Origin of the sequence: Oceanobacillus longus (genome assembly GCF_042650085.1) — a bacterium.
Classification (GTDB): Bacteria; Bacillota; Bacilli; order Bacillales; family Amphibacillaceae; genus Oceanobacillus; species Oceanobacillus longus.
Genome location: NZ_JBHSAO010000001.1, coordinates 865,073 through 980,415 on the forward strand (window position 1 = coordinate 865,073; position 115,343 = coordinate 980,415).

119 protein-coding genes (2 of these 119 running past the window's edge) are annotated in these 115,343 nt (G+C 37.3%); 1 reads left to right on the forward strand and 118 read right to left on the reverse strand.

The window, feature by feature from the left end; all coding sequences use genetic code 11:
* The 110 genes from mutL to smc all read right to left on the reverse strand — a co-directional run.
* A protein-coding gene (mutL, locus tag ACFOUV_RS04485; RefSeq protein ID WP_379495553.1) for a DNA mismatch repair endonuclease MutL crosses the window boundary here: on the reverse strand, positions 1-429 show its beginning. 1,440 nt of this gene lie to the left of the window's left edge; the window shows 429 of its 1,869 coding nt (coding positions 1-429); the start codon lies at positions 427-429; its stop codon lies beyond the left edge, outside the window.
* Positions 430-452: 23 nt separating this feature from the next.
* Positions 453-3,029, reverse strand: coding sequence for a DNA mismatch repair protein MutS (gene mutS, locus ACFOUV_RS04490; RefSeq protein WP_379495554.1), 2,577 nt, complete (start codon positions 3,027-3,029; stop codon positions 453-455).
* A 130-nt stretch (positions 3,030-3,159) separates the two neighbouring features.
* Positions 3,160-3,726 (reverse strand): outer spore coat protein CotE, encoded by a 567-nt coding sequence (locus ACFOUV_RS04495; RefSeq protein ID WP_379495555.1) that lies wholly within the window; start codon positions 3,724-3,726, stop codon positions 3,160-3,162.
* Positions 3,727-3,897: 171 nt separating this feature from the next.
* On the reverse strand, positions 3,898-4,320 hold the full coding sequence (locus ACFOUV_RS04500; protein WP_379495556.1) for a RicAFT regulatory complex protein RicA family protein: 423 nt from the start codon (positions 4,318-4,320) through the stop codon (positions 3,898-3,900).
* Between the two features lies 1 nt (position 4,321).
* Positions 4,322-5,878, reverse strand: coding sequence for a tRNA (N6-isopentenyl adenosine(37)-C2)-methylthiotransferase MiaB (gene miaB, locus ACFOUV_RS04505; RefSeq protein WP_379495557.1), 1,557 nt, complete (start codon positions 5,876-5,878; stop codon positions 4,322-4,324).
* A gap of 211 nt (positions 5,879-6,089) precedes the next feature.
* Positions 6,090-6,350 carry a stage V sporulation protein S gene (locus ACFOUV_RS04510; RefSeq protein WP_010649201.1) on the reverse strand — a complete coding sequence of 87 codons (261 nt, stop codon included), beginning with the start codon at positions 6,348-6,350 and terminating at the stop codon, positions 6,090-6,092.
* A 104-nt stretch (positions 6,351-6,454) separates the two neighbouring features.
* A complete protein-coding gene (locus tag ACFOUV_RS04515; RefSeq protein ID WP_379495558.1) occupies positions 6,455-7,252 on the reverse strand; it encodes a TIGR00282 family metallophosphoesterase in 798 nt (265 codons plus the stop codon).
* Between the two features lie 154 nt (positions 7,253-7,406).
* Complete coding sequence (gene rny, locus ACFOUV_RS04520; protein WP_379495559.1) at positions 7,407-8,969, reverse strand: ribonuclease Y; 1,563 nt, start codon at positions 8,967-8,969, stop codon at positions 7,407-7,409.
* Between the two features lie 240 nt (positions 8,970-9,209).
* A complete protein-coding gene (gene recA, locus ACFOUV_RS04525; RefSeq protein WP_379495560.1) occupies positions 9,210-10,319 on the reverse strand; it encodes a recombinase RecA in 1,110 nt (369 codons plus the stop codon).
* Positions 10,320-10,492: 173 nt separating this feature from the next.
* Positions 10,493-11,740 (reverse strand): competence/damage-inducible protein A, encoded by a 1,248-nt coding sequence (locus ACFOUV_RS04530; protein WP_379495561.1) that lies wholly within the window; start codon positions 11,738-11,740, stop codon positions 10,493-10,495.
* Positions 11,740-12,318: a CDP-diacylglycerol--glycerol-3-phosphate 3-phosphatidyltransferase gene (gene pgsA, locus ACFOUV_RS04535; RefSeq protein ID WP_379495562.1), complete on the reverse strand. Its 579-nt coding sequence runs from the start codon at positions 12,316-12,318 to the stop codon at positions 11,740-11,742. The genes ACFOUV_RS04530 and pgsA overlap by 1 nt, the downstream gene beginning before the upstream one ends.
* 91 nt (positions 12,319-12,409) lie before the next feature.
* Complete coding sequence (locus ACFOUV_RS04540) at positions 12,410-13,345, reverse strand: helix-turn-helix domain-containing protein (protein WP_379495563.1); 936 nt, start codon at positions 13,343-13,345, stop codon at positions 12,410-12,412.
* A gap of 17 nt (positions 13,346-13,362) precedes the next feature.
* A complete protein-coding gene (locus ACFOUV_RS04545; RefSeq protein ID WP_379495564.1) occupies positions 13,363-14,154 on the reverse strand; it encodes a DUF3388 domain-containing protein in 792 nt (263 codons plus the stop codon).
* Between the two features lie 228 nt (positions 14,155-14,382).
* Positions 14,383-14,628, reverse strand: coding sequence for a DUF3243 domain-containing protein (locus ACFOUV_RS04550; RefSeq protein ID WP_379495565.1), 246 nt, complete (start codon positions 14,626-14,628; stop codon positions 14,383-14,385).
* 80 nt (positions 14,629-14,708) lie between these two features.
* Entirely contained in the window at positions 14,709-15,425 is a 717-nt protein-coding gene (gene ymfI, locus ACFOUV_RS04555) for an elongation factor P 5-aminopentanone reductase (RefSeq protein ID WP_379495566.1), read from the reverse strand.
* A gap of 9 nt (positions 15,426-15,434) precedes the next feature.
* A complete protein-coding gene (gene yfmH, locus ACFOUV_RS04560) occupies positions 15,435-16,718 on the reverse strand; it encodes an EF-P 5-aminopentanol modification-associated protein YfmH (RefSeq protein ID WP_379495567.1) in 1,284 nt (427 codons plus the stop codon).
* On the reverse strand, positions 16,711-18,000 hold the full coding sequence (yfmF, locus tag ACFOUV_RS04565; RefSeq protein ID WP_379495568.1) for an EF-P 5-aminopentanol modification-associated protein YfmF: 1,290 nt from the start codon (positions 17,998-18,000) through the stop codon (positions 16,711-16,713). Before yfmF ends, yfmH begins: the two co-directional genes overlap by 8 nt.
* A gap of 143 nt (positions 18,001-18,143) precedes the next feature.
* The gene (locus ACFOUV_RS04570; RefSeq protein WP_379495569.1) at positions 18,144-19,097 is read right to left on the reverse strand and encodes an ABC transporter permease; all 954 of its coding nucleotides are present in this window, start codon (positions 19,095-19,097) and stop codon (positions 18,144-18,146) included.
* Positions 19,098-20,144: an ABC transporter permease gene (locus ACFOUV_RS04575; protein ID WP_379495570.1), complete on the reverse strand. Its 1,047-nt coding sequence runs from the start codon at positions 20,142-20,144 to the stop codon at positions 19,098-19,100.
* Positions 20,131-21,669, reverse strand: a complete 1,539-nt coding sequence (locus ACFOUV_RS04580) for an ABC transporter ATP-binding protein (protein WP_379495760.1) — start codon at positions 21,667-21,669, stop codon at positions 20,131-20,133. Before ACFOUV_RS04580 ends, ACFOUV_RS04575 begins: the two co-directional genes overlap by 14 nt.
* 367 nt (positions 21,670-22,036) lie before the next feature.
* Positions 22,037-23,155 carry a BMP family lipoprotein gene (locus ACFOUV_RS04585; RefSeq protein ID WP_379495571.1) on the reverse strand — a complete coding sequence of 373 codons (1,119 nt, stop codon included), beginning with the start codon at positions 23,153-23,155 and terminating at the stop codon, positions 22,037-22,039.
* A gap of 111 nt (positions 23,156-23,266) precedes the next feature.
* The gene (locus tag ACFOUV_RS04590; protein WP_379495572.1) at positions 23,267-23,989 is read right to left on the reverse strand and encodes a GntR family transcriptional regulator; all 723 of its coding nucleotides are present in this window, start codon (positions 23,987-23,989) and stop codon (positions 23,267-23,269) included.
* A 208-nt stretch (positions 23,990-24,197) separates the two neighbouring features.
* Positions 24,198-26,474, reverse strand: coding sequence for an FtsK/SpoIIIE family DNA translocase (locus ACFOUV_RS04595; protein WP_379495573.1), 2,277 nt, complete (start codon positions 26,472-26,474; stop codon positions 24,198-24,200).
* A 109-nt stretch (positions 26,475-26,583) separates the two neighbouring features.
* Positions 26,584-26,790, reverse strand: coding sequence for a YlzJ-like family protein (locus ACFOUV_RS04600; RefSeq protein WP_379495574.1), 207 nt, complete (start codon positions 26,788-26,790; stop codon positions 26,584-26,586).
* Positions 26,787-27,521: a ClpP family protease gene (locus ACFOUV_RS04605; protein WP_379495575.1), complete on the reverse strand. Its 735-nt coding sequence runs from the start codon at positions 27,519-27,521 to the stop codon at positions 26,787-26,789. Before ACFOUV_RS04605 ends, ACFOUV_RS04600 begins: the two co-directional genes overlap by 4 nt.
* 85 nt (positions 27,522-27,606) lie before the next feature.
* A complete protein-coding gene (gene dapA / locus ACFOUV_RS04610) occupies positions 27,607-28,473 on the reverse strand; it encodes a 4-hydroxy-tetrahydrodipicolinate synthase (RefSeq protein ID WP_379495576.1) in 867 nt (288 codons plus the stop codon).
* 73 nt (positions 28,474-28,546) lie between these two features.
* Positions 28,547-29,776 (reverse strand): aspartate kinase, encoded by a 1,230-nt coding sequence (dapG, locus tag ACFOUV_RS04615; RefSeq protein WP_379495577.1) that lies wholly within the window; start codon positions 29,774-29,776, stop codon positions 28,547-28,549.
* A gap of 73 nt (positions 29,777-29,849) precedes the next feature.
* Positions 29,850-30,896: an aspartate-semialdehyde dehydrogenase gene (gene asd / locus ACFOUV_RS04620; RefSeq protein ID WP_379495578.1), complete on the reverse strand. Its 1,047-nt coding sequence runs from the start codon at positions 30,894-30,896 to the stop codon at positions 29,850-29,852.
* Positions 30,897-30,942: 46 nt separating this feature from the next.
* Positions 30,943-31,548 (reverse strand): dipicolinate synthase subunit B, encoded by a 606-nt coding sequence (gene dpaB, locus ACFOUV_RS04625; RefSeq protein ID WP_379495579.1) that lies wholly within the window; start codon positions 31,546-31,548, stop codon positions 30,943-30,945.
* A complete protein-coding gene (gene dpaA, locus ACFOUV_RS04630) occupies positions 31,548-32,429 on the reverse strand; it encodes a dipicolinic acid synthetase subunit A (RefSeq protein ID WP_379495580.1) in 882 nt (293 codons plus the stop codon). The genes dpaB and dpaA overlap by 1 nt, the downstream gene beginning before the upstream one ends.
* 312 nt (positions 32,430-32,741) lie before the next feature.
* A complete protein-coding gene (locus tag ACFOUV_RS04635; protein WP_379495581.1) occupies positions 32,742-32,987 on the reverse strand; it encodes a YlmC/YmxH family sporulation protein in 246 nt (81 codons plus the stop codon).
* Between the two features lie 145 nt (positions 32,988-33,132).
* Complete coding sequence (locus ACFOUV_RS04640; RefSeq protein ID WP_379495582.1) at positions 33,133-34,356, reverse strand: M16 family metallopeptidase; 1,224 nt, start codon at positions 34,354-34,356, stop codon at positions 33,133-33,135.
* Between the two features lie 43 nt (positions 34,357-34,399).
* Positions 34,400-35,344, reverse strand: coding sequence for a polysaccharide deacetylase family protein (locus tag ACFOUV_RS04645; protein WP_379495583.1), 945 nt, complete (start codon positions 35,342-35,344; stop codon positions 34,400-34,402).
* 118 nt (positions 35,345-35,462) lie between these two features.
* Positions 35,463-37,580, reverse strand: coding sequence for a polyribonucleotide nucleotidyltransferase (locus ACFOUV_RS04650; protein ID WP_379495584.1), 2,118 nt, complete (start codon positions 37,578-37,580; stop codon positions 35,463-35,465).
* A 351-nt stretch (positions 37,581-37,931) separates the two neighbouring features.
* Complete coding sequence (rpsO, locus tag ACFOUV_RS04655; protein WP_379495585.1) at positions 37,932-38,201, reverse strand: 30S ribosomal protein S15; 270 nt, start codon at positions 38,199-38,201, stop codon at positions 37,932-37,934.
* A gap of 139 nt (positions 38,202-38,340) precedes the next feature.
* Positions 38,341-39,288 (reverse strand): bifunctional riboflavin kinase/FAD synthetase, encoded by a 948-nt coding sequence (locus ACFOUV_RS04660; protein ID WP_379495586.1) that lies wholly within the window; start codon positions 39,286-39,288, stop codon positions 38,341-38,343.
* Positions 39,289-39,310: 22 nt separating this feature from the next.
* The gene (gene truB / locus ACFOUV_RS04665; RefSeq protein WP_379495587.1) at positions 39,311-40,204 is read right to left on the reverse strand and encodes a tRNA pseudouridine(55) synthase TruB; all 894 of its coding nucleotides are present in this window, start codon (positions 40,202-40,204) and stop codon (positions 39,311-39,313) included.
* A gap of 94 nt (positions 40,205-40,298) precedes the next feature.
* Positions 40,299-40,640, reverse strand: coding sequence for a 30S ribosome-binding factor RbfA (gene rbfA, locus ACFOUV_RS04670; RefSeq protein ID WP_379495588.1), 342 nt, complete (start codon positions 40,638-40,640; stop codon positions 40,299-40,301).
* A gap of 29 nt (positions 40,641-40,669) precedes the next feature.
* Complete coding sequence (locus tag ACFOUV_RS04675; protein WP_379495589.1) at positions 40,670-40,948, reverse strand: DUF503 domain-containing protein; 279 nt, start codon at positions 40,946-40,948, stop codon at positions 40,670-40,672.
* Positions 40,945-43,095, reverse strand: a complete 2,151-nt coding sequence (infB, locus tag ACFOUV_RS04680; protein ID WP_379495590.1) for a translation initiation factor IF-2 — start codon at positions 43,093-43,095, stop codon at positions 40,945-40,947. The genes ACFOUV_RS04675 and infB overlap by 4 nt, the downstream gene beginning before the upstream one ends.
* A 20-nt stretch (positions 43,096-43,115) precedes the next feature.
* Positions 43,116-43,415: a L7Ae/L30e/S12e/Gadd45 family ribosomal protein gene (locus ACFOUV_RS04685; RefSeq protein WP_379495761.1), complete on the reverse strand. Its 300-nt coding sequence runs from the start codon at positions 43,413-43,415 to the stop codon at positions 43,116-43,118.
* A complete protein-coding gene (rnpM, locus tag ACFOUV_RS04690; RefSeq protein WP_379495591.1) occupies positions 43,405-43,686 on the reverse strand; it encodes an RNase P modulator RnpM in 282 nt (93 codons plus the stop codon). Before rnpM ends, ACFOUV_RS04685 begins: the two co-directional genes overlap by 11 nt.
* 14 nt (positions 43,687-43,700) lie before the next feature.
* A complete protein-coding gene (gene nusA / locus ACFOUV_RS04695; RefSeq protein WP_379495592.1) occupies positions 43,701-44,804 on the reverse strand; it encodes a transcription termination factor NusA in 1,104 nt (367 codons plus the stop codon).
* A gap of 19 nt (positions 44,805-44,823) precedes the next feature.
* Positions 44,824-45,294 carry a ribosome maturation factor RimP gene (rimP, locus tag ACFOUV_RS04700; RefSeq protein WP_379495593.1) on the reverse strand — a complete coding sequence of 157 codons (471 nt, stop codon included), beginning with the start codon at positions 45,292-45,294 and terminating at the stop codon, positions 44,824-44,826.
* A gap of 251 nt (positions 45,295-45,545) precedes the next feature.
* Positions 45,546-46,376 (reverse strand): STAS domain-containing protein, encoded by an 831-nt coding sequence (locus ACFOUV_RS04705; protein WP_379495594.1) that lies wholly within the window; start codon positions 46,374-46,376, stop codon positions 45,546-45,548.
* A 289-nt stretch (positions 46,377-46,665) separates the two neighbouring features.
* On the reverse strand, positions 46,666-50,955 hold the full coding sequence (locus ACFOUV_RS04710) for a PolC-type DNA polymerase III (protein ID WP_379495595.1): 4,290 nt from the start codon (positions 50,953-50,955) through the stop codon (positions 46,666-46,668).
* 96 nt (positions 50,956-51,051) lie between these two features.
* The gene (gene rseP, locus ACFOUV_RS04715; protein ID WP_379495596.1) at positions 51,052-52,326 is read right to left on the reverse strand and encodes an RIP metalloprotease RseP; all 1,275 of its coding nucleotides are present in this window, start codon (positions 52,324-52,326) and stop codon (positions 51,052-51,054) included.
* A gap of 157 nt (positions 52,327-52,483) precedes the next feature.
* On the reverse strand, positions 52,484-53,275 hold the full coding sequence (locus ACFOUV_RS04720) for a phosphatidate cytidylyltransferase (protein ID WP_379495597.1): 792 nt from the start codon (positions 53,273-53,275) through the stop codon (positions 52,484-52,486).
* 15 nt (positions 53,276-53,290) lie between these two features.
* Positions 53,291-54,052, reverse strand: coding sequence for an isoprenyl transferase (locus ACFOUV_RS04725; protein ID WP_379495598.1), 762 nt, complete (start codon positions 54,050-54,052; stop codon positions 53,291-53,293).
* Between the two features lie 247 nt (positions 54,053-54,299).
* Positions 54,300-54,857, reverse strand: a complete 558-nt coding sequence (gene frr / locus ACFOUV_RS04730) for a ribosome recycling factor (protein ID WP_379495599.1) — start codon at positions 54,855-54,857, stop codon at positions 54,300-54,302.
* Between the two features lie 2 nt (positions 54,858-54,859).
* Positions 54,860-55,582, reverse strand: a complete 723-nt coding sequence (gene pyrH, locus ACFOUV_RS04735; protein WP_379495600.1) for a UMP kinase — start codon at positions 55,580-55,582, stop codon at positions 54,860-54,862.
* Positions 55,583-55,701: 119 nt separating this feature from the next.
* A complete protein-coding gene (tsf, locus tag ACFOUV_RS04740; protein WP_379495601.1) occupies positions 55,702-56,586 on the reverse strand; it encodes a translation elongation factor Ts in 885 nt (294 codons plus the stop codon).
* Positions 56,587-56,682: 96 nt separating this feature from the next.
* Positions 56,683-57,438: a 30S ribosomal protein S2 gene (gene rpsB, locus ACFOUV_RS04745; protein ID WP_379495602.1), complete on the reverse strand. Its 756-nt coding sequence runs from the start codon at positions 57,436-57,438 to the stop codon at positions 56,683-56,685.
* 191 nt (positions 57,439-57,629) lie between these two features.
* Positions 57,630-58,073 carry a DUF6115 domain-containing protein gene (locus tag ACFOUV_RS04750; protein ID WP_379495603.1) on the reverse strand — a complete coding sequence of 148 codons (444 nt, stop codon included), beginning with the start codon at positions 58,071-58,073 and terminating at the stop codon, positions 57,630-57,632.
* A 66-nt stretch (positions 58,074-58,139) separates the two neighbouring features.
* Complete coding sequence (locus ACFOUV_RS04755) at positions 58,140-59,510, reverse strand: DUF342 domain-containing protein (RefSeq protein WP_379495604.1); 1,371 nt, start codon at positions 59,508-59,510, stop codon at positions 58,140-58,142.
* Positions 59,511-59,553: 43 nt separating this feature from the next.
* A complete protein-coding gene (locus tag ACFOUV_RS04760) occupies positions 59,554-60,333 on the reverse strand; it encodes a FliA/WhiG family RNA polymerase sigma factor (RefSeq protein WP_379495605.1) in 780 nt (259 codons plus the stop codon).
* A 38-nt stretch (positions 60,334-60,371) separates the two neighbouring features.
* Positions 60,372-60,869 (reverse strand): chemotaxis protein CheD, encoded by a 498-nt coding sequence (locus tag ACFOUV_RS04765; protein ID WP_379495606.1) that lies wholly within the window; start codon positions 60,867-60,869, stop codon positions 60,372-60,374.
* Positions 60,862-61,500, reverse strand: a complete 639-nt coding sequence (locus ACFOUV_RS04770; RefSeq protein ID WP_379495607.1) for a chemotaxis protein CheC — start codon at positions 61,498-61,500, stop codon at positions 60,862-60,864. The genes ACFOUV_RS04765 and ACFOUV_RS04770 overlap by 8 nt, the downstream gene beginning before the upstream one ends.
* Positions 61,501-61,503: 3 nt before the next feature.
* Positions 61,504-61,974: a chemotaxis protein CheW gene (locus ACFOUV_RS04775; RefSeq protein ID WP_379495608.1), complete on the reverse strand. Its 471-nt coding sequence runs from the start codon at positions 61,972-61,974 to the stop codon at positions 61,504-61,506.
* A gap of 37 nt (positions 61,975-62,011) precedes the next feature.
* Entirely contained in the window at positions 62,012-63,067 is a 1,056-nt protein-coding gene (locus ACFOUV_RS04780) for a protein-glutamate methylesterase/protein-glutamine glutaminase (RefSeq protein ID WP_379495609.1), read from the reverse strand.
* A gap of 5 nt (positions 63,068-63,072) precedes the next feature.
* On the reverse strand, positions 63,073-63,936 hold the full coding sequence (locus tag ACFOUV_RS04785; RefSeq protein WP_379495610.1) for a MinD/ParA family protein: 864 nt from the start codon (positions 63,934-63,936) through the stop codon (positions 63,073-63,075).
* Positions 63,926-65,038, reverse strand: coding sequence for a flagellar biosynthesis protein FlhF (gene flhF / locus ACFOUV_RS04790; RefSeq protein ID WP_379495611.1), 1,113 nt, complete (start codon positions 65,036-65,038; stop codon positions 63,926-63,928). The genes ACFOUV_RS04785 and flhF overlap by 11 nt, the downstream gene beginning before the upstream one ends.
* Positions 65,035-67,068 (reverse strand): flagellar biosynthesis protein FlhA, encoded by a 2,034-nt coding sequence (gene flhA / locus ACFOUV_RS04795; RefSeq protein ID WP_379495612.1) that lies wholly within the window; start codon positions 67,066-67,068, stop codon positions 65,035-65,037. The genes flhF and flhA overlap by 4 nt, the downstream gene beginning before the upstream one ends.
* A gap of 19 nt (positions 67,069-67,087) precedes the next feature.
* Positions 67,088-68,167: a flagellar biosynthesis protein FlhB gene (gene flhB, locus ACFOUV_RS04800; protein ID WP_379495613.1), complete on the reverse strand. Its 1,080-nt coding sequence runs from the start codon at positions 68,165-68,167 to the stop codon at positions 67,088-67,090.
* 1 nt (position 68,168) lies between these two features.
* Complete coding sequence (gene fliR / locus ACFOUV_RS04805) at positions 68,169-68,948, reverse strand: flagellar biosynthetic protein FliR (RefSeq protein ID WP_379495614.1); 780 nt, start codon at positions 68,946-68,948, stop codon at positions 68,169-68,171.
* Positions 68,949-68,951: 3 nt separating this feature from the next.
* Positions 68,952-69,221 carry a flagellar biosynthesis protein FliQ gene (fliQ, locus tag ACFOUV_RS04810; protein ID WP_379495615.1) on the reverse strand — a complete coding sequence of 90 codons (270 nt, stop codon included), beginning with the start codon at positions 69,219-69,221 and terminating at the stop codon, positions 68,952-68,954.
* Positions 69,222-69,261: 40 nt separating this feature from the next.
* A complete protein-coding gene (gene fliP, locus ACFOUV_RS04815) occupies positions 69,262-69,927 on the reverse strand; it encodes a flagellar type III secretion system pore protein FliP (RefSeq protein ID WP_379495616.1) in 666 nt (221 codons plus the stop codon).
* Positions 69,920-70,561 (reverse strand): flagellar biosynthetic protein FliO, encoded by a 642-nt coding sequence (locus tag ACFOUV_RS04820; protein WP_379495617.1) that lies wholly within the window; start codon positions 70,559-70,561, stop codon positions 69,920-69,922. The genes fliP and ACFOUV_RS04820 overlap by 8 nt, the downstream gene beginning before the upstream one ends.
* 16 nt (positions 70,562-70,577) lie before the next feature.
* Positions 70,578-70,940, reverse strand: a complete 363-nt coding sequence (locus ACFOUV_RS04825) for a response regulator (protein ID WP_379495618.1) — start codon at positions 70,938-70,940, stop codon at positions 70,578-70,580.
* A gap of 21 nt (positions 70,941-70,961) precedes the next feature.
* Positions 70,962-72,116 (reverse strand): flagellar motor switch phosphatase FliY, encoded by a 1,155-nt coding sequence (gene fliY / locus ACFOUV_RS04830; RefSeq protein WP_379495619.1) that lies wholly within the window; start codon positions 72,114-72,116, stop codon positions 70,962-70,964.
* Positions 72,106-73,101: a flagellar motor switch protein FliM gene (gene fliM / locus ACFOUV_RS04835; RefSeq protein WP_379495620.1), complete on the reverse strand. Its 996-nt coding sequence runs from the start codon at positions 73,099-73,101 to the stop codon at positions 72,106-72,108. Before fliM ends, fliY begins: the two co-directional genes overlap by 11 nt.
* A gap of 34 nt (positions 73,102-73,135) precedes the next feature.
* Complete coding sequence (fliL, locus tag ACFOUV_RS04840) at positions 73,136-73,555, reverse strand: flagellar basal body-associated protein FliL (RefSeq protein WP_379495621.1); 420 nt, start codon at positions 73,553-73,555, stop codon at positions 73,136-73,138.
* A complete protein-coding gene (locus tag ACFOUV_RS04845) occupies positions 73,548-73,766 on the reverse strand; it encodes a flagellar FlbD family protein (protein ID WP_379495622.1) in 219 nt (72 codons plus the stop codon). Before ACFOUV_RS04845 ends, fliL begins: the two co-directional genes overlap by 8 nt.
* Before the next feature lie 52 nt (positions 73,767-73,818).
* A complete protein-coding gene (flgG, locus tag ACFOUV_RS04850; RefSeq protein WP_379495623.1) occupies positions 73,819-74,613 on the reverse strand; it encodes a flagellar basal body rod protein FlgG in 795 nt (264 codons plus the stop codon).
* Positions 74,614-74,693: 80 nt separating this feature from the next.
* On the reverse strand, positions 74,694-75,068 hold the full coding sequence (locus ACFOUV_RS04855; protein ID WP_379495624.1) for a TIGR02530 family flagellar biosynthesis protein: 375 nt from the start codon (positions 75,066-75,068) through the stop codon (positions 74,694-74,696).
* Positions 75,069-75,083: 15 nt separating this feature from the next.
* Positions 75,084-75,554, reverse strand: a complete 471-nt coding sequence (flgD, locus tag ACFOUV_RS04860) for a flagellar hook assembly protein FlgD (protein WP_379495625.1) — start codon at positions 75,552-75,554, stop codon at positions 75,084-75,086.
* A gap of 9 nt (positions 75,555-75,563) precedes the next feature.
* Complete coding sequence (locus ACFOUV_RS04865) at positions 75,564-76,907, reverse strand: flagellar hook-length control protein FliK (RefSeq protein ID WP_379495626.1); 1,344 nt, start codon at positions 76,905-76,907, stop codon at positions 75,564-75,566.
* A gap of 27 nt (positions 76,908-76,934) precedes the next feature.
* Positions 76,935-77,537, reverse strand: a complete 603-nt coding sequence (locus ACFOUV_RS04870) for a MotE family protein (RefSeq protein ID WP_379495627.1) — start codon at positions 77,535-77,537, stop codon at positions 76,935-76,937.
* A 5-nt stretch (positions 77,538-77,542) separates the two neighbouring features.
* Positions 77,543-77,989 carry a flagellar export protein FliJ gene (gene fliJ, locus ACFOUV_RS04875; RefSeq protein ID WP_379495628.1) on the reverse strand — a complete coding sequence of 149 codons (447 nt, stop codon included), beginning with the start codon at positions 77,987-77,989 and terminating at the stop codon, positions 77,543-77,545.
* Positions 77,989-79,311, reverse strand: a complete 1,323-nt coding sequence (gene fliI / locus ACFOUV_RS04880; protein ID WP_379495629.1) for a flagellar protein export ATPase FliI — start codon at positions 79,309-79,311, stop codon at positions 77,989-77,991. The genes fliJ and fliI overlap by 1 nt, the downstream gene beginning before the upstream one ends.
* The gene (gene fliH / locus ACFOUV_RS04885; RefSeq protein ID WP_379495630.1) at positions 79,308-80,066 is read right to left on the reverse strand and encodes a flagellar assembly protein FliH; all 759 of its coding nucleotides are present in this window, start codon (positions 80,064-80,066) and stop codon (positions 79,308-79,310) included. Before fliH ends, fliI begins: the two co-directional genes overlap by 4 nt.
* A complete protein-coding gene (gene fliG, locus ACFOUV_RS04890; RefSeq protein WP_379495631.1) occupies positions 80,059-81,072 on the reverse strand; it encodes a flagellar motor switch protein FliG in 1,014 nt (337 codons plus the stop codon). Before fliG ends, fliH begins: the two co-directional genes overlap by 8 nt.
* A gap of 13 nt (positions 81,073-81,085) precedes the next feature.
* Positions 81,086-82,672: a flagellar basal-body MS-ring/collar protein FliF gene (gene fliF / locus ACFOUV_RS04895; protein WP_379495632.1), complete on the reverse strand. Its 1,587-nt coding sequence runs from the start codon at positions 82,670-82,672 to the stop codon at positions 81,086-81,088.
* Between the two features lie 84 nt (positions 82,673-82,756).
* Positions 82,757-83,062, reverse strand: coding sequence for a flagellar hook-basal body complex protein FliE (fliE, locus tag ACFOUV_RS04900; RefSeq protein ID WP_379495633.1), 306 nt, complete (start codon positions 83,060-83,062; stop codon positions 82,757-82,759).
* Positions 83,063-83,081: 19 nt separating this feature from the next.
* Positions 83,082-83,531, reverse strand: coding sequence for a flagellar basal body rod protein FlgC (flgC, locus tag ACFOUV_RS04905; RefSeq protein ID WP_379495634.1), 450 nt, complete (start codon positions 83,529-83,531; stop codon positions 83,082-83,084).
* 3 nt (positions 83,532-83,534) lie between these two features.
* Entirely contained in the window at positions 83,535-83,930 is a 396-nt protein-coding gene (flgB, locus tag ACFOUV_RS04910; RefSeq protein ID WP_379495635.1) for a flagellar basal body rod protein FlgB, read from the reverse strand.
* Between the two features lie 367 nt (positions 83,931-84,297).
* Positions 84,298-85,077, reverse strand: a complete 780-nt coding sequence (gene codY / locus ACFOUV_RS04915) for a GTP-sensing pleiotropic transcriptional regulator CodY (protein ID WP_379495636.1) — start codon at positions 85,075-85,077, stop codon at positions 84,298-84,300.
* Positions 85,078-85,104: 27 nt separating this feature from the next.
* Positions 85,105-86,502 (reverse strand): HslU--HslV peptidase ATPase subunit, encoded by a 1,398-nt coding sequence (gene hslU / locus ACFOUV_RS04920; protein WP_379495637.1) that lies wholly within the window; start codon positions 86,500-86,502, stop codon positions 85,105-85,107.
* A 21-nt stretch (positions 86,503-86,523) separates the two neighbouring features.
* Positions 86,524-87,069 carry an ATP-dependent protease subunit HslV gene (gene hslV, locus ACFOUV_RS04925; protein WP_379495638.1) on the reverse strand — a complete coding sequence of 182 codons (546 nt, stop codon included), beginning with the start codon at positions 87,067-87,069 and terminating at the stop codon, positions 86,524-86,526.
* Between the two features lie 13 nt (positions 87,070-87,082).
* Positions 87,083-88,003 carry a tyrosine recombinase XerC gene (xerC, locus tag ACFOUV_RS04930; RefSeq protein WP_379495639.1) on the reverse strand — a complete coding sequence of 307 codons (921 nt, stop codon included), beginning with the start codon at positions 88,001-88,003 and terminating at the stop codon, positions 87,083-87,085.
* A gap of 300 nt (positions 88,004-88,303) precedes the next feature.
* The gene (locus ACFOUV_RS04935) at positions 88,304-88,621 is read right to left on the reverse strand and encodes a hypothetical protein (RefSeq protein WP_379495640.1); all 318 of its coding nucleotides are present in this window, start codon (positions 88,619-88,621) and stop codon (positions 88,304-88,306) included.
* Between the two features lie 109 nt (positions 88,622-88,730).
* Positions 88,731-90,809, reverse strand: a complete 2,079-nt coding sequence (topA, locus tag ACFOUV_RS04940) for a type I DNA topoisomerase (RefSeq protein WP_379495641.1) — start codon at positions 90,807-90,809, stop codon at positions 88,731-88,733.
* 123 nt (positions 90,810-90,932) lie between these two features.
* Positions 90,933-91,604 carry a DNA-processing protein DprA gene (gene dprA, locus ACFOUV_RS04945; protein ID WP_379495642.1) on the reverse strand — a complete coding sequence of 224 codons (672 nt, stop codon included), beginning with the start codon at positions 91,602-91,604 and terminating at the stop codon, positions 90,933-90,935.
* 315 nt (positions 91,605-91,919) lie between these two features.
* Positions 91,920-92,822 carry a succinate--CoA ligase subunit alpha gene (gene sucD / locus ACFOUV_RS04950; protein WP_379495643.1) on the reverse strand — a complete coding sequence of 301 codons (903 nt, stop codon included), beginning with the start codon at positions 92,820-92,822 and terminating at the stop codon, positions 91,920-91,922.
* Between the two features lie 137 nt (positions 92,823-92,959).
* A complete protein-coding gene (sucC, locus tag ACFOUV_RS04955; RefSeq protein WP_379495644.1) occupies positions 92,960-94,120 on the reverse strand; it encodes an ADP-forming succinate--CoA ligase subunit beta in 1,161 nt (386 codons plus the stop codon).
* A 106-nt stretch (positions 94,121-94,226) separates the two neighbouring features.
* A complete protein-coding gene (locus tag ACFOUV_RS04960; RefSeq protein ID WP_379495645.1) occupies positions 94,227-94,502 on the reverse strand; it encodes an EscU/YscU/HrcU family type III secretion system export apparatus switch protein in 276 nt (91 codons plus the stop codon).
* Complete coding sequence (locus ACFOUV_RS04965; RefSeq protein WP_379495646.1) at positions 94,499-96,283, reverse strand: hypothetical protein; 1,785 nt, start codon at positions 96,281-96,283, stop codon at positions 94,499-94,501. The genes ACFOUV_RS04960 and ACFOUV_RS04965 overlap by 4 nt, the downstream gene beginning before the upstream one ends.
* 21 nt (positions 96,284-96,304) lie before the next feature.
* The gene (locus tag ACFOUV_RS04970; RefSeq protein ID WP_379495647.1) at positions 96,305-97,075 is read right to left on the reverse strand and encodes a ribonuclease HII; all 771 of its coding nucleotides are present in this window, start codon (positions 97,073-97,075) and stop codon (positions 96,305-96,307) included.
* 76 nt (positions 97,076-97,151) lie between these two features.
* Entirely contained in the window at positions 97,152-98,003 is an 852-nt protein-coding gene (ylqF, locus tag ACFOUV_RS04975) for a ribosome biogenesis GTPase YlqF (RefSeq protein ID WP_379495648.1), read from the reverse strand.
* Between the two features lie 2 nt (positions 98,004-98,005).
* Entirely contained in the window at positions 98,006-98,578 is a 573-nt protein-coding gene (gene lepB / locus ACFOUV_RS04980) for a signal peptidase I (RefSeq protein ID WP_379495649.1), read from the reverse strand.
* 154 nt (positions 98,579-98,732) lie between these two features.
* Positions 98,733-99,077: a 50S ribosomal protein L19 gene (rplS, locus tag ACFOUV_RS04985; protein WP_379495650.1), complete on the reverse strand. Its 345-nt coding sequence runs from the start codon at positions 99,075-99,077 to the stop codon at positions 98,733-98,735.
* Positions 99,078-99,224: 147 nt separating this feature from the next.
* A complete protein-coding gene (gene trmD / locus ACFOUV_RS04990; protein WP_379495762.1) occupies positions 99,225-99,965 on the reverse strand; it encodes a tRNA (guanosine(37)-N1)-methyltransferase TrmD in 741 nt (246 codons plus the stop codon).
* Positions 99,965-100,477 (reverse strand): ribosome maturation factor RimM, encoded by a 513-nt coding sequence (rimM, locus tag ACFOUV_RS04995; RefSeq protein ID WP_379495651.1) that lies wholly within the window; start codon positions 100,475-100,477, stop codon positions 99,965-99,967. Before rimM ends, trmD begins: the two co-directional genes overlap by 1 nt.
* An 11-nt stretch (positions 100,478-100,488) precedes the next feature.
* The gene (locus tag ACFOUV_RS05000; RefSeq protein WP_379495652.1) at positions 100,489-100,878 is read right to left on the reverse strand and encodes a YlqD family protein; all 390 of its coding nucleotides are present in this window, start codon (positions 100,876-100,878) and stop codon (positions 100,489-100,491) included.
* Positions 100,879-101,005: 127 nt separating this feature from the next.
* The gene (locus ACFOUV_RS05005; protein WP_379495653.1) at positions 101,006-101,233 is read right to left on the reverse strand and encodes a KH domain-containing protein; all 228 of its coding nucleotides are present in this window, start codon (positions 101,231-101,233) and stop codon (positions 101,006-101,008) included.
* 13 nt (positions 101,234-101,246) lie between these two features.
* Positions 101,247-101,519: a 30S ribosomal protein S16 gene (gene rpsP / locus ACFOUV_RS05010; protein WP_379495654.1), complete on the reverse strand. Its 273-nt coding sequence runs from the start codon at positions 101,517-101,519 to the stop codon at positions 101,247-101,249.
* Positions 101,520-101,690: 171 nt separating this feature from the next.
* Entirely contained in the window at positions 101,691-103,037 is a 1,347-nt protein-coding gene (gene ffh, locus ACFOUV_RS05015; protein ID WP_379495655.1) for a signal recognition particle protein, read from the reverse strand.
* Between the two features lie 13 nt (positions 103,038-103,050).
* The gene (locus tag ACFOUV_RS05020) at positions 103,051-103,368 is read right to left on the reverse strand and encodes a putative DNA-binding protein (protein ID WP_379495656.1); all 318 of its coding nucleotides are present in this window, start codon (positions 103,366-103,368) and stop codon (positions 103,051-103,053) included.
* A 73-nt stretch (positions 103,369-103,441) separates the two neighbouring features.
* Positions 103,442-104,434, reverse strand: coding sequence for a signal recognition particle-docking protein FtsY (gene ftsY / locus ACFOUV_RS05025; RefSeq protein ID WP_379495657.1), 993 nt, complete (start codon positions 104,432-104,434; stop codon positions 103,442-103,444).
* A 14-nt stretch (positions 104,435-104,448) separates the two neighbouring features.
* A complete protein-coding gene (smc, locus tag ACFOUV_RS05030) occupies positions 104,449-108,015 on the reverse strand; it encodes a chromosome segregation protein SMC (RefSeq protein WP_379495658.1) in 3,567 nt (1,188 codons plus the stop codon).
* A 173-nt stretch (positions 108,016-108,188) separates the two neighbouring features.
* Between smc and ACFOUV_RS05035 the strand changes: the two genes are divergently transcribed.
* On the forward strand, positions 108,189-108,410 hold the full coding sequence (locus tag ACFOUV_RS05035; protein WP_379495659.1) for a DUF1128 domain-containing protein: 222 nt from the start codon (positions 108,189-108,191) through the stop codon (positions 108,408-108,410).
* Positions 108,411-108,464: 54 nt separating this feature from the next.
* Here the strand turns inward: ACFOUV_RS05035 and rnc are convergent, their stop codons facing one another.
* The 8 genes from rnc to sdaAA form a co-directional block, all read right to left on the reverse strand.
* The gene (gene rnc, locus ACFOUV_RS05040) at positions 108,465-109,148 is read right to left on the reverse strand and encodes a ribonuclease III (RefSeq protein WP_379495660.1); all 684 of its coding nucleotides are present in this window, start codon (positions 109,146-109,148) and stop codon (positions 108,465-108,467) included.
* Positions 109,149-109,270: 122 nt separating this feature from the next.
* Positions 109,271-109,504, reverse strand: a complete 234-nt coding sequence (gene acpP, locus ACFOUV_RS05045; RefSeq protein ID WP_379495763.1) for an acyl carrier protein — start codon at positions 109,502-109,504, stop codon at positions 109,271-109,273.
* Positions 109,505-109,633: 129 nt separating this feature from the next.
* A complete protein-coding gene (fabG, locus tag ACFOUV_RS05050; protein WP_379495661.1) occupies positions 109,634-110,374 on the reverse strand; it encodes a 3-oxoacyl-[acyl-carrier-protein] reductase in 741 nt (246 codons plus the stop codon).
* Positions 110,374-111,312: an ACP S-malonyltransferase gene (fabD, locus tag ACFOUV_RS05055; protein WP_379495662.1), complete on the reverse strand. Its 939-nt coding sequence runs from the start codon at positions 111,310-111,312 to the stop codon at positions 110,374-110,376. The genes fabG and fabD overlap by 1 nt, the downstream gene beginning before the upstream one ends.
* A gap of 4 nt (positions 111,313-111,316) precedes the next feature.
* On the reverse strand, positions 111,317-112,315 hold the full coding sequence (gene plsX / locus ACFOUV_RS05060; protein ID WP_379495663.1) for a phosphate acyltransferase PlsX: 999 nt from the start codon (positions 112,313-112,315) through the stop codon (positions 111,317-111,319).
* Entirely contained in the window at positions 112,299-112,892 is a 594-nt protein-coding gene (fapR, locus tag ACFOUV_RS05065; RefSeq protein WP_379495664.1) for a transcription factor FapR, read from the reverse strand. Before fapR ends, plsX begins: the two co-directional genes overlap by 17 nt.
* 93 nt (positions 112,893-112,985) lie before the next feature.
* Positions 112,986-115,019: an ATP-dependent DNA helicase RecG gene (gene recG, locus ACFOUV_RS05070; protein ID WP_379495665.1), complete on the reverse strand. Its 2,034-nt coding sequence runs from the start codon at positions 115,017-115,019 to the stop codon at positions 112,986-112,988.
* A gap of 15 nt (positions 115,020-115,034) precedes the next feature.
* A protein-coding gene (sdaAA, locus tag ACFOUV_RS05075; RefSeq protein WP_379495764.1) for an L-serine ammonia-lyase, iron-sulfur-dependent, subunit alpha crosses the window boundary here: on the reverse strand, positions 115,035-115,343 show its 3' end. It continues 567 nt past the right edge of the window; the window shows 309 of its 876 coding nt (coding positions 568-876); its start codon lies off the right edge, out of view; its stop codon occupies positions 115,035-115,037.

Sequence of the window (115,343 nt, forward strand, 5' to 3'; positions counted from 1 at the left end):
AATCTCCGAACCTTGCCGTGCGTCACTTTTTTTCTCCTCAAGTACTTTCCCACCTTCTAGGGATAAAAACGTGCCAGCTTTATCACCCTGGGACGTCTTAATCTGTAATCTGCTAACAGATGCAATACTCGCTAAAGCTTCTCCACGAAATCCCAATGTTTTTACATGAAATAGGTCTGTTTCATTTCTGATTTTACTAGTTGCATGTCTCAAGAAAGCTTTGTTTGTATCTTCCACAGACATTCCATCGCCGTTATCCGTTATCCTGATTTCCTGCAAACCGGCTTCTATAATATCAACTTTAATCCATGTACTGTTTGCATCAATACTGTTTTCCACTAGTTCCTTTACAACAGAGGCAGGCCGTTCAACTACTTCCCCTGCTGCTATTTTATTCGCCAGTGCTTCTGACATTTGAATAATACTCATGCAAACAATCCTTTCGTTTATAACTATTGCTTCATCTCTTTTTGAAGTCGATATAACTCGTTCATTGCCTCCATGGGCGTCATTTCAAACAAATTCATCTCCTTCAAATCGTTAATCACTTTATCGCTATTAGCTGGTTGCTTTTCCTTTTTTACTTTTTTATTTTCATCCACAAAGAAAGACAGTTGACCTGAATCCATTTTTTCGGTAATTGGCTTAGGCTTGTCCTCCGCTTCCAATTGCTGCAAGATTGCCGTTGCTCTCTCGATCAAGGGATCTGGAAGTTTCGCAAGCTTAGCAACGTGAATCCCGTAGCTTTGATCTGCTGCTCCATCTTTAATCTGGTGTAAAAAGACAACATTTCCTTCATGTTCTTCTGCGCGTACATGGATATTTTTTAAATTGGATAAAGAATCTTCAAGTGTAGTTAATTCATGATAGTGAGTTGAAAACAACGTCTTGGCATGAATGTTATTATGAATATGCTCGACAATCGCTTGTGCCAGTGCCATTCCATCGTACGTACTTGTACCCCGTCCTATTTCATCCAATAAAATAAGACTCCGATCGGTCGCATTTGCGATGGCGTGATTTGCTTCCAACATTTCTACCATAAAGGTACTTTGACCAGACACAAGATCATCAGCCGCACCTATACGGGTAAAGATTTGGTCAAATATGATTAAATCTGCATCATCACACGGTACAAAGCATCCTATCTGACCCATAATCGCGGTTAATGCCAGTTGCCTCATATAGGTGCTCTTACCTGACATATTTGGTCCGGTAATCAGTAATATATTTTTGCTCTCATCAAGAGATATATCGTTAGGAACAAACGAACCGTCCTTCATAACTTGTTCGATAACCGGATGTCGCCCATTTTTTATATTCAGTTTGCTTTCTACAAATTGTGGACGCTTATAATTATTTGCTTCACTAACAGTGGCAAATCCCTGCAAGACATCAATTTTACTTACCACATCAGCCAGATGCTGTAGCTCAGGTATATGATTCTTTATCTTTTCCCTTATTTCTATAAAGAGCCTATATTCCAAGTCAATGCTTTTTTCTTCCGCCTCGAGAATAAGCTCTTCCTTTTCTTTTAATTCAGGAGTTATATAGCGTTCTGCATTGGTTAATGTCTGCTTGCGTTCATATCTTCCTTCAGGCAATAGATGCAGGTTTGCTTTTGTTACCTCAATATAGTAACCAAAGACTCGATTGTATCCTATTTTTAAAGATTTAATATTTGTTTCCTGTTTTTCCTTTTTCTCTAGCTCAGCGATCCATTTTTTCCCGTTCTTGGTTGCATATCTGTATGTATCCAATTGCTCATTGTAACCATCTTTAATGATAGATCCTTCTTTTATCGATATTGGAGGGTCATCTACAAGACTCCCATCAAGTAAGTTTACAATATGATCTGGTGAAATCAGATCGTCTGCTAAACTGTTAATTTCTTTCCTATTGAATTGATACAAGGTATTTTTCAGTTCAGGTATGGTCTGTAATGATCGTTTTAATTGAATTAAATCCCTTGCATTCACATTTCCAAATGCAATTCGACCGGCTAACCGCTCAAGATCATAAACCGATTTTAAAATGTCACGCAGGGAGTCCCGCTCCATGAAGCCACGATAAAATCCATCCACGATTTCCAGACGTTCTTCGATCTGATTCTCATTTAGCAATGGTCTCTCGAGCCATTTTTTCAGCATTCGGGAGCCCATCGCGGTCGCTGTTTTATCAAGGACCCATAGTAAGCTTCCATGCTTACCCTTTTTAATAATTGTTTCTGTCAATTCCAGATTTCGTTTGGAGTACATATCCAGTGATAAATATTGCTTAAGCTTGATCACTTTTGCTTTCTGAAGATGATCAAGTGCGCGCTTCTGTGTATGCTGAATATAATTCAAAAGTCTGCTGAATGCTTTCATTAATCGCTCATCATTCAGATTCTCAGTAAGGCTTCGATATTCCGCATTAAAAGTGACTTCATCCTGATAAGATAACGTAATATTTAACCGGTCCTGTAATTGTAACTGCATGTCATCCGGCAAATTGGAAGAAATGACGATTTCTTTTATCGGTTGATTGTATAGTTCATGGATAACAGCATCCCATCCATGTGATATAAGTGCAATATGGTTTTCTCCGGTTGATAAGTCATTGTAGACAATGACATAAGAACCGTCATTAAAATGGGATAGACTGGCAATATAGTTATTCTCGCCCTCTTTTAACATATTGGTTTCCATTACCGTCCCTGGAGTAATCAGTTGAACAACTTCCCGTTTAACTACGCCCTTTGCAGTCTTTGGATCCTCTACCTGTTCACAAATTGCTACTTTATAACCTTTCTCAATTAATGTTCTAATATAATTCTCAGCTGAGTGATAAGGTACACCACACATAGGGATGGGATCTCCTTTTCCACCGGCTCGTTTCGTTAAAGTTATCTCCAGTTCTCTTGATGCGTTAATTGCATCATCATAGAACATTTCATAAAAATCACCTAATCGGTAAAATAGAAATGCATCCTTATATTCTGCTTTTATTTTTATGTACTGTTCCATCATTGGTGTAAGCTTAGCCATCTTTTTTCCCCCAACTACCCGTAAATATTCTTCTGCAATTATAGCATAAAATAAGGGAAATAGCAGATAGTTACGGTTCGCTGCTATCTCCCTAAAAAGAAAAACGAGAGTATATACCCTCGTTAATTATCTAATCTTTTTTGTGAATAAAATCTGGTTTCACACCTTTTACTTCTTCATCTGTTACTTCGTAGTCCCATGCTCCTTCATCGTCATCCTCATCTTTTTCCCAATTTGGATTAACTCTAACGAATACTTTCGTGTCACCGATAATCTGAACAATAAACTCCCGTTCAATTTCAACTGAAACTTTACTTCCGCTGCTTGCGATATTACATTCCAGACAGTTTGGCTGCTGAATAACTTTTGCAATCACATCATACTCGTCATTGATGGAGTTATCATCTTTTACAGACAATGGAATAATATCCGTGTACGTCACTCTTTCTGTAACCACCTCCGTCTTCGTGTTGTCATTATAGGAATACCAGATGTTTATATCATAGCTACCATTAATCTCGACAGTATCTTCGGATTTTTTCTTAGCATTATATAAATGATTGATCACCCAGCAACCTAAAATGCTTGACGGCCTATGTGACGGAGAGATGGAATGGGACTCCTTTGAAAACTTGCGCCCTTTGCCACAGACAGCTTTTGTAATGATTTCTCTATATTCTTTATCAAGAAAAGTCATGATTACTTTTACCTCCTCTTTTTTCATTGTCATTTTATGCAAGACAAATACCTAAAGTGCATAGCATTTTATGAAAAGCAAGAAGAGGGACGTTTATAACGGTCTTAAATCATTTTTTATCGATAAAAATAAAAATCCGGGCAGCTTATTCTGCCCGGTTAAACAATAGTGTCAACATCCAGATTTATTTTTCGCCTTGGAACCAGTTTCACCGGCTAATAAGTCCCCATCAGTTGATTCAATTACCTGGTTTGTTACTTCACGTGCAATTGTCTTTGAAACTAACTGCAGTACATCATTTACGACGATTTGCGTTTCTTTGAATTCTTGTACGATTGGAATATCATCTATTTCCGCTTGAACACGATCAATTTCTTCCTCCACATTTTTCAAAGCCTCTTTTTTCTCATAAGCTTGGAAATTAACTGCTTGTTTTTGCAATGTTTTAATTTTCTGGATAAGTTTTTGAACTTTTTTACTTTCATTTATTTTTGCTTCTACTTGTTTGAATCGATCAATCTCTTCCGTACTTGCTAGCATATTTGCTAATTTTTTTGCTTCATCCATTACTTCTTGGCGCGTATATTCTGCCATTTTAATTCACCTCAACTGTACTTTCCACCATCACACCATTTAATGACCATGTTTTGGTTTCTGTTATTTTCACTTCTACGATTTTACCAATGGACGATTTAGGTCCTTTGAAATTTACGAGCTTGTTTTTATCCGTATATCCGGCAAGTACTTCCGGATCTTTTTTACTTTCTCCTTCAACAAGTACATTGACAGTTTTGTCTTTGTACATTTTCATGGATTGTGCAGATTGCTTATTAACTAGATCATTTAAGCGATATAAACGTTGTTTTTTCACATCATCTGGGATATCATCTTTCTTACGTGCTGCAGGTGTCCCCTCACGTGGTGAATAGATATACGTATACGCAGCTTCAAAGCTAACTTCTTCCATTAGTGTCATCGTTTCCTCGAACTGTTCTTCTGTCTCGTTCGGAAATCCAACTATAATATCTGTTGTTAATGTAACATTCGGCATTGCTTTTCTTATCTTTTGAACCAATTCCAAATATTCTTCTCTTGTGTATTTCCTGTTCATCTTTTTAAGAATCTCACTGCTACCGGATTGTACTGGCAAATGGATATGGTCGAGTAAGTTACCGCCCTGCGCTAGAACTTCAATTAGACGATCATCAAAATCCCTTGGATGGGAAGTCGTAAAACGAACACGAGGAATGTCAATCTTATGAATATCATTCATTAAATCTCCTAGTCCATATGTAAGATCCTCAAAATCTTTTCCGTATGCATTTACATTCTGGCCTAGCAAAGTAACTTCCTGATAGCCGCTGGCAACTAAATGACGAACTTCCTGGATGATATCCTCTGGACGACGGCTTCGCTCTTTACCGCGGGTCATTGGCACGATACAGTACGTACAGAATTTATCGCAACCATACATTATGTTTACCCAAGCCTTGATCTTTCCTTTACGCACTTTAGGAAGATTTTCGATTACATCGCCCTCTTTGGACCAAACCTCTACAATCATTTCCTTACCAAACATTGCTTCCTTCACTAACTGTGGCAAACGATGTATATTATGTGTACCGAAAATGAGATCGATGTGTTGATGTTTTTTCAGAATACGACCGACAACAGACTCTTCCTGAGACATACACCCACAAACACCGATAATAAGGTCTGGCTTTTCCAATTTAAGGGGCTTTAAGTGACCGATTTCTCCAAACACTTTATTTTCAGCGTTTTCACGGATTGCACATGTATTCAATAATATGATATCTGCATCATCCGTAGTTGTCGTTGATTCATATCCCATTTCAGTTAGAATTCCAGCCATTACTTCCGTATCATGTTCATTCATTTGGCAACCATAAGTACGAATCAGAAATTTTTTACCCTTTCCAATCGTTGCCACATCTTCTGGAATGGAGAAATCATAATGAAACTGAACATCTTCTTTTCGGCGCTTCCTTGCTTGTTTTATATCAGGTGATTGCTGCTCATAGCTGGTTTGGAAATATTTAGCAATCATATCATCACTTGTCGTCTTTTTTATACGATCAAAATTATCAACTTGATTGATTTGCGCTTGCTGTTTTCGTTGTTCTTCGTTCATACGATACGAATCCCCTTTCAATATAAAAACTAATTATAGAGGATGCTCAAAAAATTGGTCCAATCTATCCTCTTTTTCAAACATGCAATTATATGTATAGGTGTACAATAGAATAGTATAATGCTTCTATTCAAATTTAACAATACTTGTACTCCTAGCGCAAATAAAAAACCTCCCTATCACTTATAGGAAGGTTCCTTAAATTGTCATATTATCTAGGCTCAACGATTAATTTAATGGCTGTCCGTTCTTCATTATCAATTAAAATATCTGTGAATGCCGGAATGCAAATTAAATCCACCCCACTTGGTGCAACAAAGCCTCTTGCTATTGCTACTGCTTTAACAGACTGATTTAATGCTCCCGCACCAATCGCCTGGATCTCTGCTGTCCCACGCTCTCTTAAAACGTTAGCAAGTGCACCTGCTACTGAATTTGGATTTGATTTTGCTGAAACTTTTAATACGTCCATTACTAGTACCTCCTCATGCGCTATTGTAGTTATATTGCTACTATATTCTTGGAGATGTTAGCTTATTCCCTATTATGCAACAAAGATTCAAACAATTCAAATAATCAACCGAAGAATGGATGGTCATCATTGATTAAGATACGTTCTATTTTAGATGCTTTACCCGTATTGGCCTCAATGGTAACCATTATTCCATTTAATTGTGTTCTACCCTGTGTGGTAGTTTCGAAACGTACTGGTAACGAAGTGAGGAAACGTTTTATTACCGCATCACGGTCAACACCAAGTATCCCATCATACGGACCGGTCATTCCCACATCGGAAATATATGCAGTACCATTCAGTAATATTCGTTCATCCGCAGTCTGTGTATGCGTATGGGTACCAACAACAGCACTTACTCTGCCATCAAGATACCATCCCATTGCCTGCTTCTCACTAGTTGCTTCCCCGTGAAAATCAACAAATATAATGTTTGTTCTTTTTTTGGCTTCCTCTATTAATTGATCTGCTTTCTGAAATGGATCATCCATAGCTGGAAGAAATGTTCTTCCCTGGAGATTAATAACAGCTACTTCTGTTCCATTTATGTTTATGTATACAATTCCTTTTCCAGGGTTATTTTCTGGAAAATTTGCTGGACGAATCATATATTTAGCATCATCAATAAATTCAAAGATTTCCTTCTTATCCCAAGTATGGTTTCCCATCGTTATTACCTGGGCACCCCATTCAAGAAATTGCTTATATATTTTTTCAGTAATCCCTTTTCCCGCAGCAGCATTTTCTCCATTAATGATTGTCATATTAGGTCGATATTTTTCTTTTAGTTTCGGCAAATAATCCTGTACCATCTCTCGTCCCGGAGATCCAACTACATCACCTATAAAAAGTATTTTCATTGTCCTATCACCCTATCATTTAGTATAGTATCAGTTTTTCACATTGTATTTCGATTGTCAAAATTGTATTCGTATTGATGTTGGCCATTATAACTTAAATAAGAGGACTGCATAGAAATTAAAAAACAAAAGCGATCGAATGACCGCTTTTGTTTTATTTCGCATATTCAACTGCCCTTGTTTCCCTGATTACTGTTACTTTAATATGACCAGGATAATCGAGCTCTCCTTCAATCCGCTTCCGTATATCACGAGCAATACGAACAGAATCTATATCATCGATTTCATCAGGTCTTACCATAATTCGAATCTCTCTTCCAGCCTGAATGGCGAATGATTTTTCTACTCCTTCAAATGACTCGGAAATTTCTTCAAGTTTTTCCAATCGTTTGATGTAGTTTTCCAACGTCTCACTTCTAGCGCCTGGTCTGGCAGCAGATAAAGCATCAGCTGCAGCTACAAGCACTGAGATAATGGAAGTAGCTTCTTCATCCCCGTGGTGGGAAGCAATCGAATTAATAACAACATCATGCTCCTTGTACTTCATTGCGAGCTCTTTACCGATTTCAACGTGACTTCCTTCTACTTCATGATCGATTGCTTTTCCGATATCATGAAGTAATCCGGCTCTTCTTGCTAATGTTACGTCTTCGCCAAGTTCAGCAGCAAGCAATCCTGACAAGTAAGCAACCTCCGTTGAGTGCTTCAATACATTTTGGCCATAGCTTGTACGATATTTTAGACGACCGAGTATTTTTACTAAATCTGGATGTAGTCCGTGTACACCAACTTCAAAAGTTGTTTCTTCTCCAACTTCCCGTATATATTCATCAACCTCACGTCTGGCTTTATCCACCATCTCTTCAATTCTTGCTGGGTGAATTCGCCCGTCCTGTACCAGTTTTTCTAATGCCATACGGGCTACTTCCCGTCTTATTGGATCAAAACCGGAGAGAATTACAGCTTCCGGTGTATCATCGATGATTAAATCAATACCTGTTAATGTTTCTAATGTCCGTATATTACGTCCTTCTCGACCAATTATACGACCTTTCATTTCATCATTAGGCAAGTTAACAACAGATACAGTTGTTTCAGCAACATGATCTGCAGCACATCGTTGCAATGCTAGAGACAAGAGATTCTTCGCTTTCTTATCAGACTCTTCTTTTGCACGATTTTCAGCTTCTTTAATCATTACAGCAGATTCATGTTTAATTTCATTTTCGATTCGTTCTAAAATAATTTGTTTAGCCTGGTCAGATGTATATCCTGAAATGCGCTCAAGCTCCGTTTGCTGCTCTTCTTTCATAGCTTCCACTTTGCTTTTCATTTCTTCAATTTGTTGTTGTTTGTCTGTTAGCGTTTGTTCTTTCTTCTCTAACAGAGACTCACGTTTGTCTAATGTTTCACTTTTTCTGTCCAGATTTTCTTCTTTTTGCATCAGACGGTTTTCCTGTTTTTGAGCTTCCATGCGTCGCTCACGTAGTTCATCTTCTGTCTGTTGACGAAGCTTATGATTCTCATCTTTTGCTTCAAGAAGCGCTTCTTTTTTAGCAGCATCTGCATTTCTATGTGCTTCTTCCACAATTTGTTTTGCCAAGGTTTCCGCACTGGAAATTTTAGCTTCTGCAATAGATTTACGTATTAAATAACCAACAACAATACCGACGATCAGAGCAAGCAAAATGGAGATGATTAAGAGTATAATGTCCATAATTTCACCTCCCATTGCTATAAAATTGTAAAATTCATTATTGTCGGCATGTAACATTTCTGAATGCATAAAATACCAATTAATTTCATAATAAAAATTATAAAATTATACACCTTTAATATTAATTGCCAAAACCTGTAATGTCAAGGAAACGTCACAATTATTTATGTCTAATTTACCGTTGTAAAAAGACCTTTACCGATATTTCAACCGGTAAAGGTCCCTTAAGTTAAGAAACTATTAAACATCTAGACTGTTCTGAGTGTTTTTTCCCTTTTCTGTTGCTTTACTATTTTTAGGTGCTGTTTTATTAGCTTTTGTTTCTGCCTTTGCTTTTTCCGCTTCTGCTTTTTCTTTTTCTACACCATCCAGATCATAATGGGTTCGTATAGAACTATGAATCTCGTTCATAATAGCTTTGTTTTCATTTAGGAATATTTTTGAATTTTCACGGCCTTGTCCAAGTCTCTCACCTTTATAGGAGTACCATGCACCACTTTTTTCTACAATATCCAAGTCTGAAGCGATATCAAGTATTTCACCCTCTTTAGAAATTCCTACACCATACATGATATCCACTTCTGCTTGTTTAAATGGTGGCGCAACTTTGTTTTTAACAACTTTAATCCTTGCTCTATTCCCTACCATTTCATTGCCTTGTTTTAATGTTTCAGCACGGCGTACTTCAAGTCTTACGGAAGAGTAGAACTTAAGGGCACGTCCACCCGGGGTAGTCTCAGGGTTACCAAACATAACCCCAATTTTTTCACGGATTTGGTTGATGAAAATAGCAGTTGAGTGTGATTTGTTAATTGCTCCGGAAAGTTTTCTCAATGCCTGTGACATTAGACGTGCCTGCAAGCCCATATGAGAGTCTCCCATTTCGCCTTCAATTTCCGCTTTTGGTACCAATGCAGCAACTGAATCGACTACTAAAATATCTACTGCGCCACTTCGAACAAGCGCTTCTGCAATTTCCAATGCCTGCTCCCCTGTATCCGGCTGGGATAATAGTAATTCATCCGTATTTACACCAAGTGCTTTTGCATATGTCGGATCAAGTGCATGCTCCGCATCGATAAATGCTGCTTGCCCGCCTTTTTTCTGTGCTTCGGCAATTGCATGCAGTGCAACTGTTGTTTTACCTGAAGATTCAGGGCCATATATTTCAATAACTCTTCCACGTGGATAACCGCCTATACCCAATGCTACATCAAGCGCCAGTGATCCACTGGGAATCGTGTCGAGTTTTTGCATTGGTGTTTCACCGAGTTTCATAACTGAACCTTTACCGAATTGTTTCTCTATTTGTCTCAAAGCCATATCTAAAGCTTGTTTTCTATCACTCAAAGAAACTACCTCCTTAAATTATCTATCTATAGCATACATTGTTTCGAACTATTTAACAAGGAAAAAACGAATAGATGTTCTTATGTTTTCACCGTTGAAATTATCGAAAAATGAATAAATTAGTACGAACCATTTATGTAATAATTTATTTTCCACATATAGACTACCACATATTATGATTTTAAATAGTTATAAATTATTTCCAATCCTTTTAGTGATGCTCTTTTTCTGATCGAACTACGTGAACCTGTAAATAAGAACTCTTCCACCTTTTGATACCCATTCACATCACTGATCGAAATATATACTTTTCCTACAGGTTTTCCCTCAGTTGGCGTTGGACCGGCAATACCGGTAAAACTGATTCCAATGTCAGATCTAAGAAGCTTTCTCACGTTTTCAGACATTTCATGTGCACATTCCTCACTGACTGTACCTTTATTTTGAATGGTTTCTTCTGATACACCCAGTACTTCCTGCTTTATAGCTGCATCATAACAAACGATTCCACCAGGACAGACGAAAGAAGCACCATTTACTGATACAATTTTTTCAGTAAATAAACCACCTGTCAGACTCTCAGCAGCCGCAATTCTCTTGTTCTGCTTTTTAAGTAATTCTACTATTACCTGTTCAATAACGTCATTATCTTCACCAAAATAGAATTCTCCTACTCTTGCAAGAATTTGCATTTTGGTATGGTATAATAATTCATCAAGTTTTTCTTCTGATTTCTCCTTTGCCGTTAATCGAATCACTACCCCATCTTCTTGGGCAAGTGGCGCAATTGTTGGATTGCTCTGAGCCTGGATAAGATCTTTTAATTCATGTTCCAATGAAGATTCACCAATACCAATAAATTTCAACACGAGTGATTTAATTATTTGTTCCTTATCTGTTAATTGGTGAAGATAAGGGATAATTTCTTCCTTGGTAATTTGTTTCATCTCTCTAGGAACTCCCGGAAGAAAGAACCATGTCTTTTCAGCGAATTCCACTCTCATTCCCGGTGCCATTCCAACACTGTTTTTCAAAACGGTCGAACCTTTGAAAACTCTTGCTTGTTTACGATTATTAGGAGTCATTTTAACATTGTGATTTCGGAAAAATAACTCTATCTTTTCCATTGATGTTTTATCTTCTATCATTTCCATTCCACTGATCTGTTCAAAAGCTTCTCTTGTTAAGTCATCATCCGTGGGCCCAAGACCTCCTGTGACAATGATTATATCCGATCTTTTCTGAGCCATTTTAAAAGCTTCTTCCACACGCTCGAGATTATCTCCGACAACTGTATGATTGTATACATTGATTCCATATAAAGCCATCTGTTGTGATAACCATTGTGCATTCGTATTCGCAATTTGACCAAGTAATAATTCTGTTCCAACAGCTACAATTTCCCCTTTATATTGTCTCATTATTTGGAATCCCTCATTACATGCCAGTTTTTCACAAAGTAATCAACGCCAGATACTACCGTAAAGAATAATGCTATGTACAGCATCATTGTACCGAATGGAAAGTCAATAAAAGAAAAAGGAAAATTATGCAATAACAAAACAGCGATTGCAACCATTTGAGTTGCAGTTTTAAGTTTACCCATTTGACCGGCAGCAAGCACGATTCCTTCACCAGCCGCCACGAGACGCAGACCAGTTACAGCGAATTCCCTGCTAATAATAATGATTACAACCCATGCTGGTGCAAGTCCCATTTCAATCAGCAAAATGAGTGCCGCGGATACAAGTAGTTTATCTGCCAATGGATCCATAAACTTGCCTAGATTTGTTACTAGATTGTACTTTCTTGCATAGTATCCATCAACCCAATCCGTAGCTGCAGCAATAATAAAAATAATGGCTGCTACAAAATGAGCAACAGGTAACTGTGCTGATCCAATATCCCAGCTTCCCCATTCAAATGGTACAGACAAAAGAACAATAAAAACAGGAATCATAAAAATTCGTGATAAGGTAAGTTTATTTGGTAAATTCATTTTTTTATTTCCTCCTACGTATCGTTTTATTTTAAAATGAGATAAACCCTTCCAAAAAGGTAAAGGGAAGGGTTTATCATAAAAGGCTGTATTATTCAGCCTTATTAATATTTAAATACAATTTCTGATGCACTTTAGAAGTTTCAACTGGATATTCCAGTTCTACTCCATTAACCAAGATTTTAAGTGCCTGGACATTCCCGATATTAAGGTAGATGGTTTCCAAATCACTGGCATCAATTTCGAATGGAGAGTTATCCTCATTAAAATTAGCATTATAAAATACCTCATTGCTATTTTCGTCTCTGACTTCGAGCCAAGTATCATTCGTATTAACTGACTCCAATGTTATCGTTATTTCATCCCCAGCATTGTTTATTTCTAAAGTAGAAGTAGGTGTTGAACCGGTTCCTTCTTCAACTACAGCGATTTCTGCTTCAGATGATTCTTCTTCGGAATCACCTGAAGCATCATCTTCCTCCGTTGCAGCATCATCTGTTCCTTCTTCATTTGCATTATCATCTTCCGCTGCTTCATCCTGATTATCAGCCGGTGATCCTGAACCCGTATTATCAGGGTTCGTTATAATAACGTTATCCTGTGGTTCTTCAATAGGTGCTGCTCCGTCTTCTGCCATGTTCTCCCGTATAAACCACCAAGCAACAAAAACAATACCAATGATAAGTAAAACCACAATAATCGCTGGTATGAGAGAAGAAAAGCCAGACCCTTTTTCTGAATTATTTGACTTCCTCGTCCGTTGAATCCTTGTATACTGCACATTTTCTTCTTCTGTCGTGGGAATTTCTTCTTTATACTCCTCTACTAATTCACTTGCATCTAATCCAACTGCGTTTGCATATTCTTTTATAAATGCACGCGCATAAAATTTGCCTGGTAATATATGCAAATTTCCCTCTTCAATCGCTACTAAATATCTCTTTTGTATTTTTGTTGTTTCCTGAAGTGTGTCTAATGACAACCCACTCGCAAGACGTGCTTCTTTCAGCTTCGCCCCTACATCCATAGATAACACCTTCCATTTTAGAAATCAAACATAGAAAATCCACTTTGCCCACTAAGTTGCTGCATTTCTATTGATTCATATGTTATTTCTTGTTCTTCATCTGTTCTGAGTTCAATAATATAATCAAAATCATCCATACTATATTCTGTGGACTGTACAAAAATATCCGGATGCTCCACTACCTTTATGGAGGGGAGTTGCATAATTTCTCGAATCAATTGCCAATGCTGTTCATTCGCTTTTCTCTTAGATACGACACCATCAATGATATAAATATTATCTGGATTATATTCGCCTTCGATAAGCTGACTCCTTACGGTTTGCTTTATCATCGTACTCGAGACAAACAACCAACGTTTATTAGCACACACACTGGCGGCAACAACCGATTCTGTCTTACCAACTCTGGGCATGCCACGGATACCTATTAATTTATGTCCTTCTTGCTTATAAAGCTCTGCCATAAAGTCGACAAGGAGACCCAATTCATCACGAACAAAACGAATTGTTTTTCTATCGTCACTGTCTGTGTGTATATATTTCCCATGTCGGACAGCCATTCTATCCCTTAGCTTAGGCTTGCGTAATTTAAATAATTTAATCGTATCCATAGTTTGCAAAATTGATTTTAATCTTGTTATGTTCTCATCATATTTTGAAAGAAGCAGCATTCCCCTTCTGGAATTCTCTACTCCATTTATTGTGATTATATTAATTGAAAGCATACCTAATAAAGAAGAGATATCACCTAATAAACCAGGACGGTTCATTTGAATCTCATATTCAAGATACCATTCGGTTCTTTCCATAATAAGCTCCTTTATTTTACATACTAAATTCGCATTAAGCAATCAAAACCGATGCTTACTAATTATATATATCATAATCACTTTTTATGTTCTATTAGTAATATAACATTATTTTCAATTTTTCTAAACAAATTACCTTATGTTTCCATATAAATTCAATTTCTCATGAAAAAAAGCTGTATAGATTCGTCTATACAGCTTTTTTTCAATGTAATTAAATTGCTTTTACTAATTTTTTACAAGCTTTATCATAACGTTGGCTAGTGCCTGTTGTTCCTGTTCAGACGCTGCATTCCATAATTCTTTTAACACCGCTTCTTCACCAGTTTTTGCATTAACACTTTGAGCCAGATAGTCGCCTACCTCAGCAGCAACACTAGAAATTGTTTGTTGATCCATTCCTTGCTGCTGTGCCTGTTCAAGCCGATCTGCCAAGAAACCTTTCCACGATTCAAAATTATCAAGAACTGACATTTGGCATGCCTCCTCTATTCATTTTATCCTGTATAGTATTTGAGGTTATCCATTATTTATACAGATAAAATGAGAGTTTCCTACCAACCACCGGTAATATTAATAATTTCTCCTTGAATATAACTTGCTCTTTCATCAAGTAAAAAGCTCACAGAATGAGCAATTTCACTTGGTAATCCAGCTCGATGAAGAGGTATCTCAGCAATGATAGACATTTTTTCATCGTCTGTTAAGTGGCCATTCATTTTCGTTTCAATATACCCTGGACTTATTGCATTTACCATAATTCCCGAAGGTGCAACTTCCTTTGCCAATGCTTTAACAAAGCTGTTTTGAGCACCTTTTACCGACGAGTATATGACTTCATAACTTGCTCCGGTATTGCCCCAAATGGATGTAATAAAAATGATTTTCCCTTTTTTATTTTGTATCATTTGAGGTAATAAATGTTTTGTGATCATCCATGGTGCTTTAACATGCAACGAGAGCATATCGTCCATTACTTTTTCCGAAGTATCCTGAAGTAATCCGAAATGCGCATTCCCACCAGCAAACACAACATAGTCAACAGGCAAAACCAGCTCGGTAAGAAATCGTTTCATTTCTTCATTGTTGCTTAAATCTGCTTGATGAACAGTGAGTATTGCTTCTGAGTTTAATTCTTTTCTCATTGCATCTATGTTTTCTCTGTTCTTATTGTAGTGGAGCATTACGTTATAGCCATCTTTCACAAGTCGTTCCGAGATAGCTTTACCAATATCTCCGCTTGCCCCAACAATCAATACATTTTTCCCCATCTTATCTCCTTACTCCGCAGCAATCGTACAGACAGCTAATCGATTCTCATCAATCCAGTTTTTCATAAAATTATTTGCATCGGTCAGTGTCAATTCTTGTATTGCAGGAATAATTTCAAATAAATTAATCCCCATCGAATGATAGGAAGTATAGTTATTCGCAATAAATTCAAGTGAATTCATCGCCCGTAACAACTGACCAATTTTCTTTTTCTTCATTCGTTCAAATACTTCTTCTGTGAGTTGCATTTCATTTGTAGAAAGTAATAATTCAATGACCTTGTTAGAGAATTGTTCAGGCTTAGGTGTATTGCTGCCAATCATTGAATACCCAAAGTTCTTTTCAAGACTCGTCTCAAAATAAAAGCTGCCATCGATCAGATTCGCTTTATAAAGTTCCTGATAGAATTCTCCCCCCGTGGAAAAGAAATGACTCAACACCATACCACCAAGCAAATCTTTACGAAGGAATACTTCTTTACTTAGTTCGGTATTGGACTCTTTTATCCCAATCGTACATTTAGGGATGGAAACAGGCATGATAATTTTATTTTCCTTCATTGCTACTTCTTCTGGCTCTTTTGGAAAGTTACGCTTTAGTTCTTCCATTTCTTTAAAAGACTTTTTACTTTGGTTGGATTCAATCATTTTCATCATCTTCTCGGGGTCAAAATTGCCTGCAACGAATAAAGACATATTTTCTGGATGATAAAAAGTGTTATAACACGTGTATAAATCATCTTTTGTAATGGAAGTAATGGATTCAACCGTTCCTGCAATATCTTTGTTAACCGGATGATTCTTAAACATGCTCTTTATTATACCCATAAACGATTGCCAATCAGGCTGGTCGTCATACATTTTAATCTCCTGAGAAATAATCCCTTTTTCCTTTTCAACAGACTTCTCAGAAAAATAAGGATCTTGTACAAAGTCGACCAATGTTTCCACATTTTTTTCAATATTATCTGTAGCAGAAAATAAATAGGCTGTCTTCGTAAAGGATGTAAATGCATTTGGTGAGGCACCTTGTTTTCCGAAATCCGCGAAAACATCACGGTCCTCTTTTTCAAAAAGTTTGTGTTCCAGGAAGTGGGCTACTCCCTCCGGTACATTAATTTCTTCTGATTCACCTATCGGAACAAAAGTTTGATCAATCGACCCATAATTTGTTGAAAAGATACCAAAGGCCTTTGCCATTTGCGGCTTTGGCAGTAAAAAAACGGTAAGCCCATTATCTAGTTTTTCCGAATATAATGTTTCATTTATATCCTGGTATGTTTGTTTATTCATCTTTTGATCCTCCTTCACTTGTTAACAGGTATACAGTATCTTCCTCTATTTTTCCTGCTGCCTGGATAACTTCTTCTTTCGTTACCTTTCGTATTCCTTCAATTAATTCATCGGGAGATAAGGTTCTATTACCTATTACTTGCTGATATAGCATTTCGATGAGGCCTTGTGGATGATCCATCGTTTCTTTATATTGATTAATAATTAAATCCTTTGTTTCACTTAACTCTTCTTCTGTAAAGTTTCCGTCTTTCATGGCTTTTACCTGGAGACGAATAATATCCCTTGCTTTTTCGAAATCTTCCGGTGCAATTCCACTAAATACAATCAGTAACCCTTTATGACTTTCCACACGAGAAGATGCATAATAAGCGAGACTGTTTTTTTCTCTAACATTGATAAACAACTTGGAACTTGGGAATCCTCCAAATAATCCGTTAAAAACTTGCAGGGGAAAGTATTCTTTATCCTGAAATAAGGTATTGGTTCGATAACCAATATGAAGCTTTGCCTGTTGGACATTCTGCTTCTCAATAACTTCCCTAGGTTCCCTAATAGTCATTTTTGTCTTAGGTGGAGTAAATTCAGGAAGATTTTGTTGATTTATTTTCATTTTAGTTGTTATTTTATCTTTTATTGCATGCTCATCAAAATCTCCCAGAACATAAACATCAAATTCATTTTCTTTAAGCAATGTTTTGTAATAATCATACAGATCTTCATTCGTCATGGTACCCAAATCTTCCTCGTATCCATGAACATGAAGTTGATACGCTTCATCGTCACACATTTCATCAATTAGTCGCATATTGGCATAACTCATTTTATCATCCTGAATGGCATTTATCTTTTGCTTCAACGTGTCCTTTTCACGCTTAAACACAGAGTCATCGAAACCATTTCCTTTAACATTGGGTTGAAACAACACTTCACTGAACAAACTGATTGCATCATCAATAATAGACGATTCTTCAGGAATGAATTTTTCATTGGCGAATTCCATACGAACGGTAATAATATGGTTTTCACCTTTTTTTCCGCCGTCAACAGATAAAACAGCACCATATAATTCATCCAATTTTAATTGAAGCTCACTTCTGCTCGGATAGTTTTTTGTGCCCTGTTTTAGTATATAAGGCAGTAAAGCCCTTTTTGTAATCGTTTCCTCCTCCAGATTTGCTCTTAATTTTGCCACGATATTAATTGTTTTGTATTTTTTACTTTGAATAAAATGAAGTTTGAGGCCGCTTTCACGATGTTGCTTTTCCTGTATAGTTTTCATAAATATCCTCCGATGCTATGTAATATTGTTTCTCCACAAGTATTCTGCACAATTTTACCAGTTGGCATCCATTATACGTCAAAAAAAACTGACTTGCTAATATTAGCAAGTCAGTTAAAAGTTATTCTAAATTCATAATGTGTTTATCTACTACCTTTAATATAAGGTACGCCATTTGCTTTTGGCGCTTCAGCACGTCCGATAAAACCTGCAAGTGCCAAAATAGTTAACACGTATGGCGCAATCAAAAGGAATATTTGCGGTACATTTTCAAGCAAGGGAATACTTGATCCAATAACACTTAAACTTTGGGCAAAGCCGAAAAATAATGCTGCACCCATTGCACCAAGAGGATGCCATTTACCAAAAATAACTGCGGCCAATGCCATAAATCCTTGTCCAACAATAGTTGAATGCGAGAAATTGGAAGCAATCGTAAGAGCGAATACCGATCCACCAATTCCTCCGAGTGCTCCGGACAAGATCACAGCAATATAGCGCATCCTAGGTACATTGATACCATTTGTATCAGCTGCCATCGGATGTTCACCTACTGCACGTAGACGCAAGCCAAATGGCGTCCTGTACAATAAAAACCATGCAATAAAGGCAAAAGCAATTGCTATATAAGAAGTAATATAGATACCTTCAAAAAAGATAGAACCTATAATTGGAATATCAGACAAAATTGGAATATTGGTTGTATAAAAAGGCTGATTCACCATATCTGTCTGACCTTTTCCGTACCATTGTTTCGTTAAATATACACCGATACCTAATGCCAGCATGTTGATTGCCACACCACTGACGACCTGACTTGCATGGAACGAAACCGATGCAACAGCATGAATAATCGAAAAGATTGCAGACACTACCATAGCAACGATGATGGAAACCCAGGGCGTCCAAACACCAAGCACATCTGAAAAAGTTAAATTGAACACAATTCCGACAAATGCTCCCATTACCATTAATCCTTCCAGACCAATGTTTACAACCCCAGACCGTTCACTGAATACACCACCTAATGCAGTAAATATCAAAGGTGCAGAGTAAAATAATGCTGTAGGGATAACAGACTGCAATATATCTAACATTTATTTACCCTCCTTTTTAAAGCGCAGTAATACCCAGCGAATAATATAGCTAGATGCTACAAAGAAAATGATTAAAGCAATAATGATATCTACAAGTTCAGTTGGCACACCAGCACCAGTAGGCATTTCACCAGCACCCTCTTTTAATGCCCCAAACAGAAATGCTGCAAGTACAACACCTAACGCAGTATTTGCACCAAGCAAGGCAACGGCTATACCATCAAAGCCCATATTCGGAAATCCAGACATAACAGAAATGGTTCCATAGGTTCCCAAACCTTCCATGGCACCTGCCAACCCTGCAAATGTCCCCGCTATAACCATCGAGAGCACTATATTTTTACTTACATTCATTCCGGCATATCGAGAAGCATGCCCGTTATAGCCAACAGATTTCAACTCATAGCCAATCGTTGTTCTCTGGATAATAAACCACATCATTACAGCAGCAAATAAAGCGATTAGTATTCCATAGTGAACACGGGAATAAAATGTAATACTTTGCAACCAATCCGATGCCAATGAAGCTGAAGCAGGAATTGCTTCCGTTGTGGTTTGGCGATCTGTTAATACATTTCTTATAATGTCATTAGTTATAAATAATGCAATATAGTTCATCATAATCGTAACAATAACTTCATGCACTCCAAGTTTGGCCTTCAGTATACCCGGGATAAAGGCCCAAAATGCGCCCGCTATTCCTGCTGCGATGATAGCAAGCGGTAAATGAATATACATTGGAGCATCGACTGCAAGCCCTACCCACACTGCTGCAAGCCAACCAACAATTACCTGACCTTCAGCACCAATATTAAATAAACCGGTGCGGAAGGCAAATGCAATTGATAAACCTGTCAAAATATATGGTGTCGTTCTTCTTATCGTTTCACCAAGGGTATAAGAATCCCCAAAAGCTCCATTCCATAAGGCAGTGTATCCTTCAATTGGATTAAATCCGGAAACGAGCATGATAATTGCACCTGCAAGCAAGCCAAGAAAAACGGAAATAATAGGCACTAGAACGGTAAATAATTTATTCTGTAACATTGGATTCACCCGCCTTTACCTTACTGCCAGCCATCAACAGACCGAGCTCTTGTTCATTTGTTTCTTCCGGTTTAACCTCAGCTACAATTTTACCGTCAAACATTACCGCTATTCGGTCACTTACGTTAATAATTTCATCCAGTTCAAAAGAGACAAGAAGGATTGCCTTTCCTTTATCCCGCTCCTCGATTAACTTTTTATGAATAAATTCGATTGCACCAACATCAAGACCTCTAGTAGGCTGCGCAGCAATCAGTAAGTCTGGTGAACGATCCACTTCCCGACCAATGATTGCTTTTTGCTGATTACCACCTGATAGTGCTCTTGCTGGTGTATGTACACTAGGTGTACGCACATCATATTCTTGGATTAATTTCTCTGCCTTATTTAGAATTTCTTTATAATTCAATACTTTCGCTTTGGAGTACGGCTTTTTATAATAGGTTTGGAGAACCATATTTTCACCTATTGAATAGTCTAGAACGAGTCCAAATCGATGCCTGTCCTGAGGTATATGTCCAATACCACTTTCAGTGACTTTTCTTGGGGTTTTATTCGTGATATTTTTAGATTTAAGTTCTATTTTCCCTGATACGGATTTGGTTAGTCCCGTTATAGCTTCAATCAATTCTGATTGCCCATTTCCATCTACCCCTGCAATACCAACAATTTCACCAGCACGAATTTCAAGATTAAGCTCTTTGACGAGATCTACTTTTCTAGAATCTTTCACTACCAGATTTTCTATTTTAAGTACCGTTTCCTTTGGATGGGATTCTGTTTTTACCGTATTGAAATTAACTTCCCTACCAACCATTAAGGAAGCAAGTTCATTTACATTCGTAGTGGAAGTATCTGTCGTACCAATACCTTTTCCTTTGCGGATTACGGTACAACTGTCACAGACTTCCATAATTTCTTTTAATTTGTGGGTAATTAAAATGATGGATTTTCCTTCTTTAACAAGAGATCGCATAATATCCATTAATTCATGTATTTCCTGAGGTGTCAGTACTGCGGTAGGTTCATCAAATATAAGTACTTCAGCACCTCGATAAAGCGTTTTTAGAATTTCGACACGTTGTTGCATTCCAACAGATATATCACTTATTTTGGCATCGGGGTCTACTTTCAGACCATACCTATCGGAGATCTCTTTAATATCTTTTCTTGCCCTTTCTATATCAATAACTCCACTCTTTTTGGTAGGTTCACTACCGAGCACAATATTTTGAGTTACCGTAAATGGTTCAACAAGCATAAAATGCTGATGCACCATTCCTATTCCTAATTCGTTTGCAATATTAGGGTTCGTAATATTTACTTTTTCACCTTTGACTCTTATCTCTCCTTGCTCTGGCTGGTACAAACCGAATAAAACATTCATTAAGGTGGACTTCCCTGCACCATTCTCTCCTAAAAGAGCATGGATTTCACCTTTTTTAAGCTGAACCGTAATGTTATCGTTCGCAACGATACCTGGAAATTCTTTTCGTATGTTCAACATTTCAATCACATACTCCACCATGTTCACCCCTTTATCATCTAATATATCTTTTAATGGTATTATTTTAATAAAATCACCAAACAAAAAGGACCTTATTATACAGATCCTCTTTAGTTGAAGATTTTATGTAACATGATAGAAGAGCCTGGGACATAACTAAAGTGTTTAACTCAAAGCCGAACATTTCGCCATAATAGCGAAGGAAATACACGGAGACTCCTGCGGGATGAAAAGCCTAGGTGAGACTACGTAGAGCGATAGCTCGGAGTAGGCTCAGCAGCGCCCGCGGAAAGCGTAGTGTATTTCCGTAGCGGTATATATGCACCAACTATGTTCGGATTTTACTTTGGTTAAAACACTTTTGTCCCAGTCTCTTCCTCATTTATTAAAGCGAGCTTTCGAATGTCTCTAATTCTTCACGTGTTTGCGGTACTTCTACTTCTCCGTTAAGAATCTTTTCTTGCCATTCGTTTACTGTATTAACAATTTCTTCTGTCATTGCTTCTGTATTTGTTTCAGCAATAGCAATTCCTTCTTCTTCAATACCGAATTCTAAAATTTCTCCACCTGGAAATTGATCATTTGTTAGCATGTTAGCAACTTCCTGCACTGCAACGTCCACACGCTTGATCATAGAAGTCAATGTAACATTTTGATCATTAATTTCACCGTCTTCATGTTGGTCACGGTCAACACCGATAACCCAAATTTCACGTTCTGGATCGTTTTGCTTTATATCTTTTGCTTGGTTGAATACACCATTTCCAGTTCCACCAGAAGCATGGAAGATGATGTCAATATCATTGCTGTACATATTGGAAGCAATTAACTTACCTTTTGATGGATCATCAAATGTTTCAGCATACTGTACGTCTACTTCAATCGCTGGATTCATAGATTTTGCTCCTGCAATAAATCCTGCTTCGAATTTGTTGATTAAAGGCGAATCAATACCACCGACAAAACCAAGTTTGTCTGTAGTTGTCTTACTAGCTGCCGCAACACCAGCCAAGAATGATCCTTCATGTTCTTTGAAAGTAACACTTACTGCATTTGGTGCTTCTACAATAGCGTCAACTAACGCAAATTTAGTATCTGGAAATTGTTCTGCAGCTTTTTGAAGATCCTCTTGTAAAAGGAAACCAGTACCAAAGATAAGACTATATTCATCACGAACAAGGCGTGTAATGTTTGGCATAAAGTCTGCTTGTGATCCTGATTGTGCATAATCAAAGCCATTCCCTCTTGATAAACCATGTTCTTCTCCCCATGCTTGCATACCTTCCCATGCGGATTGGTTAAAGGATTTGTCATCTACTCCACCTTGATCTGTTACCATAGCAATGCTATATTCTGCAGAACCCTCTTCTTCGGTAGCAGCATCATCTCCGCTGTTCGTTGAATCTGTTGTTTCTTCTTCATCGGAACCCCCGCCGCATGCAGCTAATACGAGTCCAAGACTAAATAGTAAAGCAAACAATAAAATAAATTTACGATTCTTCATTTAAAAGCCCCCTTATATAATTTACTGTTAATTATTCTGACAATAGAATCACTCTATTAAACCTGCACTTCTACTTCCGCTCATCACCCCCTCTATGATGTAGTCCGGTTTTTATACTCGTTTTCTTAAAACATGAAAACTAAATACATCCGAACGGAAATAATTAGCTGAATAAAGAATCGCTTCATCTTCACTTGTGTAATGTACCTGCTTCAGCAAGAGAAGTGATAGATCTGGTGCACAATTCAATATACTGAATATACGGTCATGATAACTGATTGGTTCAATGTATGTAACAGCATAAGAGATCCGTTTATTCGCATATTCTTCCAGTAGTTCAAAGATTGAATCTTCTTCATGCACACGGTGGAGTGGTATCAATTTTGCAGGAACCTTATCAATGCAAAATACAACAGGATTATTATCAGCAGTTCGAACTCTCTCAATTTTTGCAAGGGTATCAACATTTTGTGAGAACTTTGATTTTTCTTCATCAGTGGCTTCCACTATTTCTGTAGATAAATATTGAGAACCAGCTATTTTTCCCGACTGTTCAATCATTTGTGTTACACTTTTCAGTTCTTCAATTCCTGATGAAAAAATAGGTTTCGAATTTACAAAGGTACCAACTCCATGCCTTCTTGTTACAATATTATCTTCTTCAAGAATACGCAAAGCCTCTCTTAATGTAGCTCTGGAAACACCTAATCGTTTAGACAACTGATACTCGGATGGCAGTTTTTCATTCTCACTATAGGTGCCATTCTCAATATCTCTTGTAATTTCATCAATGACTTGTAAATAAAGGTGCCTTGAATCTGTTCTAATCGACACAAAATCCCCTCTTCCCTTCAGCTGCTATTAAAGAGATCTGACTTCAGACGTTTGACTCTTTGTCCGCCATTAATATTACCACCATTAATAAAATAAATAAATAGAATTAGGATAAATTTCTTAAAAAAATCATCATCTTTTGACAATTATAGACATAAAGAGGCAGGCTAATCATACTACGTCGAATTAGCCTGCCTCTTATAATCTATTAGGATGTTTTTTCCTCCGTTGATTGCGAAATCAATACCGTACGTGGTTTACTGCCTTCATACGGTCCAACAATTCCTCTGGCTTCCATGGCATCAATCAGCCGAGCTGCCCGTGTATAACCAATTCGGAATCTCCGCTGTAGCATGGAAACACTTGCACTCTGCAATTCCGTAATCATTTGCACAGCATCATCATATAGATCATCATCCACTTCTTCAACAACTTCATTTGTTTCTTCGGGAATCATCTCTTCCTGATAAGATGCTTTTTGCTGGTCAATGCAATGATCAACAATTCGTTCCACCTCTTCATCTGACAAGAATGCTCCTTGCACTCGGGTTGGCTTAGAAGATCCTACTGGCATAAACAACATATCTCCCCTACCAAGTAACTTCTCTGCTCCTCCTGAGTCAAGGATGGTTCTAGAATCGATCTGTGAAGATACACTGAAGGCTATTCTGGATGGAATATTCGCCTTAATTACACCAGTGATGACATCCACTGAAGGTCTCTGTGTAGCAATAATTAAGTGTATCCCTGCAGCCCTTGCCATTTGAGCTAGCCTCGTAATCGAGTCTTCTACGTCATTGGAAGCTACCATCATTAAATCTGCCAACTCATCTACCAGAACAACAATATATGGTAGATGAGGCTGTGTTTCTTCCGAGCTCAAATTATATTTTCGAATATACTCGTTATAGCCTTCAATGTTGCGGGTTCCTGTATCGGAAAATAAATCATATCTTCTTTCCATTTCAGAAACTACTTTTTTCAATGCTCTTGATGCTTTCTTCGGATCGGTGACAACCGGTGCTAGTAAATGTGGGATTCCATTATAAACATTTAATTCTACTTTTTTCGGGTCGATCATCATCATTTTTACTTCATGGGGCTTTGCACGCATTAAAATACTCGTAATTATCCCATTCACACACACACTTTTACCACTACCTGTTGCGCCTGCGATTAGAAGATGCGGCATTTTATTTAGTTCTCCTACTACAGCTTCCCCGGAAATATCTCTTCCTAATGCATATAATAGTTTGGAAGTTTTATTACTCCACGTTTTATCCAGCACTTCCCGAAGTGAAACCATTGCAATTTCCTGGTTAGGTACTTCAATACCAACAGCTGATTTACCTGGAATTGGTGCTTCAATCCGAATATCTTTTGCAGCCAGTGCCAGTGCAATATCATCATGCAAACCTACAATCTTACTTACTTTAACACCGGCTTCTGGTGATATTTCATATTTTGTTACTGCCGGCCCAACATGAACCTTTGTAATTCTCGCCTTAACACCAAAACTTTGGAAAGTTCTTTCAAGTTTGCGTACCGTCGCTTTTATTTGTGACTTTTCCTGTTGCTGTGAATTATGCGCAGGTTCAGCCAGTAATTCAGGTGATGGCAGCACATAGTCATAGTTTTCCGTAGCGGTCATTGGCATAGGTTGCTCTACCTCATCTTCCACTACCGATTCCTCATTCGTAGATTCATTTACTTCTGCTTTTACCATATTAGTATTCGTTTCTTGTGTGGAATAAGCAATGTCCGTAAAATCATTTATAAAAGGTTCTTCCTGCTGCACGTCTTCTTGTACAACCGTCTCCTCCTGTAGTATTTGTTTCTCATCCTTATGCTGCTTCTTTTCAGCTCTAGCATCTTTCCACTTTGTAGCCTGCTTCGTCATCATTAATTTTATCTTAGCAAATAGTTTGGAAAACAGATCGCCTACAGATAATTCTGTAATAAATATAATGCCTATCAACATGGAGAAAACAGCAACAATTTTTGAACCGGCCAAGGAGAATAAATAATAACAGAATGTAAAAATGACCGCCCCTAACATTCCACCACCAATTTGTACAGCAGTACCTGTCCCATTAATATATGCCAGAAAATTACTCCAAGTCGTTCCGATTATGGAGATGTTTTCTGCTGATACTAGTAAACTTTCAATTGTCTGAATATGCGTAAACAGCAATATACCCGCAAACAAGATATAGAAGCCTACCATCTTTCTATTCCAGTAATTCGGATACTTTCTTTTAATAAGTAAAAATAGTCCAGTAATAAACAAGAATACGGAAGCAACAAAATACCAGATTCCCAAGAAGAATTGGAAAAAATATTCGAGCCATCCCGGTATCGCACCATCACTAATCGCACTTGCTCCACTTCCAAATATGGATAGAAAAATAAATAATAGTCCAAGTAGTTCCAATTTCAATAGTTTCGTTTGTTTTGCACTTTTTCTTTTTCTTTTTTTAGCCATTCTTTCACCTCTGTCTATACGAACATATACGAATAGTAAACCCTTGCCTTCGAATTGACAAGGGTATTCTTACATGCAATTATATCATAAATCATGGTAATAATTAGTTTCAGTTTAAGATTCTTCCCGGCGAAAATTCCGAGTTTAAAAAATCCTGGGGGTCAGATGAAATTAATTGTTGTATCTGGTAGGATCCATCCTGCATTCTTTCTGCATATACAGTTCTCCCTTTATAAGAGACACTCTCGATACCGGTATATGCATCCATCTCTGTTGGGAATATATCGTTGTGTGCTAGAGGTGTATATAATATCATTGTACAACACTACTTTCCTCTGATGTACGTGTACCAATAAATTCATTTAATTTACTCATTGCATCTTTAACGCCACCTACTGCATCAATCAATCCATAGTCTACGGCATCTTTTCCAATAACATTTGTACCGATATCTCTTGTTAGATTCCCCTTTTCAAACATAAGATGCTTGAATTTCTCTTCTTTAATATTTGAATGTTCCACAACAAATTGAATAACTCGATCTTGCATCTTATCGAGATATTCGAATGTCTGAGGCACTCCAATTACCAATCCTGTCAACCTTACAGGATGAATTGTCATTGTTGCCGACGGTACAATAAATGAATAGTCCGTTGCAACTGCAATTGGCACTCCTATGGAATGGCCACCTCCAAGAACAATGGATACGGTTGGTTTAGATATCGATGCGATCATTTCAGCAAGCGCAAGCCCAGCTTCGACATCTCCTCCAACGGTATTCAACAGGATAATTAATCCTTCTATTTTTGGATTCTGTTCAATTGCTATAAGCTGCGGAAGCAAATGCTCATATTTAGTTGTCTTATTTTGAGGTGGTAATTGCAAATGTCCTTCGACTTGACCAATAATAGAAAGAACATGAATATTTGTTTCAGGTGCCTGTGGAATATTAGATTGACCCAATTGCTGAATCTTTTCAACTAACGACGATGCATTTGGCTGATTATCTTGTTGTGGATTTTCTTTTTGATCTTTATTATTATTCATTTACGGACACTCCCTTTATATCTAGTTATAAGGTTAGTATGAACGTAAATATACAAAAAATACCGGCTGCTTTCAGCCGGTATTTTCATCCTTCAATAAGAATTTTTAATTTAGCCATTTCTTCATCTGTAAGACGGAGTAAAGGTAATCGTACACTTCCTGTTTCAATCCCCTTCATTTGAAGTGCTGCTTTAACGGGTGATGGGTTAGGCGCCATGAAAAGCCCGTTCATCGTTGGTAGTAGCATACGGTGCATGGATGCTGCTTCGTTTATTCTGCCGTCAAAGAAGTGATTAACCATTGTATTCATTTCATTTCCTATTACGTGAGATGCAACAGAAATCACGCCGTCAGCACCTACTGCCAGCATCGGTATTGTTGAGCTATCGTCTCCACTATATACACTGAAATCATCTCTCGTGTGCTCAATGATTTCTGAAACTTGATCAAGATCACCACTTGCTTCTTTTACGGAAACAATATTGTCAATCGCACTCAAATTAATAATCGTTTCCGCAGTCATATTAACTACAGAGCGCCCTGGAATATTATAGAGCATCACTGGTAAATCCGTTTCCTTTGCAATGGCTGCAAAATGCTCAAACATCCCTTGTTGACTCGGTTTATTATAATATGGTGTAACAAGCATAATAGCATCTACACCACATGCTTCCGCTTCTTTTGTCAATATTATTGAAGCAGATGTATGATTATTACCTGTACCAGCAATTACGGGTACCCTTTTATTCACAACCTTTACGACATGCTTAAACAGTTGGATTTTTTCGTCCGTTGTCATCGTCGGAGATTCACCAGTAGTTCCAGCCACCACTAAGCCCTCTGTTCCATTACCAAGTAAATATTCAATTAAAACACTTGTTTGCTTAAGATCTAATTTTCCATTGTTATCGAATGGAGTGACCATGGCAGTCAGTACTCGCCCAAACTTCATTCATAATCACCTTTCTTCTATAAGTGAGAGTTCAAAGATTTTTTCATTTTGAACATTCACGTTAAGGCTTTAATTAAACTGTTTCATTTAAGTTACTAAGGCCAAAAACTTCATGTAATGCATTTACTGCTGTAATTAAATCATTATTATGCACCAAAACCCAGATTGTTGTGTGGCTATCCGCTGATTGCAATATTTGCACCCCTGCATTTGTCAATGCTTGAACTATTTTTGAGGCGACTCCAGGTACACCACTCATTCCCGCACCTACTGCAGAAACTTTAGCACAACCTTCTGTAATCTCCGGGTGAAAGCCCAGAACTTCAAGTATATTAACTGCTCTTTCAGTATGGGATTCAGGCACAGTATAGACGACACCTTTAGGTGAAATATTGATAAAATCAACCGATATTCCTGCTTCTGCCATCGCCTTAAATACTTCAGATTGTAAACGATAGACTGATTCTTTAGTCTGTACTTTTATTTGCGTGATTGAAGATATATGTGCAATACCAGTAATCATTCTATCCGGAATATCCGTCCCCAGTTCAGCAACTCTTGATGAAGTAACCAACGTTCCCAACTCCTCAGAATAGGTTGACCTTATACGCATCGGTATCTTACCTTGCATCGCAATTTCTACTGCACGTGGGTGAATGACTTTCGCACCCTGATATGCTAAATTACAGATTTCATTGTATGTGACGATATCCAGCGGACGGGCGGTTTTCACCACTCTTGGATCAGCAGTCATAATACCATTAACATCTGTAAATATCTCAATTCGTTCTGCCGATAATGCTACTCCAAGCGCAGCAGCACTCGTGTCACTACCACCCCGTCCAATCGTCGTAACCTCACCTGTTTCGCTCTGACCTTGAAATCCGGCAACAACTACTACATCATTTTTTTCAAATTCTTTGAGAATACGGGCTGGATTTACTTCTTTTATTTTCGCCTTGTTGAAGTCCTCTGTAGTCAAAAAACCAGCTTGCGCTCCGGTTAAAGCAACTGCGGATATATGATTTTTTTGAAGTTCATTGGAGAGAACCACCGAAGAGATAATTTCTCCACACGACATTAGTAAATCCAGTTCACGTACAGAGGTCCCAGTGGCAGGATAATCAACTAAGCCTAATAGAGTATCCGTTGCATATGGATCTGGTTTTCTTCCTAATGCAGATACGACGACTACGAGTTTATAGTCTTTTACTAAAGCATCTTTAATATGTTTTATGACGTGTTCCCTGTTATCTTCTGATTGTACAGAAGTTCCCCCAAATTTTTGAACTAATACTTGCATTCTAACACCTCTATTATTACCGGATACCGTATGTTCAAGCCGTCACTGTTATTGACACTTTTTGAACATCCTATTATAGCCAATTATTTTTAATCAATGATTGTGCAATTTGCACCGTATTCCATGCCGCACCTTTAAGAAGGTTATCTGAAACTACCCATAAATGAAAACCCTTGGGATTATCAAGATCTTTGCGGACACGACCAACAAAAACATCTTCTTTATCTGCTGCACTTAATGGTGTTGGATATTCTTGAGCATCTGGATTATCTTGAAGTACAATACCATCAGCAGCTTCCAATACTTTCCATAAATCTGCAACTTCTACGCCATCTTGATCTACTTCAATATAAACACTTTCAGCATGTGAAGTAAAGAATGGCAAACGAACACAAGTCGCCGCAACAGAGATAGCTTCATCATGCATAATTTTTTTTGTTTCATTAATCATTTTCATTTCTTCAAATGTATAGCCATTATCCCCAAAAACATCAATTTGTGGAAGTGCATTAAATGCAATCGGATAATGCTTCTTATCACCACTAACAGGAAGGAGATTTGCTTCCATCTCTTCTTCGTTTAAAAATTGTTGTGCCTGGACTTTTAATTCTTCTGTGGCCTTTGCACCTGCACCTGATACAGCCTGATAGGTTGAAACAATAATCCGATTCATTCCAAATGATTTTTTAATCGGATGTAATGCTGCTACCATCTGAATGGTGGAACAATTCGGGTTTGCAATAATTCCTTTATGGTTTGCAATATCCTCATTATTTACCTCTGGTACAACGAGGGGAACATGCTCATCCATACGGTATGCACTTGTATTATCAACTACCACAGCACCACGTTTTACGGCTTCAGGTGCAAGTTCCTTGGAAATAGAACCTCCTGCAGAAAACAGTGCAATATCCACACCTTTAAAACTGTCTGGTGTTGCTTCCTCTACCGTTATTTCTTTATTGCCAAATAGTAACTTCTTTCCTGCTGACCTCTTTGATGAGAGCAATTTCAATTCATTTATAGGGAAACTCTTATTTTCTAATAGTTGCATTATTTTTTGACCAACTGCTCCTGTTGCTCCAACAACTGCAACATTGTATGCTTTTTTCTCTGTCATTTGTAATGACTCCCTTCAAAATGGTAAATAATTAACTTATAGTTCTTTATTTTAACATATTTTTAGGGAGATAAGGAATAATAATAGGTTGAAGTTGTTTTCCATTTAAAGCGTATTCTACGCTTTTCTGTAAATAATCCAAGTTTGCGGTCATAGAATTTGGCTTATGATATGGAGCATCTTGACCAAAAGGGATAAAATAAATATTTTTACTGTTCATTAATTTTATTAAGTTCGAGCCATTTAAACCTAAAGCATCATTGGTAGTTACACCAAGTAATACGGGATTCTGATTTCTCATCGTCGATTTGGAAGCCATAAGTACCGGATTGTCAGTAAGTGCATTAGCTAACTTACTTAATGAATTCCCAGTAAGAGGAGCAATAATCATGATATCCAATGGATATTTTGGCCCAAGTGGTTCAGCATCCTGAATGGTACGAATCACCTTTCTCCCTGTAATACTCTCTAATTTCTCGATATGTTCTGATGCTTTACCAAACTTTGAATCTGTATTTTGAACCGTATAGGATACGATGGGAATAACTTCGGCCTGTTCCATCACAAGTTTTTCAATTTGCGGGAATACTTGACTATGTGTGTGATGGGATCCAGTTAAACCAAATCCAATTCGCTTACCCTTTAGACTCATTATGATTCCCTCTTTTCCTCTAAAATTTGAGTGATGACATCAGCCAGTATTTTACCAGCCGTTCTAGGAGCTACAATACCAGGAAGGCTCCTTGCCAAGATCGCTTTTATCCCTCGCTTTTTAGCATAGGCAAAATCAGTTCCACCAGGTTTGGATGCTAAATCGATAATGATTCCATTTGTTGGGAGATTTTGAATTGCCTCCTTTGTAACAATTGGAGCAGGTATCGTATTAATTAACACATCACAGTTATACGTATACTCAGACAGCTTTTCCAATGGGATAGCATGCAGCCCCATTTCTGTAATCCTGGCCAAGTCTCTTATACTTCTTGCACATACGGATACATTTGCACCTAAGGCCGAAAATTTATTTGCTACAGTGTTACCAACGCGACCGAATCCTGTAACAATTACCTGTGAAGAGTGAATCGTATGATCTGTTTGTTCAAAAGCCATCATGATAGTACCTTCTGCAGTAGGGATTGAATTATAAATGGCCACATCATCTCTATCCAGTAGCGATATTAAACGAGTACCCGCTTCGCTGGCAGCTGAAGATAGATAATCATTGGTTATACCAGTAAATATCATGGTTGATTTTTTTAATTTTTTGAACCATTCTTTATTCAGATTAGCCACCTTATCTGAAAATACTGTCTCGATATTCCCATCCATATCGGTACCTGTAATTGGCAGAATGATTGCATCTAATTTCGATTGATCCAACTCTTCCAAATCCACTTGATTCAGTTCTGTAAAACCCTGTTCCAGTTTGTCAAATCCAACGAGAATAATCGTAGTGTCAGATAGATTTTTCAATTGCCTGATTAGCTCCAAATACCGTGCATCTCCACCAATCACAGCTATTAATTGATTCATATTTATTTATACCTCCAGACATCCAATTCCTCATAATAAGGTGATCAAAATAGCCCGTAAAAACGACATATCGAATATCGAATTTCTAAGGTTCTTTTTGAACACGATTCAATCATTTTCTTTATAGCTTATGTGATACCGCACTAGGAGTGATTGTCTGATTAAAAAAAACGAGAAAAAGGCTAATATCATTCATATGATATTAGCCTTTTTCTCGTTTGAACATATAAAAGTAACAATTCTTTTACTTCTAGGCGACCCTTTGAATTATAGTCCTTCTATCGCTAACAGGGCTCCTTGAAATTTATCCGTTTACTTATCGAAATAATCCGTTTCAATCATTATCATATCTTCGCCTATTTTCTTGATGGAGTTCCAGCGTATTTTCGTTTCTTCTCCCTCTTTCACTAATCCAAACCACTTATAATTTGGTATGATAAATGATTCTATCTGTCCAGTTACTTCATCAATTTCTAGGTCTGTCTGTCCCAGAATCCCCATACGTGTACCCTCATTTACATTTATAATTTCCTTGTCACTCATTTCTCTAAATCGCATTTGTCCGGCCTCCTGCATTTGTTTATACTTCATATATATGTGGGGTAAAAAAACCTATGTATAAAATAGGAGACAATTATTTTTTAAGCCTTCTTAAAAATGAGCAAAAACGGCTTCAGACCATAACTGGTTTGAAACCGTTTTTTTAATTATTATTAGCTGGCGCAATTAGTGCACTTGATGCCGGATTATTAAATACTTGCTTTATTACTTGCTCAACCGAATCATGACTGACTGCGTCTATTTCTCGAATCATTTCGTCCAATGTGCGATGACGCTGAAGCAGTAGTTCATTTCTGCCGTTTCTTGACATCCTACTATTTGTGCTTTCCAAACTAAGCATTAAGCTTCCTTTTAGCTGCTCCTTGCTGTTTCGCAGTTCTTTATCTGAAAGACCGTCTTTGATCATGATATCCACTGTCTTTTTAATGGTGTCTCTTAGCAACGATAACTGATCTTTCCCGGTACCAGCATAGATCGTAAGTAATCCATTATCCAAAAATGTTGAATGATAGGAGAAGACTGAATATGCAAGTCCTTGCTTTTCCCGAATATCTTGGAAAAGTCTGGAACTCATACTTCCACCAAGTACATTATTCATAATAACAAGACTGTATATATTATCTTCACCTTGAGGAAGTCCTTCAAAACCTAGACATAGATGTGCCTGCTCTGTATCTTTATTTCGCTCAATCGAATCAGCAAGAAAAGATGGTTTTAAGATTACATTGGTATCTTTAGGATATTCATAATTGCCAAAGTAACTTTCAACGGTATGGATAAAAGAATCCTCCACATTCCCAGCAATGGAAACAACTACATTATCAGGTGTGTACCGTTGTTCAACATATTTCCTAAGCAGATTTGGGTCAAAGGTTTTTAATTGTTTTTCAGTGCCTAAAATCGGATAACCCAATGGATGGTCCCCGTAGGATGCTTTTGCCAGTAAATCATGTACAATATCATCGGGCGTATCATCATACATTTTTATTTCCTCATATACCACTTTCTTTTCTCGTTCCATTTCTTCTTCGTCAAAAGTAGAATTAAAAAACATATCAGCAAGTATTTCCAAAGCATAATCTTTATGGGTATCTAATACCTTCGCATAATAACACGTATATTCCTTTGATGTGAATGCGTTAATTTGCCCACCGATAGAATCAAATGCTTCGGCTATATCTTGTGCCGATCGGGTCTTTGTTCCCTTAAAAAACATATGCTCCAAAAAATGGGAAATTCCATTATTTTCAATGGTTTCATTTCTAGAACCAGTAAGTACCCATATACCAATTGTCACAGAACGGACTGCCGGTATCTTTTCCAATACAATACGTAAACCATTTTTGCTTATATGCTTATCTATCAATACTTTCCCTCCTAATATTTCTGAAACAGGTCTTTTGGATACACTACCTGTCTTCACTGAGAAGTAAATCAATCGTTCCTATTTTGTATCCGTTATCTTTAATTAATTTTATAAGTTGATGCATTCCATTTGTAGTTGAAGATGTCGGATGCATAAGCAACGTGGCACCAGGATGTAGTTTTTCTTTTACGCGATTAATCATAACAGAAACAGATGGATTCTTCCAATCAATCGTATCAACGGTCCAAAGAATGGTTTCCATATTTAAATTATAAGCCGACTGAATTACTTGATCATTGTAACTGCCACTCGGAGGGGCAAACCATTTTGGTTTTTTACCTGTAATTGCTTTCAATATTTGATTTGTCTGATCGATTTGATTAATGTTTTGTTGAGCAGACAACTTTGCCATATCCGGATGGTTGTAAGCATGGTTACCAATTACATGTCCCTGTTCGTCGATCATCTTTACAAGCTCTGCATTCGCTTTTCCCCATTTACCTTCAACAAAGAAAGTTGCTTTCACTTTATTTTCCTTTAGGATACTTAAAATCTCTGGAATATATTCCTCTCCCCAAGAAACATTGATCAATAATGCTACCATCTTTTTTTCTGGATGGCCACGGTAAATTGGTGAGGCAGGTAAATCGCTCAATGTAATTTCAGGAGTTATTTGTTCATACACGAGTAAAGATTCATCATAGATGCCGTTTGATTTCATTTTTTCATATGATTTATCCACATTTACTTTCAAACCGTTTCTACCAGCCGTCTTTTTCCATACCTCATCAATATAAGCATTTTGAGGTTTCTGAAAAAGGATTTTACTATTTTCTTCTATTTCCATATATAACGTATCACTTTGAACTGTAGTCTGTGTATCCAATATTGGCGGATTAAAAGCAAACGGATTATATTCAATATCAAACACTGTCACCACAAGAATTAAAAATACAAATAAGTTTACATACTTTCTGTAATTACCCATACATACCCCTCCCCTTACATTCCTATGCACATGAAGGACAAGTATGAATGAATATTAAAAGCGGTAGAAGAAAAAAAAGAAACTGGATTATTCAGCTTCTTTTTTCATTCCTATAATTTTATTGTTGCTTGGCATTTTCAGTTCTTTCCTTTTCTTCCAGTAATACAGCTTTTCGGGAAAGATTAACACGTCCTTGACGATCCACTTCTTTAACCTTAACCATAATCTGATCACCAATAGAAACAGCATCTTCTACTTTATTTGTTCGCTCTTCAGCCAATTCGGAAATGTGTACCAAACCATCTTTTCCTTTAAATAGTTCAACAAACGCACCAAACTTTTCAATACGTTTTACCGTTCCTAAATACATCTGACCGACTTCAACTTCACGTACAAGATCTTCAATGATTTTCTTCGCTTGATCATTCATAGAAGAGTCAGTTGATGAAATAAATACACTTCCATCTTGTTCGATGTCAATCTTAACACCTGTTTCCTCAATGATTTTGTTAATTTGTTTACCGCTCGGCCCAATAACATCGCGGATTTTGTTTGGATTAATGGACATGGTAAGGATTTTTGGTGCAAACTCAGAAAGCTCTGTCTTAGGCTCATTAATTGTAGCGAGCATAGATTCAAGAATCTGCATCCGTCCTTTTTTAGCTTGTGTTAACGCTTCTTCAAGAATTTCTCTCGATAAGCCATCTATTTTAATATCCATTTGCAGTGCTGTTACACCCTCAGCTGTTCCTGCAACTTTAAAGTCCATGTCTCCTAAGGCATCTTCCATACCTTGAATATCTGTTAGGATTGTATAATCTTCACCGGATTTCACAAGACCCATTGCTATTCCAGCTACAGGTGCTTTAATCGGTACGCCAGCATCCATCATAGCTAATGTACTAGCACAAATACTTGCCTGGGAGGTCGAACCATTGGATTCTAATACTTCTGAAACTAAACGAATTGTATAAGGAAAATCTTTATCATTTGGAATGACTTTTTCAAGTGCCCGTTCACCTAATGCACCATGGCCAATTTCACGACGACCTGGTCCTCTAATTGGTCCAGTTTCACCGACACTATACTGCGGGAAATTATAATGATGCATGAAGCGTTTAGACTCTTCTAGATCCAAGCCATCCAGAATTTGAACGTCACCTAATGCACCTAATGTACATACACTTAAAGCTTGTGTTTGTCCACGTGTGAATAATCCTGAACCATGTGTCCTTGGTAGAACGTGAATACGGGATGATAATGGACGGATCTCTGCTGGTTTACGACCATCAGGACGAATTTTCTCTTTTGTGATCAATCTGCGAACTTCTTCCTTAACCATTTTATCCAAAATGGATTTAACTTGCTTAACCACATCAGCTTCTTCTTCTTCATATGCTTGTAGTACTTCTTCTTTTGTATGTGAAATGGCTTCTTCTCTAGCGTGCTTTTCTTGCACTTGAATTGCTTCAATTAATTTATCTTTTGCCTCAGCTTCCACTTTAGCTGTTAATTCTTCATCCAATTCAAATAATTTAATATCCGATTTCTCGACACCAGCAGCTTTTACAATCTCCTCCTGGAATGAAACAAGACGTTTAATTTCATTATGTCCAAACATGATTGCTTCAAGCATCACCTCTTCAGGTACTTCATCTGCTCCAGCTTCTACCATGTTAATGGCATCTTTTGTTCCAGCAACCGTTAATTCAATATCGCTTTTCGCTTCTTGTTCAATCGTCGGATTAATAATAAATTCTCCATCAACTCGTCCAACATTAACACCAGCAATTGGTTCTGCAAACGGAATATTGGAAATCGAGAGGGCAATTGATGAACCGATCATTGCTGCGATTTCAGAAGGACAATCCTGGTCTACACTCATAACAGTGCTAATAACTTGAACTTCATTCCTGAAACCATCTGGAAATAAAGGTCGAATAGGACGGTCAATTAAACGGGAAGACAATATCGCTTTCTCACTTGGGCGCCCTTCACGTTTAATAAATCCTCCAGGAATTTTACCTACCGCATATAATCGTTCTTCATAGTTAACTGTTAAAGGGAAAAATGGTAAATCTTTAGGATTTTTCGATGCAGTAGCTACAGATAATACGGATGTATCCCCGTAATGAATCATACATGCACCATTTGCTTGTTTCGCCAGTTCTCCAGTTTCAACGGTAAATTTCTTTCCTGAGATTTCTGTGGAGAATATTTGTTTTTCTTCTGCCATTAGTAATAGTGCTCCTTTCAATACAACTTTCTATTGTCATTTTATAGTTTATAAAACTAAATGTAAATTTTATCCTAAAGTCTTGCATACGCTAGCGTTTCTCTCTATAGAATAAACTATAGAAGTACAGGAATCAAACCGCAACTATATAATGGATTCTGATTGGAAAGATAAAATTTAAATCAAGCATTTATGTAGTCAAGAATTAATAGTAATAAGAGGGAAGCCCTATGTGCTTAGTGCTTGAGCTGTATGTGCCTATTAATGGCGTAATAAAGCATACCACTTTCACTTTGAACATTTCCTAAGTAATAATAGAAAAAGCAGGATTTCTCCTGCTTTTCAAGTAAATTATCGGCGTAAACCGAGTTTTTTAATTAAATCACGGTAACGAGTAACGTCATTGTTACGTAGGTAAGTAAGTAAGTTACGACGTTTACCAACCATTTTCAAAAGACCACGGCGTGAATGATGATCTTTCTTATGAACACGTAAATGTTCGTTCAAAGAATTGATATCCTCAGTAAGTACAGCGATTTGTACTTCTGGAGAACCAGTGTCAGTATCATGAACTTTGTATTCATTAATGATTTCATTTTTACGTTCTTGTGTAATAGCCATCTGGTGCACCTCCTGGTATTATTATTATATCCCCAGTCTCCCAGCAAACGTCGGAGTTACGATTTGCCAAGGGACGGTTTTACATAAACAAGCATAACGCTTCTCAAGAAAAAAATCAAGTCCAAGTGTTGTAATCCTTTTATTGTAATTTACTATGAAAGTAAGCTCTAATATTTCTTTCATCTAGTGCCATTTGCGTAATTAAAGCATCCACATTATCATATTTTTCTTCTTCCCTAATGTATTTATGCCATTCCACTAGTAACTCTTCCCCATATAAATCATTATTGTAATCAAAAATATTTACTTCGGTAGATAGATCTTCTCTATCTGCAGTAAAAGTGGGATTTGTACCGATGTTTGCCATACCTTCATAAATCTCATTTTTATAAATAACTCTGACGGCATAAATTCCTGGCTTTGGCAGCAACACATCTTCATGTAAGTCAAGATTGGCAGTTGGATAACCTAATTCCTTACCACGTTGGTCCCCTTTAACCACGATACCACTAAAGGTCAATGGTCTACCAAGTAGATGGTTTGCTGCATCCACCTTACCGTTTTTCATTAGCTCACGAATCTTCGTAGAACTAACTTTATCATCTTCCATTGTAACTTTATCAATTGCTGTATAACTGAATTTATCTCGCGTATATTCCTTTATATTTTCCATATTACCTTTTCCTTTATGGCCAAAAGAATAATCAAATCCTGCTGTAAGATGCTTTATATTCAAACCAATAATAAAATGATCAATAAATTCTTGTGGCGATAAATTTGAAAGTTCCTCGTTAAATTTAATAATATACAGACGATCGACATGAAGTCTTTTTAATAGTTCCTGTTTCTGTTTCATCGGTGTAATATATTTCACATGCTGTACACCTTTTTTTAAAACGACAGATGGATGTGGATGAAATGTAATGACGGCACTATCCATCTGTCTGGTTTCAGCTTCTTTAACAGCTGTCTTTATAACTTCTTGATGCCCTTTATGTATGCCATCAAAGAAACCAATAGCACAGACTGTCTCTGGCAGTTCTTCCAATGCTAATGTGTGTGGATAAGTCAACTCGATCGTTCTCATAATCTTCACCTGCACTTTATAATCATTCACTGAAAACACGAACTGGTTTTATTTGTTCTGGTTTTTCAGGGTGTTGTTGATAGATTGCTAATAATTTTTCATTATGCATTACAACAAATGGATTTGTGTCAAGTTTCTCATCCGGTTTTTGCAACTTCTGGCCATTCATTACTTTATTTTTAGTTTCGTCGTCAACTTGAAGTATATCCAGATGGTTAACTCCTTCTAAAATGGGCCGAAGTAATTGATTTTGCTCATTTTTTCCAACCGCTTCTTCTATAATATCAAATGTGACCGTATTTTTCTCGGAAAATGAACCGGTTTCTGTCCGTACCAGTTCAGACATATGAGCTGGATAACCTAATTCTTTCCCAATATCCACACATAATGTTCGAATATATGTACCTTTTGAACAAACAATCTTCATACGAATTGTATAATTCGATGGATCATACGATAATTTATCAAGTTCATAAATCATTACTTCCCTTTTTGGTCGCTCCACCGATTCATTTGCTCTTGCATATTCGTAAAGTTTTTTCCCATTGACTTTCACTGCAGAATACATTGGTGGGATTTGCACAATTTTACCTCTAAACGATTTTATCACAGAATTAATCTCAACTTCAGAAGGCATATCATCGATTTCCATTTGCTCGACAACATTTCCATGTGCATCTTCCGTATCCGTTGCGGAACCAAGTTTCAATTCGGCAATATACGTTTTTCTCGTATCTGTGAGAAAAGGAACAATTTTTGTTGCCTGTCCGATACAAATTGGTAAAACACCTTCCACTTCTGGATCAAGAGTACCGGTATGCCCAACCTTTTTTGTTTTAAATAATTTGCGACATTTCATAACACAATCATGCGATGTAAATCCTTTTGGCTTCCATAATGGCAAAATACCATCCATCTTACCAGCCTCCGTTAGGTAGTAATAATATAATTCGGGTATGGAAAAAATCTGACCCGCTACATTTGCTTTGAACAGGTCAGATTACATCATTTTATTTATTTAAATCTCTCAGAATAGTTTCAATTCTGTTCCCGTATTCGAAGGCTTCATCAAACTCAAAAGTCAATTCCGGAGTTTTGCGCAGTCGGATGCGGCTACCAATTTCTGACCGGATAAATCCTTTTGCTTTAGCAAGCCCCAAAAGTGTATCTTGTTTTTTCTTTTCATCACCCAGAACAGAAATAAAGACTTTTGCCTGCTGGAGATCTCCAGTGACTTCTACATCTGTTACTGTAACAAACCCAACTCGCGGGTCCTTTATTTTACGAGCTAGAATATCAGTTAATTCTTTTTTCATTTGTTCAGCTACTCGGTTTGCTCTTAATTCAGCCAATTCATTCACCTCAGTTAAAATGAGACTTATTATAATCTCTCCACATTTGTTATGGTGCGTTCAAGCTCTGTATAGCCATCAATCGTTCCTAGTGCATTGTTTATTATCTTTTCCGCATGGATGTAGTCCGTTGAAATTGCTACTATTCCAATTTTAGTCCGCTGCCACAAATCATGATAGTCAAGCTCAGTGACAGCGACATTAAAATTATTATGCAATTTCGCAAATATCTTTTTCATTACGGAGCGTTTTGCCTTCAGTGAATGTCCTTCATACATGATACACTCTACTTCAGCATATACGATCATTTGCGTTTAATTTCTTCCATGACAAAGGCTTCAATAATGTCGCCTTCTTTAATATCGTTGAAATTGGCAATTGTTATACCACATTCATAGTTTTTCGCAACTTCCTTAACATCATCCTTAAATCGTTTAAGTGCCAATAATTCCCCTTCATAAAGAACAACACCATCACGGATAAGTCTAACACCTGCATTGCGAGTGATTTTACCTTCAGTTACATAGCTTCCTGCAATTGTACCAATCTTAGACACCTTAAATATTTCACGAACTTCAGCTTGCCCAATTACTTTCTCTTCAAATTCAGGATCCAGTAATCCTTTCATAGCGGACTCTATTTCTTCAATAGCACTGTATATTACTCTGTGTAGACGAAGATCTACTTTTTCTGATTCAGCTGCATTTTTTGCATTTACATCCGGTCGTACATTAAAACCGATAACAATTGCATTGGATGCTGAAGCAAGAATAATATCAGATTCGGTAATTGCACCTACTCCAGTGTGAATGATTTTAATGTTGACGCCTTCCACTTCTATCTTACGTAAAGACGCTGCCAAAGCTTCAACGGAACCTTGAACATCTCCCTTAACGATGATATTCAATTCTTTCATTTCACCTTGCTTTATTTTCTCAAATAAATCATCCAAGCTAACTTTAGTCTGCTCGCCACGATTTGCTACAATATGTTTCTGCTGACGAGCTTCACCGATTTGACGAGCTTTCTTTTCATCTTCAAATACTAGGAATTGATCTCCCGCCTGAGGAACATCATGTAGTCCTGTGATTTCCACCGGTGTGGAAGGTCCAACTTCAGTTACACGTTTACCAATATCATTTACCATTGCACGGACACGACCATACGTATTACCGACTACAACCGTATCTCCTACGTGCAATGTTCCATTTTGGACGAGTAATGTGGAAACAGATCCTCTTCCTTTATCCAATTTTGCATCAATTACCGTACCTGATGCTGATGCATTCGGATTTGCTTTTAATTCCTCAACTTCTGCAACAAGTAAAATCATCTCAAGTAAATTATCGATTCCTTCATTATTTAATGCAGAAAGGTTTACAAAAATTGTGCTTCCGCCCCAATCTTCAGGTATTAACTCGTACTCTGTTAATTCCTGCATAACGCGATCCGGATTTGCACCTTCTTTATCGATTTTATTTACTGCAACGATGATTGGTACACCAGCTGCCTTAGAGTGGTTAATTGCTTCAACTGTTTGCGGCATAACACCATCATCAGCTGCAACTACCAAAATAGCAATATCTGTTACTTGTGCACCACGGGAGCGCATGCTTGTAAATGCCGCGTGACCAGGAGTATCAAGGAAAGTTACTTTTTTGCCTTCATTTTCAACCTGATAAGCACCAATATGCTGGGTAATTCCGCCTGCTTCCCCAGCAGTTACTTTCGTATGGCGAATGGAATCAAGCAACGTTGTTTTACCATGATCAACGTGACCCATAATTGTAACAACAGCTGGTCTTTCAATTAGATTTTCTTCTTTATCTTCTTCGATATATTTATTAAAATCAGTATCTTCCAATATGATTTCTTTTTCTACTTCAACATCGTACTCACCACAAATCAATTCAATAGCCTCATCGTCTAAATCCTGATTTTTAGTAGCCATGACACCCATAAACATCAATTTTTTAATTAACTCAGCAGCCTCTTTATTTAACTTTGATGCCAGGTCACTTACAGTTAATGTATCGCTGTACGTAATTTTTTTAGGTGTTTCTTTAACAATCTTTTGTTGAACTACTGGTGGCTTATTCCCTTTTTTAGGACCATTTTGTTTCTTATTTTTGTTGTTGTGATTTGGTCTGTTTTGCTGACCATTGTTTCTGAATCCGCCTTTTTGGTTACTGCTTTTTGCTGTCTGGTTTGGATTCTGCTTTTTTTGATTATTGGATGTACCTTGGCTTGTGCTTTTTACTGCCGGTTTAACAGCTTCTGGTTTTGATTGTTTTGCTTTAGGATTAAACTTCTCATCCAATTTTTTCACCACATCATCTGAAATTGTTGACATATGGTTGGAAACTTCTACGTTTAAAGTAGTTAAATAATTGATTACATCTTTACTGGTTGTATTGTTTTGTTTTGCATATTCATATACACGCATTTTACTCATACGTTCACCCCCGAATTTGATTACCCGAGTAACGACTTTATCTTAGTAGCAAAACCTGCGTCCAAGATAGCAATAGCTACTCTATGGGATTTTCCAATTGCATTTGATAACGTTTCTCTATCATCTGCAATGATAAAAGGTACTTCATAATACTTACATTTGTTTGTTAGTTTTTTCTTCGTCTGTGGTCCGATATCACTTGCCAAAAGAACCAGTTTTGCCCTGTTTGAGCGAATATCTTTTAAAATTGTCTCTTCACCGAGGGAAAGTTTACCCGCACGATGAGCGAGACCAATCAGGTTTAAGTAATTATTTTTCATGATCATTACCATTAATAAGTTGCTTAAGTTCTTCATAAATGGAAGCGTCCACTTCTGCATTTAGTGTCCGATTCAGCACATTTGATTTTTCCGCTTTTAGAATAACATCAAGATCACGCGATAAATATGCGCCTCTTCCATTTTTTTTACCAGTTGGATCGACAAAGACTTCTCCTTCTTTATTACGCACAACGCGTATTAGATCCTTTTTTGGTTTCATTTCATTTGTTACAACGCATTTTCTTTCAGGTATCTTTCTTTTTTGAACCATTTTTAAGCCCTCCCTTATTCAAACAAGTCCTCGTCTTTGTCAGAATAGGAATCTTCGTTATCGGATACTGTTAACAGACCTTCTTCTCTTGCTTCTGTTTCGCTCTTGATGTCTATCTTCCATCCTGTAAGCTTAGCAGCAAGCCTAGCATTCTGACCACGTTTCCCTATAGCAAGTGACAATTGATAATCAGGTACAATAACTGTGGTAGCTTTTTCCTCTTCGTTTACTAAGACATCAACTACTTTAGAAGGGCTTAAAGCATTTGAAACGTAAACGACAGGGTCTTCTGACCATTCAACGATATCGATTTTTTCGCCCTTTAGTTCATTGACGATTGCTTGTACACGCTGACCCTTTTGACCAACACATGAACCAACCGGGTCCACTTCTGGATCTTGTGCAAAAACAGAGATTTTTGAGCGGTCGCCAGCCTCTCTTGCAACTGATTTAATTTCCACAGTTCCATCAAAGATCTCAGGGACTTCCATTTCAAATAAACGTTTCAATAGACCAGGATGTGATCTAGAAATATAGATTTGTGGTCCCTTACTTGTATTTTCCACTTTAGTAACAAACACTTTTAAGCGATCATGAACATGATATTCCTCTGTCGGCATCTGTTCGGCTTCAGCTAGCTTCGCTTCAATTTTCCCAAGATTAACATATACAAAACGTGGATCCATTCGCTGTATGATACCTGTCATGACATCTTCCTCACGATCAATATATTCAGAGAATATAACGCCACGTTCAGCTTCGCGCACGCGTTGTGTCACAACCTGTTTTGCTGCCTGTGCAGCAATACGTCCGAAATCTTTAGGCGTCACTTCCACTTCTATAACGTCTTCCAATGAATAATTCGGGTCTATTTTTTTTGCCTCTTCCAGTGAAATTTCAAGTTGAGCATCCTCAGTTTCTTCTACTACTGCTTTTCTAGAATACACACTCATCTTACCGGTTGTTTCATTAAGTTCGATCCTAACGTTGGTTGCAGATTTGAAATTCTTTTTATAAGCTGAAATCAGGGCGGCTTCCAATGCTTCCATTAGAATAGATTTATCGATCCCTTTTTCCTTTGCCAAATTATCAATCGCATCAAACAACTGACTGCTCACTATTGTTTTCCCCCTTCAATTAAAACATAACAGCAAGTCTTGCTTTTGCTATCTTGTCGTATGGTATTTCTACCTGCTTTTTCCTTGTTTTAATTTTGTATTCAATTGTCACTGTGTCATCTTTAAACGCCTTTAATATTCCTTCAAATTCTTTTTCTCCATCGATCCGTTCGTAAAGCTTTATGAAAACATTGTTATTTATATTTTTCACAAAGTCTTCTTTTGATTTTAAAGGTCGTTCCACTCCGGGTGAGGAAACTTCCAGAAAATAAGCTTCTGTTATCGGATCGGTTTCATCCAATTTTTCACTTAGTTGCTCAGATACTTCTCCACATTCTACAATATCGACTCCGCCTTCTTTATCAATATAAACCCTTAAGAACCAATTCTTTCCTTCTTTAACATACTCAATATCTGCAAGTTGCAAATTTTTTTCTTTTAAAATGGGATTTAATAATTCTTCAGTAATTTTAATTACTTGGGAGCTCAACTTACGTCCTCCTTAATATAGCTGTATTTATGCTTATTATAAACCATTCTGGACAATTTCATCTGAAAACTTCCAAAATCAATATAAAACCCCTGCCGGTTGTTGTGGCGAGGGGAAGCTTTTCTAAAATCGAAAACAGTATGAAGAAAGAGCGGGCTAAAAACCCACTCTTTCAAACCGTCCGTATCGTTACTTTCCAGAATATAGTATAGCATAAGAGAATTTTCAGTGCAAGATTTGTACCTGCTCCACTACTTTACTTCGAGGAAATCCCCTAATGCTTGTTGGAGTGTTGCTTTCGTTTCAATATTATTACCATGGCTCAAGTCCCTATTGATAAAATGTGAAACTACTTCTGGCCTCATTCCAGTAATGATCCCTTTACAACCCATCATGGTAATTCCATCCATCAACTTTATGAATAACTGGATAGCGTTACCATCCATTTTAGCGAGACCTGAAAGATCAATTATTAAAGTTTGTACACCTTTTTGACTAATATCGTTTAAGACCTTTTCTTCAATAATATTACCACGGAATTCGTCTAACATACCAATTAGTGGTAAAATACTTACTTTTCCTGTTACAGGAATAATTGGTGCGGAAAGACTCTCGACCAGCTCATTTTTTGATTCAATTAATTGATCCTTGTATGTAGAGTAACTTAAAAAGAAGGAACGGAAAAATTCATCAACCAAACTATTAATATTAATCTGTAAGTTATAATATTCCTCTTTTTGATTCAGCTTCTCACCAATACGATCATACTCATAAAGAAATTCCCAAAGCGTTTTCCGTATAGCCTGAATCCACTCCAGCTTAAAAGCAAGTGTCAGGTTATGACCGGCCCATGCAATACCTTCTCTCGTTGCAAGCTCCGTTACAGCTTCCGGCTTATTATCCACAACACTTATAACAAGATTATAGGCATTTTCCAGTAAATTTATATTACCGATTAAGTTAATCTCCTCCACTTTATCGCGAACCTGTTCAGCTTCCTCCAATAGCATTCTTTCAAAATCTTCTCTATTTTCTATAATAAAATCTTTTATCTCCTGATCCCCATCGTAATTTAAATTCATATAATCATCCCCTAGAAAAAGTATAAAAATAAGCATTGATATAATTTATTAATAAAATCTTTCATTATTATAGCATAATTGCTAACAGGAGGATAACATGTACCTCCACAACAGCCTTAACACGAAAAAATAAAGCAGCGTCACCACTGCTTTATTTTTTCGTGTTATTCGTTTCTCAACTTTGGTGAAAGGAAGGCTGCTTTCTCAACTATTGCAACTGCGATATTTGAGAATCCCTCCTATTTCTACCTAGTCTTATTTATCAATTTCACTCTGCGAAGTCGAGTTATTAAAATAAGGATAATTGATTCTTATCCGCCATACCTTCCATACAACCTTGATTGTCTAAAGTTTCCAAAACAGTTTTTGAAATCTTACTTCTTTCACGCAGGTCTTCTTTAGATAGGAACTCCCCATCTTCACGAGCCTTTACAATATTGAGGGCTGCATTCGTTCCCAATCCATCAACTGCATTGAATGGTGGGAGCAAACTATCGCCATCCACGATAAAGTCTGTCGCACTGGATTTATACAAATCCACTTTTTTAAAGGAGAAACCTCGTTCACACATTTCAAGAGAAAGTTCCAATACTGTCAGCAAGCTTTTTTCTTTCGGTGTAGCATCGTTTCCTTTTACTGTGATGCTTTCCATTCGACTGCGAAGTGCAGTTGAACCTTTTACCATGGAATCTAATTCAAAGTCATCCGCTCTTACTGTAAAATAAGCTGCATAAAAGAGAATAGGATGATGAACTTTAAAATAGGCAATACGTACAGCCATTAATACATAAGCTGCTGCATGGGCCTTTGGAAACATATATTTAATCTTTTTACAGGATTCAATGTACCAGTCAGGAACATTGTTTTTTCTCATTTCTACTATCCATTCATCCTGTAGGCCTTTCCCCTTACGTACAAATTCCATAATTTTAAATGCTAGTGCGGGTTCGAGTCCTTTATGCATTAAATAAACCATAATGTCATCACGACAACCAATAACATCAGGCAGTTCACATATCCCATCGTTAATTAAGTCTTGAGCATTCCCTAACCAAACGTCCGTTCCGTGAGATAGACCAGAAATAATTAATAGTTCTGCAAAACTATTTGGTTTTGTATCTTCAAGCATCTGCCTAACAAATTTCGTTCCAAACTCTGGTACTCCCAATGTGCCAGTTTTACAATTAATTTGCTCAGGAGTGACACCAAGCGCCTCTGGTCCCGAGAAAATTTTCATTACTTCTGCATCATCTGTCGGGATTGTTTTCGGATCAATTCCACTAAGATCCTGTAACATACGAATAACGGTGGGATCATCGTGACCGAGTATATCCAGTTTCAACAAATTATCATGTATCGAATGGAAATCAAAGTGGGTTGTTCGCCATTCGCTATTTCGATCATCTGCCGGAAATTGTATTGGTGTAAAATCATAAATATCCATATTTTCCGGAACAACAATAATTCCGCCTGGATGCTGTCCAGTTGTTCGTTTTACTCCTGTACATCCTTGAACAAGGCGATCTACTTCAGCATTTTTATATACTAACTGCTTATCTGATGCATATCCTTTAACATAACCATAGGCCGTCTTTTCTGCAATGGTTCCAATTGTTCCCGCACGATATACATAATCAACTCCAAATAATTCCTTTGTATAATTATGTGCTCTTGGTTGATAAGCTCCAGAAAAGTTCAAATCAATATCAGGAACTTTATCCCCTTTAAATCCAAGGAATGTTTCAAACGGAATATCCTGTCCATCTTTTGTTAATTCCGCATCACATTCAGGACATTTTTTATCAGGCAAGTCAAATCCGCTCGCAACTGAGCCATCTGATATAAATTCATTGTAATGGCATTTCTCACAAACATAATGCGGCACTAACGGATTTACTTCTGTTATTTCAGTCATCGTTGCAACAAAGGATGAACCTACAGAACCCCTTGAACCAACTAAATAACCATCATCAAGTGACTTTTTAACCAGTTTATGTGAGATAAGATAAATTACAGCGAATCCATTTCCTATAATACTGTCCAGTTCTTTCTCAAGGCGATCTACTACGATCTTTGGTACAGGCTTTCCATAAATCTTCTCAGCTCTTGTATAGCAGAGATCACGCATATCTTGCTCTGCGCCGTCGATTGTTGGGGTATATAACCCGTCTCTTACTGGAGAGAGTTCTTCCATTTGATCTGCTATAGCATTGGAATTCTTGACGACAATCTCATATGCAACATCATCACCAAGAAATTTGAAACATTCCAGCATTTCAGTTGTCGTACGGAATGGTGTGTCAGGAAGCGTTTGCCTGTTTAATGGGTTTCCAGCCTGTGCTCCTATTAATATTTGACGGTACTGTTTATCATGATCATCTATATAATGGACGTTTCCAGTCGCAACCACAGGTTTATTCATTCGTTTACCCAGCTCAACTAATTTTTTTATAATATCCAGGATTTGCGATTCGTTTTGGACTAAGTCTTTTTCAATTAAATGCGCATAATTAGCAGGTGGCTGAACTTCGATATAATCGTAAAATTCTGCTGCCTGTTCAGCTTCTTCAGCCGATTTTTGCATCATGGTCTCGAAAACTTCACCCTTATCGCAAGCAGTACCGATGACTAGTCCACCACGCCATTTTTTCAAAAGTGATCTAGGAATCCGTGGTACACGGTAGAAATAATCGATATGAGCACTGGAAACAAGCTTGTAAAGATTTTTTAAACCTTCCTGTGTTTGCGCGAGTATTGTACAGTGATATGGACGAGAGCGTTGATATGCATCCCCTTCCCCCATATGATTGTTTAATTCATTATGATTGATAATATCTCTATCTAATAATTTTTGAACAAGCTTCCATAACAAATAACCGGTAGCTTCAGCATCATAGATTGCTCGGTGGTGCTGTGTCAGTTCAATATCCAAATGTTTGCAAAGCGTATTTAAGCGGTGATTTCTTAATTCAGGAATTAGAAATCTGGCAAGTTCCAATGTATCGATCACCGGGTTTTTTGCCTTTTCTTGATCAAAGCGTTTGAAACCTTGATTTAGAAATCCCATATCAAAACTTGCATTATGCGCTACAAGAATGCCGTCTCCCATCCATTCATTGAAGTCCTTTAGAACATCCTCCACTTCGGGTGCATCTTTAACCATATCATCCGTAATACCTGTTAAATTAATAGTGGTTTCCGATAATGGGTGATGAGGGTTAGCGAATGATTCAAAGCGATCGGTAATCTCACCTTTTTGAATTTTAACCGCCGCGAGTTCAATTATCGTATCGTAAACTGCCGACAAACCTGTTGTTTCCACATCAAATACGACAAACGTTTCGTTCTCAAGGTCCCGATCAGACTCGTTATAAGCGATTGGTACACCATCATCAACCAAGTTTGCCTCCACACCGTAGAGTATTTTAATATTATGCTTTTTCCCGGCAGCATGGGCATCTGGAAAGCCCTGTACCCCAGCATGATCTGTAATGGCAACTGCTTTATGTCCCCATTTTGCTGCTTGAGTAACAAGTACTTCGGGGGACACTACGGCATCCATCTGACTCATCGTCGTATGCGCATGGAGTTCCACCCGTCTATCATCTTCAGGTGCTTTATCAATACGTGTAGCTACTTTTATTTCATGAACATCATTAGCCATCATTGCAAGTTCATTCGTGTACATATCGGTTTGAATGCTACCTCTGGCTTTAATCCACATTCCCTTTTTCACATTTGCAAACATCGCAGCATCTTCGTCACCTTTAGAGAACATTTTTATTTGCAAGGAATCTGTATAATCTGTTGCTTTAATAATAAGCAGGCTTCTTCCAGAACGCAATTCTCTCACTTCGGAGGCAAAGATATAGCCTTGGACCGTCACACGACGTTCTTCCTCAAGAATTTGGTCCATTGTTATTGCCTCATCTTTTATTTTATAACCAATGGCGAGCGGTCTATTCTCATGATTTTCTTTTTCTTTATCCCGCTTTTCTTTTTCCTGTACCGTTTTTAATACTAACTGTTGATCTTCAATAGCTTTTTGATCTCTGAACTTTTGAATATCAGCTGCATCGGTTTTAACATTAATGTCAAGTGTATAAGCCAAAACACCGATTTTACTGCAGTAATTCCTAAAATCAGCTTCCAACCTTTTCTTTAGAGCGCTCGCTTCTGCATCATTTCTCGCAGTTAACATAAGCTTATTATTGTTGACCTCAGGAATTTGATTTTGTACTAAGTCTCTATATGCAGGAGATAATTGTGTTAGTGATGTAATAAAGTGCTTCCAATAACCACGGATGGTTACATCATTACAGTTTTTATTTTCAGCTTCAATAGTTAGCTCCACTTTTGCAATTTGCTGAAAAGCATTCTGCAACTTTGACATAAACAACTGATACACTTCTATGGGTAGGACATAATCAATATGAATATGAAAATGCCATATTTTAGTACTTTTATACACTTCCAGTTTCTCCAGGTAACTGTCTTTAAAATATTTTGTAATGTAATCATTGGACATCTCTAGTTGTTTCAAAAGTAGTTCCATTTTTTCTTTTTTGGATATGTCCATTATTACACCTCCTACAATTTAAAAATTCCAAGCGATAATAGCTTATGCCCTTGTCAGAGAAGACAAGGGCATAGCTTACATTGAAACGTATAATACTTATAAGAATAATCGTTGAATATCATTCCATGTAACTACAAGCATGAGAAGCATTAAAAATGCAAATCCAACGAAATGGAAGATACCTTCTTTTTCAGGAGCAATTGGTTTTCCACGAACTGCTTCTATTCCAACAAATAACAATCTTCCACCATCAAGTGCCGGAAGTGGTACTAAATTAATAATCCCTAAGTTAATGCTTAACATGGCTGTCCATAGCATTAGATTCATAAAGCCTGTCTGCACTACTTGATCTGTAGCGTCATAAATACCAACCGGACCCGACAACATTTCAATCGAGACTTGACCAGTAACAAGCATCATTAAATTCGTTAAGATCATTTTAGTTGTTTCATATGTTTGTTCGAATCCATATGTGAATGTTCTCGGAATTGATTTCTCAAACCCTTGATATACACCGATTTGTCCAATCGAGATAGGTTCACCTGTTTGATCTACAGCTTCTGCTTCATTAGGAACCACCGTTATAGATTCTTCCGCATCATTTCGTAAAATTACCATATCTAATTCTTGTCCGGGATTTTCTCTGACAATGGAAGTGAATTCTTCCCATGTAGAAACGGAATTATCTTCAATTTGTACAATGACGTCATCTGGTTGGAATCCAGCTTCCTCTGCAGGCGTATCAGGTAATATTTCTCCCAATTTCGCTTCTTCCACAGGTACTCCTTGAACCAATCCAATGACGATAAAGATGAATATTGCCAATATGAAGTTCATCATCGGCCCTGCAAATAACTGCATTCCCCGTTGTCCGACAGTTTTAGAGGCAAATTGACGATCATAAGGTGCAATTTGGGTTTCCCGCTCATCCATTATGAAAAATGCTTTACGATCTATTTCAAACCGAAGTCTTGTATCTTCATCATCGATTTCATATCCATCGATAATAAGCTTGTGATCAAGATCAGCATGTTCTACTTCAATGACTCTCGCATTTGGATGTTTGGACTTATTATTAACAATAATTTTGGAAACTTTACCCTCATCGTTGAATTCAAGACCGATATGGTGTCCTGGTTTTAATTCAATAATCTCAGGGTCTTCACCCGCAACACGAACATATCCACCTGCTGGAATAAGACGTATCGTGTATAATGTTTCGTTTCTTGTAAATGAGAAAATTTTCGGCCCAAATCCAATTGCAAACTCGCGTACAAGCATGCCCGCACGTTTGGCAAATATCATGTGGCCCCATTCATGAATAAAAACCAGCAATCCAAACATGAAAATAAATGCTATTACAGTGGTCAATAGAAGCACCTTCCTTTTATTGGAGCAGGGTATTATTTTTTATTTAAAAACGTAAACAAGTACTCCTAAAAATATTCTAACTTCAGATAATTTTAACCTGTTTATGTTGATATGTTCAAGTTTTATTTATATATTGGTAAATTAACAATTACTACACTTATATGAAATGGATAAAATGGAGTAAAGGAAGAACGAATAATAAACTATCAAACCTATCCAATATTCCACCATGACCCGGTAGAAGTTTCCCTGAGTCCTTGACACCATAATTACGTTTCAAAGCAGATTCTACAAGGTCACCAACTTGTCCAAAAATGGACGCAACAATAGTAACACCAATAACAATCATATATGAGTGCGGAAATGGATTTACCAAGTGAAAAATCACCGCAACTACGCATGCAAGTACAATTCCACCGATTGCACCCTCAACTGTTTTATTAGGACTGATTGTAGGCCATAATTTTCTTTTCCCAAATGCACGCCCAAAAAGATATGCTCCTGTATCTGTTGCCCATATGATGAAAAATGCATAAAGGATGTTACTTAATGCATTGGTTCCATCCCGAGTCTCAATTAGGTAAAAAAATCCAAGGCCAACATAGAAGGCTGACAAAAGGATAAACCCTACATGGTCAAAAGTAAATTTATTTTTGACCAGTACTGTATATGCCAACAACAGAAGAATAATGAGGGCTACCATTTCGAATTTGGTAAACCAGCTAGTAGACAATATTGAAGAAGAACTTGGGATCAAAATCAACCATAATAAAATTAGAACCAAAATAGTTGGTGTCACATACTTCCCTAAATTTCTCATTTTAATTAATTCCAATAGCCCAACGGTAGCAATTACATAAACCAAGAGGGTAAATGGAAGGCCACCCATAATAACGAAGGGCAAGAGTACAATTAATGCAAGGATTGCTGTTATCGTTCGTTGTTTCATATGCCTTTCATCACCTTAAATACCTCCATACCTTCTTTTCCGCTGCTTATAATCTTCAATTGCATTTTTAAAGTTAGTTTCATTGAAGTCAGGCCACAACACATCTGAGAAACAAAACTCTGTATACGCCAACTGCCACAACATAAAATTACTTAACCTTTGTTCACCACCGGTTCGAATAAGCAAATCGGGGTCAGATAGACCATTTGTAAATAAATATTTAGAAAACTGGTTATCGTCCAACGAATCAATCAATAGTTTTGATTCATCGATATCATTTATAATTTGCTTAACAGCATGAACGATTTCCAGTCTGCTACCATAGTTTAAAGCAAAGTTCAATAAAAGACCGTCATTATTTTTTGTTTTATCAACGGCATACTGAACTGCATCTTTCGTGTAATCCGGAAGCGCATCAAAATCACCAATTGTATCTATTCTTACATTATTGGAAATCAGTTCCGGCAAATAAATATGTAGAAATTCTTTAGGTAATCTCAATATAAAATCGATTTCAGACTTCGGTCTTTTCCAGTTTTCAGTGGAAAAGGTATACAGAGTAAGAATTTTTACGTTGGATTTCACCGCTTCTTTGACAATTTTGTTTACAGCAGTAACACCTTCTTTATGCCCTGCAATTCGTGGCAAACCACGCTTTTGTGCCCAGCGTCCATTTCCATCCATAATAATTGCTACATGTTTTGGAGCAATGCCCTCTGTTTCCGTTTCAATTTCTTTAGTTTTTTTTGTATTAAAAAAAGGAATTTTCCTCGACATAGTCTGTCCCCCGAAATGTTGTTGACCTACAATCTTTTAAACGTAATTCTTTAAATGCAAAGAATGGATAACTTATTCCCGCAGGATAATTTATACTACACTTTTTCATTATAACGATTATTACATCAGAATACAAAAGCCCCCTTTAATAAGAGGACTTTTGCATCTTACTCTGCAATATATGAACCACGGATACAAATAATGTGTAAAGCAATGTAAAAAGTCTTTAAATTGTCAAATTCTATACTTATACTTCCAATATTTCTTTTTCTTTATTTTTTGCAATTTCGTCAATCTGTGAAATATGATCATTGGTTGATTTTTGTACGTCATCTTGGAAACCACGTAAATCATCTTCTGTGATATCGCCACTTTTTTCCAATTTCTTCAAATTATCATTCGTATCCCGACGAATATTACGAACTTGGATGCGAGCTTCTTCAGAATATTTCCCTACAACTTTAACAAGATCCTTACGTCTTTCCTCCGTTAAAGCAGGAATATTGAGTCGGATGATATTGCCATCACTTGAAGGTGACACTCCAAGATTAGCAATTTGGATTGCTCTTTCAATATCTGAAAGTACTGTTTTATCGTAAGGTGTAATCGTTAGTAGCCTAGCTTCCGGAGCACCAATAGTTGCCAGTTGGTTTAATGGAGTAGATGCACCATAATAATCGACGTAAATGCTATCCAAAAGACTTGGATTTGCTCTGCCTGCTCTTACAGATGCTAAACTTTTTGAAAATGCCTGTATTGCCTGTTTCATTTTTTCTTCCATCTGATTCATAATCGCTTCTGACATTTTTATTTCCCCCTTATTGTTGTGCCGATTGTTTCCCCTTCGACAACTCTTTTAATATTGCCTTCTTCTGTAATCGAAAATACAATTAATGGGATATCATTATCCATGCATAAGGAAGATGCTGTTGAATCCATCACACCAAGATCTTCGTTAAGCATTTCCATGTAAGTCAGGCTCTCATACTTCTTCGCGTCTTTGTTTAACTTTGGATCATCCGTATACACACCATCAACATTATTTTTAGCCATCAAAATGACTTCCGCTTCAATTTCTGCTGCTCTTAACGCTGCTGTAGTATCCGTTGAAAAATAAGGATTCCCTGTACCGGCTGCGAAGATGACAACACGCTTTTTCTCTAAATGACGAATCGCTTTTCTCCTTATGTATGGCTCAGCAACCTGACGCATTTCGATTGATGTCTGCACTCTAGTTTGTATTCCAATTGTCTCCAGACCATCCTGTAGTGCAAGTGAATTCATAATTGTAGCAAGCATACCCATGTAGTCTGCTGATGCACGATCCATACCCATTTCACTTCCAACTTTTCCGCGCCATATATTTCCTCCACCAACAACGATAGCTACTTCAACACCTAATTCGGCTACTTCTTTTACTTGTTGGGCGATGGAGTGAATTACTTTAGGGTCTATACCATAACCTTGATCACCACTTAAAGCTTCTCCACTTAATTTTAACACAATTCTACGGTACCGTGCTGTTGTCATATTAACCTCCATAGAAATTTAATATTTTTTTCATGCGCTGTATACAGAGATTTAGATTTTATTCAAAATGGTTATAAAATAGGGAACAAGTAAATGTCCCCTATTCCAGGTTGAATACCTTATTTTTTAATTTGGCTCATAACTTCTTCAGCAAAGTTTTCTTCACGTTTTTCCATTCCTTCGCCTACTTCATAGCGAACAAATGCTTTAACAGAAGCACCTTTATCAGCCACATATTTTTTTACTTTTTGATCTGGATCTTTTACAAAGCTCTGTTCTAAAAGAACGATTTCTTCGAAGAATTTCCCTAAACGGCCTTCAACCATTTTTTCAACAATTTTCTCAGGTTTACCTTCATTTAGAGCTTGTGACTTCAATACTTCACGTTCATGATTTACTTCTTCTTCAGATACTGCATCACGAGATACATAACGAGGGTTAACAGCTGCAACATGCATGGAAATGTCTTTCCCGATTTGCTCGTCCGTAGTTCCTTCAAGTAATGATAATACACCAATACGACCACCCATGTGCAGATAAGCACCGAATGAATCATTATCGCCTTTTTCCATTGTAGCGAAACGACGAAGTGAGATTTTCTCTCCAATTGTAGATACAACTGAATTGATAACTGTTTCAACAGTCTCTCCTTCACCATTTAGTTTTTGTTGTAAAGCTTCCTCAACACTTTTTGGCTGTTGCGTAACAATATGTTGACCTAAGTCCGTTAATAATTTTTTGAATTGGTCATTTTTTGTAACGAAGTCAGTTTCACAGTTCACTTCAATAATTGCTGCTTTATTACCATCAATTTCGACATGCGTTAAACCCTCAGCTGCAATTCGGTCTGCTTTCTTAGCAGCCTTAGCAATCCCTTTTTCACGAAGAAAATCAATAGCAGCATCGATGTTACCATCCATTTCCTGAAGTGCTTTTTTACAATCCATCATCCCAGCACCAGTTTTTTCACGTAATTCTTTAACCATTTGAGCAGTAATAGCCATGAGAGATCCTCCTTTTAATAGTTAAGCAATGTATTTTTTTCTTTAAAAAAGGTGATAAAAGGTTCATATCCTCTTATCACCCCACCTTTTTTAAAATTATTCTTGAGTTGATTCCGCAGTAGCTTCTTCAGAAGATTCTTCTGCTTGTACTTCTACTTCTTCCGTTTCTTCTCCCTGTTTCACTTCTAAAATAGCATCTGCCATTTTTGAAGTCAAAAGTTTAACAGCACGAATAGCATCGTCGTTTGCAGGGATAACATAGTCGATCTCATCAGGATCACAGTTTGTATCTACAATACCGATGATAGGAATATTTAATTTGTGTGCTTCAGCAATTGCGATACGCTCTTTACGAGGGTCTACAACAAATAAAGCATCTGGAATTTTAGTCATTTCTTTAATTCCACCAAGGAATTTAACTAAACGATCTTTTTCTTTGTTTAAATTAACAACTTCTTTTTTAGGTAATACTTCAAATGTACCATCTTCTTCCATTTTTTCAATGGATTTTAATCGATTGATACGTTTGCGGATTGTTTGGAAATTAGTAAGTGTACCACCCAACCAACGTTGGTTTACATAATACATACCTGAACGAATCGCTTCGTCACGTACAGAATCCTGTGCTTGTTTTTTAGTACCTACGAAAAGAACTGTACCGCCGTTTGCTGCGATTTCTTTTACATAGTTGTATGCTTCATCAACCTTCTTAACCGTTTTTTGTAGGTCGATGATATAAATGCCATTACGTTCCGTAAAGATGTATTTTTTCATCTTCGGGTTCCAACGGCGTGTCTGATGTCCAAAATGTACACCAGCTTCTAGCAATTGCTTCATTGATATAGCTGCCATAATAAATTCCTCCTAGTGGTTTTTGTTCCTCCGTTCAGGTCATTTTCGTATAAAGACTAGTCCATTTAGACAGCACCGAATATACAAATCACTAAACGTGTGTATTTTTATTAACTTGTTCCATCCATAAGATAAACAGAGTAATTACACCAAAAGTTACTATACCATAACGTTACCTTGTAATCAAGTATTTAATTATTTTTCTTATGTAATTTAAGTATTATTTCTACTTCTGTTTTTCCACAGTCCAAAATGCGTGCGATATCTCCGATTGCCAAACCATCGCTATGCATCTGAAGAACTTTAGATTCTAACGAAGCTTCAAGTGTATCCGCCTCAACTGGAGAAAGCAGCTGTTCCATATCACCTTCCAACCACTGAGCTGGTTGTGATTCTTGCTCAGGTCCTGGCTGTTTACTAGCAGTTATACTGGATTTATCGTTCTGATTAGCTTTCAACTGTGCCTGTAAACGACTATTCTCTTCCTTGATTTCCTGTAAATAAGCCTCAAATAAACCTTCTATTTCTTTCGTATCCTGCGACTTTAACGTTTGAATATGCTGAAACAATTTATATATTGTTCCAAGTGCAACCAAATGCAATATGAAGCTGATTATTAATAAGAAAGATACCATCTAATTCTCCTTTTCCGTATATTTAACAGGCATGTAAGGTATCCGTCCTTCACCCTCTTTTAAATTTTAGTCAAATAAAGGCTGAATCATTATCTCGTTATGAACTAAATTTATTTTCACATAATGATAATTGGTATTTATTTTCTTTTTATACTTTGCGAAAGCGATAATGGTATTTGGGTGAATGAAATTTCGAACGATCAAATACGCATCTTGTTCACTGCCTATTTTTGAATTAATTTTTAGTAACATGTCTTCAATGATTCTTAATTGCTCCTCTGTCTTCTTCACCGAATTCTTTTGGCGAAGTATAGATATTCGCAGTTTTGGGTTAGAAGTATCTTGTTCATGAAGTTTACTGCCAATATGCTTGAGTTTTTGCAGTGTATCTTTTAGTTCATTTTGTCTTGCAATTAATTCATCTTCTTTATCTGAGAATGTTTTATTAATACCAAATATAATTTCTGTTTTTGTGCTTAACCGACTACCAATATCATTTGCCTCAACCGATTTACCGACAGATAAAGTTCCACCAATGATACTTCCTTTTTGACAATAAACATGTCCCTTTGCCACACATTCACTATGTAAAATGGAATTCTCTACATATAAATCACTCTCTGCATGCACGATCCCTTGGTTAATATATCCTAAAGTAATATTCTCCCTAGCTTTTATGAATCCGCTGCCTTGTCCGGACATTCCTTCCGAGACATAGACCGATCCACCGGCAGTTACTACTCCCGCTTCAACCATACCGTAAATTTTTATATCACCTTCCGCTTGAACTTGAAACCCAGTTGGTACGTCTCCATGAATAATAATTGTACCTACAAAGTTCAAATTACCAGTTTTCATTGATAAAGTTTCTTTAACTTCATAAACTGGGTAAACATGAATATACCTTCCTATTATACTGATTTGACCATTTACCGCAGAATAAAATGACATGTTTTCTTCCTTATAAACAACATTGTTACCAGCTTTAACGCTAATTGGGTTCCCAGGTTTTGGTAATACGACGGCACCGCTTACATTGATTCCTTCTACGCCAGTAGTAGGGTTGTACAATGTAGCCAACTTCTCTCCTTTAACCACATTCGGTATCCGCATTACATCCCGAAAATCCCAATCTTTCGTTCTCTCGTATTTCGTATCCAAATTTAGCTCATACTTAATTTGACCATCTTCTCCGTTTATTACGGGCAGACCTTTCGCAATTTGTATTGGAAAGCTTGCCTCTTCGGCACCGGAAATAATTTGATTCACAGACGCCTGGTCAATACCATACAAAATATGATTGGCATCCAAAAAACGTCGGATTGATGATTCGTCTATTTCCAGTTCTTGGTTTATATAGTCATCGTAACAAAATAGTTGAGCCGACATTTTATCCGGTGATACTTGAATGTGAAAATAATCTGCTAGCTGAATCATACTATTTTCCCCTTTGGGCTTATTCTATTTCTATCCCCAATATTTAGTATAAAACCTGCATTTTACTTAATGATTTTCTCAATTTAAAAAGCGATCTTTTGTGTATTTGAGAAATTCTTGAAGTGGTTAAACCAATAATTTGTCCTATTTCCGTAAATGTTAACTCTTCATTATAAAAAAGACTGATTACGAGCTGCTCTTTTTCGTTTAATGACTTTATTCCCTCGATAAGCTCTCCTTTTATTTCGTTCTGCAAGATATTCCTGTCCGGGAAAACAGCTGAATCATCTGGAATGGAATAACCAATTCCTTCTTTCAATTCATTCTTACTCCCATTGGGTTTTTCCTCGATGGAGAGAATATTTCCAAAAAGGGAATCCTTAACCGTTGTTTCCACTTCCTCTGCTGTCATGCCTGTTATTAAAGCAATTTCACCAGCAGTTGCTGCCCTGTGATTCATTTGTTCAAAGCTTTCTGCTGCCTGTTCTACTTTCTTCGTCTTTTCTCTGATCGATCTAGGAAGCCAATCTTCTTTACGAAGTCCATCAATGATGGATCCTTTTATTCGAAAGGATGCATACGTATCAAATTTCAAGTCACGGCTAGGATCAAATTTCTTTAGAGCATCATAAAGTCCTAAAAGGCCGAAACTTTTAATATCATCCCTACTGACATTACTTGGAAGATGACTTGAAATCCGTTCGGTATGGAAATTGACAAGATACATATAATTGGAGATTAGTTCATTGGCAGCTTCTCCACTTTTGTTTGCTATCCAATCATTCCATAACTCTTGTTCAAGAGGAGAATTCTTTGAATTCATTTAGTTGTACTCCCCCTCCATTTTAATAATATAGTGAGTTAGATTAAAAACGTTTCTTTATTTATTTTCCGTATACTTAACGTACACGTAACTGGATCAAATTCAATCGTTCTTCCAACATTACCGCCTATATCCGTTGCAATTATAGGCACTTGAAGTTCATGCAATTTTTGTTTAACTGCTTCTGCATTTCTTTGACCAATCCGCATAATATCAGAACCAGAGGTAAATTGAAACATCTGGGCACCCCCAGCAATTTTCGCTTTTAATGCATATTTCCTCGCACCATTCTCAAGTAATAATCTTATCAGACAAGAAATTGCAGTGTCTGCATATTTATGCTCGTTTACCTTTACCTGCTTGGCAGCTTTTGAATCAGGTAGTAATACATGTGATAATCCTGCAATTTTTTTTGAAGAATCATAGATGACAACACCTACACATGAACCAAGGCCAGAGGTTCGAATGGTATCTGGAGCTTTAACTATATTTAAATCTGCAATACCTACTTTAACAACCATACTCGTCTCATTCATCGTAATTGATTCCTAGCGCTGTAAAAATTTTAGTTAGTGAATCCGGATCTGGTAATAAAAAGAAATTCCCTTTAATGCCTTCGTTAGATTCATTATTTCTATTGATTTCCGTGTCAATAATAATCGCAAAATCTGTTACTTGTGATAATTCCACTAGTCCAACAGTTAGTATAGCACCAGCCATATCTATACCCAAATACGGAATAGATGGTTGCATATTTATATTAGTGAAGTCAGATAAAGCAGTTAAATAGGATCCAGTTACAATATTACCTATCTCATGCAAAGCAGAGATAGCCATTTCATTATTCTGTTCATTATTTAACAATGAAAACTCCGGATCTCCAGTAAGTTTTCTTACCAGGTATTCTGCTTCTTCCACTTTTAATAGTAAATAAACGGTTCCTGGTGCTTCCCCTCTTATTCGGAACATTAATCCGACGATAGTTTCCTCAGGTCCTCCGATTAACTCCATTAATTCATCATAATTCACGATACTTACAGAAGGGACTTTCATTTCAATCCTTTTATTAAGTAACATTGAAAGAGAGGTTGCTGCATTCCCTGCCCCTATATTGCCAATCTCCCTTAGGACATCCTTTTGCGCACTGCTTAAATTATTAAATTCCATCTACTAAACTTCCAATGACTGTATTTTATCCAGCTCTTCGAAAGAGAGAACAGTAAGTAGATTGAGAAGGATCAATAAACGGTTGTCTATTTTAGCGATACCATCTATATAGTCTGCATCAATAGTGCCAATAACTGCTGGTGGAGATTCAATCTGGTCTTCTCGAATATCGATCACATCATTTGCCGAATCCACAATTAACCCTACTTCCATTTCGTTTATCAATGCAATAATGATTCGTTTATTGTCATTAAGGACAGCCTCTTTCATCTGAAATCTTAATCGAAGATCAATAACAGGAATGACGACACCACGCAGATTAATAACACCCTTTACAAATGGGGCTGTCTGAGGAACCCGGGTAATTGGCAGTAGTCTTTCAATAGATCCAATATGATTTACGGGTATTGCATATTCCTCGTCTTCGAGTTGAAATATAATCATTTTTCTAGTCACTGATGTTCCATTTTCCATGTTAATCTCCTCCTTATTCTTCGTTGCTTATGTATCCTTAAAGTATGTTTAATTTTTTTGTCAACTTAATAAGTAAATTTGGAATTTCATTTAGGGGCATATGATAATCCACTAATCCGGTCTGAACTGCCGATTTTGGCATCCCGTATACAATAGAAGTTGCTTCATTCTCAGCAATAGTGATTGTTTTAGAATTCAACCCTTTTAATTCTGCGATTCCTTCCGAACCGTCATTTCCCATACCTGTAAGAACAACAGCAATTTTATTTATTTGCTTTAATTGTGCAATGGAATGAAACAAGACATTAACAGCAGGTCGATGTCCCTTAACCGGCGCATCTTTCGTTAAATAAATCGCAATCGTTGTTCCTATCTTCCTAACTACCATATGATGATCACCAGGTGCTATATATGCAGTTCCATTTTCAATTATTTCACCATGAACAGCTTCTTTTACATGGATGGGACTTAGTCTGTTCAATCGTTCCGCCAATGATTTTGTAAAACCGGCTGGCATATGTTGGACAATTAGAATCGGTGCAGTAAATTTTTCCGGTAAATTCTCCAGGACCTGTTGAAGCGCTCTTGGGCCTCCGGTAGACGTTCCAATCGTTATGATCGTTTTATCAAAACATTTTCTATTTAGTGAAACTCGCTTTTGAGATGACTTGCTTTGTCTATTCATATCTAAATTTACATGAGAAGCCGTGAACACCTTTGAGCGAATTTCCTCCTCAATCGTTCGAATATCTAATGAAATTGTCCCCGAGGGTTTCGTAATAAAGTCAACCGCACCATTCGATATTGCCTCCATTGTTTTGATTGTTCCATCTTTCGTGACACTTGAAAGCAGCACAACTGGTACCGGATGACTTTTCATAATTTCCTGTAGTGCGTTCATACCATCCATAACTGGCATATGAATGTCTAACGTTACTACGTCCGGGCACAGTTGCTTAATCTGCTTGATTCCTTCTTCTCCGTTTCGAGCGGTGGATATTACTTGAATCCTAGGATCACTATTCAGGATGTCGGAAATCATCTTTCTCATAAAAGCTGAATCATCAATAACTATAGCCCGGATCGGTTGCATTTCATTCACCTCTCGATCAATCGTCTTAATTTCTCTATAAAAGTAGAGGATGATGGTCTGTTAATTTCATTTGAATTCTTTAGGTAATTGGATGTAATTTCCTGAATTGCCTGTGCTGCTTTTGATTTATTATTGAATAGCGTATATGGCACCTGTCTGATTACGGCCTGTGTCACTGTTTTATCATCTGGTATGATTCCCATTGAACTGATTTGAACATGTAGAAACTTTGCGACTACTTCTTTAAAGTGATGGAGTGCATGGAGACCTTCCCGATGACCGAGTGAACGATTCATTACGATATAAATTGGCATGCTACTCTGATTGTTAATAACATGTTTTATCATTCCATAGGCATCGGTAATTGAAGTTGGTTCAGGTGTAGTTATAACGATACATTCATCCGAAGCTAAAATAAAAAACAAAGCCTCTTCCGTTACTCCTGCACCCATATCAAAAAGAATATAATCATATTTCTGAACTAATTCCTTATATTGTTCATAAAAATAAGATTTATCTGCTTCTTCCATCTTAAAAAAATGGCTTAAACCGGAACCGGCTGCGATATAGGACAAACCATTCGGACCCGTCTCAATAATATCATGAACCTGCAAGTGGCTTTCAAACAAGTCAATAATCGTTTTTTGGGGTCGTACTCCCATGAGTATATCAATGTTTCCCATGCCTACATCTAAATCAAAAAGCAATACTTTCTTCTCGTTACTTATCAATTGAAGGGAAAAATTTAAAGCGAAATTGGATTTACCGACGCCGCCTTTTCCACTTATAACGGATATCGTCTTCGCCTGTTTTGGTGTCTTTTTATAGTCTAGCTTCTGCCTGAGACCCTCTGCCTGATCAAATTTCACTTTGTTCACCCACTACAAGTCCACTAATCTTTTCAGGTTTAGCTTCCATTAAATCTTCCGGTACATCTTGACCATTTGTCATACAGGCAATTCCAATTTGGTTTCCTAAAGAAATATTTAGGATACTCCCATATTGCGTGGTTTCATCCAACTTTGTTAAGATTACATTTTGGATGGAAAGATGCTGAAACTGATTAAAGATAGCCGTGATATCTTTTGGCTTCGTTGTCAAAGACAATACAAGATACGTACTTATCATTTTCATATCTATTGTCGTTTTTAGTTCATTTATATACTTCTGATCCCGATAATTCCTGCCCGCAGTATCAACCAGAATGACATCAAAAGAAGAGAATTTCTCAATTGCACCATAATAGTCTTCGATGGAATAAGCTACTTCCAAAGGCACATCTAGAATCCGGGCATAGGTTTTCAATTGTTCTACCGCACCAATCCGGTACGTATCTGCAGTAATAAAAGCAATCTTTTTTTGATCTTTTAGCATCATTTTTGCTGCTATTTTAGCAATCGTAGTTGTTTTACCAACACCTGTTGGTCCTACGAATTGTATTACTTTCTTGTCATATTCTATACCATGAAATCCAATTGCATTTAATTTATTTTCTATAATTGTTTTCATACCGTTCATGACGCAACCCAAACCTTGTTCTTCCTTTGAATTCTCAAACTGATTCATAACGGATTGAATAATATCCTCGGCAAGCTCAACTTCTACTTCTTGATCGAGTAGATGCTCATACGCTACTTGAAATTCTGGCAGAAACTTTTGATCTCCCTGCTTCGTCTGAACTGCCATTAATTTCTTTAAATTTCTAATTTCTTCAAGTACTTCCCGATTACCACTTGGCTGCATTTGCCGAGGAATCTTTGAACCTACTGGAGGTGTTGGGCTCGTTTTCGTTTCCAATGGCTGTGGGTCAAGTGCAGCTAGAACTTCTATGTTTTTTTTCTTAAAAAAACCAAGAAAGCCACCTTGCAAAATTTCCTTCGAATTAAGAATAACCGCATCTGGTCCAAGCTCTTTACGAATCTGATTCATAGCTTCCGGCATTGAAGGTGCTATATATTTTTTAATTTTCAAGCTACATTCACCACCCCAACACTTTGTACTTGTACATTTGGCTCAAGTTCATTATAGGATAATACAATTACTTGAGGTAAAAAACGATCCAGCAATTGTTTCAAATACATTCTAACAGCCGGCGAGCATAGTAAAACCGTAGACTCCTCTTGAAGTGCAAGTTTTTCAGCTTCTGCATGAATCGTTTTAATAATTTCCTGCTGTGATTCAGGGTCAAGAGAAAGATAATTCCCATGTTCCGTTTGCTGAATATTTTCAGCAATTAATTTCTCAACTTTTCCTGAAACTGTGATTACTTTAAGTGACATATCTTCATTAGCATATTGTTTGGTTATTTGAGATGACAGGGCTTGTCTCACATATTCCCCAAGTAGCTCTGTATCATTCGTCATTTTTGAAAAGTCTGCTAATGTTTCAAAAATAACAGGAAGATTTCTAATTGATATACTCTCTCTTAATAGCTTTGCTAGTACTTTCTGAATATCTCCTATCGCCAACGGTTCCGGTGTTACTTCTTCTATCAAAATAGGATAACTTTCCTTCACATGATCAATCAGTTGTTTTGTTTCCTGTCTGCCGAGCAATATATGTGCACTCTTCTTAATTATCTCCGTAATATGCGTGGATACAACTGAAGGTGGGTCTACTACTGTATATCCGGATAGTTCAGCCTCGTCTTTATTTTCCTCATTGATCCACTTTGCTGGCAATCCGAAAGCAGGCTCCTTTGTATCGATTCCTTCAATCTCATCATCACTAAAATCAGGTGCCATTGCTAAATAGTGATCCAGCATTAGCTCTCCTGATGCTACTTCATTCCCTTTAATTTTCAAACGGTATGCATTTGGATTAAGTTGGATATTATCTCTTATTCGGACAACTGGAATGACAATACCTAGTTCAATGGCCAGCTGTCTCCGAATCATAATAATTCTATCCAATAAATCCCCGCCCTGACTTGCGTCTGCTAACGGAATAAGGGCATATCCGAATTCAAATTCAATCGGATCCATATTCAATAAACCGACAACATTTTCTGACGATTTCATTGCTGAACTTTCCGTTTGATCTTCTTCCTCTATATCCGGAATTTCCGGTTCTTGAGATTTTCTCTGTATAAAATAAGCACTAAAACCCAGTATGGACGCAAGTAGTGTCGTTAAAATGAAATTAATTGGTGTAAGTCCAAGTAAAAATATTGTCCCAGCAGCTATATACAGAAGTTTTGGAAACTGCAAAAGCTGGTCTGTCACTTCTGAACTTAAATTGCCTGAACCAGCTGACCTTGTGACTACAATCCCTGTAGCTGTTGAAATCAGGAGTGCCGGAATCTGACTTACAAGTCCATCACCTACAGTAAGTCGCATAAACGTATTGATTGCTTCTTCAAATGACAAACCCATTTGTACCATACCAATAATAAGTCCAAAAATAATATTTATCAGTACAATAATAATGCCAGCAATTGCATCTCCTTTTACAAACTTACTTGCACCATCCATAGAACCATGAAAGTCAGCTTCTCTTTCGATTTTTTCTCTTCTCTCTTTTGCTTGTTTTTCAGAAATCAGCCCTGCATTTAAATCTGCATCCACACTCATTTGTTTCCCTGGCATTGCATCAAGAGAAAAGCGTGCAGCAACCTCAGATACACGTTCGGAACCCTTTGTAATAACTAGAAAGTTAATAATAACCAGAATAATAAATACTACAAACCCGACAAGCGGGTTTCCGCCTATTACAAAAGTTCCAAACGTATCTACAACACCACCTGCGTCCGCTTCGGACAAGATGGATCTTGTAGTAGAAACATTGAGCGCGAGTCGAAATAAAGTTAATAGTAATATTAATGTTGGAAAAACTGAAAATTGTAATGGTTCTGTCGTATTCATAGAAACCAATATAACAATCAACCCTAAAATAATATTAATTAAAATGAAAAAACTTAATAGCCATCCGGGTAGTGGAATGACCAACATGATGATTACTAGAATTACTGCTAAAAGAACTGATAGATCCCGCGCTTTCATTAATGTCTCTCCTTATTGCTCAAACTTTTTTCTCTAAACGGTACACATATGCAAGCACCTCGGCAACAGCTTTAAAGAACTCCTCTGGAATCACATCACCGATCTCGGCGGCACTATGCAACCCTCTAGCCAGTGGTATGTTTTCCACAGTTATAACATGATTTGCTTTTGCTATCTCTTTAATCTTCAATGCCGTCTTATCTGTTCCTTTTGCTAAAATGTATGGTGCGCTTGCTTTTGTTTCATCATATTTTATAGCGACAGCATAATGCGTAGGGTTTGTTATTACAACGTCAGCATTTGGTACTTCACTCATCATTCTTCGCGTTGCCATTTGTCTCTGTTTTTCTTTAATTTTGGATTTTATTAAAGGATCACCTTCAACATTTTTATATTCATCTTTTATATCCTGCTTTGACATTTTCATGTTTTTCTCAAAATCATACCGTTGATAGGAATAATCAAAAACAGAAAGAAACAACAAGGCAATGATTGCTGCGATTCCCATGATACCGGTAACCCTACCGAAAAAACCTAACGCATTTTCTGCATTGGTAAAAGCTGTCATCAACATGTCGTCTTTAAATATCCATATTACTGTAAAAGTAATTGTGCCAATGAACACTATTTTAAACAATGATTTCAAAAGTTCGACAAGTGCACGTATAGAGAATATTCTTTTTGCCCCCTGTATCGGATCAATTTTCTTCAAGTCGAATTTTAAAGGTTCGGCTGTAAATAGAAATCCTATTTGCATTAAATTAGAAGCAACGCCTGCTACGATTGCTATTAACATAATTGGGGCGAGCATTTTTGCTGCTTCTATTGTTGCACTTGTAAAGACCTGTTGAACTGATACTTCAGTGACATTCCAATGAATAAATTCAGTAAAAGACTTTTGGTAGAATCCAGTCATATGTTTCAGAATGTATCCTCCGAAAACAAATAGTCCGATAAAACAAAACAATAATAGAACAGCAGTATTAATATCCTGACTTTTAGCAACTTTCCCTTTTTTACGTTCATCCAATCGCTTTTTCGGAGTGGCTTTTTCCGTTTTCTCGCCTGCAAAGAATTGTAAGTCCAGTTTCAATTGCAAGTTAAGCACCTCCAAACAGCTGCATGAGAGTATGCATAGCTTCAAACATCGAACTGAAAAGGCTTTGCACTAGGGTTATGTATAATGGTAAAAATACCAAAATTGCAACAAAGCTGACTAATATTTTCAAAGGTAAACCCACAACAAAAACATTCATTTGCGGTACAGTTCTAGCAATAATTCCCAACGCTACATCTACGAGAAACAAACAACCAACAATCGGAATAGAAATCTGAAAAGCTATTAAAAACATATTATTAAATGTTGTTATAACAAAATCAGCAATAGAAGTATTCCCAAACGGAATAAAGGTGTCGAGTGGAATAAAATCATAACTATTGAAAATCCCATCGATGATTAAATGGTGCCCATCCACAGCTAACAGAAATAGTAATGCAATAAAATTAAAATATTGGCCAGTTAACGGACTTTGTGCGCCTGTTTGAGGGTCCATTACGTTCGCTATGGCAAAACCCATTTGAAAATCGATAAAACCACCAGCAATCTGAAGTGCTGAAACAATAATAAATGCAATAAGGCCAATCAACACCCCAACGAGAGCTTCTTTTACAATTAAGAATATGAACATCTCATCAATCATGATCCCAGAAGAATCGACTGTATAAAACATAATCATTGCCAAGAAGAAACTGAAACCTATTTTAAACTGAAGTGGAACTGTACGATAAGAAAATAATGGCATAGTAACAAAAAACGCCAATACGCGAACCATAATGAGCAAAAACACTGGAAGACTATTTATATTAACTAATTCAAGCATGTTTTACCCTACAAACTGATTTATATTTTGTAATATATTTTCTGTGAACTCTACCATCGTCGTGAGCATCCACGGTCCAAATAAAATAAGGCCTACCAAGACTGCTACTATTTTCGGTATAAATGCTAAGGTCTGCTCTTGAATTTGAGTCGTTGCCTGAAATATACTCACCAGCAAACCAACTGCAAGCGCAAGTAGCAGCAATGGGCCAGTAACAAGTAAAATAGTATAAATACCCTGCTCAGCCAATGTTAATACGAATTCACTGCTCAATTGAACAAGCCCCTTTCACGACATGATCCGTGTACTTCCACTAAAAACCACTTAGTAATGATTGTGTAATTAAATACCATCCATCTACTAAAACAAATAGTAGTATTTTAAATGGCAATGAAATCATCACAGGCGGCAGCATCATCATACCCATTGACATAAGAACACTTGCAACAGCCATATCTATAATTAAAAACGGAATAAATATCATAAAACCCATTTGAAATGCTGTTTTCAGCTCACTGATAGCAAATGCCGGCACTAATGTTGTAAGTGGGATATCCTGAACCGTTTCCGGTGGTTCGGCCTGCGTATAATTCAAGAACAGTGCCAGATCTTTTTGCCTAGTATGCTGTGCCATAAAATCCTTCATCGGTGCACTGGCGCTTTCATAAGCTTCTTCCAACGTAATTTCTTCATCAAAAAGTGGTTGTAAACCTTGTTCATAAACCTCACTGAATGTAGGAGCCATGATAAAAAAGGTTAAAAACAACGCCAAACCAATTAATACCTGGTTTGGTGGCATTTGCTGGGTAGCCAATGCACTTCTGACAAATGAAAGTACAATAATAATTCGGGCAAAACTTGTCATTAGAATCAATATTCCTGGTGCCAGTGATAAAATGGTCAGCAGTAAAATTAATTTAACAGAGGTTGATACACTCGCTGGATCTGAACCGGAAAATATATCTATAAACTCATTCATGGGTATCTTCCTTATGTTTGTTAATCATTTTATTTCTATTTTGTTTCAGATTCTCCAGCTCTTTTGAAAACAACATTTTAAAATTATTTTCAGATGCATCATTACTAGCATCTTTCTTATTTGGCATCAAGGACGTTAATAATGTTCCACCGGGAAATTCAGCATTTTTACGTTCACTGCTTTGCATGATATCCTTTTTGACATCTTCATCCGTTATCTCTTGCAACAATTCAACATTATCTCCAACACCAACCAGGTAGAGTTGGTTGCCGATTCGTATAATTTGAATCGACTTGTTTTGTCCTACTGAAATACCACCTAGATTATCCAAGGCTTTTACCTGATTAAAAAGTTTATTTCTCTTATTTAAAAACTTGATCAAAATATATATTAGGGCAAGTACCAGCACTAAAGCAAAGAACATTTTAACTAATTCAAAAGCCAATGAACCGGTACTTTCCGTATCCGCAAGTAAATCATTATTATTTTCCTCATTAGAAGTGTCAGCCGGTTCTCCGCAGTCAACTTCTCCATCCAAACAGTCCGTAACATTTGGTGCTGCTTCTGTTTGGACCGTGAAACAAATTACAAGCGAAAAGAGGCTTATACAAAAAATGTAACGTATTTTTCTCAAACTACTCACTCGTTTCTTAACTTAAAGCTTTTTGGATTGCCTCAATTACTCTGTCTCCCTGGAATGGTTTAACGATGAAGTCTTTAGCTCCCGCTTGAATGGCATCAATAACCATTGCTTGTTGTCCCATTGCAGAACACATAATGATTTTAGCTTCTGGATTAATTTTCTTAATTTCTTTCAAAGAAGTAATTCCATCCATTTCAGGCATGGTAATATCCATCGTTACCAAATCGGGTGTCAATTCATTGTATTTTTCAATTGCCTGTGCGCCGTCCTGTGCTTCTCCTACAACCTCAAACCCATTTTTAGTTAGAATATCCTTAATCATCATTCGCATAAATGCTGCATCATCTACAATTAAAATTCTATGTGCCATTGTTAATCCCCCTATAATCTATTATTTTAGTTTCATAATACGGTCTGATAAGCTAATAATATCTGTAACACGCACACCGAAGTTTTCTTCGATTACGACTACTTCACCTTCAGCAACCAACTTTTCGTTTACTAGTATATCAACCGGTTCCCCTGCAAGCTTGTCCAATTCTATAATTGAACCAGATGATAAATCTAATATATCTTTAATCGATTTCTTCGTGCGACCAAGCTCAACGGTTACTTTTAAAGGAATATCAAGAAGCATATCCAGATTTCGATGTTCATTGCTATTCAACTCTACTTTTTCAAAATTGGAGAAATACGCCTGTTGAACCGGTGCCGACTTAGCGATGTTCTCATTCCCTATATGTTGTTGCTTTGGTATTTCCTTGTTTGCTTCTGTGTATAACTGTTCACGATGTGAAGTGGGTTCCTGCATCCTATTGGACTGTTTCTGACTTACAACAGGATCCTCTAATTCTAACGCCGCAGCTGCCTCTTTATCATCAGCATTCAGTAATTGATCTACTAATTGTTTTGCAAATTGCAAAGGAATTAGTTGCATCATATTAGAATCTATTAAATCTCCCACTGTTAATTTAAAGAATACTTTCACATATACATCTTCATCAAAAATAACTGCAGTACCAATACTACCATCACTGTTTAATATAGAAGGCGGGGAAATATCCACGCGCTTATTGAAAACAGTAGACATACTTGTCGCAGCAGCTCCCATCATTTGGTTCATTGATTCCTGTACAGCACTTATATGAATGTCGTTCATTTCAGTGTCTGGGTTTTTTCCGTCACCACCAAGCATGATATCGGCAATAATCGCTGCATCGGTCGCTTTAATTACAAATACATTTTTCCCAATGAATCCTTCTATGTAATTCACCTGGACACTTACCGGTTCAAATGTAAATTCATTATTCAGCTTATCTCTTTCAATTATATTTACTACTGGAGTGGTAATCTCCACTTTCTGATTTAAGAGTGTCGACAAAGTTGTTGCTGAGCTCCCGAAGGAAATATTTCCAATCTCACCTAAAGTGTCTATTTCTATATCGGAGAGATAATTCTGCTCTGTCGGTTTGGACCCTTCATTGTCATCCGATAGATTAAGTAGAGCGTCTATTTCATCCTGTGAAAGCATACCATCATTCATCATCTTCGTTCACCCCATTTATTTCTTCTAAAATTTGTACTGACATTCTTTTTTTGAACTTGCCTGGCTGAACATAAAATTTTGGTTCGTTATTAACTGCCAATTTAAGCGGCGAGTCAATCTTCTGATCCAAAGCTATGATATTATCTTTATCGAATTTCAAAAAATCATTGATTGAAATGGTCGTTTCGCCGAGTATCGTTTTCAATTCAACTTCTGCTTGGATGAGATTTTTTGACATTTTCGTAAATGCTTGATTATCTCTAGTAGTCTTTGTCTTTTGCATCCAATAATGTGCAGAAAGCTTTGGAATAATAGGTTCTAAAATAATATGCGGTATGCAAATATTAATCATGCCTGTTGTCTCACCTATAGCGGTTGTAAGTGATACAACAACAACTGTTTCATTTGGGGCAACCATTCGCAGAAATTGCGGGTTCTCTTCAAATTCTTCCAAAACCGGATCTATCTCGATAACGGAGCTCCATGCTTCCTGTAACGTCCCAACGGCTTTTTCAAAGATCTGACTTAAAAGCAACTTTTCTATTTCCGTTAAACTATCACTCTTGTTTATCGTATTACCCTTACCACCCAAAATTCGATCGAGTAAAGCATATGCAATGTTCGGATTAACCTCCATAATCAGATTTCCATCCAATGGTGCAACACTATAAACATTTAACACCGTCATCTTAGGAATAGAACGAATGAATTCTTCATATGGTACTTGATCAACCGATGTCACTGTAATATTTACATAACTTCTAAGCTGTGATGAGAAAAAGGTTGTCAGCATTCTGGCATAATTCTCATGAATCCGCGAAATACTTCTAATTTGATCTTTGGAAAAACGTAAAGCACGTTTAAAATCGTAGACACGCACTTTTTTCTCCTGCTCTTCTTTCTTTAACTCCTCAGCATTCATTTCTCCTGAAGTAATTGCAGATAACAAAGCATCTATTTCGTTTTGTGAAAGAACTTCATCCATTAACCATACTCACCTCCCGGTAGGAGTCTAAATTCTATTGAAGTATCTTATTTATTGTATATACTTCAGTAATTTGTCCTTCAGTCATTAATTCATTAAGCTTTGTCAAAACTACTTGCTCCAATTCAGCTAGTCCTGATTTGAAGTCTTCTTCTGTTTTTGTCGCCAGTTCTTTAATCAGAATATTTTTCAGTTGAAAATCGCGCTTACTGATTTCCTCTTTCGCTTTTTTTCCGTCTGTCACAATTTGGAATTGAATTCTTACAAAAGTTCCATCTTCAAGGTCTGTCGTAATTTCAGGTGATTCATAGGAATATTCCACAATGTCATCAATTGTTTGTGCTTCACTTTCTTCGCTTTGACCGGTTACGTTCAGAACAACTACCAAAGCTGCAATAGCACCTATTAATAATATTACTAAAGATGTAATCATTGTTTTTACTAACCTACTCATTCTCTTCACCCACCTCTTTTAGTACTCGCTGCAACCCTATTAGCTGATAATATTCCGCTATCATTCCGGTAACCTCGGATGCCTCGTTCTTCACCACTATCTTTTTACCGTTAATTAAGGAAATCGTCGTATCCGGTAAGGACTGCACCTGTTCAATTAAAACTGCATTAAGCATAAAAGAGTCACCATTCAGCCTTTTTAAATTAATCATATTTATATGGCGGGAGTATACGGTTAAAAAAAGTATACTCCCTACCTCCCTACTATCGTTTTAAGTTAACTAGCTCTTGAAGAATCTCATCGGATGTTGTGATGATTCTTGTATTAGCCTGGAATGCACGCTGTGCAGTAATCATCTCCGTAAATTCCTCTGCCAAATCAACATTCGACATTTCCAAAGACCCGCTTACGATTGATGCAGCACCATCTGCTTCAGGGGTGACGAGTCCGGGAACTAATCCAGCATTAGGTGAGTCTAAATATAAATTGCTTCCATCTTTTTGTAAGCCCGCCGGATTTGAAAAACTCGCAAGGCCTATTTGTCCAGCTACTTGTGTAGTACCAGTTCCATCAATATAATTTACAGTTCCATCTGTTTGAATGCTGAAGCTTTGAGCATTTGCAGGAATAGTTATATTCCCTTGTAAACCTTGTAAATATAGTCCATTTGCATTTACAACATCCCCATTATCATCCAGGTAGAAATTTCCCGACCTAGTATAGTAAGTGGCTCCATCCGCTTCCTCTACGACAAACATTCCGTCTCCTTCGATAGCAAGGTCAAGAGGGTTGTTTGTAGTTTGCTGAAACCCTTGTGTATGAATATTGCTGATTGCTCCTAGCTTTGAACCTAAACCAACTTGAGAGGCGTTAATCCCACCACGAGTATCTGTTGCTCCTTGAGCTCCGGTTGTTGTTTGACTCATCAAATCTTGAAAAGATACAGTAGCTTTTTTATAACCTGAAGTATTTACATTTGCAATATTGTTCCCGATAACATCTAATTTTGTTTGAAAGTTCTTCATTCCTGAAATTCCTGCATACATTGAGCGTAACATGTTTGTTATCCCCTTTAATTTTTAGTAACAGCTGTATCTGTCAGTCAACAGCTGATAATGGCTTCCCATAAGGGTCCAGCCTAGTCATTGATTAAAATCGTACCATTAATATTTGTAAAAATTCTACTTGTTGCTTCTTCACGGTCCATTGCAGTTACTACTGTATGATTTTTAGCGTTTACGAGCAATGCTGCTTTGTTCGTCACGATCAGTGAATCGGTAATACCCTTTTGCTTTGCTTCCTGCATTTTTTCTCCTATCATCTGCCACTGGTTATCATCAATATGAATATTTCGTTCTGTTAAACGCTGTGAAGCATGTTTACTGATTTTTAATGGTTGCTGCTGTTGTGCTAAAATTTCATGGAAATTACTTGCTTCAACAGGTTGCTTTGTCTTGGATCCAAGTGGATATTGTAATGCATTTTGTGGGACTTGATGAATCCGATGATCCATTTCCATTCCCTCCCTTTACGCATCTACATCTTGTTCAGTTTTATCATTCAATTCCGGTTCAGTGACCTGCGTAACGGCATCTGCATAAATTTTTTCACCGGTTTGCAGTTCAAGTACAGCCCATCCTTCGTTTTGACTGACAGCTACTACTTTGCTTGAGGTGCTTCCTGATTCTTTTCCTGTATCTGGATCGATTGCCTGGTAGGTTACTTCTTTCCCAATCATATGGCTATATTTAATCACAGGTGAAATGAGCTGACTTTGTACCAATGTATCAATCGATTTCGTCATGTTCATCGTCTGCTCCAGTGAAGAAAATTGGGCCATTTGTGAGATAAACTGTGTGTCATCCATCGGACTCGTAGGATCTTGATTTTGCAATTGCGTCATCAATATTTTTAAAAATTCATCTTTTCCAAGGTCAGCACTGGGTATTCTTGTCTTCGGCTGATTGCTTAGATATAACGAAGTGTCAATTGTTGTCATTACCTCCACCTACACTTTCTCATTCATTAGCAGTTCTTCAAATTGAAGTTCAAAACTTGTATCTCCGCTCTGATTATCCTTTTGATTTGATTGCCCAGACGATTGCTCTCCCTGATCTTTCAACTGCTCACCTTCCTGTTCCTTTTGGGTATTGGCTGATTGAGCGTTTAACTCCTGCTTTTCAACCACTACCTGATGTGGAGAGAACATACTTTTCAGCTGATGAATATTGGATTCGAGCATTTCTTTGGCAGCTGCTGAGATAACAAGTATTTTCACTGTCATTTCTCCGTTAATTTGAGTGAAACGAACCATCATCTCTCCTAAATGATCAGGTCGCAATGTGATCGATAATTGATTCATTCCATTCGGCGCGGAAGACAACTTACTGGAATTCATAATTTTAGTAAACTGTTCCATCAATTGATCATCTGCAGATTTTATGGTTTGCGACTGATTAATATAGATTGCATATTGTTCCAATTTAGAAATCGGCATCGAAACATTTAAAGAAACCTGCTGGGTGTTTATTTTATCGGTTTCCAATGCTTTACTGATCCATTTAGATATATCGGTAGCCGTTACTTTAGAATCTGTATCGTATAGGTGTTTCCCCGCAAAGTGCTCTCTCTTTTGAAAAGTTTCCAGTACATTTTTAAAGACACCAAGATCACCCGATTCATCATTATTGACAAGAATTTGTTGATGAATCATGTCCTTATTACCTGTGCTTTTGCTCAAATTCTTCCATTGTTGCAGCAATTCCAAAATTTTTGGAGATGCTTTTTGGATATCTTCTTGAGTGTTTAGTTTGGAAATCAATTCTAATGCTTGAGAAATTAATGATGCAAATTGCTTTTGCATTGTTGGATTATCTGTTTTGATCCGATTTGAATCTGTTTGAATTGGATTACTATCTATTAAGCGAATAAATTTCGGATTGTCATTAACTGCTATATTATCAACCTTGATATCTCCCATTGCAGCCATGATCTGGTTCTTGTATCCGAGCAATTCTTCAGGAATAGAATCAGAATCGAATGACGGTATTAAAGCTTGATCATCACTGGAATTATCCTGATTGATCAAATTCAGAAACATGCTGCCCGTTAATTCATGATCCATTAGCAAATCCTGCAAGTCTTCAGGTAACTCCTCCAAAACAGATAATGGTACTTCATTATTTTGGTTCACCTTAGAATCTGCATCTTCCCCTTCATATATATAGCTAAGGGAGCTTTGATTGAGTTGCCTTTGAAATTGCTTTGCTTGTTCTCCCATAACGACTTTTGATTTACCGCTTGAACCTTGTCCAGACTGTACTTGCTGAATCATCATTCCGACGCTTTTCAAGTTTTCACCTCCTTTCAAATTATATCTTTAGCTTTCATTTGATATAAGAAGCTGCGTAAATTCAGCAGCAGTTTCTGGGTCCATCGCTTCAAGAATATCGCCACGTGCTTCATCAGAAACTTCCTGTAAAATCAGTAATGCCGGTTCCGTTTCCATATTTTGAAGAATGGATGCTGCTTGTTTGCTTTTCATTTCTTCATAGGAACTTATAACAGCATCAACCCCCTGCTCCCCTGTACCTTCCTCAATTGACTCTTCTTCTTCTTCAACACCCGCTACTGACTGATTATTTTCCAGTTTTAGAATCTCCTGTTCCAGCAAATTGATTGTAGCTTCAAGGTCAGTGATATGCTGATTTAATTCTAGTATTTCATTGTCTTTATCTTCATTGACAGCTTGTGCTTGTTGTTCCTCAAGTTCTATTCCCTTTTCTTCATCTGTCGTGACCACATCTGAAATGATCGGAATAGTATTCCCTTTTTCTTTTGCCCAATCAATGACATTTATACCGGCTACTCCCATCACAACGATTACGAGTGTAATGATAATTATAAGGGGAAACACGATTGCAAATATAAACCATAGAAAGGGATTCATTTTTTTCTTATCATCTGTCGTTTTATCAACCATTTGCTTCACCTATTTTTGTGGCCAAAATATTGTGTAATGGATATTTCATCCATAAAATTACTTTCCACTCGTTTTTTTAATTTCTCATCCGCGTCATTTCGAATCTCAATAATCTTTTCAAATTTTTTTACTTCTACATGTGCATCTGATAGTGATACTTGTTTGGATTCCATATCATTTCTTGCTCTTTGAACAACTTGTTGCAATTCGTTAATCTGTTTGTTCAATTTCTCTATATATAATGCCTGTACTTTTATTTGTTCAATTGGGGTCGGTGATTGAATATAAAAGTCATAAGATTCTTCCGCATTTTCTTTTTTCCTCAATAAGGTATAAAGTTCTGAGGCTGTTTTTTCAAACGAATTCATCGATTGATAGTATGCTTTCTGGGCTATATCTTTTTCATTTTCACATAAATTTAATATCTTAGTAAATGCTAGCGTTTCTGCCATTAACTCATTCCTCCGTTAAGCAGGTTTTTCATCAATTGAACAGTTTCTTGCAAGGAATTTCGATCAAAAACGTCTTGCTTTAAAAAATCTTGTATTTTAGGATAATAAGAAATTGCTCGATCAATTTCCTGATTCGTACCTCGCTTATATGCACCAATGTTAATTAATTCACTATTCTCTTCGTAGATAGCTATCAACCTACGAATCTGTTGAGCTGCCTCCTTATGTTCCTGATCTGCAACCATATTCATCACACGACTAATCGATCGTTGAACATTAATTGCAGGAAACTGCCCTCTTTCCGCCAGCTTCCGATCCATGATAAAATGACCGTCTAAGATTCCACGAACTGCGTCTGCGATAGGTTCATTCATATCGTCGCCATCAACAAGTACTGTATAAAAAGCAGTAATGGTCCCAAACGCATTTGTCCCGGTTCTTTCCAGCAGTTTAGGCAGGATGGAAAAAACGGAGGGTGTATATCCTTTTGTTGTAGGAGGTTCACCAATTGCTAAGCCAATTTCCCTTTGTGCCATTGCTACTCGTGTTACAGAATCCATCATAAGGTTTACCTTATAGCCAAGATCCCGAAAATACTCACTAATCGCTGTTGCTGTATATGCCCCTTTAATACGCATTAAAGCTGGCTGATCTGAGGTTGCTACAACTACAATAGACTTCTTCAATCCATCTTCACCTAGATCGTGTTCGATAAATTCCCTCACTTCACGACCGCGTTCACCTATTAGTGCAATTACATTGATATCAGCACTACTATTTCTCGCAATCATTCCAAGTAAAGTACTTTTCCCTACGCCACTTCCAGCAAATATCCCTACCCTCTGTCCTTCGCCCATTGTCAATAAAGAATCGATTGCTTTGACACCAACTTGGATTGGTTTTCTAATTGGTGGTCGGGTCATCGGATTTGGCGGTGACTGATTTGTTAAATAATTGCTTAGTCCTTTTGGTAAAGATGATTCGTTATCGAGCGGTTTTCCCAATGAGTTTACAACCGTGCCGAGAAGTGACCTTCCTACTTTTACAGATAATGGCTTCCCTGTCGATTCAACCAAGCAACCAGGTCCAATTTCGGTAACTTCTGAGTAAGGCATGAGAATAATTTTCTCATTATTGAAGCCAACTACTTCTGCAACAATGAGAGAACTTTCACTTGAAGATGCATGAATATAACAAACTTCACCTATATTTGCTGCAGGCCCCTCCGATTCAATCATTAGCCCTACAACTCGGAGTACTTTACCATACCGTTTATAGGTATCAACCTTTTCGATTACTGATAAATATTCAGTACGATTCATGATTTTTTCTCCATTAAATAATCCTGCAATGCTTCCTGAATTTTTATTAATTGTGTATCAACACTTGCATCAATTTGTCCAAATGGATGTTCAATTAAACAAGCATTTTCCGCAAGCCTCTCATCGATATATATAGAAAGTTTCGTATCCTTTTCAAGGCTCCGCCGTAGCTCTTCTTTATGCTGCATAACGAAGTCAAAATTTGTTGGATGCAAATTAATGGTTACTACGGATTGATCTTTAATTTCTTTAATTGCTCTTTTAACAATCTCCATAAATGAAGAACTAGTCGCCGAAATTTGATGATTCAAAATTTTAGCAGCTATACTCACTGCAAGTTGTAAGATGGCTTCATCACTTTTTTCAATGGTAGCGTGATAATCATTTGTTGTAGCATCAATAATGAGGTTTGCTTGTTGCAGCTTGTCTCGATATTCTGAATGCCCATCTATTTTACCCTTGTCAAAGCCTGCAGCATAACCTTCCTGCTTTGCATCTCGAATTAATTGTTCTTTCTCTTCCTGCCAATTCTCTTTCTCTTGCAATATCATTTGATTCGTTTGGTCAATTAATTGTTGTTTCTTTTGTGCTAATTCAAGGAGTTCTTGTTTCATCGATTCGATTCTTTGCTGAATAACTTCCCTGTTCTTTTCCAACTCAATTGGTTCATACTCCGGATCTTTTCTTGGCAGTTCTATTGGTTTAATCTTTATTAACTTCTGATTCGGATACTTATTGTTTTCTGATTCAGACAATGATATCGTCTCCCCCGCCTCTGGCGATGACTATTTCCCCGATATCTTCTAACCTGCGAATGGCACCTACGATTCTCGTTTGAGCTTCTTCCACATCTCGTAGTCTTACAGGCCCCATATATTCCATTTCTTCTTTAAATGTTTCAGCCATACGCTGAGACATATTTTGGAATACGACTCCTTTAACCTCATCACTTGCAACCTTAAGTGATAATCTAAGATCCTCATTTTCAACTTCTCGGATAACACGCTGAATTGCACGATTATCAAGAATCACAATATCTTCAAATACAAACATGCGTTTTTTAATTTCATCTGCCAATTCTGGGTCCTGAATTTCTAGCGCATCAAGTATCGTTCGTTCCGTACTTCGATCAACACCATTCAATACCTCAACAACAGCCTGAATTCCACCTGTTTGTGTGTAATCTTCTGTTGCGGATGCAGAAATATTTCTTTCTAAGACCTGTTCCACCTGACTAATAATTTCAGGTGATGTCGAATCCATTGTAGCAATTCTCTTGGCCACATCCGCCTGCATTTCCTGCGGTAAGGAAGACAAGATTTGCCCCCCTTGCTCGGAATCCAAATAGGACAACACCAATGCGATTGTTTGGGGATGCTCACCTTGTATAAAATTTAGAACTTGTTGAGGATCGGCTTTCCTGGCGAAGTCAAACGGCCTAACTTGTAATGAAGAAGTCAGCCTGTTAATAATATTGGATGCTTCCTGTTTTCCGAAAGCTTTTTCCAATACATTCTTCGCATAACCAATCCCGCCCTGTGTTATATAATCCTGTGCTAAAGCAATTTGGTGAAATTGTTCAATTACATCTTCTTTTAATCCGGAATCCACTTTCTTCACAGAAGATATTTCCAAGCTCAACTTTTCAATTTCTTCTTCTGACAAATACTTATAAACTTGTGCTGAAACATCTGGACCTAAGGAGATTAAAAGAATTGCTGCCTTTTGCTTTCCGGTTAATGTAGCTCTTTGTCTTGCCATCAAGTATTCCCCCCTACTCTTCCCCGATCCAGCTTCTCAATAATTTAGCAAAGTCTTCCGGATTATCTTTCGCGATCTTTTCCAATTGTTTTCTTCTTACTACTGATTCTGATTCTTCCTCCTGTGGCATATCAGGAACTTCCATCATCACCGGCTCTGTAACTGTCTCTTCTATTATTTCTTCTTCTTTGTTTCTGTTTCGAATCAATAGAACAATAAGTAGTATGATAACAATCAGTAAAACCGCACCAACAATGTACATCCATGTTGGAATCACAGGATTTGCTGTTTCCATAACCGTTGGACTTTCCGAGAATTCCTGAAATACAATAGAGATTTTTTCTTCTGGAACAATTTCTCCATAATCTGCATCGATTGTTGTACCCACTATCGAATCAAGGATAGAATAGAACCCTTCTTCAACGGCTGCTTGTTCAGGTTGGGATAAATATTCAATATTATTTCCGTTAGCATCCGTTACATTATCAACAGCAACCTGGATTCCAAGATCTCTGACTTTATAGGGACTTTCAACAATGTCTTTCCGAATGCGGTTAAATTCATAATTGATTGTCTCTTTATCCAATTCATAGTCTCCATCGCCGTTTTCACCTGCTGGATAGTTGGTAACATCTTCTTCACCGGTTCCTGTTACTCCACCAGCAGCATCTCCACTATACGATTCCTGAATTGTTTCCAAACTCACCGGTAAACCTTCGACATTTTCTATATCAACTGGCTCCACCAGTTCTTCTGTTCGGTTTTCCTGGGTAAAATCAATGTCAGAAGTAACGGAGACGAGTACATTCTCCGCACCGACCATTGCACCGAGCATTTGTTGGAGCCTTCTCTGAATATCACGTTCAATATCCTTTTTTACTGTTTGCTGGTATGTATAAGTATCCTGAGAACCCGAGGCTGTTTGACTGTTTCTGTCAAAGTACTCAAAATATTGATTCATAATTACAATATTATCTGCTGATAGATTAGGAACTGCTTTAGAAACTAAATGATAGAGTGACTCTACTTGATTACCTTGAAATTGATAACCTGGTTGTGTGTTCAATACGATGGAAGCACTTGCTTCACCAACTGCTTCGCTGACAAAGACAGGATCCTCAGGCATATTAATCATGACCTGAGCATCTTCAATACCATCTATACTTTGTATCAAATTAGCAAGTTCGGATTGCATTGCATCAAGTTTCATGATATTAAATTCATTGTCTGTGATGCCCCATGAAGTATTTTCACTAAAGAAGGAATAATCAATATTACCGCTGTTCGGCAAACCCATTCCTGCTAAATCTACAAGTAATGTTTCAACTTGTTCTTCTGGAACAGTTATTGTTGTACCACCGTCGCTTAACTCATATGGAACTCCTCTAACATCCAGCTCTGCTTTAATTTGTCCTACTTCCTGTAGTGACAAATTATTATATAACGGTACATTTTTAGTATTTGTACTAGTAAGAGACAACACCGCAATGAATAACACCGCTGCAATAAAGACGCCCAGAAATATTCCCTTCTGGCCCTTTGTACGGCTCGTCCAAAAAGTAGTTATCGTCTCTTTCCATTTTAAAAGATTTTCCTTCATATTTTCCCCCACCAAAGTGCAATAAATTATCGATAATCAATTAGAGAATTTATATTAACTTGAATTTTAGTCCTAGGTTTATGTTTATACTTGCATCCTCATAATTTCATTGTAGGCATCGATAACTTTCTTTTGTACTTGCACTGTTGTCTCGAGCGTAATACTTGCTTTTTGGGCAGTGATCATTACATCATGTAAATCGTCTATATTGCCATTTGCTAGTCCTTCTGTCTTGCTATCTGACTCCATTTGAATCGTATTCAGATTTCCAATGGCACCTTTTAGGGAGTCTGCAAATGACGCTTGAGCTTCCCCTGGAGTTACAGATGGTTTGGAGTTCAGTTGATTAGCATTTAAAGCTTGTGAAACATCATTTATTGAAATAGTCATAGTTGATACTCCTTATTTTCTATTTGCCGATTTCCAATGCTTTCATCAACATGCTTTTGCTTGCATTGAGTGTAGTAATATTAGCTTCATAGGATCTTGTCGAACTCATCATATCAACCATTTCCTGCAACGGATCAACATTAGGCATCTCCACATAACCCGCTTCGTTTGCATCCGGATGATCTGGGTTATATACAAGTTTGAAAGGTTTTTCATCTTCCACAATTCCTGAAACTTTCACACCAGTTGCTCCACTCGTATTCGAGGCATTTTGCAGCATGGATTTAAAATTACTTCCCTCGGATTGCATCACTACCATTTTTCTTCGGTACGGTTCATATTCCCCATTTTCATTTAACACGGCCCTCGTGGATTGTGCATTGGCAATATTAGACGAGACGACATCCATGCGAAGTCTTTGCGCAGTCAAAGCACTGGCACTCGTATTCATAGAAGTAAAGATTGACATACTTTAGCTACCTCCTCTTATCACTGTTTGCAAGCTTCCAAACTTACCATTAATCCGATCAACTACCCCATTATAGTAAATCTGATTTTTTGCAAGCTCCGTCATTTCTTTGTCAATATCAACATTATTTCCATTATGGTTATAGGTTGTATTTGAATTTGTAGCTATACGGTATGGAAAATTTTGGGTAGAGTTGAAGGGGATGTGTTTTTCATTGGTTCGTTTAGCTTGTAGAGAAGATGATAATGCATCATTTAAAGCACTCTTAAAAGTTACTTCTTGGGATTTATAGCCCGGTGTATCCGCATTGGAGATATTATTTGATATTGCATTATTTTTAGCTGTTGCATAATCAAGTGATTGCTCCAACTTGTTAATTGTTCCTCCAAATAAATTCATCCTTGGTAACTCCTTAATCTATTTTTAATTAGACAGTCATAATTTCAGTACCTTCTACGAATATTGTAAATTATTACCTAGTCAAAGTCTATTACTTTTCGACAAATTCCTCCATATAAAAATAAAATAGTTACAATTAACTAGTCTTATATCATCATCAGTTAACCTTTTTATGGAAATAATATCTATAAAAACCCTAAAATGATGTATCGAGTCATTATTTTTATCATTAATTATTTTAAGAAATTGTTTTTTGACATATTTGACTTGTAATAACAATTTTATATAATAGGCATAAACTCCTACATAATAAAAAAGCTAGCGTCTGCTAGCTTTTTATTATCTTTATATCCATTTTAAGATACATTTATCTCGAGCGAAGTTTTTCCAATTCCACTAGGAACTTACTGTTTAGTACTTTAATATAAGTACCTTTCATTCCAAGGGAACGAGATTCAATAACTCCAGCACTTTCTAATTTCCTTAGTGCATTAACGATTACGGAACGTGTAATTCCAACTCTATCAGCAATTTTGCTCGCTACTAATAATCCTTCGTTACCATTTAATTCTTCAAAGATATGATCAATTGCTTCCAACTCACTGTACGAAAGTGAACTGATTGCCATTTGTACAACTGCTTTACTTCTTGCTTCCATTTCAATTTCTTCTGTTTTCTCATGCAGAATTTCCATACCTACTACGGTTGCACCGTATTCTGCTAGTAAAAGATCATCATCATTAAAACTGTCATCGACTCTTCCTAATATTAAAGTACCAAGACGTTCTCCACCACCAATGATTGGTACAATGGTAGTTAAACCGTCCTTAAACAATTCTTTATTTTCAACAGGAAAAACGGTGTGTGTACTATTTATATCCAAGTTAGCTGTAGTTTCACGAATATCATGAAGCCCCTCTGTATATTCTTGAGGAAACTGTCTCTCTTCAAGCATTGATCGCATACGTTCATTTTCTATTTCCTGATTGACAGCGAATCCTAGTAATTTTCCACGTCTGCTTACAATATAAACATTCCCTTTGATTACATCTCTCAGTGATGCAGACATTTCGTTAAAGTTAACTGACTTTCCTGTTGCTTTTTGTAACATTGCGTTGATTTTTCTTGCGCGATTTAATAGATCCATGATGATCCTCCATTTCAATTATAAAAATTATAGTATAAATTGACTTAAGTCTTTGTTCTGTACAATAGAATTTAATTTCTGATCTACATAGTTTTGCGTGATTTCAATTTTTTCCATCGTTATATCAGATGCCTCAAAAGATAAGTCTTCCAGTAATTTTTCAAGGATTGTGTGCAATCTTCTTGCTCCGATATTATCCGTATCCTGGTTTACCTGAAAGGCAATTTCTGCAAGTCTATCTATAGCTTCGTCTGTAAAAACTACATTTATACCTTCCGTTTTTATCAGAGCCTGATATTGTTTGATTAAAGCATTGGACGGTTCGGTAAGTATCTGCTTAAAGTCGTCAACCGACAATTTTTCAAGTTCAACTCTAATTGGAAATCTCCCTTGAAGTTCCGGAATCAAATCAGACGGTTTAGACATATGAAAAGCTCCTGCAGCAATAAATAGCATATGGTCCGTTTTGACAGGTCCGTGTTTTGTTACAACTGTTGATCCTTCTACAATTGGCAACACATCACGTTGTACACCTTCCCTGGAAACATTGGCAGTAGAATCTTGCTTTCCCGCGACTTTGTCTATCTCGTCAATAAAGAGTATACCCGTTTCCTCTGCCCGCTTAACCGCATCTTGAGTAACTTCATCCATATCAACGAGCTTATGAGCTTCTTGCTGTGTTATCACTTTCCTAGCTTCAGAAACTGGCAATTTGCGCTTTTTCTTTTTCGAAGGCATGAATTGTCCAAATGCATCTTGCATGTTCATTCCCATATGTTCCATGCCTGAACCCTGCAGCATGTCAAACATAGATGGAGGAACCTCCTCTATTTCTACTGTTACCATATGATCTTCTAACTCACCTAAAGCTAATTGGTGTTCAATTCGTTGCCGTTTATTCCTGATTTCCTCATCTTTATCCTCTTCTTGTGAAGGGTTGTCATTACCTGAATTCTGATTAGGAAAAAGCATTTCAAAAGGATTTTTAACACCAGATTGTTTTTTCGCCCCTGGAACTAGCAGTTTCACAAGTTTTTTATTTGCTTCCTGTTCTGCTGTCCCCATGACGTCCTTCATCTTTTCTTCCTTTACCATTCGAACAGACATTTCGACAAGGTCACGAACCATTGATTCTACATCACGGCCAACATAACCAACTTCAGTAAATTTAGTGGCCTCCACTTTCACAAATGGTGCCCCTACTAGTTTTGCAAGTCTCCTTGCAATTTCTGTTTTACCAACACCAGTAGGTCCGATCATTAAGATGTTCTTTGGTACAATTTCCTCTTTTAAATGATCATCAAGTTGCATACGTCTGTATCGATTTCTTAGGGCAACTGCTACTGACTTTTTCGCCTGCTGTTGACCGATAATATATTTATCCAATTGATCTACAATTTGTTTTGGAGTGTAATTTATCCCCATCCTAAGGAAAAACCTCCTTTATTAATCAAGTACTTCCAACGTAATATGATCATTTGTGTAAACACAGATTTCGCCGGCAACTTCCAATGCTGTCTGGGCTATATCTTTTGCAGTTAAATCACTTGAATGTCTAACAAGTGCTCTGCCTGCACTTAGGGCATAATTCCCGCCAGAACCAATAGCCAATATACCATCATCTGGTTCAATTACTTCCCCTGTACCTGAGACCAAATACATATTATCCCTATTCATGACGATAAGCATTGCTTCTAACTTGCGCAGTACTTTGTCCGTACGCCATTCCTGCGCAAGCTCAACAGATGCTCTGGTTAAGTTTCCATTGAATGCCTGAAGTTTACTCTCGAATTTCTCAAATAACGTAAAGGCATCAGCTACAGAACCAGCGAAACCCGCTAAGACTTTCCCATCATACAGGGTACGAACTTTCTTAGCTTTGTGTTTCATCACAACAGCATTTCCCAGAGTAACCTGCCCATCACCACTCATTGCACACTGTCCGTTGTGCTGAATTGCGAAGATGGTAGTTGCATGCATTTCATTCGTCATCCATTTCACCTCACTATTCCCTGTTTTCACCTTTTGCCCGTGGATGACTTTTCATATAGACATCACGGAGATGATCTTTTGTAACATGCGTGTAAATCTGTGTTGAGGATAAACTTTCATGACCTAGCAATTCCTGCACAGTACGAAGATCTGCGCCTTCATTCAGCATATGAGTTGCAAACGTATGCCGTAACTTATGCGGATGGACATGAACGGTCAATGCCGCTCTTTCAACTATTTTATTTAGTATTGTACGTATCCCTCTGTTTGTAAGTGGCTTACCTCGAACATTTAAGAAGACAATATCTGATGAAGTATCGGTTTTTTCCAGTAACTTTAGCCTGCCCTCATGTATGTACGCCTCCAAAGCAATTTCCGCAAACCGTCCAAAGGGAACATAACGTTCTTTCCGACCCTTACCTTTAACAAAAATGGTGCCGATTGAAAAATCGATATCCATTAGTTTAAGCCCCTGGCATTCACTCACCCGTATTCCAGTACCATATAACACTTCAAGAAGTGCCTGGTCTCGTTGACCTGCTGGTTTAGTCATATCATTTACTTCAAACAGTTTTTCCAATTCTTCCATATATAAAAACCCCGGAACCGACTTACTAGACCTAGGTAAATATATGTGAACAAACGGATTGGTATTAACCAGTTCTTCCCGTTCCAAAAATTTGTAAAAACTTCTCAAAGAAGAAATTTTTCTAGATACGGATCTTCTGCTAAGTTGCTGATCATATAAAGTAGTCAGAAATAACCTTACATCTCGTTGCTCGATTTCATTCAGATTATGAATTCCTTCTTGATTTAAGAAGTTAAAGAAAATTTCCAGATCATTCCGATAATACTTCACGGTATAGGGTGATGCATTTTTCTCAATCTGCAAGTACTCTACAAATGCTTCACTGTATTTCTTAAAATTAGTCAATATTTTCACCTCATCGAACAGCGGATAAATCATAGCATATTCCATAAGATAAAGCAATTAATTTAACTAAATTGCAACAAAATTCTGAATCAAATTATAACTTACTTAGTCTAACATGTACCATATATCTCGAGATTGCACATACATTTGATTAATACGACTGTAAAGTAATTTGACTTACCAATGCGTAATTATATCGATTTGAATAAAGATAGTCAATAAATCGATATATAATTACTTCTAAAAATGAAATACAGTGAATTTTTTGTGAACACCCTAATACTCTTTATAGCCAACTTACTACTTAATTATTCCCAATTCTTTTATTTTTTCTTTTGTTTCATCCGTACCAAGCTCATACAACCTTTTATAAACATCCATTAAGGAATCTTCATATGTGTCTCTTTCATTTTCTACCTTTTCTTCATCAAAGGGCCTAAAATGACTATCTTCAATTGCATCCTTCGATTCCTTTTCCATAGAGCTGAACATTTGTTTTATTCGTATTAAATCCTGTTCATCAGCCATAATTTCATATTCCACCTGATTATCATCTATCGATATTTCTCTTATTTCTTTTGTATCTACGGTTACAAAATAACGTTTAAGATCTGACATTTAAATTGCCTCCTTTAGTATAGTAGACAATTCCCATCTTACGAACGATTAAAACTTTCACTCGAGCACGTAAATGAACAAAAACAAAAGCTGCTCAATAAATGAACAGCTAATTTTGTACTACTTCTTTGTATTCACAATCCGTACACTGAACCTGCGTCTCTTTTTTGGTTTTCTTTTCGACTAAGAGAGATTCACATTTTGGACAGGGTCTTGCGATTGGTTTATCCCATGAAACAAAGTCACATTCTGGAAACTGATCACAACCATAGAAAGTTCTTCGTTTCTTTGATTTTCTTTCTACCACATTTCCTTCTTTACATTTCGGGCACTTTACACCAATCTCTTTTAAAATTGGTTTTGTATTTCGGCATTCTGGAAAGTTGGAGCACGCAAGAAATTTACCATATCTACCCATTTTATATACCATTTCATGACCACAGTTTTCACAATCAATACCTGCTGGCTCATCTTTAATCTCAATCTTTTCCATCTCTTTTTCAGCTACATCCAATCGCTTACTAAAGTTTCCATAGAATCCATCGATAATTTTCATCCATTCAATTTGTCCTTCTTCAATGGAATCCAAGTCCGTTTCCATTCTTGCGGTAAAATCAGCATCGATAATTTCAGGGAAAAATTCTTCTACTAATTCACATACAATCGTCCCAAGCTCTGTCGGAACAAATCGTTTGTTGTCCATTGTCACATAGCCTCTGCGCTGAATTGTATCCAATGTTGGTGCATACGTGGAAGGACGTCCAATACCTCGCTCTTCCATTGTACGTACCAATCTGGCATCGGTATACCTCGGAGGTGGCTGTGTAAAATGTTGATTCGGTGTTATTTCTTTGGAATCTACAGTCATTCCTTCAACCATATCCGGAAGCAATTTATCTTCTACTTTTTTGTTATCATCTGTCCCCTCAACGTACACTCTCATAAATCCCTTGAATTTTATCTTGGAACCGGTAGCACGAAATTCAACATCATTATTCAATAAATGTACCGTCATCGTGTCCATTACAGCTGGAGACATTTGACTTGCAACGAACCGTTCCCAAATCAGTTTGTATAAACGCAGTTGTTCCCGAGAAAGAACATCTTTTAACGTTTTTGGGTCTCTTAGTGTAGCTGTAGGACGAATTGCTTCGTGAGCGTCCTGAGCACCTTCTTTATTTTTTACAGTTTTCGAAACCCCAAGATATTCTTTCCCGTAATTTTCTTCGATATAGGATTTAGCCTCTTGTTTAGCTGTTTCTGAAATGCGAGTTGAATCTGTACGCATATACGTAATCAGCCCTGTAATGCCTCCTGCTTTTCTGCCCAAATCAATTCCTTCATATAATTGTTGGGCAATCATCATTGTCTTCTTTGCACGGAAGTTTAACTTTCTGGCTGCTTCCTGTTGTAGGGACGATGTGATAAAGGGCTGAGCTGGATTTCTTTTTCGTTCCCGTTTGTTCACTTTATCTATGGTAAATTTGTTTCCATCTAATCTTGATTTAATTTCTTCTACGTCTTTTTCTGTTTTCAAATCTGCCTTCTTACCATCAATTCCATAAAAGGAACCTTCGAATATTTCCTGATCCTTTTGAAACTGCGCATCAATGGACCAATATTCTTCTGGTTCAAAACTTTCAATTTCTTTTTCCCGGTCCAAAATCATTTTAAGTGCAACAGACTGAACACGCCCTGCACTTAGCCCCTTTTTAACTTTTTTCCAAAGTAGTGGGCTGATATTGTAACCTACAAGTCTATCCAGAATTCTTCTTGCTTGTTGTGCATCAACTAGATCCAAATCAATTGCACGCGGATGTTTGAATGACTCTTTGATTGCATCTTTTGTAATTTCATTAAATACTACTCGGCAATCTGAGGTCTCATCTACGTTTAAAATATGAGCCAAATGCCAGGCAATCGCTTCTCCCTCTCTGTCTGGATCGGCTGCGAGATATATTTTCTTCGCTTTTTTAGCTGACTTTCTTAATTCTTTAAGTACATCGCCTTTTCCGCGGATGGTGATGTACTTTGGTTTATAGTTATCTTCAACATCAACACCCATTTGACTTTTGGGCAAGTCACGAATGTGACCCATTGATGCTTTCACCGTATATTTTTTTCCTAAATAGCGTTCAATCGTTTTTGCTTTCGCTGGCGATTCAACGATTACCAGATAATCTGACATGATAGTGCCTCCTAAAGTGAGGTTGACAATTTACGATTGGAAATCTTTCCTAATACTAAATTTATAATTTAAATTTGTCAAACTTGCTAGTATTGTTCCTTCTGTTTTCATGTAAAGAATTAATTATGTTGTTAATTTGCTGATTACATCCCATTCTTCTAAAATGTCCACAGCTTCATGAACCAGTTTTGCACCATCTTGTATCATTTGATGGCAACCCTTTGTTTGGGGCTGCAGCGGAGAACCTGGAACAGCAAATACTTCCCTGCCCTGATCAAGAGCTTGTTCAACCGTTATTAACGTACCACTTCTTTCGGTAGCTTCAATAACAAGGGTTCCGAACCCTAATCCACTAATTATACGATTTCTTTCAGGAAAATGATACCTGGCCGGCGAAAGGTCTGGAGGATATTCCGACAATACAAGTCCATGTTTAGCAATTTGATGAAAAAGAGATATGTTTTGCTTTGGATAGATATGATGAAACCCTCCACCCAAAACAGCAATTGTTTTACCATTATGACCAAGCGTAATTTTATGCGCTAAACTATCTATGCCCATTGCCATTCCACTAACAATTACCCATTTCTCTTTGACAAGCGGTTTCACGAAAATCTCCATTTTTTGTGAAGCTTCCATTGTTGGTTTTCTTGTACCGATTACACTTAAAGCCGGGGAATAGGATAATAAGGTAAGATCCCCGATTGCATATAATACAATTGGGGCGTCTTTTATTGTATTTAACATAGGTGGATAACTTTCGTCAACTATTGTGATGATTTTAAATTTTTCCATATCGCGGAAAATCTTTTGTCTTAAAGCTAGATTATGAAGATCGGAAAATAATAAAGTGGCATTTTTTCCCGGGAGGGAGTATCGTCTCGCCATTTCTGGTTGGGTCAAACGGTAGATTTCGTTTAATGTGGGATCATATTGAAGGAGTTTGCGAATAAATCTTCGGGTTATACCACGACATCGATGTAAATGTATTAATTTATTTCGTAAAGATTCCAATAGACAACATTCCTTTCGAAAAAATATAGAAACGGAACCTAGAAGAAAAATCCAGGTTCCGAAGTAAAGTCTGACTAACAGTTGCTTCCACTTTTGTTAATGCGTTTTACATTTTTCGTCCAAGCCTTTTTCTTTAAGTACTTTAATCATAGTTTCTCCCATTACTGCAGGGGTTTCTGCTACTGCAATCCCACATGATTCCATCACGCGTATTTTTTCTGCAGCAGTACCTTTACCGCCAGAGATAATTGCGCCTGCATGTCCCATACGCTTTCCTGGAGGTGCAGTTGCTCCTCCAATAAAGCCAACAACAGGTTTAGTCATATTCGCTTTCACCCATTCAGCAGCCTCTTCTTCAGCTGTTCCGCCGATTTCGCCAATCATTACGACAGCTTCCGTTTCCGGATCTTCATTGAATGCTTTTAAAACATCAATAAAGTTTGTACCATTTACCGGGTCTCCACCAATTCCAACTGCAGATGTTTGACCATAACCTGCTTCTGTTAATTGATGTACCGCTTCATAAGTTAACGTACCAGATCTTGATACAACACCGATGTGTCCTTTTTTATGAATATACCCCGGCATAATACCAATCTTAGTTTCATCAGCTGTGATTACTCCAGGACAATTCGGTCCAACTAAACGTGTTTTCTTACCTTCCATATAACGTTTAACTTTTACCATATCCAACACTGGTATATGTTCGGTAATACAAATAACCAAATCCAATTCTGCATCCGTCGCTTCTATAATTGCATCCGCAGCAAATGGCGCAGGTACGTAAATTACAGACGCAGTTGCACCAGTAGTATCTACGGCATCTTTAACTGTATTAAATACTGGCACTCCTTCCACTTCTGAACCAGCTTTTTTAGGTGTTACTCCACCTACGATTTTTGTGCCATACTCAAGCATTTGTTTTGTATGGAATTTAGCTGTTCCGCCTGTAATTCCCTGGACAATTACTTTCGTATCTTTATTAACATAAACACCCATTTTCGTCCGTCCTTTCTATAGTAAGAATAAAGGTTTTCTCACACTGATGGAAAAGTATAACCTTTATAGGAAATCAGTATAAGTGCAACTAAGAATTTCACCATTAGAGCTTGGCAATAAGCCAATTTTTCTCGAAATTAGCTGACCATGGAAACAATTTTCTCTGCACCATCAGCCATTGATGTTGCTGAAGTGATGTTTAATCCTGACTCTTCAAGAATTTGTTTACCCTTATCAACATTCGTACCTTCCAAACGCACGACTAGCGGTAATTCCAATCCGACTTGTTTTGTTGCCTCTACAACACCTTCAGCAATTACGTCACACTTCATGATTCCACCAAAAATATTAACGAAAATACCCTTAACATTTGAATCGGACAAAATAATTTTAAACGCTTCTGTTACTTTTTCTGCTGTCGCGCCGCCCCCAACATCAAGGAAGTTAGCGGGGTCTCCGCCATAATGGTTAATAATATCCATTGTAGACATCGCAAGTCCGGCACCATTTACCATACAGCCAATATTTCCATCCAATGAAACATAGCTCAAATCATATTTGGATGCTTCAATTTCTTTTTCGTCTTCTTCTTCAAGATCACGAAGTTCCATGATATTTTTTTGGCGATATAACGCATTATCATCAAAGTTTAATTTCGCATCCAACGCAATAACCTGTCCATCACCTGTTGTAACGAGTGGATTGATTTCTGCAATGGAACAGTCCTTTTCAACGAACGCATTATATAATGCTGTCATAAATTGAACCGTTTTTCCTATCAACTCATCAGGAATATTGATGTTAAATGCTAATCTTCTAGCTTGGTAGGGAGATAGACCGACAACTGGATCGATAACCTCTTTGAAGATTTTTTCAGGAGTCGCTTCTGCAACTTCTTCGATCTCTGTACCGCCTTCTTCAGATGCCATGAACACAACACGTGAAGTAGCACGGTCAAGCACGACACCTACGTAATATTCTTTTTTAATGTCACAGCCTTCTTCAATAAGTAAACGTTTAACTTCTTTACCTTCAGGACCTGTCTGATGTGTTACAAGTGTCTTTCCAAGAATTTCATCCGCATATGTACGAACTTCTTCTAAGTTCTTAGCAACTTTAACTCCACCGGCTTTCCCACGACCGCCGGCATGAATCTGCGCCTTGACAACGGTTACAGAAGTGCCGAGCTTCTCTGCAGCCTGAACTGCCTCATCAACAGTATAGGCTACATAGCCATTAGGAACCTTCACACCAAATTGGCGTAAAACTTCTTTACCTTGATACTCGTGAATGTTCATATTCCATCCTCCTATCAATTTCATTGCAATACCATTGTATAAAAAAAAAACAAATTTCACAAGAAATAGAGAAATTTGTTTTTTTAAATTCATTTAGCTTTGACTTCTAATCTCTCAATTTCATTTTCTTATCAGCATGATATATAAAGGAAAACACTTCTGCAACAGCCTGATATAATTCTTCTGGAATCGTTTCGTTTATATTGAGTTCCGAAAGCAGCTCGACAAGTGAAGCGTCTTCCAGAATAGGAACTTCATTTTCTCTAGCCTTCTTAATGATTTCATCAGCAACCAGACCTTTTCCTTGAGCCGTAACCGTTGGTACAGGATTTTTCTTTTGATCATACCTGAGTGCGGCAGCCTTATTACGTTTTTCTGTCATACGCGATAATCAACTCCTTGATAAGAAGAATGATAGAATTTGGTTGTTTCTCTGTTTGTTATTTTCTGTTCCTGCAAGGGTTTAAAATGAACAGAAGATAGGTGGTAATTTAGTGAATTCAATCCTTGTATTAATACAGGCTGAAAAGGCATTGTATTATTCTTTAATTTGGGATATTCATCATTGTATATCGTGACTGAAACAGATCGCTTTTGAATATTCATATCGATGACCGTTTGCTTCAAATGTTCGAGGTCCAAATAAAACAGTATCCGACAATAATCCGGATCAATTTTTCCATCTGCTGTTTTTCTACTCTCAAACTCAAGCTCCATATCTTTATTTAACCCCCATTTTTCAGCCGGAATTTGAAGGGAAGCCTGAATAAAGTTTGCCGATTCACTTACCGAATTTATTTGCATTCCATTAATATAATGGATCAGCTGTCCAGCCTTTTCCTGTAAGGGTCCATCACTCATCTGTCCGAGCTGCAGCAGCATCGATTTAATGCTCTGATTTTCTTCCTTTAAATTAGTCGATAGTTGATTTTCATAAGATAGCCCCATATATTTCAGTACTTGATTAATTTGTTGTGAAAACTGTTCTTTTGGAGAAGCATTACTAAATAGACTGTCCATTTTAATCGCCTCTAAGGTAGTGCTTAAATGAGTAAAAGTTCGCTGATCATTAAATGTCTGCAACAACGTTAACACACGTTCGAGCTGTACCGGATTATTTGAAAAAGCCTTAATGAATTGTCCCTGTTCAACTGACAACTGTGGTGCAATTTTTTGTGTTAATTGCTCTTTCAGACTGGAAAAATCCTCCTGTATTAATACAGAACTTGTTAATATAGATTGTCTTAATTTAGCTTCCATTTGATTCAATATTTCCTTGGATTCTGTAAATAGAACTTGTTTATTATCATCTACTTGTTCCATAACTTGTACAACTGTATTTGTATTTAATTGAAAGGGCATTCTTATATCTGTTTTAGTCAAAGGTGTATCGTTCTGTCTTAATAATACTTCCAATTGTTTCCATTCCGATTTCCAGGACGTAAAGTCTATAGTTGGGCTCAAGATGCCCACCGACTTCAAGACTTGGAAAACATGCTGTCTGTTACTATTATTATCTGTAATAATTTGTCTGAGCATTGATTCTTTCTGATTCCTAGGAGGCTCTGTCAATTGTTCCAATTTAATCGAGAGGTCCATATTTATCGAGCCGTTTTTCAGTTGCTGAACCATTTCTCGCATTTGATTTGTTAGGTCTGTACGCTTTGTTGCTTCTAACGCATTAAATACATTTTCTGTGATTGGTAACTTACGAGCGATCATCTCCATTAATACTTGCTCGGCTTTCACCTTTTGTTTTGCTGTATCTAATATCTGTAAAGCATTATTCACCTGTGATCGATCAAATGGGATATTCTCACGAACCATTTTCTGCATGAATGAAATGTTGCTTTTTGTTGCTTTCAAGCCAAGTTGCCCCATAAGATTCAAGGCAACATTTCTTGATTGCGACTGCAATTGACCACCAAGCACTTTCAGGTGAATCAGTTCATCTGAAGCTTGTACCTGAAAGTGATACTTTCCTTCAATAGAAAGGGATGCTTCCAATTGTGCAATCATTCTTTGACTGCCAAGCTGAATCTGTGCCTTATTGTCCGGATAAATTTTAAGGATTTTACCTTGAATTATTTGACCGGGCCTCAAGTTTTGCTGCGCATGAAGGATTTTAGACATTCTTTCACCAATCACTTTATGAATACTCAATTGACTCCCCCTCAAGTACTGTTAACCTAGTACATCCCTAACAGGTGCATAGGACCTTCTATGGTATGGTGATGCCCCTGCCTGTTGCAGTTTTTCCATATGGTGCTTTGTACCATATCCCATATTTGATGCGAAGTCATATACCGGATATTCCTTATGTATTTCTTTCATTAAATTGTCTCTAGTTACTTTTGCCAAAATGCTTGCAGCTGCAATTGTAACGCTCTTCGAATCGCCTTTTATTAGTGATTCAGATGTACATGGCAATTGATCTAGTTTGACCGCATCCAACAACAAATGATCTGGAACCGGTGTTAGCTGGTCAAACGCTTCACGCATTGCAAGTTTAGTTGCTTCAAAAATGTTGATATCATCTATTTTTTTATTGCCGATAATTGAAATCCCATAACTTACTGCTTGTTCTTTAATGATAGCAAAAAATTTATCTCTAGTTCTTTCATTTAATTGTTTGGAATCATTTAAGCCCAATAATTTGAAATCCGCCGGAAGAATGACGGCTGCAGCAACAACTGGACCTGCCAAAGGACCTCTACCAGCTTCATCAATTCCTGCTATATAGTTACTCCCCTTCGAAAAAGCCACCCTTTCAAAGCTTGTCATCGTATAATAATTCGCTTCAAGGTGCTTGTCTTTCATTTTCTGTTTTTCATAACTATTCACTAATGACTGTACACCTTTGCGTTCATCCATTTTAAGTTCGGTAATAGCCGCTTCACTTAGTTCGCCATTTTTCATTAACTTTTTTATAACAGCAATTGATTGTTTTTCCATTATTGCACCTTACTCTCTATCTTATATCGGCTTGTAGTAAAAAAAATAAAACACACATCCTAAAAAGATGCATGTCTTATTTATTTATTGGTGTTTCTAACGTAATATTTCCCAATTTCCCTGTGCGAAGATCCCTTATCACAATATCAGATACCTTTTCAAAATTTACATGTCCACCACTTTCCAGTGCACCTCTTTGCTTTCCAATAGCATTAAATATTTCCAGCATATCATCCATCGTACGGTCGATATTATATCTTTCTTCCAGCTGCTGCGGATAGTTTTCTCTCATATAATTAATAACAAACGCAGTAATGTCCTGCAAGGAAAGAAGCTGATCTTTGATCGTTCCAATTGCCGCTAGTCGGTAACCAACTATTTCATCTTCAAATTTGGGCCATAAAATACCAGGCGTATCGAGAAGTTCAAAATCTTTTTTGACTTTTATCCATAGCTGTTGCTTTGTAATCCCAGGAATATCACCAGTTTTAGCTGCTTTTCGCTTCGCAAGTCGATTGATGAGTGTAGATTTCCCAACATTTGGTATGCCTACGATCATCGCTCTAGCCGCTCTGGGTTGGATACCCTTTTTCATAAGCTTCTCCATCTTAACCTGCCCAAGCTCTTTAGCCATTTGAATGACACGATTAATATCTGACTTATTATTAACATCCACTGCTATTGCTGGAATCTCTAACTCTTTAAAATGGTTAATCCATCTCTCTGTTTCACGTTGATCAGCCAAGTCCTTTTTCATAAGAACAATCATCTTTGATTTGTTTTGCATCACTTGTTGAAGCATCGGATTTTGTGAGGATAAAGGTGCTCTAGCATCCACTAATTCTACAACAAAATCAACGAGTTTTAATTTCTCTTCCACTTGCCTTCTAGCTTTTGCCATATGTCCAGGAAACCACTGTATTGGCATAATTAATCCTCCTTCCCTACGATTTGTATACGATTAAATGGCCAATAGATAAGATTTGTCTTGCCTACAATCTGTTCTATTGGAATAACACCGAGCATCCTGCTGTCTGTTGAATTCCCTCTATTGTCACCCAGTACAAATACGTGACCTTCCGGAATCACCTCATGACCACCAGGCAGTGCCTCAAGTGTAAAATCATTTGTTAACGTCTGATAGGATTTCATATTATCTTTTTGCTCATTTAAAAAAGGTTCTTCTACTTCTTCGCCGTCTATATACAAGACATTATCTTCTACTGCCACATGCTCTCCAGGAAGTCCAATTACCCGTTTAATAAAGTCCTTTTGGGCAGAAGCATGGAAGACAACGATATCATACCTTTCAGGCTCCTGAAAATGATACGAAAATTTATTTACAATCATTTGATCCCTGTCATGCAATGTTGGCAGCATAGAAGGCCCATCCACCACAATTGGTGCAAAAAGGAACATACGGACTATAAATGCCAACCCAAACGCAAGCAGTAACGCTTTTATCCAGTCAAACCATTCATTTCTTTTTTTCCTTTTCGCCATGTATTCCCCTCCGTGCCGTTCTATGTATTATTTTATTGTAAGCCAGTATCATACATTCATACAACCTTTTGAGTTATATCATTAAAAACAAAAAGGAGCTTGTGCAATTTTGCCAAGCTCCTTTCCAATAACGTTTTTATTCAACTCGTTCTGATTAACGACGTTCTTTAATACGAGCTGCTTTTCCGCGTAGATTACGAAGATAATATAGTTTCGCACGACGTACAATACCACGACGAGTAACTTCGATTTTTTCGATTCTTGGTGAATTTACTGGGAAAGTACGTTCAACACCTACACCGTAAGAAATCTTTCTTACTGTAAATGTTTCACTAATTCCACCGTTTTGGCGTTTAATTACAACACCTTCGAATACCTGAATACGCTCACGAGTTCCCTCTACTACTTTAACATGAACTTTTAACGTATCACCAGCACGAAAATCGGGGTGATCTGTACGAAGTTGATCTTTTGTGATGTCTGCAATAAGTTGTTGCATTCTACTTCACTCCTTCCAAACCAATGTTCATTATTCTTATAGGAACAGCGGAACATCGTTTATATGTACTTCATCGAATATAAGCACAATAACTAATATATCATATTGAAAATAATAGTTCAACTGTATTTATAAAAGAAAAGTGAACTATTTATCTTCACTTTCCTTTATTCTTTCCAATACTGTTTGATCTTCTATACTTAGCGTGTAATTTTCCAAAAGATCACGACGGCGCTTGTAGGTCCTTTTTAGTGATTCCTCCTTGCGCCAATCTCTTATTTTCGCATGGTCTCCGGACATTAATATGTCGGGAACCTTCATTCCACGAAAGTCTGCTGGCCTTGTATAATGAGGATGCTCAAGTAAACCTGTGGAAAAGGAATCTTCCGATGCGGACGATTTATTACCCAGTACCTCCGGAAGTAAACGAACAACACTGTCTACAACTACCATTGCGCCCAGTTCTCCTCCAGTGAGTACGTAGTCACCAATTGAAAGTTCATCTGTTACCAGATGCTCTCTAATTCTTTCATCATAGCCTTCATAATGACCACAGATAAAGATAAGATGCTCTTCTTCGGCCAATTCTTCGGCTTTTTGTTGCGTGAATGTTTCCCCCTGAGGACACATTAGAATTACGCGAGGATCTCTCTTTCCTTCTTTCTTCACATCCGTAACTGCATCAAAAACGGGTTGTGGCGTTAGCACCATGCCTGCACCTCCACCATATGGATAATCATCCACTTTCATATGTTTGTTCTCTGTGTAATCTCTGAAATTTACGAGATTGTAACTGAATTTTTCTCTTTCTCCAGCCTTTTTTAGTATCGAAGAATTAAACACTCCCGGAAACATATCTGGAAAAAGGGTTAATATATCAATATGCATCAATCAAGCAGTCCTTCCATTGGTTCTATGACTACTTTTCCAGCATCAATATCTATCTCTTTGACAACATCGTCAATATAAGGAATTAGAATGTCTTTACCCTTTTCCTGTTTAATAACCCATACATCATTCGCTCCAGGTGAAAGTATTTCCTTGATTTCACCTATTTTCCTATCATCAGTTGTATAGACTTTACAACCAATAATTTCATGGTAGTAATACTCATCTTCATTCAAATCCGTCAATTGCTCTTCCCTTATTTTTAATTCACAGCCCTTTAATGACTCCACAAGGTTAATATTTTCATATCCTTTGAATTGAACAAGATCAAAGCCTTTATGCAAACGATGTGTAGCAATTGTTAATTTAATTGGCTTTTCATCCTTCATGATGTATACAGATTCTCCCGGTTCGAACCGCTCCTCAAAGTCACTGATACGGTGTATCTTCACTTCTCCTTTAATGCCATGTGTATTGACTATTTTTCCAACGTTAAACATTTTATTTTCCATATAATCACCTGCTATTTCTCAATTCTTATAACGATATCATCTTTAATAATAATCGACTGGTTCTCCATTATATCATTCCAGTTGGAACCAACTTCCACTTCAACAAGAGCTTCAACTTCCGTTTCGACAATTTCACTTCCAATTTCCAGTGTTTCCAATTGTTCTATCTTAAAATCAATTAGCTTGATCTTTTCCTTCCGATTATTAATTTCTTGCTGGAAACGTTCCTCGATATCATGCTTGGATACTCCTGATTTATTTTGCAATTTCCTTTTTTCAAATAGGAGTTGTTGACACTCTTGTTCAAGTCGCAATTTATGATTATAGAAATTGCTGTAGATTTTCTCTTTACTTTTCTCGGTAACAACTTGCTTGATAAGAACTTTTTTAACGATATTCACTGGATTTCCCCGCTCCCGCAAAAAATCTTTTTAATGTGCACGATCATTCATCAGCATGAACAAGTATTTCACAAATTTGGATGTGTAAAAAGGGAAAGAAGAACCCATCAGCGGGTCCGCTTTCCCTTTACATAATATCCAAATAAATACGTTTATTACCATCTATCTTAGCTGCATAGACAACCGTACGTATTGCCTTTGCAATACGTCCATTTTTTCCAATTACTTTTCCAACATCCTCCTGGTTAACAGTAAGATGATAAACGATTTTTATATCTTCTTCTGTTTCCGTTACGACGATATCTTCCGGGTAATCAACTAATGAGGCAACAATCGATTCTATCAGGGCTTTCATGATATCACACTACTTATTTAGTATTTTTATTATCGTGGAATTTTTTCATGATGCCTTCATTTGAGAAAAGATTACGAACTGTATCACTTGGTTTTGCACCTTTTGTCATCCAATCAAGTGCTTTTTCTTCATCTATTTTAACTTCAACTGGATTAACTACTGGATTGTATGTTCCAATTTGTTCAATAGAACGTCCATCACGAGGAGAACGTGAATCAGCTACAACGATACGATAAAATGGGTTTCTTTTAGATCCCATACGTTTTAAACGGATTTTTACTGCCATTATTTGCACCTCCAATAAATGTTTATCTCAATTTTAGATTCTAACAGAAATAATTATGTCTGTAAAGGGTTTTTACATTACAAGCTTAAAATTATTTATTTTGCATGTATCGATGCCTGTATTTAGTGGACTGCGCCAGAATCAGCCACGACCAGATTCAGTGCCCAAGTTTTACATAAACGGGAATTTCATGCCGCCTTTGCCTTTTTTTCCTTTTTGCATATTGGTCATTTGTTTCATCATTTTTTTCATTTCACTAAATTGCTTGATGAGGCGGTTTACTTGAGATACGGATGTGCCGGAACCTTTTGCAATGCGTTTTCTGCGGCTTCCATTGATAATGCTTGGATCTTGTCTTTCCTTTTTGGTCATTGACTGAATAATCGCTTCCACCTGAGATAGTTGCTTATCATCCAACTGCGCATTTTTCAAACCTTTCATCTTGTTGGCGCCTGGTATCATTGCCATTAGATCGTCCAACGGTCCCATTTGCTTAACCTGACCCATTTGTTCAAGAAAATCATCAAATGTAAAGGACATCGTACGCATTTTTTCTTCCAGTTCTTTAACTTGTTTTTCATCTACATTTGTTTGTGCTTTTTCAATTAATGAGAGAACATCACCCATTCCGAGAATTCTTGAGGCCATACGTTCAGGATGGAAAGCCTCCAACTCATCAAGTTTTTCACCCATACCCGCAAATTTAATCGGCTTGCCAGTAACAGCTTTTATGGATAGAGCCGCTCCTCCACGTGTATCGCCATCCAGCTTCGTCAGTACAACTCCTGTTATATCAAGCTGTTCATTGAAACTTTCAGCAACATTTACAGCGTCCTGACCAGTCATCGCGTCTACAACGAGAAAGATTTCATCCGGTTTTACAGCTGTTTTAATTTGCTGTAATTCTTCCATTAGATTTGTATCTACATGCAATCGACCAGCTGTATCGATAATGACATAATCATTGTGATCTTCTTTCGCTTTTTCGACAGCTTTTGATGCAATATCTACCGGTTTTGCTTCAGTTCCCATTGAGAAAACAGGCATTTCCAATTGTTCGCCAAGTATTTCCAATTGCTTAATTGCAGCTGGACGGTAAATATCACAGGCTGCCAGTAATGGTGCACGATTGTGCTTTTTCCGTAGCAGGTTGGCCAATTTTCCAGAAGTCGTTGTTTTACCTGCACCTTGAAGACCAACCATCATAATGACGGTTGGAGAACGGTCAGCAACAGCAATTTTACTTTGCTCACCACCCATTAATGTGGTTAGTTCCTCTTTTACCACCTTGATCACCTGTTGGCCAGGTGTTAAACTCTCCATAACTTCCTGCCCGATTGCCCGCTCTTTGATTCGTGTAATAAGATCTTTAACTACTTTAAAATTAACATCAGCTTCCAGTAACGCTAGACGTACTTCTCGAGTCATTTCTTTGACGTCCTGTTCAGAAACCTTTCCTTTTCCGGTAATTTTTTTTATTGTACTTTGCAGGCGGTCAGCCAATCCTTCAAATGCCATAGAAGGTGTCCCCCTAATCCAATTCTTTTATTTTTTTGATCATTTCTAGTAACGATTCTTCTGCAATTGCTCTTTCCAATTGGTCAATGAGTGACGCACGTTGATCGAATTTACTATATAAATGCAACTTCTCCTCATAGGTTTCGAGCATTGCTTCGGTACGTTTGATATTATCATACACAGCTTGACGTGACACATGAAACAACTCGGCAATCTCACCTAATGAGTAGTCTTCCAAATAGTACATTTCCATATAATTGCGCTGTTTAGGTGTTAACAATGCTTGATAAAAGTCGAATAAATAATTGACACGTGTAGTCTTTTCCAGCAATTTATACACCCCTTGTTAAGTGAATTACCTTTACAATATCATAGCTAAACTTCTGATTTCTTGCCAAGATATTCTATTCTTCTACTGCTACATCCTCAAATAGCCCATATACAAATGCATTTGCATCAAACTCCTGCATATCCTCGATCTGTTCTCCTAGGCCCACATATTTCACAGGAATCTTTAATTCATTTCGTATTGCAAGCACAATTCCACCCTTTGCAGTTCCGTCGAGTTTCGTCAATACAATCCCGGAAACTTCTGTTGCTTCAGAAAATGTTTTTGCCTGGCTAAGCGCATTTTGCCCAGTAGTAGCATCAAGAACAAGCAACACCTCATGAGGCGCACCCGGAATTTCTTTTTCAATAACACGTTTTACCTTTGAAAGTTCATTCATCAAGTTTACTTTGTTTTGGAGTCTGCCTGCCGTATCACAAATAAGCACATCAGCGTTACGTGATTTTGCTGCCTTGAGACCATCAAATATCACTGCAGCAGGATCACTTCCCGCACTTTGTTTAATAACAGATACATTCGCTCTTTCTCCCCATACCTCAAGTTGTTCGATAGCTCCTGCACGGAAGGTATCTCCTGCAGCCAATACAACACTTTTCCCTTGTTGCTTTAACTGGTGTGCAAGTTTTCCTATACTGGTTGTTTTACCAACACCATTTACTCCAACAACCAGTATAACGGAAAGCCCCTCATTCTGTATATTTAACTTCTCGATTTTCTCGTTGTCGTCTCCATAGTAAATCTCCACTAACTTCTCGGAAATGACATCTTTAACACCATTCGTATCTTTAATGTTTTGCCGCTTTACTTCCATTCTGAGCTCTTCAACGAGATCCATAACAGTTGTAACGCCGACATCAGCCGTAATTAATACCTCCTCCAGCTCTTCGAAAAAATCTTCATCAACTTTTCGATAGCGGGCAATGAGGTCATTAAGCTTACCTGAAAATGAATTACGCGTCTTTTTCATTCCTTCTTGATATTTCTTGGAAACCTCTTTCGTTTCCTCATTTTGTTTAAACTTATTTTTTAATTTATCCATGAAACCCATTTTTTGTTAACCTCCTAGGCCTTTATTAATTCTTTCGTATCCTCTAGCCTTACGGAAACAAGTCTTGATACTCCCGATTCCTGCATGGTAATACCGTAAAGAACATCCGCTTCTTCCATCGTACCTTTCCGGTGTGTAATTACAATAAATTGTGTGTTATCACTGTATAACTTAACATATTTTGCAAACCTAGCAACATTCGCCTCATCCAATGCCGCTTCTACTTCATCTAATATACAGAAAGGAACAGGACGTACTCTAAGGATTGCAAAGAGTAATGCGATAGCTGTCAAAGCACGTTCCCCACCTGAAAGCAAACCTAAATGCTGGAGTTTCTTTCCAGGTGGCTGGGCAATAATATCTACTCCAGTCTCCAAAAGATTTTTAGGATCGGTCAACTTCAGTTCTGCATGTCCACCACCAAATAATTCTGTGAATACAACTCCAAATTCGTCTTTTATTTTAGTAAAAGTTTCATCGAAAAGATGCTTCATTTCTTCATCCATTTCACCTATCACTTTATATAGGATATCTTTCGCTTCCACTAAATCGTTTCTTTGTTCTGTTAGGAACGAATATCGCTCGGATATCCGCTCATATTCATCAATTGCTCCAAGATTGACGTTTCCAAGACGTTCCACATCCAGCTTTAACTGCTGCACGATAGATTTTGCTTCTTCCATGTCTTCTACCTTTTCATATTCCTGTCTGGCCTTCTCGTAAGTAATTATATACTCTGTTTGTAAATGATTTAAACGATTTTCAAGATCAACGTCCAAGCGATTTACTCTTACTTCTTTTTGCTGAATCGCTTGTAAATACTGTTGATGATCTTTATTCTCTTCTTTCAATTCACGTTCCATATCCCCGACGAGTTGTGTTTGTATGGATCTACTATCTCGTATTTCTTGAAGTTTCAAACTGGATGATTTCTTCTCTTCTTTTGCAGACTGAATCATTTGATCAATATCAGATTCCGTCTCTCCTGAACTCTCTAGTTCAACAAAATTCATTAATTCTTTTTCAAACTTTTCATGTTGTGCTTTCAAACTGCTTAATTGCTGCTTTACAGAATTCGTTTTTTCACGTTGGTTTTTCACTCTTTCATCTTGCTCAGCGAGTGTAACCTGCAACTGATGCAAGTCACTTTGCATCTGTTCCTTGTTTTCTTTAAGCTTAGCATTCTGATTGGTTAACATCTCAATTTCTTTCTGAATCGATTCCAGTTGCTGTTTGGTTTCTTCCAATTCATTGGTCAGAGTGGTGTCACGAATAATTAGATCATTTCTATCCTGAACGAATTGTTTTTTATCCATATCATAAATGGAAAGATTATCATTTATGGAGGAAAGCTTCATTTCTACTTGTTTTAAATCTGTACGTAATTCCTGTAATTCATTTTGGACATTGGATAAGTCATTTTCTGAAGATGACAGTTTGCTTTCCAAGTCCTGAACATTATTTTTTCTACGTTTCACCATTGCTTCAAATTGTAATACTTTTTCCTGATACTTATTTAACCGTTCTGTCATTTCCTGTAAATCTTTTTCTCTAGTAAAAAGTGATTGATTGGTTTTCTTTTGGGCGCCACCAGACATGGAACCACCTGGATTTACAACATCTCCATCTAGGGTAACAACACGGAATCTTCTATTTACAAGTGCAGCAATTTCATTAGCATCCTTTAATGAACGTGCTATAATGACGTGCCCCATCAAGTGATTGACAGCTTTTTGATATCGATTACTTGTTTGGACAAGTTCTGAAGCAACCCCTATGAATCCTGAGTGATTCTCAATTTTGCGAAGGATCTCTTTTGGTATAAATCGTTCCTGTATCGACCCAAGAGGTAGAAATGTAGCTCTTCCATTATTCGTTTTCTTAAGCCAGGCTATGGCGTTTCTTGCGGCTTGATCATCGTGTACGACAATGTGTTGTGCTTGGCCACCGAGAACGGTCTCAATTCCTGTAATATAATCTTTAGGCACTTCAATTAGCTCAATAACTGCTCCATATATATTCTCAAGTCTTTTTTCTTCACGAGCTTTTAAGATAGCTTTAACACCATGGAAAAACCCCTGAAAATCCTCTTTCATTTCTTCCAGCATTTCTTTTTTTGATTTCAATTTTTCGATATACTGATATCCCTGATAAAGTTTTGCCTGAGATTCCTGAAAGTGACCACGTTCGGACTGTAGATCTCTTTTCAAGTTTTTAATTAAATTTTCTTTTTCAAAGAAATGTTTTTCCTTATCCTTAGAAGCAATTTCCAATTCTTCTTGCTTTGCCAATAATTGCTTACGTAATGTAATATAGTCTTGAAATTTTTCAGCTTGTTTATCTTTCTTACCGTCTATTTGTTGTAATTGCTGTGCAATGGATTGTTTTTCATTGCGTTTTGCCGCCTGCTTATTAAGTAATTCAATGTAATCGGACTTTAGTTCTTCAATCTGTTCAGATATACTTTCTTTACTCATCGTGAGTTGCATTTCCAGCTGACTGGCATTTTCTTGCACTTTTTTTCTTTTTTCCTGCAACTCAGCCAGTTCTTTTCCTTCTTTATTCAACAAATCTTGCAATTTACTTATTTCTACTGTAGTTTCCTTTTTTTGCAGTTCCAGTTTATCTCTATTTTCTCCAAGATGCTTCGAACGTTCTTCCAATAATTGTTTTTTACCTTCATACTTTTCAAGTTGTTCCGTCGCTGTCAACAAACGGGCCTGTAATGCTTCAATTTCATTATCAAGTTGCTGTGAATCCAGCTTCAATTTTTCTAGGTCAGCCTCTTTCCGTTTTACGGCTGTATTTCGATTTGCTTCTATCATTTTGTCATTTTCGAATTCCTTTAAAAGCAACTGCCATTCGCCGTGAATTTGTTCAATTTCGGTGATCAAGAACGAGATTTCCTTCTGTTTTAATGTATCTTTTAATTCTATATACTTTGTTGCAGTTTTGGCCTGCTCTTCTAATGGATTAATTTGTTGTTCAATTTCATGGACAATATCTTCAACTCTGTTAAGATTTTCTTGTGTTTCAGCTAATTTATATTCAGATTTCTTTTTCCTTTGTTTATATTTTAGAACACCGGCAGCTTCTTCAAAGATTGTTCTTCGTTCTTCCGCTTTGGAACTGAGAATTTCTTCTACTTTTCCTTGACTTATAATCGAAAAGGCTTCCCGCCCCAGTCCAGAGTCCATGAAAAGATCAATAATATCTTTTAATCGGCAGGATTGTTTATTGATATAGAACTCACTATCACCGGAACGATAAACACGGCGAGTTACACTGATTTCATCATAATCAAGTGGTAATCGCTTATCTTCGTTGTCCAGCACAAGTGTCACTTCTGCTACATTCAATGCTTTCCTCGTATCACTGCCTTGGAATATGATATCTTCCATTTTAGAGCCACGTAATGATTTAGCCGATTGTTCGCCAAGTACCCATCGTATTGCATCGGTTATATTACTTTTCCCACTACCATTAGGACCTACAACCGTCGTCATTCCAGGTACAAATTCTACATTTATCCGCTCCGCAAATGATTTGAAGCCCACACTTTCCAATCGTTTTAAATACATATACATTCTCCTATTTCAAAAGAAACCTTATCCCTGTGTTCCTTATCATTAATATTCTTAGAAAACTTGGCTTTTTAACTTATTTATTTTATCATAAAGTGAGTAACAAAAGAAGAGCAGTGTCATTCAGACACCATATATTACAATGGTCAAGCGATCGGGGGGGAATAAATATGAATTTAGAAATTGCAAATGAGGAAAACTTGAAAATATTATTGGATGAATTAGCGAATCGGTTAAATGTCGTTAATCGTTCCATAATGGATCCAGAAGATTATAATTTGAATAAATACGAGGATTTGAAATTCATGTATGACATGGTTGTACAAAAAGGTCAACTAAGCGCTTCAGAAACACAAGCTTTTATTACAGAATTGGCAAGCATTAGAAAATAAATTCATTCAAAATTAGAGGCTGCACCCTATGAAGTGTACAGCCTCTTTATTTCATTACAGTTTTGAATGATCAAGTGCGTATTTTGCGGCGCGCTGCTCTGCTTCCTTCTTCGTTCTGCCAGTACCTTCACCAGCTATACTACCCTTTATAACTGCTTGAGCAACAAATTCCCTGTTATGGGAAGGTCCTTTTTCTTCTACAATTTTATACTCAATTGACTGATCTTTGCTCTGTTGGACCAATTCCTGCAGTTGACTTTTATAATCCATCGCATGCGAAAAAGCACCTGTATTGATTTTCGGAAAAACATGGACCTTGAGAAATTTTAATGCTATATCAAACCCTTGATCCAAATAAAGAGCTCCAAGGAAAGCTTCAAACACATCTGCCAAAATTGCAGGCCTTTGCCTGCCACCCGTTTGTTCTTCGCCTTTACCTAGCAGAAGATATTCTCCAAAGTGCAGCTCAAGGGCAAAGTTCATTAGCGATGGTTCACAAACAATAGCAGCTCTTAATTTAGTCATTTCACCTTCAGGCATATCTTTATTTTTCCTAAAAAGATACTGAGATACACCTAATTCCAAGACTGCATCACCAAGAAATTCAAGACGTTCGTTATCCGAAAACACGGTATTCCGATGCTCATTCACATACGATGAATGTGTAAATGCCTGTTCTATCAGGTTGTGATCTTTAAAGTTAATTTCCAATTGCTTTTCTAATTGGCCCACATCCATGGCTGTCGCCTCCAATTACAATATAGCGAAAGCCCCGCATCAGCGAGACTTTCTGTATGAGGATCTTCAAGAAGTTTTGAACACCATCTATTAGCAAACTAGCGGTATTTTCCGCAATATAGTTAAGCTTTGCTGTTTATGTAATTCACAGCATCACCTACTGTATTTATTTTTTCAGCATCTTCGTCTGCGATTTCCATGTCAAATTCATCTTCTAATTCCATTACAAGTTCCACTACATCCAATGAATCTGCTTCCAGATCATCCTTAAAAGAGGCTTCCATTGCAATTTTTGATTCATCAACATCAAGACGATCTACGATAATAGCTTTTACACGATCAAATACATCTGCCATCATACTTCACCTCCCTTCAAGTAGTATAAAAGATTTTCGTATGAATTTCTAGCTGGAGCAGGTTCTGTCCAGTCTATATGAAATTAAACAGTATTCCGGATCCTAAACGGCCTTATTCGCTTTTGGTTTTCACATCACCATTCCTCCATCGATATGTATCGTTTGGCCGGTGATGTAGTTGGCGTCTTCGGATGCCAGGAAGCGAACTACTTTTGCTACGTCCTCGGGCGTACCTAGTTTTGCCAGCGGGATTAGGCTTAGCATACTTTCTTTTTGTTCTTCATTCAGTTCATCTGTCATATCTGTAGAAATAAATCCAGGTGCCACTGCATTTACCAGAATGTTACGGGATGCAAGCTCTTTAGCTGTTGTCTTTGTCAGTCCGATGACACCAGCTTTTGCAGCTACATAATTTGCCTGGCCTGGATTCCCACTAACTCCTACAATTGATGCAACGTTAATAATTCTTCCTGCTTTTTGCTTCATCATTTGTCGGGTCACTGACTTCGTACAAACAAAGACACCTTTTAAGTTCGTATTAATAACCTGATCAAATTCTTCTTCCTTCATGCGCATCAGCAAATTATCTCTTGTTACTCCAGCATTATTTACTAAAATATCCAAGCTTCCAAATTCACCAATTACATCTTTTACCATTGATTTTACATTCGCTTCATTGGCAACATCAGCTTGGATTTTAAAAGCTTTCACACCCATCTGTTCGATTTCTTCGACTACATCTTGCGCTTTTGCTTCACTGCCTGCATAATTGACTGCAACGTTTGCACCCTGTCTAGCCAGTTCAAGTGCGATTGCTTTTCCTATGCCGCGTGAAGCTCCTGTTACGAGTGCATTTTTTCCTTTTAGCATTACGATTCCTCCCTGTACCATGAAATGAAATCACGCATTGATTTAATATCCTGAACTGCAAAAGTAGGCACTTTTTTGTTTATTTTTCTTAATAAACCAGAAAGAACTTTCCCATTACCTAATTCAACGAAAGCATCAATCCCTTCATCAATCATCTGATTGACTGACTCTTCAAAGCGTACAGGGGAGTATAGCTGTTTGAGGAGCAAATCCTTTATTTCTTCACTTGCGGTAACAGCTTCAGCGGATACATTGGCATATACCGGTATTGTTGCATCTTTGATTGACGTTTTATCTAAATAGCTTGCAAATTCTTCATTTGCAGGCTTCATTAATCTGGAATGAAATGGTCCACTAACATTCAAAGGTAGGACGCGCTTTGCTCCATTTTCCTTCAATAAAGATGAAGCTTTGTCAATTCCCTCTTTCGATCCGGAAATAACGATTTGACCAGGACAGTTCAAATTTGCAAGATCAACCACTTCATCTCTGATTGTTTGCAGAATCCCAGAAACTTCCTGCTCCGATAATCCGAGTACCGCAGCCATCGTACCTTGCCCTTTCGGGAATGCCTCTTCCATTAACTTCCCACGAACAGCTACTAGTGGTAAGGCATCTTCCAATGTAAATGCATCCGCAGCAACAAGTGCACTGTACTCACCCAGACTATGGCCTACAGTCATCGTCGGCTCGACTTTTTCCTGCTGTAATAATTTATGTATAGCGATACTAGTCAAAAGTAGTGCAGGCTGTGCATTTTCGGTTTCTGTCAATACTTCTTTCGGTCCATCAAACATAATTCCCATTATATCTTTACCTAATACTTCATTCGCTTTTTGAAAAAGATCCTGTACGAACGGATATTCATCATAAAATTCTTTCCCCATTCCAACTGCCTGCGAACCTTGGCCTGGAAACATAAAAGCAACACGTTTCATACTATCACTCCTTATCTAATTCAATTGATTCAACTGTTGTTTTAATCGTATTCGTAACATCATGTTCAACCATATGATTTGCCTGTTTAATAGCACTTACAATCGCCCTGCTTTTGGAAGAGCCATGCGCTTTAATAACAGGAGCAGCTAGTCCAAATAAACCAGCACCACCATATTCCGAGTAATCCAGTTTATTTTTTAATCCTCGCAAATCATTTTTCATAAGTCCAGCTGCAAGCTTTGTTTTCGTTGAGGACATAAACGTTTCCTTCAATAAAGTGAAAACAGTTTGTGCTGTACCCTCGATTGTTTTCAGTGCGATATTTCCACTGAAGCCATCTGTAACGACAATATCTGCTGCGCTACTCAATATATCTCGTGCTTCCACATTTCCGATAAAATTAATCGGGGCATTTTTCAACTGTTCAAAGGCCTTTTTTGTGAGATCATTTCCTTTTCCTTCTTCTGTACCTATGTTTAGCAACCCTACAGTAGGATTTGGGATACCACGGACTTTCTCTGTGTATATGGAACCCATGATTGCATACTGAACTAAATGGTTTGCTTTAGCATCCACATTTGCACCGACATCAAGCATGAGAAAACCTTTACCATCAACCGTTGGTAAAGTAGGACTCAATGCTGGTCTGTCTATTCCAGGAATTCTTCCAACTACAAATAACCCAGCACTCATTAATGCTCCAGTATTTCCAGCTGAGATACATGCATCAGCTCGCTCTTCTTTAACAGCTTGTGCCATTAATACCAAGGACGCATTTTTCTTACGGCGCACTGCTCGTACAGGTTCATCATCACTTGTTATAACTTCATCGGTATGTACAATTTCGATATTGGTATCATTTGTTAATAGCGGTTTGATCTGATTTTCATCACCATACAGGGTAATGGTCAAATTATCGATTTCTGATACAGCGTTCATAGCACCTAGAACAATTTCTTGTGGCGCATTGTCGCCACCCATAGCATCAATTGCTAATTTCATTTCCATATTCCCCTTTATTATCGTTTGATTGATACATATAGAATAGACCAGTAAAGACTTTCTCATTATCTACAAAACTATTTACCTGTACAATGGTTCGGTCTTTTTTATCTTTACCTTGTATGATTGCCTTTGCAATCACACGCTCTCCTTCAATAACCTGGCGTGTAAACTTCAATTCAGATTTTGCAGTAAGAGCCAGTTCATCGTTAATAACAGCAACAGCCAACGAATTGGCCTGGGCAAATAAATGATGACCCCTTGCTATTTTATTTCTGGAAAAGACGAGGTCAAAAGTAATATCTAAAATTGATATTGCTCGCTTGTCCAATTCCAAATCTATAATTTCACCAATCACTTCATCAAGTGGCAAAGCCTTTACAGTCTCATTCCATTGATTTGTCGCAACATACTTTATACGCTCTCTCAATTCAGGAATACTCATCTCCATACGATCTAATCGTATCGTTTGAATACTTACATTGTACTCTTTTGCAAGTTGCTCATCTGTAATGAAGGGGCTCTGTTCAATTTTTTCTTTTAGTAGTTGTTGACGTTCTGTTTTTGTTTTTTTCATAAGGGCACCATCCACAATCATTTAATTCACTGCTTTTATGACTTGGTACTAATAGTAATATATAATACCGCCTTTAATTATGCAAGTTAACCATCAATCCAATTTATCCGTGAAGGAAAATTGTTTTTCAATGTATTGTCTTAATGGATAATATTCTGCATCGTTTTCTAACAGGTTTTCTTCAATAATTTCCTGTGCATCCTTCCGAGCAGTTTCCAATGCTCGATAGTCATGAATCATATCTGCGACTTTAAATTCAGGAACACCACTTTGCTTTTTACCGAAGAAATCGCCGGGTCCGCGTAATTTTAAATCCTGTTCAGAAAGTTCAAATCCATTTGTCGTTTCTGTCATTATACGCATGCGCTCTTTTCCCACTTCACCTTTTGGTTCGGAAATAAGGATACAATAACTTTGCTTTTCACCCCTTCCAACCCTTCCTCTTAATTGGTGGAGTTGCGATAAACCGAACCTTTCAGCATCATAGATAACCATTATTGTTGCATTAGGAACATTCACACCAACTTCTACTACGGTCGTTGAAACGAGTACTTGTATGTCATTCACAGCAAATTGTTTCATAACCCCATCTTTTTCTGCAGCTGGAAGTCTTCCGTGCATTAATCCGACTTTCACTTCTTTCGGGAAATATTCCTGAAGCTGGTGAAACAAATCAACCGTATTCTGAATATCTAGCTTATCCGATTCCTCGATCAATGGACTAATCACATACGCTTGTTCCCCTTCGGCAACACGTTGCTCTATGAAGGTCAAAATTCTTTCAAATGTATTCTCTTTTGCCCAAAGCGTTTCAATTTCTTTCCGTCCAACAGGCATTTCATCAATTACGGAAACATCCATATCACCAAATGCAGTAATCGCAAGCGTCCGTGGTATGGGTGTTGCAGTCATAAACAGTACATCAGGATTTAACCCCTTATCTCTAAGAATCCGTCTTTGTTCCACGCCAAATCGGTGCTGCTCATCTACAATCGCAAAGCCCAAGTCATTAAATATTACTTCATCCTGAATGAGTGCATGTGTACCAACTACTATATCAGCTTCATGATTCAGGACCTTTGCTAAAATCTCTTTTCTTCTCTTGCCTTTAATAGAACCCGTAAGCAAAACAATTTTAGCCCGGTCTCCAAATAGTTCCGTAAGCGATTGGTAATGTTGTTCAGCGAGAATTTCAGTTGGAACCATTAATGCCCCCTGTTTTCCAGCAGTGATAGAAGCATAGAGACTAATTGCAGCTACCGCTGTTTTACCTGATCCAACATCCCCTTGAAGCAATCGATTCATGCGGTATGGGGATTTTAAATCAGCCAATATTTGATTAAGAGATTTCTCTTGGGCGCTGGTTAATGAAAAAGGAAAGCCACCAATAAATTCCTGGACTAGTATAGGATCGTAGTGTTGTGCATTACCTTGGGTTGACTCCCGTTTTAACTTGCGCAATAGCTGCATTTTGAGCTGAAAAAGCAGGAATTCCTCATATGTAAATCGGCGTCGTGCATGTTTTAAAGCTACTCTATCTTTTGGAAAATGCATCGTGAATAATGCATCTTTCCGATTTGGTATTTTATAGGACTGAAGATACCTTTCCGGTAAAATTTCATCAATTCCAGTTCCGTAATCAGTTATTGCCTTCTGAATTATTTTTTTCAATTTTATATTCGTAAAATCTCCCTTAACAGAATAGATCGGGTTAATCTTCTCCTGATCCTCAGCGGGACCAACTTTGTAATTGCTGACTGTTATTTGTAATCTATGGGCATCCCACTTACCTGTTAACGTGATTATATTCTCTGCTTTAATTTGCTTTTTAGCAAAAGCCCTGTTAAACATAACCGCTTTAATCGCTACACCTTCAACTTCTACAGTAAATGACAGTCTTGATTTCTTCCTCCCAAAAAAAGTGAGGGAAGGATCATTTACTACCCTTCCCTCAATTGTTACTTTATCTTCATGTATCAATTCACTAAGTGGTCTAATTTCATATACATCATAACGATATGGGAAATAATAAATCAGGTCGGCAACCGTGTGTATGTGCATCAACGATAAGTCTTCTGCAGCTTTATCTCCAACGCCTTTGATTTCAGTTACAAGTTCACTTATCACAGCAAATCACTCTTTCTACATCGTAGTTCCATAGATTTTTTCTTTAAGCAATCTGCCTGTTGGGGTATCTGCCAATCCACCTTCACCAGTTTCACGTAAACTAGATGGCATTTGTCTTCCAATACGGTACATTGCTCCAATAACTTCATCACATGGGATTTTGCTCGTTACGCCAGCAAGCGCCATGTCAGCAGATACTATTGCTAAGGAAGACCCTCCGGCATTTCGTTTAACACATGGTACTTCCACAAGGCCTGCAACAGGATCACAGACAAGTCCAAGCATATTTTTCAATGTCATTGCAAACGCCTCTGAAGATTGCTG

Excerpts from the sequence above, each read along its gene's own strand:
- pgsA (WP_379495562.1), bottom strand. The coding sequence starts at position 12,318 with ATGAATTTACCAAATAAACTTACCTTATCACGAATTTTTATGATTCCT.
- ACFOUV_RS04765 (WP_379495606.1), bottom strand. The coding sequence starts at position 60,869 with ATGAATGAGACGAGTATGGTTGTTAAAGTAGGTATTGCAGATTTAAAT.
- fliR (WP_379495614.1), bottom strand. The coding sequence starts at position 68,948 with ATGCTTGAATTAGTTAATATAAATAGTCTTCCAGTGTTTTTGCTCATT.
- rplS (WP_379495650.1), bottom strand. The coding sequence starts at position 99,077 with ATGCAACAACTTATTGCAGACATCACAAAAGATCAACTTCGTACAGAT.
- fliG (WP_379495631.1), bottom strand. The coding sequence starts at position 81,072 with ATGGCAAGACAAAGAGCTACATTAACCGGAAAGCAAAAGGCAGCAATT.
- ACFOUV_RS04585 (WP_379495571.1), bottom strand. The coding sequence starts at position 23,155 with ATGAAGAATCGTAAATTTATTTTATTGTTTGCTTTACTATTTAGTCTT.
- ffh (WP_379495655.1), bottom strand. The coding sequence starts at position 103,037 with ATGGCATTTGAAGGATTGGCTGACCGCCTGCAAAGTACAATAAAAAAA.
- dprA (WP_379495642.1), bottom strand. The coding sequence starts at position 91,604 with ATGGAAAAATTTAAAATCATCACAATAGTTGACGAAAGTTATCCACCT.
- codY (WP_379495636.1), bottom strand. The coding sequence starts at position 85,077 with ATGGATCTATTAAATCGCGCAAGAAAAATCAACGCAATGTTACAAAAA.
- ACFOUV_RS04855 (WP_379495624.1), bottom strand. The coding sequence starts at position 75,068 with ATGGATCATCGGATTCATCAAGTCCCACAAAATGCATTACAATATCCA.
- ACFOUV_RS04770 (WP_379495607.1), bottom strand. The coding sequence starts at position 61,500 with ATGGAATTTAATAATTTAAGCAGTGCGCAAAAGGATGTCCTAAGGGAG.
- dpaB (WP_379495579.1), bottom strand. The coding sequence starts at position 31,548 with ATGAGTCTAAAGGGTAAGCGAATTGGATTTGGTTTAACTGGATCCCAT.
- ymfI (WP_379495566.1), bottom strand. The coding sequence starts at position 15,425 with ATGGGGAAAAATGTATTGATTGTTGGGGCAAGCGGAGATATTGGTAAA.
- mutS (WP_379495554.1), bottom strand. The coding sequence starts at position 3,029 with ATGGCTAAGCTTACACCAATGATGGAACAGTACATAAAAATAAAAGCA.
- ACFOUV_RS04550 (WP_379495565.1), bottom strand. The coding sequence starts at position 14,628 with ATGTCAGTTCTTGATAATTTTGAATCGTGGAAAGGTTTCTTGGCAGAT.
- yfmH (WP_379495567.1), bottom strand. The coding sequence starts at position 16,718 with ATGAATAAACAAACATACCAGGATATAAATGAAACATTATATTCGGAA.
- ACFOUV_RS04530 (WP_379495561.1), bottom strand. The coding sequence starts at position 11,740 with ATGAGACAATATAAAGGGGAAATTGTAGCTGTTGGAACAGAATTATTA.
- ACFOUV_RS04635 (WP_379495581.1), bottom strand. The coding sequence starts at position 32,987 with ATGCGATTTAGAGAAATGAGTGACAAGGAAATTATAAATGTAAATGAG.
- fliL (WP_379495621.1), bottom strand. The coding sequence starts at position 73,555 with ATGAGTAGGTTAGTAAAAACAATGATTACATCTTTAGTAATATTATTA.
- sucC (WP_379495644.1), bottom strand. The coding sequence starts at position 94,120 with ATGAACATTCACGAGTATCAAGGTAAAGAAGTTTTACGCCAATTTGGT.
- hslV (WP_379495638.1), bottom strand. The coding sequence starts at position 87,069 with ATGACGAATGAAATGCATGCAACTACCATCTTCGCAATTCAGCACAAC.
- ACFOUV_RS04660 (WP_379495586.1), bottom strand. The coding sequence starts at position 39,288 with ATGAGAACGATCGAGTTGACTTATCCACACACATTAGCATTGGAAGAA.
- flgC (WP_379495634.1), bottom strand. The coding sequence starts at position 83,531 with ATGTCAATCTTTACTTCTATGAATACGAGTGCCAGTGCTTTGACTGCG.
- ACFOUV_RS04685 (WP_379495761.1), bottom strand. The coding sequence starts at position 43,415 with ATGAAAAATAATTACTTAAACCTGATTGGTCTCGCTCATCGTGCGGGT.
- ACFOUV_RS04755 (WP_379495604.1), bottom strand. The coding sequence starts at position 59,510 with ATGATTCAGCTAGCAGATTATTTTCACATTCAAGTATCACCGGATAAA.
- acpP (WP_379495763.1), bottom strand. The coding sequence starts at position 109,504 with ATGGCAGATGTATTTGATCGTGTAAAAGCTATTATCGTAGATCGTCTT.
- dapG (WP_379495577.1), bottom strand. The coding sequence starts at position 29,776 with ATGCAAGTATTAGTTCAAAAATTTGGGGGAACTTCTGTACAATCAGAA.
- ACFOUV_RS04775 (WP_379495608.1), bottom strand. The coding sequence starts at position 61,974 with ATGGAAAATGGAACATCAGTGACTAGAAAAATGATTATATTTCAACTC.
- ACFOUV_RS04540 (WP_379495563.1), bottom strand. The coding sequence starts at position 13,345 with ATGGATGTAGGGGCGAAGCTGAAAGAAGCACGTCTTGCGAGTGGGTTG.
- topA (WP_379495641.1), bottom strand. The coding sequence starts at position 90,809 with ATGTCAGATTATCTGGTAATCGTTGAATCGCCAGCGAAAGCAAAAACG.
- rpsP (WP_379495654.1), bottom strand. The coding sequence starts at position 101,519 with ATGGCAGTAAAAATCCGTTTAAAACGTATGGGATCTAAAAGAAACCCA.
- ACFOUV_RS04720 (WP_379495597.1), bottom strand. The coding sequence starts at position 53,275 with ATGAAACAACGAACGATAACAGCAATCCTTGCATTAATTGTACTCTTG.
- ACFOUV_RS04705 (WP_379495594.1), bottom strand. The coding sequence starts at position 46,376 with ATGAATTTAAATTACGATGGGGATCAGGAGATAAAAGATTTTATTATA.
- rpsO (WP_379495585.1), bottom strand. The coding sequence starts at position 38,201 with ATGGCTATTACACAAGAACGTAAAAATGAAATCATTAATGAATACAAA.
- ACFOUV_RS04675 (WP_379495589.1), bottom strand. The coding sequence starts at position 40,948 with ATGATCGTATATGCTGAAGTAGAGTGTATCATGTATGAAGGACATTCA.
- ACFOUV_RS04605 (WP_379495575.1), bottom strand. The coding sequence starts at position 27,521 with ATGAATAATAATAAAGATCAAAAAGAAAATCCACAACAAGATAATCAG.
- flgD (WP_379495625.1), bottom strand. The coding sequence starts at position 75,554 with ATGACAACAATTGACACTTCGTTATATCTAAGCAATCAGCCGAAGACA.
- fliJ (WP_379495628.1), bottom strand. The coding sequence starts at position 77,989 with ATGGCAGAAACGCTAGCATTTACTAAGATATTAAATTTATGTGAAAAT.
- ACFOUV_RS04495 (WP_379495555.1), bottom strand. The coding sequence starts at position 3,726 with ATGACTTTTCTTGATAAAGAATATAGAGAAATCATTACAAAAGCTGTC.
- miaB (WP_379495557.1), bottom strand. The coding sequence starts at position 5,878 with ATGAACGAAGAACAACGAAAACAGCAAGCGCAAATCAATCAAGTTGAT.
- ACFOUV_RS04870 (WP_379495627.1), bottom strand. The coding sequence starts at position 77,537 with ATGGTTGATAAAACGACAGATGATAAGAAAAAAATGAATCCCTTTCTA.
- trmD (WP_379495762.1), bottom strand. The coding sequence starts at position 99,965 with ATGCATATTGATATATTAACCCTTTTTCCAGATATGTTTCCGGGAGTG.
- fliM (WP_379495620.1), bottom strand. The coding sequence starts at position 73,101 with ATGGATGAAGTTCTTTCACAAAACGAAATAGATGCTTTGTTATCTGCA.
- ftsY (WP_379495657.1), bottom strand. The coding sequence starts at position 104,434 with ATGGGTTTCATGGATAAATTAAAAAATAAGTTTAAACAAAATGAGGAA.
- ACFOUV_RS04645 (WP_379495583.1), bottom strand. The coding sequence starts at position 35,344 with ATGGGTAATTACAGAAAGTATGTAAACTTATTTGTATTTTTAATTCTT.
- yfmF (WP_379495568.1), bottom strand. The coding sequence starts at position 18,000 with ATGAAAACTATACAGGAAAAGCAACATCGTGAAAGCGGCCTCAAACTT.
- ACFOUV_RS04760 (WP_379495605.1), bottom strand. The coding sequence starts at position 60,333 with ATGAATTCAAAGAATTCTCCTCTTGAACAAGAGTTATGGAATGATTGG.
- ACFOUV_RS04750 (WP_379495603.1), bottom strand. The coding sequence starts at position 58,073 with ATGGTATCTTTCTTATTAATAATCAGCTTCATATTGCATTTGGTTGCA.
- smc (WP_379495658.1), bottom strand. The coding sequence starts at position 108,015 with ATGTATTTAAAACGATTGGAAAGTGTGGGCTTCAAATCATTTGCGGAG.
- ylqF (WP_379495648.1), bottom strand. The coding sequence starts at position 98,003 with ATGCCAATACAGTGGTTTCCTGGACATATGGCAAAAGCTAGAAGGCAA.
- ACFOUV_RS04710 (WP_379495595.1), bottom strand. The coding sequence starts at position 50,955 with ATGGACATATCCAAAAAAGAAAAAATGGAACTACTTTTGAAACAACTA.
- ACFOUV_RS04600 (WP_379495574.1), bottom strand. The coding sequence starts at position 26,790 with ATGATATTATATACACCTCTAGCACACAACGATATATTCCCAACAGAG.
- ACFOUV_RS04545 (WP_379495564.1), bottom strand. The coding sequence starts at position 14,154 with ATGGAAAGAACCGAATGGTATCTTGAATATGAGATTCAAATGAACCGT.
- flgG (WP_379495623.1), bottom strand. The coding sequence starts at position 74,613 with ATGTTACGCTCAATGTATGCAGGAATTTCAGGAATGAAGAACTTTCAA.
- fapR (WP_379495664.1), bottom strand. The coding sequence starts at position 112,892 with ATGAAAAAAACAAAAACAGAACGTCAACAACTACTAAAAGAAAAAATT.
- hslU (WP_379495637.1), bottom strand. The coding sequence starts at position 86,502 with ATGGGGATAAATTACACTCCAAAACAAATTGTAGATCAATTGGATAAA.
- frr (WP_379495599.1), bottom strand. The coding sequence starts at position 54,857 with ATGTCAGAAGCGATTATGAATCAGATGGAAGAAAAAATGAAACAGGCA.
- ACFOUV_RS05005 (WP_379495653.1), bottom strand. The coding sequence starts at position 101,233 with ATGAAAGCCCTGATAGAATCGATTGTTGCCTCATTAGTTGATTACCCG.
- dpaA (WP_379495580.1), bottom strand. The coding sequence starts at position 32,429 with ATGAATCAATTAATAGCTGTGATTGGTGGAGATGCACGGTATTTGGAG.
- truB (WP_379495587.1), bottom strand. The coding sequence starts at position 40,204 with ATGGATGGTATTTTGCCATTATGGAAGCCAAAAGGATTTACATCGCAT.
- ACFOUV_RS04825 (WP_379495618.1), bottom strand. The coding sequence starts at position 70,940 with ATGGCACATAGAATTTTAATTGTAGATGATGCAGCATTTATGCGAATG.
- ACFOUV_RS04500 (WP_379495556.1), bottom strand. The coding sequence starts at position 4,320 with ATGGCAGAATATACGCGCCAAGAAGTAATGGATGAAGCAAAAAAATTA.
- fliY (WP_379495619.1), bottom strand. The coding sequence starts at position 72,116 with ATGATGAATGATGGTATGCTTTCACAGGATGAAATAGACGCTCTACTT.
- ACFOUV_RS04510 (WP_010649201.1), bottom strand. The coding sequence starts at position 6,350 with ATGGACGTATTAAAAGTTTCAGCAAAATCAAATCCAAATTCAGTAGCA.
- pyrH (WP_379495600.1), bottom strand. The coding sequence starts at position 55,582 with ATGACAACAGCACGGTACCGTAGAATTGTGTTAAAATTAAGTGGAGAA.
- fliP (WP_379495616.1), bottom strand. The coding sequence starts at position 69,927 with ATGAATGAGTTTATAGATATATTTTCCGGTTCAGATCCAGCGAGTGTA.
- rny (WP_379495559.1), bottom strand. The coding sequence starts at position 8,969 with ATGGACATTATACTCTTAATCATCTCCATTTTGCTTGCTCTGATCGTC.
- ACFOUV_RS04725 (WP_379495598.1), bottom strand. The coding sequence starts at position 54,052 with ATGTCGAGGAAAATTCCTTTTTTTAATACAAAAAAAACTAAAGAAATT.
- fliF (WP_379495632.1), bottom strand. The coding sequence starts at position 82,672 with ATGAAGGAAAATCTTTTAAAATGGAAAGAGACGATAACTACTTTTTGG.
- infB (WP_379495590.1), bottom strand. The coding sequence starts at position 43,095 with ATGAGTAAAATGCGTGTATATGAATATGCAAAACAAAACAATACAACC.
- ACFOUV_RS04780 (WP_379495609.1), bottom strand. The coding sequence starts at position 63,067 with ATGCAACCGATCCGGGCTATAGTTATTGATGATTCAGCTTTTATGAGA.
- ACFOUV_RS04845 (WP_379495622.1), bottom strand. The coding sequence starts at position 73,766 with ATGATTAATTTAAAAAGGCTGAATGGTGACTCTTTTATGCTTAATGCA.
- rnpM (WP_379495591.1), bottom strand. The coding sequence starts at position 43,686 with ATGGTTCAAAAAAGAAAGATACCTGAAAGAAAATGCGTTGTAACAAAT.
- fabG (WP_379495661.1), bottom strand. The coding sequence starts at position 110,374 with ATGCTAAAAGGAAAAAATGCACTCGTAACAGGAGCTTCACGCGGCATA.
- lepB (WP_379495649.1), bottom strand. The coding sequence starts at position 98,578 with ATGGCGAAAAGGAAAAAAAGAAATGAATGGTTTGACTGGATAAAAGCG.
- rnc (WP_379495660.1), bottom strand. The coding sequence starts at position 109,148 with ATGGATGTGGGCCAATTAGAAAAGCAATTGGAAATTAACTTTAAAGAT.
- flgB (WP_379495635.1), bottom strand. The coding sequence starts at position 83,930 with ATGAATTTATTTGGAGGAACAATTAACAAGTTGGAGCAATCACTTGAT.
- fabD (WP_379495662.1), bottom strand. The coding sequence starts at position 111,312 with ATGAAACGTGTTGCTTTTATGTTTCCAGGCCAAGGTTCGCAGGCAGTT.
- ACFOUV_RS04650 (WP_379495584.1), bottom strand. The coding sequence starts at position 37,580 with ATGGCAGAAGAAAAACAAATATTCTCCACAGAAATCTCAGGAAAGAAA.
- ACFOUV_RS04970 (WP_379495647.1), bottom strand. The coding sequence starts at position 97,075 with ATGGAAAAACAATCAATTGCTGTTATAAAAAAGTTAATGAAAAATGGC.
- asd (WP_379495578.1), bottom strand. The coding sequence starts at position 30,896 with ATGACAGAGAAAAAAGCATACAATGTTGCAGTTGTTGGAGCAACAGGA.
- rimM (WP_379495651.1), bottom strand. The coding sequence starts at position 100,477 with ATGGAAAATAAAATGTTTAACGTTGGAAAAATAGTCAATACACATGGC.
- sucD (WP_379495643.1), bottom strand. The coding sequence starts at position 92,822 with ATGGGTGTTTATGTTAATAAAGATACGAAAGTAATTGTCCAGGGAATT.
- flhA (WP_379495612.1), bottom strand. The coding sequence starts at position 67,068 with ATGAAAGCGCGGGATCTATCAGTTCTTTTAGCAGTAATTCTAGTAATC.
- ACFOUV_RS04570 (WP_379495569.1), bottom strand. The coding sequence starts at position 19,097 with ATGTTAGATATATTGCAGTCTGTTATCCCTACAGCATTATTTTACTCT.
- ACFOUV_RS04595 (WP_379495573.1), bottom strand. The coding sequence starts at position 26,474 with ATGGCTAAAAAAAGAAAAAGAAAAAGTGCAAAACAAACGAAACTATTG.
- ACFOUV_RS04575 (WP_379495570.1), bottom strand. The coding sequence starts at position 20,144 with ATGTTACAGAATAAATTATTTACCGTTCTAGTGCCTATTATTTCCGTT.
- fliE (WP_379495633.1), bottom strand. The coding sequence starts at position 83,062 with ATGACTATTTCAATAAATGATGTTTCACAAGCTTTAAATGCTAATCAA.
- plsX (WP_379495663.1), bottom strand. The coding sequence starts at position 112,315 with ATGAAATTAGCAATTGATGCTATGGGTGGCGACAATGCGCCACAAGAA.
- ACFOUV_RS04935 (WP_379495640.1), bottom strand. The coding sequence starts at position 88,621 with ATGTCAGATCTTAAACGTTATTTTGTAACCGTAGATACAAAAGAAATA.
- dapA (WP_379495576.1), bottom strand. The coding sequence starts at position 28,473 with ATGAAGTTTGGGCGAGTACTGACTGCCATGGTCACTCCATTCGATAAC.
- ACFOUV_RS05035 (WP_379495659.1), top strand. The coding sequence starts at position 108,189 with ATGAATTTAGAAATTGCAAATGAGGAAAACTTGAAAATATTATTGGAT.
- ACFOUV_RS04515 (WP_379495558.1), bottom strand. The coding sequence starts at position 7,252 with ATGAAAATACTTTTTATAGGTGATGTAGTTGGATCTCCGGGACGAGAG.
- tsf (WP_379495601.1), bottom strand. The coding sequence starts at position 56,586 with ATGGCTATTACTGCTCAAATGGTTAAAGAATTACGTGAAAAAACTGGT.
- rpsB (WP_379495602.1), bottom strand. The coding sequence starts at position 57,438 with ATGGCAGCTATATCAATGAAGCAATTGCTAGAAGCTGGTGTACATTTT.
- ACFOUV_RS04960 (WP_379495645.1), bottom strand. The coding sequence starts at position 94,502 with ATGACAGAAAAACGTAATAAGGCTGCCGCACTCAGGTATGATCAAAAG.
- fliI (WP_379495629.1), bottom strand. The coding sequence starts at position 79,311 with ATGAATCGTACTGAATATTTATCAGTAATCGAAAAGGTTGATACCTAT.